The following is a 104,554-nucleotide window of genomic DNA, read 5'->3' as shown; positions in this document are numbered from 1 at the left end:
CGTCAAAACTTCTCTTGAGAGCTCAGATTGAATTTGTGAGCGCCATGCAGGGTTCCTGCCGGAATCCCCGGATGACGCGACCTCGAGCGAGTCCATCGTCAGGCATGGCTCGACCGTTCGGCGCGAAGCGCCGCGGGTCAGATCAGCGATGTCTTTGATGGAGGGGTCGCGAGGTCAGCGCGTACTCGACGCGCCCGTGCATGTAGGAGGCTGAACGCAGGACGGATCGGAAACGGCATCGTCGAACGATGGAACTTGAGTCAATACCGCGTTGAATCCGTAGGACATGATACCCTCCCCGTCCTGCCGTGATCGCTCACGGCAAGGTCCTGCGTAAAAGACAACCGCGCCGTATACCTGTCGCGGATGCCTGCCCGTCTGCACTAGTCGTCCGTTCGGCTTCGCCATCACAAATATCGGGGTAGCTGCAAGATGTCTCTCATTTGCGCTTGGCGCGAGCGGGGTGCTTGAGATCCCGCTTGGAGACATTCAGACAAAGAGCTACCGTTCCCACATCGCTATGGGTTTTGTACCGACAATCGCTTGTTGAAGCGTCGCCAACGTGCACACCGCCGCCGATTTGCACGCTCGCCCCGTTTCCGATACCGCGCTGGTCTCAAGATCGTGGGCGCCGCGAACGACTTAAGGAATACACTAAGCGGAAAGACTCGCAACGGAATTGATTCACACTTGAGGCATCAAAAAACTTGACCTCGGTTAACGCCGCGCGGGACTTGTGCACAGGCTCTGAAGCAAGTTTTTGGATTCGTGCACAGATTCGAAAATGCGGCGCCTCATGTGACAAATCCCCGCCAACGCCAAAAAATTTTTACAAAAGCGTCACGCACCCGACGCGCGAGCGAATTTTCCAAATGCTTGTCGCAGCTATGTCGATAAGTGATTAGCGAGACATCGTTTTTTGAGTCTCGTTTCACAGGGTAACTCCACCTGTGGCAGCAACCCGGTGAATCTACGGTGTGCAGAACTTTTCCGCGCGAGAATTCATCTTAGCCCCGCGCCGCAGGGGTTTTTCGCAACGCGGTGAAAGTTTCCGCTGTTGCAAAATCACCCGCAGGTAGAACCGCGGAAGGCATCATAGTGCGCACGATGCAAATCTTCCACGTGGAGATTGCGAGGTGCGTGACCGCTTGCGTGAATATGACAGGCAACAAAAAAGCCCGGCGCGATGCCGGGCTCTTTGTCGTGCTGATCGGATCAACCGATCAGATGATGTCGCAAGCTCACTTGCGAGCTCACTTGCAAGTTTAGTTGCAAGCTTACTTGGCGAGCTTGGCGATCTGCGCGGTGAGGCGCGAGACTTTGCGGCTGGCGTTGTTCTTGTGAATGATGTTGCGCTGCGCGGCGCGCATCAGGGCGGGCTCGGCATTCGCCAGCGCCTTGACGGCGGCGGCGCGGTCGCCGGTCGCGATGGCTTCTTCGACAGTGCGCACGGCGCCGCGCATCTGGGTGCGGCGCGACTTGTTGACGGCGGTGCGGCGGGCGATCTTGCGCGTCGCTTTCTTGGCGGAAGTGGTATTGGCCATGGTCTCAATATCCTTTGCGGGTACCGGTCGCGTCTTGGTCGGGTAGCGCCGGCTTGCTTGACCGCGGAATCGACGCTCGGATTTAGGGTGTTCGGTTGCTGGGCCGTTCCCGGAACATGAGGCTCAAAAAGCCTGCAACCGCTCAAAGAACAGCGGCGGCAGGATTGCGCCCACCGCCAGTTGGCGCCCTTATAGAGAGGGTCTGTGGCACCGTCAACGCTTTCCGGGCTGGAAAACAGGCCTCAGGCGGGCCGAACGGGGGTCGTAACGCCCTGAACAGGTTGAATTTCTGCCGTCCCCCGGCTATTGGCTGGCGGCATTTCATCGGCATTTCCAGGGCTCGTCCGATCGGACGACCGTATAGGGTGAGGCATGATCCGCGGCTTTTTCCGACTGATTGGGCTGTTGCTGCTCGCCGGCGGGTTCATCTTCATGGTCTATGACGGCGCCCGTTGGGTCGCCGACCAGACCCTCAAGTTCACCCGGTTCGGCCAATTCTGGAACGACATCAACCAGGCCAGCCAGACCGCCTTCCGGACCTGGGTCGAGGCCAAGGCGCCCTGGCTCTGGACCTCGGTGATCCGCCTCGTGCTGGACCAGCCGGTCTTTGCGGTCCTCGGCATTCTGGGCATCCTGCTGATGGTCCTGTTCCGGCCGCGCAAGCCGCTGATCGGCTATTCCAGGGATTGATCTTCAATTCCCGCCGGGATTGAGGCAGAGAGCGCGGCGTAACAACGCTGCCCCTTCCTGCGTAAACACCTATATTCCCACCTGATCGCGAGCACGCCGCCTGAGCATCTGGCTCACGCGACGGCCAGCTCGTTTCGGAGACCCATCATGCTGTTCATGCGCAAGACCACCGCATTGCCGAGCGCAGCTGAAGCGCTGCCGGGCCGTGCGCAGGCCATTCCGACCGCGACCATCCATTTCGTCAACGGCAGCAAGTTGAAGCCGCCTTATCCTGCCGGCCTCGAGCAGGCGGTGTTCGGCCTCGGCTGCTTCTGGGGCGCCGAGCGCAAATTCTGGGAACTCGGCGATGGCATCCATACGACCGCTGTCGGCTATGCCGGCGCCCGACCTATGAAGAGACTTGTTCGGGACGCACCGGCCACACCGAAGTGGTGCTGGTCGTGTTCGATCCGAAGAAGATCTCTTACGAGAAGCTGCTGAAGACGTTCTGGGAGAGCCACAACCCGACGCAGGGCATGCGTCAGGGCAACGACGTCGGCACGCAGTACCGAAGCGCGATCTACACCTACTCGGATGCGCAGAAGAAAGCGGCCGACGAGTCGAAGTCGCTCTACCAGAAGGCGCTCGCCGCAAAAGGTCTCGGCGCCATCACCACCGAGGTCGCGCCGGCCGGCGAGTTCTATTTCGCGGAGGACTATCATCAGCAATATCTGGCGAAGAATCCCGCCGGCTATTGCGGCCTGGGTGGCACCGGCGTGTCCTGCCCGATCGGCGTCGGCGTGAGCGCGTAAGTCAGCCGCGATCGAGGTGTCGCTTACCCTCCCCTGGAGGGGGAGGGTCGGCTCACATTGAGCGCAGCGAAAATGTGAGACGGGGTGGGGTGACAGTCTCTCCACGTCCACACCGCCCGTGCGGAGAGATCACCCCACCCCGCTCGCGCTTCGCGCGATCGACCCTCCCCCTCCAGGGGAGGGTGCGACCGTCACTGATGCCCCCCGCTCAACGCTTTATTAACCATAACCGGTGCATCACTGGAGCCATCTCGTTTCGAGGGACAGGTCCGGTGCCGGTTGCACGCGCGTTTCGATCGTCGATCTCGGCAGTTGCATTGGCAGCGTCCGCCGCGCTGACCCTTGGCGGCTGCATGCAGACTGCCGGCCCCGTCGCTATGGTACAGCCGCGCCCCGATCTCGACGCGATGGCCTATGGCCAGCCCTACAGCACGCCGCAGCCTGTCGTCGTCGCCGACGGCGGCGGCGCCATCGGCGCGCTGCGCAATTCCTTTGCCTCCGCGCCGATGCCGGTCGGTTACGCCGCGCCGATGGCGGGGCCGGTGCGCTACGACGCCTCCTATCATCTCGACGCCGGCGACAAGCTCCGCGTCGTGGTCTACGGCCAGGAAGGTCTCACCAACAGCTACGCCATCGATGCCGGCGGCTCCATCACCATGCCGCTGATCGGCGCGGTGCCCGCGCGCGGCCGCACCACCGCAGGGCTCGCCGGCGAGATCGGCGCGCGCCTGCGCAACGGCTACATCCGCGAACCCTCGGTCGCGGTCGAGATCGACACCTATCGTCCGTTCTTCATTCTCGGTGAAGTCTCCGCGCCCGGCCAATATCCTTATGTGCCGAACATGACGGTCGAAAGCGCGGTTGCGATTGCCGGCGGCTTCTCGCCGCGCGCCAAGCGCGACGTGGTCACCGTGACGCACAGCGAGAACGGCGGCGCCATGCGCGCCGTGGTGCCGCTCGGCACACCCTTGGCGCCGGGCGACACCGTGTTCGTCGGCGAGCGCTGGTTCTGAAATTCGCCGTCATTCCGGGATGGTGCGTTAGCACCAGACCCGGAATCTCGAGTTCTCAGGTGCGCAATTGCGCACCAGAGTTCGCGCTTCGCGCGCCCCGGAATGACGGCGGGATAGAAGAGCGCGCTACGTCCGCGCTCATCTCCGAAAATCGAGCCGTCCGTTCGGGAAGCATCCGTCGATCCGCGTAGCATCGACCACGCGCCCAACCCATGGCCGCATGATCGCCGGCGTGGTCAGGTTGATGTACTTCCCGACCAGGCGCGCGCCGTCGCGCGCAGCGTCGATCAGGCCGTGTCGGCGGCCGTTGTCCCAGTCGAAGCGCAGATAGATCCGGCTTCCGGCGATGCGGATTTCCGCTCGCCCCTGTTTCCATTTGTCAGGCATATCGCCGGCAATGGTCGGATCGGCGCCGCCGTTCCAGCGGCTCGCCCAGACGCCTTCGAGGGGATCGGGCGCGGCAATGGTTGCCCAATGAGCCGCGTTATCGTCTTCCGCATCGCCTGCCAGCGCGGCCGTCGCGGCATAGTCCATGACCTCTGGATCGTCGGGCTCCGGCACGTCCATGGTTCCGAACGGATTACGGATGATGAGGTGCGTGATGGCTTGCTGCATGGCGGTCTCCCGGCGTGAGTTGGCTTGATCGGCAAGCTCTATCGCCGGGCGTCAGGCTGCAGCCACCCGATTCCTGCTCTCTCCTCTCGTCATTCCGGGGCGCGCGCAGCGCGAGCTATGGTGCGCAATTGCGCACCTGAAAATCCATTCCGCCACCAACTCAGCCGTTTGATGGATTCCGGGCCTGCACCGCTTCGCGGCGCATCCCGGAATGACAGCGGTGGCTACTTCAAATGCTTCGCGAAAAATTCCATGCCGCGCGGCCAGGCGAGGTCGGAGCTCGCCTTGTCGTAGCTCGGCCGCTCGTCGCAATGGAAGCCGTGCTGCGCGCCGGGATAGATGAAGACTTCGACGTCCGGCCGCTTGGTCTTGATGGTCTCGACATCGGTCAGCGGAATGCCGGCATCCTTCTCGCCGAAATGCAGCTGCGTCGGAACCTTCGGCGTCTCGTCGGCGAAGCGCACGACAGCGCCGCCGTAATAGCCGATTGCGGCCTTCAGTCCCGAGAGCCGCGTCGCCGCGACGAAGGCGATGCTGCCGCCGAGACAGAAACCGATGATGCCGACGGGGCCGACAGTCTTCACCGCATCGATCGCAGCTTGCGTGTCGCGCAGCATCGCGGCCCAGTCCGGATTGGCGACGAACTTGCGCGCCTCGGCGATCTCATCGGGCGTATAGCCCGACTGGAAGTTCGGCGTGGTCCGGTCGAAGATCGACGGCGCGATCGCGACGTAGCCTTCCTTGGCGAGGCGATCGCAGACCGAGCGGATGTGATGGTTGACGCCAAAAATCTCCTGGATCACCACGATAGCGCCTTTCGGCGTGCCGGCGGGATCGGCGCGATAGGCGCCCAGCTGGAAATTGTCGGAAGCCGTCAGCTTGATGTCCTGTCCCACGCGGGTTGTCCTTCTTGGTTGTCGATCCGAAATTTCTGCGCCCGCTCCTCATCCTGAGGAGCGCGTTCTTCGCGCGCGTCTCGAAGGATGAAAGGCCAAGAAGCAATAGCGGGGCCTTCATCCTTCGAGACCTTGCTGCGCAAGCTCCTCAGGATGAGGGGAGGCAGTTGTGCTCCGCCCTCACTCCCACATCCAGTTCTCGCCGTAGTCCTCCTTCCAGCCCGCCAGCCGCCCGTGGCGGAATTGCAGGAACAGGCGATGGCGATAGGGGATCAATCCGCTGCCGCCGAGATTGCGCAGCGCGAGGTAGATCTCGTTGCCGGGGCGCCCGCGCACATATTGCAGGGGCTGCCCGAGAGCGCGCGCGGTCTGCTCGGCATCCATGCCGAAGGCGAGCGGCGTGTTGTTCGACAATGTGGTGACGAAAGGCTGGCGCGGCGGCACGGTGCCGAACGGCTCGGCCTGCGCAGACATCGACAGCAATACGGCGCCCGCAACCACCATCGCCCGCTTCATGCCCAAAGATCCTTCTGGCCTATCCCGGCAAGTTCTTCAGGAAAGGCGCGACCGCGTCAACAAAAGCCTGGGGCTGATCGATGTTGACGGCGTGCCCAGCGGCGGAGATCACGACCTTTTGTGCGCCTGGGATCTTGGCGGCCATGTAGTCGGACGCGGCGAGGAACGGCGTGTCATCGGCGCCAACCACGATCAACGACGGCACCTTGATATCAGGGAGCAGTTCGATCACGCGCGCATCGCGCTGGGTCAGCATGCCGCGTGCAGCAAGCGCCAAACCCTTGGCGTTGCGATGACTGGCCGTGGCGCGTTCGCGCGTCGCCTGCTTCAGCACGTCGAGGCCTTCGCGGTCGAGCCTGTCGGCGGTGGCGAGCGCCCGTGCGTTCCAGGCCTCGCGCGCATCATCCTTCTTGAAGCCGGGGCCGGTGTCGATGATCAGCAGCGCGCGAGCGCGTTGCGGATAGGCGCGATAGAAGGCGAGCGACATGTAGCCGCCGAGCGAAAGGCCGCCGATGATGGCGCGTGGCGCGCCGACGGCATCGAGGATCGCTGCCATGTCGCCGACCGTGAGCGCTTCGCTATAGGCCGCGGGATCATCGGGATAATCGGACTGGCCGTGGCCGCGCATGTCCCACAGGATCAGCTTGTGATCCCTCGCGAGCGCATCGACCTGGCCGTGCCACATCGCCGAGGTCGAGGAGTAGCCGTGGGTGAGCAGAAGCGGCGGTCCCTCGCCGTGGACTTCGTAGTAGATGCCGACGCCGTCCCGATTGATCCCAGGCATTGTTTCCCATCCTTCTTGTTTCGCATTCATTCTAGCCGGGATGATTTCGGTCGCGCGACACGCCCATGCGCATGAACCCGATGTGTCTCGATAGCCCTCACGCCGGCGTTCGAAAAAGCCCAGCATTTACAATGGCCGTCCTACTGTGCATGGGGTTGTTTTTATCGCTTTTGAGTTCCGGTCCCGGAACCCGGATTCCCTAAAATTGCTCCCAATATTGAAGGGTTCCGTTGAGCACGCCTCTTAAGGGCCAGAGAACCTGATCCGGCTTAGGCTGACGCCAAATCCCGACCCGTGCCTTTGGGGAAGCCATGAACGCGCCAGCCAAAACCGCCGCCAAACGCCGGCTTCTGCTCGCCTCCGACCGGAGCGACGAGAGCACCGAGCTCGCCAGCATTTTGAAGGCGGTCGGTGAGGTCTCGACGGTGACCACCCAGGACATCCCCGAGCAGCCGGCGCGCGATCTCTCCGGCCTCGTCGTCGACATCAACTTGCGTTCGCCCGAGAGCGTGCAGCGGGTCCGCAACAAGCTGCGCGGCGATGCCTATCGCTCCATGCCGCGGCTGTTCGTGCTTGCGGACGCCCTGCACCACGGCACCATGCAGGCGTGGGCGCTTGGCGCCACCGACACGATCTCACGGCCGCTGCAGCCCGACGCCATCCTGCAGCGCATCCGCGCCGCGTTTCCCGACACCGCCACCTATGACGCGACCGATCGCGGCAAGACCCTCAACCGCGGCGTCGAGGCGGCGCATGCGGTGCTGAAGAAGATGTTCGAGAAGCTGCCGCTCGGCGTGCCCCTGACTTTCGACGACGTCATCGCCGCCGAGAGCAAGATCCTGAAGGCGATCAAGCACTCCTCGCTGCGGGAATGGCTCACCACGGTCGGCTGCCACCATGTCGGCAGCTACCGGCACTGCCTGTTCGTCACCGGCTTTGCAGTTTCCTTCGCCCAGCATCTCGGCATGCGCGAGGACGACCAGCGCCGCCTGACCCGTGCCGCGCTGCTGCACGACGTCGGCAAGGCCTTCGTTCCCTCCGTGCTGCTCGACAAGCCCGGCAAGCTCACCGACGAGGAGATGGCCGAGGTCCGCCAGCATCCGCGCCGCGGCTATGACGCGCTCGCCGCCCAAGGCGGCTTCCCGCCGGAGATGCTCGACGTCGTGCTGCATCACCACGAATTCCTCGACGGCTCGGGCTATCCCAACGGCCTGTCGTCGAACCAGATCAGCGACATCGTGCGGCTGACGACCATCGTCGACATCTACGCGGCCCTGGTGGAGAAGCGCGCCTACCGCATGCCCTTCACGCACTCCCGCGCCTTCACCATGATGGAAGGCATGGGCGGCAAGCTCGACCAGCAGCTGCTGCAGGCGTTCCGCCCGGTGGCGCTGGGGTCGTTCTAGCTCGGCATTCTCCGCTGCCGTAGGGTGGGCAAAGCGAAGCGTGCCCACCACTTCCAAGAACGTGGGCACGGCGCTGACGCGCCTTTGCCCACCCTACGGCAGCTTGCCGTTTGGCGACGTCGCTACCCCACCATCTTCCGCAACTCCGCCTTCGCCACCTTCTCCAGCGTCGAGCGCGGCATGTCGTCGACGAGCCTGATCTCGCGCGGCAGCTTGAAGTCGGCGAGGCCGGCGCGGCAGGCGGCCATCACGCGGTCATGGAAATCGAGCGGCGCAGCCGCGACGCCGCCGTGCGGGATGATGAAGACGACGGGCACCTCGTCCAGCATCGGGTGCTTCTTCGCCACCACCGCCGCCTCGCGCACGCCCGGCACCACCGCGATCACCTGCTCGATCTCGGAGGCCGCGACGTTCTCGCCGCCGACCTTCAGCATGTCCTTGGCGCGGTCGCCGAACTTGATGAAGCCGTTTTCCAGTCGCTCGACGCGGTCGCCGGTGAGGAAGAAGCCGTGCTCGTCAAAGCTCTCGCGCGTTGCCCTTTCGTTGTGGAGATATTCGGCGAACAGCGACAGGCCGGGGATGCCCCTTATTGCAAGGTTGCCGGTGTCGCCGACCTCGGTCGGCCGTCCGTCATCGTCGGTGATGCGGATCTGATATTCTGGCGCGGCGCGGCCGATCGACATCGGTATGTTGGGCTGGTCGACCTCGCCGACGATGCCGTGGGTGATGGTCTCGGTCATGCCCCACCAGCCGATCATCTTGACGCCGAAGGCGGCAAAGGCCGGCGGCTCGTTGATCGCGGTGCCCCACAGGCGGAATTTATGGTCCGTCGGGATCTCCTGCTCGAGCAGCGCCTTCATGCAGAACGGGATGGTCGAGGTCCAGGTCGCGCCGTGCTCCCGCGCGACGCCCCAGAACCGGCTCGCGGAGAAGCGCGGCTGGATCACGCAGGTGGCGCCGACCCACAGCGTCGCCAGCATGGAGTAGGCCAGCGCATTGGTGTGGAACAGCGGCAAGTATGCCTGGTGCACGTCGCTCGCATGCAGGTCCTCGTGCGCAGCGTTGATCTTGGCGCCCCACAGCGCGTTGGCATGGGTCCACAGCACCGCTTTGGGCCGCGACGTCGTGCCGGAGGTATACTGCACGCTGCACGGCGCCAGCGGATCGGTCGCGCGCCTGGGATGGTCGGCGCTGTCGGCGAACAGCGATTCGAAGCTGTCGCAGCGCGAGACCGCTTGCGCAGCCGCCGCGCCGGCATCATGCGAGGTCACCGCCAGCCAGCGGATATTGCGGCAGTTCTGCGCAACGACCTCCGCATAGGCCGGCTGCGTGATCGCAGCGACCGCGCCGCAATGATCGGCGAAATATGCGATCTCCGCCGGCGCCGAGCGCGTGTTGGTCGTGACGGCGATGGCGCCCAGCTCGACGCAGGCGAACCAGGCCAGCAGCGCCTCGATGCAATTGTCGAGATGAATGAGAACATATTCGCCCGGCCTGACGCCGCGCCTTCCGAGCCCCGCCGCGAGCGCGCCGACCCGCTCGTGAAACTCGCCATAGCTCCAGCGCCGCGCCGGCGCGTCGAACGGCGCCCAGATCAGGAACGGATGATCACGCCGGACCTCGGCGCGCATTCTCAAGAGCCAGGGTACGTCGAGCCCGTCGAATGGACCCACGAATCCGGCTGCGGTGTGTTGAACAGGCATGGCGACCTCCCGTGCAGCCTGCATCTTGCTGCCGGCTGCTTTTCGATTATTGCGTCTTCCTGCCATCGGATGACGCGGGGCGCAAATCGGGGGGCGAGCTCTCTCCGCCGTCATTGCGAGGAGCTCTTGCGACGAAGCAATCCAGACGGCTACCGCGGAGGCGGTCTGGATTGCTTCGCTTTGCTCGCAATGACGATGGGGCTGGCTGCGCAGCGCTCCCAGCCTCAATCCTCGTACGACGAAATCTCGATCAAACTGCCATCGGGATCCCGGCAATAGACCGAGCGCAGCGTGCCGCGGGCGCCCTGCCTGGGGCCCGGGCCTTCCTCGATGGCGACGCCATGTGCCATCAAATGCGCCACCACCTCGTCCGGAGCGGAGGAGGTGAGGAAACAGAGATCCTCGCTGCCGGCGGTCTGGTGTTCCGCGGTGAACCACTCGACTTTGTCGGCATCGCGCGGACGGACGTTGATCTTTTGGTTACCGAAATGAAGGGAAGTCCGCGGCGCTTTGCCGCCGCCGGGGTCGAACACCTTGACTTCCATGCCGAGAATCTTGCGGTACCACTCCGCTGTCACCGCGACATCGGCGACGTTGATCACGAGATGATCGAGGGCTTCGACCTTGACCGGCATGCCTTATCCTTTCGTCGCGATGCGCCCCGCGCACTTTCCGCCCGCAGCAAGCTTTGTTACAACCGCGCGGACGCCGCTTTCAAGACATCCGGCTTTCAAGAACAACGGCCCTTCAAGAACAACACTGGGAGAACCCTTGAGATGATCACTCGCCGTACCGCGCTGGGCCTGCTCGCCGCCAGTCCGCTTGCAGCCACCCCGCTGTCGAAGGCCCTTGCCGCCGATTATCCGGCCCGTCCGGTGAAATGGGTGGTCGGCTATCCGCCGGGCGGCGCCACCGACATCCTGGCACGGCTGATCGGCCAGCGCCTGTCGGAAAAGCTCGGCCAGCAATTCGTGATCGAGAACAAGCCGGGCGCCGGCAACAACATCGGCACCGAATCGGTCGTCAATGCCGAGCCCGACGGCTACACGCTGCAGCTGGTCAATCCGGCCAACTACATCAACGCCTCGCTGTACAGCAATCTCAAGTTCAACTTCGTGCGCGATATTGCGCCGGTGGCCTCGTTCCAGCGCGTGCCGAACGTGATGACTGTCAACAAGGACGTGCCGGCCAAGAACGTCGCCGAGTTCATCGAATATGTGAAGGCCAATCCCGGCAAGGTCAACATGGCCTCGTCCGGCAACGGCACCTCGGTGCATCTGTCCGGCGAGATGTTCATGGCGATGACCGGCTGCAAGATGCAGCACGTGCCCTATCGTGGCGCCGCGCCTGCGATCACCGACATGCTCGGCGGCCAGGTGCAGGTGATCTTCGACAACATGCCATCGATCATCCAGCACATCCGCTCCGGCTCGCTGCGCGCGATCGGCGTCACCACCGCGGAGCGCTCGCCGCAGCTGCCCGACGTGCAGCCGATCGCCGACACCGTGAAGGGCTACGAGGCCAGCGCGCTGTTCGGCATGGGCGCGCCGAAGAACACGCCGAAGGAGATCATCGCCAAGCTCAACAGCGAAATCAACACGCTGATGAAGGAGCCCGACATGACCAAGCGTCTCGTCGAGCTCGGTGGCGAGCCGCGGGTGCAGACTCCGGAGGCATTCGGCGAGGAGATCAAGGCCGAGACCGAGAAGTGGAAGAAGGTGGTCGAGTTCGCCGGCCTGAAGGTCGAGTAGCGATCTTGTGATGATCGAAAATGGGAGCCCTGCCATCCGGCAGGGCTTTTTTTCTTGCGTGCGTTGTTTCGTTGACCTGGAATAAAATGCCGCGGCGAAACCTGATGATAGGTGGCGCGTATCTCGCGCCGTGAGCAAAGGAGTTGGGATCATGCGCAAGACGCAATTGGCACTCCTGACGTTGGGTGCGACGATCCTTGCCGGCGTTGTCACCGTCACGCCCGCCGCTGCCCGCGACTATCCCTGGTGTGCCCAGGGCGGGGAATATGACTATCCCGGCGAATGCGCCTACAGCACCTATGAGCAGTGCCTGGCCAGCGTCTCCGGCCGCTTGCTGTATTGCGGCCGCAATCCTCTCTTTGCCTACGGCCAGCAGCAGGTGCCGCCGCCGCGCCCGACGCGGCGCACGCGGCCCGTCGCCCCGTACTAGCCTCCCGAAGCGGTGCGTTTTCGCCGGACCGCTCTGGAATAAACTGGCTCCGCCAGCCTTTCTCTCTGTGAGGTCGCATGTCGCGCGGCGAACATGGAGGTCGGTCATGCGCAAGGCGCAATTTGTGCTGGGCACAATAGTCGTCGTTTGGCTCGCTGGCGGGAGCACGGCGCGCGCGGACTACGCGTGGTGCATTCAGGATTCGGAATACGGCTATCCCGGCGACTGCTCCTATCAAACCCGCGAGCAATGTCTGCTGAGCGCCTCCGGCCGCAAGGGCTTTTGCGGCCAGAATCCTGCCTTTATCACGCGGGCGCCACCTCAGCCGGCCCTGCGAGCCCGGCGCACTCTGCCATACTAGCGGCGCCTCTCACCGACGTCTGCCTGATCACCTGATCGTACAGATCCGAGCCCGCGGGTTCCTGCTTGACACCCTCTCGTTCACACCTATACTAAACCATATGGTTAAGTATCAGGACGAGGCGCTGAACCAGACCTTTGCGGCACTATCCGATCCGACGCGGCGCGCATTGCTCGCACGCCTCGGCGAAGCGGACGGCCTGTCGGTGAGCGAGCTGGCTGCACCGTTTCCGGTCTCGCTGCCGGCGATCATGAAACATCTCGACGTGCTCACGGATGCGGGTCTGATCGTGCGCGAGAAGACCGGGCGCACGGTCTCCTGCCGGCTCACCGCGCAGCCGATGGAGCAGGCGATGAACTGGCTCAATCGTTACGCCCAGTTCTGGTCCGACAAATTCGATCGTCTTGCCGCCTTTGTGGAGGAAGAGACATGGCCAATGCAGCCGTCAACGCCGCCGAACGACCAGCGGAGCGGCCAAGCCTCACGCTCACGCGCCGGCTCCGCGCGCGGCCGGAAAAAGTCTTCACCGCCTGGACGCAAGCCGAGCAGCTAGTGCAGTGGTTCGGGCCGCCGAATATGAAGCCGGCGACGATGGAAGCCGAGCTTGACGTCCGCACCGGCGGCAGCTTTCGCATCAGCTTCGTCCGCGACGACGGCGAGTATTTCGAGGCCGGTGGCACCTATCGCGAGGTGGTGCCGAACGAGCGCCTGGTCTTCACCTGGGCCTGGCACTCGACGCCGGAGCGTGAATCGCTGGTCACGATCTCGTTCAAGCCGGACATTTCCGGCACCCTGATGGTGTTCCACCACGCCCAGTTCGCCGACGAGACGGCGCGCGACAATCACCTGCGCGGATGGAGCTCGTTCTTCGACAAGCTCGATGCCTTCGTCGCCTGAATTCCAAAGGAGAACGCCATGCAGCAACATCAGGTCGTTTCGCGCGAGCAGTGGATTGCGGCGCGCAAGGCTCATCTCGCTCGTGAGAAGGAGTTGACGCAGGCTCGCGAACGGCTTGCCGACGAGCGCCGCCAGCTTCCCTGGGTGAAGGTCGACAAGTCCTATGTCTTCACCGGGCCGAGCGGCAAGGTCACGCTCTCCGATCTCTTCAAGGGACGTCCGCAGCTCGTCGTCCAGCACGTGATGTTCGCGCCCGACTGGGACGCGGCCTGCAAGAGCTGCTCGTTCTGGGCCGACGGTTTCGAGCGCATGGTGCCGCATCTGGCCGCGCGCGACACGTCGATGGCGGCGGTGTCGCTGGCGTCAAGCGCAAAGCTCGAGGCCTTCAAGAAGCGGATGGGCTGGACCTTCGACTGGGTCTCCTCAGGCGACAGCGATTTCAACCGCGATTACGGCGTAACCTTCTCGCCGGACGAGATCGCGACCGGCAAGCCGATGTACAATTTCGGCACCACGCCGATCTACGGCCCCGAGCTGCCCGGCATCAGCGTGTTCTACCGCAACGAGGCCGGCGAGATCTTCCACACCTATTCCTGCTTCGCCCGCGGCCTCGACATGATGAACGCCGCCTATCAGTATCTCGATCTCACCCCGCTCGGCCGTCACGAGGACGGTCTGCCCTATCCGATGGATTGGGTGCGCCTGCGCGATCAGTACGAGCCGCAGGCGGCGAAGGCGGCGTGCTGCCACGGGTGAGGGGGGTCGTTCCTCGATGTCGTCCTGGCGAAAGCCAGGACGACATCAGAGGTAAGGGGCGGACAGCGCCCGCCTCACCGCTTCGCGTCGGCCTGCTCCGTGCCGTTGCACGAGATCAGCATCGTATACGGCCGGGCGTTGCCGGCGATGTCGGTGGTCTTGAGTTCGCTCTTCGGCTCGGCGGTCTGGTAGGGCACCACGGAGTTGTCGAGGAAGTCGCGCAGTGCGCCGGTCTTGATGGCGAAGTTGATGTTCTCAGGGATGTTGCCGGTTGCGACCGCGATCCGCAAATTGTCGAGCTTTCCCGTGACCACGCCGACGACCTGCCCGGTGGTGTCGAACAGCGGGCCGCCGCTGTTGCCGGGCTGTACGGGTGCGCTGATCTGCAGAAAGCGCGAATCGTTGCGCATGCCGCTGAGCGAGCTGACGATGCCGGTAGTCACCGTGAAGTCCGAGCTCAGCAGCCCGTGGTAGGGAAAGCCGATCGCGACGACGGAATCGCCGGAGCGGATCGAGCGGTCGCGGATCCGCGCAAAGTCCTTGAACGTCGCCGTCGATGGCGCCTGCAAGAGGGCGAGATCGTTGTTCGCATCGCTCGAGACGAGGCGCAACGCCATTGCGGCCTCGCCTGTGAGATTGCCCTTGAGGTCGCTGCAGCCGTCGATCACATGGTTGTTCGTGACAATGTGCCCATTGGCGCTGACCACGAAGCCGGTACCGCTCTTTGACTTGGCGGGCTTGCTGGCCGGCGGCGACGCCTGCTTGTCCGCCGTGGCCGCCGGCTTCGCGGTACCCTTGGTGAAATCCCCGGCCTTGCTGAGCCCGTCTGCCTTCACCCGCGTGACGCAGTTCGCCAGCGCCGCGATCATGGGCGCCGTCGACGTCAACACGAATTGGAGTGGTTTGCTGCCGTTGGTCGTCACCACCATCAGGCTTGCCTTCTGGAAGGTGCGAGCGACGTTGAGTGGCAGGATGGTCGTCACCATGTTGGGGGCGCCGGCGGTCGCAAACAACCTGGCCTGCTCCTGGCCGTCGAAGATGAAGTCGACGGGCGCGGTATCGCCCTTGTTGAAGCGAAAGCTGGGGCTGGCAAAGCTCAGCAGCCAGGAGCCGGCCGCATTCTGCGCAAGGACGAGACTCACCCCGTTGGCGTAAGGCGCGGTAGCTGCACAATGCGAAAATACGCCCGTCTCGTCATTGCTGAAGGCACCGCCGATCCAGTTGCCGACATTGACGGAGCCGTACGGCCCTGCCGCCTGCGCCGCGATGATACCCACCTGCAACGCGGACGCAACGATCAACGACTTAAGCCACATGCCAGCCCCCGGAACGCTTTTGCGTGCATCTTATCTGCGGGGACGGGCGCCGCGCAACCGACAGTTGTCTGAACGGATCGAATTCGCCGGCCGCGACTTTTCGCGCTTGCCATTACTTTGCAATCCTATATACTTTGCAGTACAAAGTAAGAGAGCGTTTGCCCTTGGAAATCTGGGGCGGAGCGAGGTTTTGGCGTTGCCGATGCGCGATCTCGACAAGGCACTGGCCGACATCGTGGCGATCCGCAGCCAGATCGCGGCGGGCACGGCATTCCGCGGCTATGGCCCGGCGACGATGGCGGCAACGGGCGCCGTCGCGCTGATCACCGCGATCCTGCAATTCTGGCTGCTTGGCGATCCGACCAGCGAGCCGGTCGGCTTCTTCTTCGGCTGGCTCATCGCCGCCGTGCTGTCCGGCCTGATCATCGGGATCGAGATGCGGGCGCGCTCGCGCCGTCATCATTCGGGCCTGGCCGATGCCATGATCCACCAGGCGGTCGAGCAGTTTCTGCCTGCCGGCGTCGCCGGCGTGCTGCTCGCGGTGGTGATGTGGAAGTTCGCGAGCGAGACGCTGTGGCTGCTGCCGGGCCTGTGGCAGATCCTGGTGTCGCTCGGCATCTTCGCCTCGGTCCGCTCGCTGCCGCGCACCGTCGCGCTCGCCGGCGCCTGGTATTTCGTGTCCGGCTTCGCGGTCGTGCTGCTCGCAAGCCGAACCCATACGCTGTCGCCATGGACCATGGGGCTGCCTTTCGTGATCGGGCAGTCGGTGATGGCGGGCATTCTGTATTTCGCGTCCGGAGACAACGATGTCGAAGACTGACAGCGCGCCCTTTTCCTATGAAGGGCTCGACCGCGTGATCCACGAGAAGGCGAGGCTCGGGCTGCTGACCTCGCTGATGGCGCATCCCAAGGGTCTGGCGTTCGCCGACCTCAAGCAGCTCTGCGGCCTGACCGACGGCAATCTCAGCCGGCATCTTGCCGTGCTTCAGGAGGCCGGCCTCGTCGAGGTGACCAAGGGCTATGAGGGTAATCGCCCGCATACCACCTGCCGCCTGACCAAGGCCGGCCGCCGTCGCTTCCTCGATTATCTCGCCGTGCTCGAACGCCTGGTGCGCGACGCGGCGAAGGCCGCCGGCCGCGAGGCGCCGCCGCTCGGCCGCCTCGGCATCATCTCGACCTGATCCTCCCCTTTTTTGACCGGAGACTTTGCAATGCAAAGTGAAACCACGTCCCGCAACGAGAAGCTTCATGTCGGCATCATCATGGACGGCAACGGCAGATGGGCCACCCGGCGCGGCCTGTCACGCGTGCGCGGTCACGAGGCCGGCGTCGAGGCCATCCGCCGCATCGTCGAGGCCGCGCCCAAGCAGGGCATCGGCACGCTGACGCTCTATGCGTTCTCCACCGACAATTGGCGGCGACCGAAGGCCGAGGTCGCCGCGCTGATGACCTTGCTGCGCTTCTATCTCGCCAACGAGGTGCAGAGCCTCGTCAGGAACGGCGTGCGTCTCACCGTGATCGGCCGCCGCGACCGGCTGCCTGACGGCATCGCCGCGGCGATCACGCGCGCCGAGGAGGCGACCGCTCAAGGCGCCACGCTGCATCTGCGTATCGCCGTCGACTACTCCGCGCGCGATGCCATCCTCAACGCGGCGGCCAAGGCGGCGGCGCTGACCAGCCTGACCCGAGAGGCGTTCTCGCAGCTCGTCACCGGCGAGGCCGGCCTTCGCGACGTCGACCTCATCATCCGCACCTCGGGCGAGAAGCGGCTGTCGGACTTCCTGCTCTGGGAAGGCGCCTATGCCGAGCTGCACTTCACCGAGCGGATGTGGCCCGAATTCGAGGCGAGCGATCTCGCTGACGCGCTCGCCGCCTTCCACAACCGCGAGCGCCGCTTTGGCGGCCTGCAGGCCATCCTGCCCGAAGAGGTGCCCTCGCTCTCGCGTGTGTGACGTGCGGCACGGGAAAACGAGCACCCACGTTGATTTGCCGCGTGGCACGGATCGTGCTCTAGTATCGGTCGGGGTATCCCCAGCGATGGGAGCTTTCGCAAGATGCGCGCAGTCCTGAATTATTGCACCGGCGGAACGGAACGACAGGTTGCAGCCGGCACGCACCTTGTCACCGAAGGCGGCGCCTCCGGCCATCTCTATGTGCTGATGCAGGGCAAGCTCGAGGTGCTGAAGGGCGAGATGGTGGTTGCCACCGTCACAGAGCCCGGCGCGATTCTCGGCGAGATGTCCGTGCTGCTGGGCCAGCCCCATACGGCGACGGTGCGCGCCTGTTCCGATGCCGTCATCTATGAGTTCGAGGACGCCGCCTCGTTCCTCAAGCAGGAGCCGGGCATCGCGCTGCTGATCGCAAAGATGCTGGCGCAGCGGCTCAACGTCGCCAACACCTATCTTGCCGATCTCAAGCGGCAATATGCCGGCCACGGCACGCATCTGGCCATGGTCGGCGAGGTGCTCCAGAGCATGATCAACCTGCCGCCGCTTGAGGTCTCGCCAGGCTCGGATCGGCAATCTGATCCAAGAATGTGAGCCAGTCGGGCGGCGACTCGATCGGAGCGGCGGGCCGCTTCAGCGAAGTGGCAAGGTCGATCCACTGCGCTTCGCCGGCCGCCAGCCAGAATGCCTTGTCCTCATCGAAATCCAGCACGATGTAGGTCGGGGGACGCCCGGGCTGCAGGCCGGTGTTGAAGACCCAGGTCAGGCCCAGCCGGTCGAACCACGATCCATTGCTGATGAAGGGCGATTGATGCACATGGCCCGAGATCACCATCGACGGCTGGTACTGCATGATCCACTGCACCAGCTCGACATCGCCGAAGAAGCGCTTGCCGCCCCAGCTCGTCGGTGAGTCCGCCGGCGGCGCATGATGCGCCCAGATCCAGCGCTGCGGCCGGCTGGCGGCGGCTTCGCGCAACTGCTCGACGAGGCGTTGCTTGACCTGGGGCCCGTCCCACCACGGGCACACCGTGAAGAGAGTGTCGCCGATGCTGAGGCTGTCGCCGTCGCAGGCAATGCCGAGCTCGCGCACCTCCGAGATCCAGCGCGAGATCTTTTCGCCCTCCGCGTTGCGCTCGTCGAGGTCGTGATTGCCGGAGCAGAGGATCACGCGGGTCTTTGCGGCGAGCAGCGAGAGGTATTTCTTCACCACCACGATCTGCGCGCGAAAATCCACCATCGAGCCGATGTCGAGCGCATCGCCGGCGAAGATCACGAGGTCGAATTGCGGCGCCGCGCTGACCAGCCAGTCGAGCTGCGGCAGCGAGTAATGCAGGTCGGCCACGACCAGGCAACGCATCGAAAATCCGTCAGGTCAGCGCAATCCAAATCTTGCGAATAGGAGAATATTGCCAAGACTAACGTCCGAAGCAAGAAACAAACCAACCCTGCCGCACCGGCGCCGCGACAAATTGGCCACGCGGTTTGCTGCTCGGGCCGAAGCCGTCGGTTAGTCGTCTGTGGCGCTTCCAAGGACGCCGCGATCGGCCAGAGCCTTGGCAAGCTCCTCGGTGTAGATGATCCGGCTCCATCGATGGAGATGTGCTGGGTAATGGGCATACATAATGTCCAGCATCATATCCGGGGTGTTCAGAAATTGGGATCTGTCGATACCGAGCAGGGCGGCAATCCTTTCACCTGCCTCTGTATGAAAGCTTTGTGGACCACCCTGGGCATAGAGGGAATTGACCGGCGTGATGACGAGATAGACCTTCGAGCGGTCGAACTTCGAGAGCGACTTCGACAAGGCGCCGAGCGCCATCTCGAACTCCGCATTCATCACGTACGGTTTTATCTTGGGGTCGGGCTTGAAGAAGACGTGCCCGGGCAGCGTGGCCTTGTAGGCCTGCAGCGATGGAATATCGAGCATCCGATTGGGATCGATCGCGCTGCCGTGCTCGCGCCAGATCGTTGAAATGAACTGGTCCTTGCCGCCGTAGTAGACCGCGTAACCGCCGGGCAGCGGATTGTACACCGCTCGCTCCATCAGCAGTCGGATGTACTCGAGGCCTCCGGCAGGAAACGACAGGCTGGAAGGAGCTTCGAAGTGGTCGGTCCGGATGAAATTCGCCCATTCATTCCATCTTGGATCGCGCTCGTATTGAATCGGATTGAACACCAGAACCAGCTTCCTGGGCTGATGTCCGCGGGCGATCATCTTGTCGAGCATCGCGCCGTAGCCGTCCGGACCGACGAATCCGATGGTGCAAAACGACTCGACATCGGATCCCGGGAACGCCTGCAACAGCGTCGGAATGTGGATCCCCATCAGGCACGAGCTGTCGCCGAGAAACGCGAGATCCGCTGCAGGCAGCCGCTCCGCACGTCTGATCTGTTCCAGGACGATGTAGGTCTCGACGCCGCGAGACCATTGATGCTTGCCCTGCTGGTAGATGTAATGCGCGACGCCGAGAACGAGTGCAGCCAATGCGGCAACCGGAACGAATTTGCGGGCGACGATTCGAATGGCATCGATGAGCGGCCAGCTTGCAATCGCCTGGATCGTGCGCTTCAGGGGCATGGGCTAGAACTGGAAATAGATGAATGTTGCGTTGACGTGCCCGGATGCCGCGGCCGTCACGGCCACGAGTACCGCAAACAGCGGATACTTCATCCAAGCAGGCCAGCGCAGCAGGAAATAGTCTCCACGTGACTGGAGTTGCCACTCGAGCAGCATCAACGGGCAGGTCAACGACAGAATGGCAAGTACGACGGCGCCGTGCACCGGTGCCCATTCCCATCTCTTGAGTGCGCTGAGCATGCCTATCAGCAAATTCCAGTCTGCCGCACGAAAGAGGAACCAGCCGACGAATACGACCAGCATGGTGAGAGCCCAGCCGGCCGCGCGATCAGCTTTCGAGCCGGGCTCGTCGCCGCCGGAGAACTTGCGCCGCATCGCAAGCGCTGCGCCGTGGAGCAGTCCCCAAAGAACGAATGTCCACGACGCTCCGTGCCAAAGGCCTCCCAGGGCCATGGTCAGCAGCAAGTTCCGGTTCGTGATCAACTCGCCGCCGCGGTTGCCGCCAAGGGGGATGTACAAATAATCCCGTAGCCAGGTGCTGAGGCTGATGTGCCAGCGGCGCCAGAACTCGCTGATCGAGACCGACCAGTAGGGATAGCGGAAATTCCAGATCAACTCGAAGCCGAAGAGCAGTGCGATGCCTTTGGCGATGAGGCTGTATCCATTGAAGTCGGCATAGATCTGGATGCCGAATGCGAGCGTGGCGAGCACGACCGACCAGCCGAAGGGCTGCTCTGGAATGAAGAGCGTGTCGACGATGGGCGCGAGATTATCCGCCACCACGACCTTCATGGCGTAACCGTAGATCAATAGCCAGAGCGCGCGGTCGGCGTGATCGGAGGTGAAGCGTCGCGGCGCCGAGAACTGATCGAGAAGATTGCTGGCTCTTTCGATCGGCCCCGCCACGAGTTGCGGGAAGAACGCCTTGAAGGCGAGGAACTTGACAAGGCTTTTCTCGGCGGCATGCTTGCCGCGATAAACGTCGACCACATAGGCGATGCCCTGGAACGTGATGAAGGAAATGCCCAGCGGCAGGACGATGCGCAATGTCGGGAGGTTCGGATTCAGTCCCGCGCGGTGGACGATCGCCCCGAACGAATCGACGAAGAAGTTGAAGTATTTGAATATCGCGAGAACGACCATTGCCGCCGCAACGGCGACGAACACCAGAAGCGTTCGGACCGGTTGCCGAGCAGTCGCGATCAGGATCGCGGCGACATAGTTGACGATGGAAATTCCGACAAGCAGAGGCAGAAAGCGCCAGTCCCACCAGCCGTAAAATACGTAGCTCGCGGCCAGGATGATCAGATTCTGAACCGCCAGCCTCGAAGTGGCATGATAGAGCAGGAACGAGGCGGGGACCAGGCAAAGGAACGCCACGGAAACGAAGGACATCGCAGGAGAGGCTCTCGGGTCTGAGCGGTGGGGCGGGGCCGCTTACAATTCAGTTGGTCTGGACAATGAAACAATCGAAGCGTGTGGCGGGGCTCGTGCACGGAGGCCGAGAGCGATATAAAATAACAACGTTGAAGTGGAATCAACAGAATGTCGCCGGCGGTCTCGTCGGCAAGCCCGCAATATGCTCCTGGCGCGCCGGTGCCGCCCGACCTCCCGGGGCTGGACCGGATCGCCGAATTCTGGTGTCGTGGCCTGCCCTCAACACCCCGTGTCCACATGACCTCCTTCAAGACCATTCGTGCCCGCGCCGAGAAGCGCAAAGGCGGGCCCAAGGCGCTCGACAAGCTGATGCCAGACAAGCCCGACCTGAAGCGTCTGGCGAGGCTCGGCGACGACCGCATCCTCGCCGAGATGACCAAGCGGGTGTTTTGCGCGGGCTTTGCCTGGAGCGTGATCGATTCGAAATGGGACGGCTTCGAAGCTGCCTTCCTGCATTTCCAGCCGGCCAAGCTCAGCTTTCAGCCCGAGGACTATTGGGAAGGCCTGCTGCGCGATGCGCGCATCGTGCGCAACGGCGCCAAGATCATGTCGGTGCGCGACAACGCCGCCTTCGTGCAGGAGATCGCGAAGGAGCACGGCAGCTTCGGCAAGTTTCTGGCGAAGTGGCCGCCGTCGAACGAGGTCGGCCTGCTCGACCTGCTCACCAGGCGCGGCAGCCGGCTGGGCGGCAATACCGGCCAGATGCTGCTGCGCTTCGTCGGCTGGGACGGTTTCGTCACCTCCAAGGACGTCGTCGCATGCCTGCGCGATGCCGGTCTCGACATCGCCGAGGAGGTGAAATCGAAGGGCGATCTCGCCAAGGTGCAGGCGCAGTTCAACGCCTGGGCCGAGGAGACCGGACTGCCCTACACATATCTGTCACGCATCTGCGCGCTGTCGGTCGGCGAGAACCGCAGCGAGCACTAGGTCACGAACTCGGAGAAATACCAAATGGCCAAAGCCTATTGGGTTGCCACCTACCGCGCGATCAAGAATCCCGACTCCATGGCGGCCTACGCCAAGCTGTCGCGGCCGGCGATCGAGGCAGCGGGAGGCCGGGTGCTCGCGCGCGGCGTGCCGGCTGTGGCCTTCGAGCTCGGCCAGATGGAACGGGTCGTTCTCATCGAGTTCGACAGTGTCGAGCAGGCCAAGGCGGCCTATGCAAGCCCCGCCTACCAGGCCGCGCACGACCTGCTCGGCGACGGCGCCGATCGCGACATCCGGATCGTCGAAGCCGCCGATTAGCGCGGTCCGCCGCCGGATCGTGTGCATCGTGTGGCGATCTCGTGCCGCCACCGCGGCAGATGCAACGCGCGATCACGAAATGCATTTCACAGGAACATTTGTGCGCAGCACCCGTTCGGAAGTCTGAGCCAGGCGGCACAGGCGCAGGGAACGCCCGCTCTGGCCCAAGCCGATGAAACCGGACAGGACAGCAACGGAGCAGCGCATGAAGCTAACATCCGAACAGGTGAAGCAGACCGTTCATCAACTCGGCGCCCAGGTGCTGCCCGACGAGCATCCCGCCATGCCTCAGCTCAACAGCATGTTCGGCGAGCACACCTTCTTCGTCGACGAGATGGGTCTCAAGGTGCTCGAACCCACCCCGTCACTCGGAGCAGATCGTCAGAGCGGCGAGGTCGTCAGTCTCGCCGACTGGAGCGATTCGGACCTGACGCGCCTGATGGCGCACGAGCCCGAGCCGACCGGCGTGATCGTGGTGTTCGAGCAGATGAGGCATTGAACGGTCCGCCGAGGCCGGCGCTTTCGTCGGTGACGGGCTCGTACATCCCGTCACCGTCATGCCTCGACCGGGATCTCGATGGCGATCTGGGTTCCCGGACCAGTCTTGCTCTCGAGCCGCAGGCGCCCGTTGAGCGATGACGCCACCAGGTTGAACGCGATGTGCAGGCCGAGGCCCGCATTGCCCCGCTCGCGCCCCGTCGTGACGAACGGATCGAAGATGTGCGCCTGCAATTCGTCGGGGATGCCGACGCCGTCATCGGTGCAGACGAGGCGGACCGATTTCGGCTCGGGCTGGCTGACCGTGATCGCAAACCTGCCGCCCCTCTTGTCGGGATAGGCGTGCCCGGCCGTATTGAGCGCGAGGTTGCTGATCACCTGCGCCAGTGCACCAGGGTAGCTGTTGAGCCTGATTCCCGCCGGACACCGGACATCGACCGCCAGAGCATGGTGCGACAGCAGCGGCCCGAGCCTGGACATCAACTCCGACAGCCAATCCCTGAGCTCGAATGTGCGCCGGTCCTCGTCGGCCTGGTTGACGGCGACCTGCCTGAAGCTGTGCACCATTTCCGATGCGCGGTGCAGATTATCGAAGGTCAGGTTGAGCCCCTGCCTGAGCCGGTCGATTCCCTTCGTGAGATCGGATCGCCGCACCGACGTTCCACCCAACGCATCCGCCATGGCCTGCAGATCGGTCTGCATGGTGGTCGAGGTCGTCAGCGCCAGGCCGAGCGGGGTGCTGACCTCGTGGGCGACGCCTGCCACCAATTGACCGAGCGAGGCGAGCTTTTCGGCCTGCACGAGGTGCTCCTGGGTCGAGCGCAGATCGCGCAGCGATTTCTCCGAGCGTTCTTTCTCCCGCTGCAGCGCCTCGGACGTCCGGAACTGCTTTCGCGCCCGGTACTCGCGCGCAGCCACGGCGTAGAGCGATAGCGCATAGGCGTTTCCGACCAGGGAGTGATTGATGAAGCGCAGGCCCATCGGCAGCGTCGGCGCGAACGTCTCGGCGACGATCAGCGCCACCCAGGACAGCAGGCAGAAGATCGCCAGCGAGCCGATCCGCAACGGCAGCATGGTCGAGACGAACAGGATGATCATCATCATGCCGGGTGCGGCAAAGGTGAAGCCCGACGGCAGGACGAGGTAGATGCTGGGCAGGATGCAGCCGGGAATGACGCAATAGACGAGGAAGATCGTCTCCGCCCAAGGCTTCATCCACCGCCGCGACAGCAGCGCGGTCAGCGGCAGCAGGATGAACACGGCCGTGCCGCCGCGGATGGCCAGCGTGGTCGGGACCACCTCGGGGTAGAGCACCCAATCCCACAGCGTGTAGCCGGCATAGGTGGCGGCGCCGAGCAGCATCGCGATCTGCGTCCACCCGAGGCTGCCCCGGACGTATTGGTCGACAAACCGCCGCTCCTCGATCCGGTCTTCGAAGCGCAGTCCCAGGCGTATCAATAAGGCAAGCATTCCGGCATCAATGGCAAAAAGGCATATCCGGTGTCTCTACGACAGGTCGGCCGCCGCGTCGCGGATAAAGATGTCGCGTTTGCCGAGCGCCGGCCGAGCCCGGTTCAGATGCCCAGAGTCAGCTGCGGCTCCGCATCGTTCCCGTCCTGGAGGGAGGATAGCGACACGCCCAGCAGCCTGACGCGCTTGGGCAGGGGCATTTCGATTTCGAGCAGGCCGCAGGCCAGCCGCTCCAGCTCGTCCCGGCCAGCAACCGCCGCGGCGACGGACCTGCTCCGCGTGATGATCTCGAAGTCGGCGAACTTGATCTTGAGGGTGACGGTGCGGCCGCGGTTGCCGGTCGCCTCGCAATGGCGCCAGACCTTGTCGACGAGCGGCTTGAGCTCGGCCGCCAGCGCATCGAATGCGTCGAGGTCGATCGAGAACGTGGTCTCCGCACCGATCGACTTGCGGATCCGGTTGGCCCGGACCGGCCGCTCGTCGACGCCGCGCGAGATCCAGTAGTAATACGCACCCGACTTGCCGAAATTCGCGTTCATGAACTCCAGCGTCTGGTTGCGGATGTCGAGGCCGGTGAACAGGCCGAGCGCGTTCATCTTCGCAGCCGTCGCCGGACCGATGCCGTGGAACTTGCCGACGGGCAGCGTCTCGACGAAGGCCGGGCCCATCTCCGGCGAGATCACGAACTGGCCGTTGGGCTTGCGATGATCGGAGGCGAGTTTTGCCAGAAACTTGTTGTAGGAGATGCCGGCTGAGGCATTGAGGCCCGTCTCGGATTTGATCTTCCCGCGGATCAGCAAGGCGATGTCCCGCGCCAGCGGGATGCCTTGCAGGTTGTCGGTCACGTCGAGATAGGCCTCGTCGAGCGACAACGGCTCGATGACAGGCGTGTGCTCGGCAAAGATCTCGCGGATCTGCCTGGAGATCGCCTTGTAGACCTCGAAGCGCGGCTTGACGAAGATCAGGTCGGGGCATTGCCGCTTCGCGGTGACCGACGGCATCGCCGAGCGCACGCCGAACTTGCGCGCCTCATAGCTCGCGGCCGCAACGACGCCGCGTTCGGCGGAGCCTCCAACCGCGACCGGCTTGCCGCGCAGCTCCGGATTGTCACGTTGTTCCACGGACGCATAGAAAGCATCCATGTCGATATGGATGATCTTGCGCACGGGCGAGGCGTCGCCCGTCACCGTGTCGGAATCGCTCATGCCATGATGATACAATCGCGCAAGGACAAGCGCGAGGTGATGGATGCTTCAGTTGCCCATGTTCGTCGTCGTCGTGGTCGCGTTAGGCGTTCGGTCTCGACGGGTTCAAGGAGCAATCTCGGCCTTGTGAGTGGCAAGCCAATCGGTCCTCCGCCCGCCTGCTCCAGCGTGCGGCGCGCCTCGGATGCTCGGCCGCCCGCGCCTTGCTCGCCTCAAAGCCTCCGCGGCCGATTTCATATCCCTACAGATTTTCCGCGAATTCTAACCGATCGGGTTCCCGCGCGGTCGCTCCTCGCAAAGCCCTTCGCCCGGTTGCCGCAAAGGGATATGCTAAACTCCGAGTTGACGGTCCGGTCTCTGGAATCGACGCAGACGAAGCAGGGCCGGTCCACCGATATTTCCTCGGTCTCGTGCGGGTCGCTGGCTTCCCTTCGTCCAGGTGCGCCTCGCTATCCGGGGAGGGTAGGTCAGCATGCTCGAAGCATTGCAGTTGATCGCCGATATGAACTGGATTCAGCTCGCGCTCGCGGTCATCATCTTCGATATTCCCCGCTATACGTTCTCACTGCTGTCGCTCTCTCTGCTCGGCCTGACCGGCGCGCTGTCCCAACGGGAAATGCCGATCCGCGCATCGGTCAGCGTGATCGTGCCCGCTTTCAACGGTGGTCCCGGCCTGCTTCGTTCGATCGAAGCGCTGCGCCGGCAGACCCTGGCGCCGCTCGAGATCATCGTCGTCGATGACGGCTCCACCGACGACACGCGCGCCATTGCCGAGGAGGCACGCGCGGCGGGGCTGGTGGATATGGTCATCTGCCACGGCACGCGCTGCGGCCGGAGCGCTGCGATCAACGCCGCCGCCCGGTTCGCCAGCGGCGAGCTGCTGCTGACGGTGGATGCCGACACGCTGTTCGAACCGGCGGCCGTCGCCGGGCTCGCATCCGCATTCACGGATCCGCGCGTCGCGGGCGCGAGCTGCAACATCGCGATCAGCAACGAAACCGCTTCGATCTGGACGCGGCTTCAAAGCATCGAATATTTGATGTCGATCAGCGCTGGCAGGACCATCCTTGACACCGTCGATGCGATCGCCTGCCTGTCCGGCGCCTGCTCCATGTACCGCCGCGATGTCTTCATGCGGCATGGCGGGCTCGACGTTGGTCCGGGCGAGGATCTGGAGTTCAGCCTGCGGCTGCGCCGGCTGGGTTATCTCGTTCGCTTCGTGCCCGAAGCCTGGGTCGCAACGGCAGGGCCCGCCAGTGGCCTTGGCCTGCTGCGCCAGCGCGCGCGGTGGGATCGCGACGCCTTGCGAATCCGCCTCATCATGTACGGCGAATTGCGGTTCTTCCATCGCTTCGAGCGGTTGCCCGATACGCTGCAGAGGCTGGATTTCATCCTGTTCGACCTGATCCCCACGCTCAGTTTTCCATTCTACCTCGTCTATCTCCTGGCCTTGCTCGGCTCCGACGCCTTCTGGCTTCTCGCCGCGATCTATGTCCTGCTGACGTGGATTTCGTTCTTCAATCTCGGCCTCGCCTTCGCCCTGTTCAAGCGCGCGCCGCGTATCCTCGATCTCGGGGCCGCGCTGGTCTTCCCGGTCTATCAGAGCGTCTATCTGAAATGCGCCCGGCTGGTCTCCTACTCCTCCGAGATCATCTTCGCCGCGTCCAGGGACGATGACTTCGTGCCGCCGCGCGTACGTCGCGCACTGTTTTCCGGTCCTGAAGGAGCACGCCGATGAATGTCGCGATCAACAGGCTGGACCCGAATGTCCCCGATCCCGTGGGAAGCCGTCGGAGCGCCGCGGGACGGCTCGTGCGCCTTACCTATGCGACGGCCGTTTTCGGCGTGCTCGCCTTTCTGGTCGTCTATTTTGGCGCGCCACTGGTCTATCTGAGCGGACCGGGGACGGTCTCGTCCCCGCCGCATGTCGTTTCACTTCCCTATCTGGTGCAGGTCGCAGAGGTCATGGTTACGCCTGGCACCACGGTCAAGGCCGGGGACCGGATCGCACAGATCCGCTCGCCCGAGCGCGACAACATCGTGGCGACCTACATGCGCGCATTGGCCGACATTGCGAGCCGACGATCGGAGTTGCGCATCAGGGCCCACGTCGCGCAGGAAACGCTGGAAGCGGCGAAGGCGTACAGGACGTTGACGGAAGAGGCTGTCGACCAGATCGAAGCGTCGAGCGCGGCGAGCCTGGCGTTTCGCCTCGAATTGCTGCGTGAACGCGGCCTCGCGCGCAAGTCCGTCATTTCGCAGGAGGCGGAGATCGCGGAGTCCATCACCCAACTGGCGGACCTGAACGATTTCGGCCAGCAGCTGCGCGACCATCTCGACGACGTGGAGCGGAACTTCGCCGGCGGCCAGGTGCTGGCGCCCGTCGCCGGTATCGTTTCGACCAATCTCGCCAATGTCGGGCAATCGCTCGTGGCGGGCACGGCGATCGCCGAAATCCTCGATCCCACCGACATCTTCGTCGATTGGTACATTCCGAATGCGCGCCTGGTCGAGCCCAGGATCGGCAATCAGGTGCTCGTGGTGTTCGGCAACCGCCGCATCGCCGGAACGATCGCGGAGATCCTGCCGGTCTCGGTCGTGTACGCCGCAGGCCGGCAAACGCTGACGCGCGACCGCACGGCTGCCCAGATCGCGCGCATCCGCTTCGTCGCGGATGCCGCTCCGCCGCCGCTGAATTCAACGGTCAACGTTCACATGTACTACACGAGCCTGACGTCCCGATTTGCCGCAGCCTTGGTCCGCCTGCTGGGCCTGCAATAGGGCGAGGATGTGCTATCGAAAGGAAACGACGGTGCAGATCAGCGCGGATGAAACGATGTGCCCGGTCTGCCGAAATCGTCTCGCATTCGATCGGATCCTGCATCACATGATCTGCGCCTATGTCGGGCCGTCCAGCGATTTCATCGAGACAGCCGACGGCTATGTCTGTCCGAAATGCCGGCGCAGCATCGCCTCAGGCGACCCGGCTTGCGAAGTCGTCGGCACGAGCGCGCGGTGCAGCGCCTGCGGCAAGGAGATGGTCGTGTCACCGGTTGCGAGCGCGATCTGAAATGTTTCAGGTGTCGCCGGTCGTCGTCGCCACGGTCGCGTTTGCCGGCATGCTCAATGCGGCCATCTGACGTTTGAATTGAGGCGTTCAGCCTCGACGGGTTCAAAGAGCAATCTCAGGCTTGTGAGTGGCAAGCCCCGGGCTGTGGTCCCATATGAGCCTGCGGAGGACAGCCCATGCAATACAGCTCCGAGCTCATTCAGACGATGCGCCAGGCACTCGAGACCGTGATGGCGAGCGTGCCGGCCCATCAGTCGGTCTTCGGCCTGAAAGCGGCCGTCGCCGAATGCATCCTGAAGACCGCTGCGCATGGTCAGACGTCCTATGACGGGCTGGTGGCGTCCGCCTCCGACCAGATCCAGGCGATCGTTTCGATGCTGACGTAGATGTCGGTAGGAATACGACGGCAAGACTGGCGCACCCGACACGATTCGAACGTGTGACCTTTGCCTTCGGAGGGCAACGCTCTATCCAGCTGAGCTACGGGTGCTAGTCGAGGTTCATTTAGCCGATTGGCGAGGGGTGGGCAACCGCTAGCTTTGCCCGGGCTCGGACGCCCGGTATCGCCCCAATTCCCGGTCTTTCGCTCTTCAATCCTGGAGGGCGGCCGGTCCCGAGATCTCGCCGGAATCGTTCACAAACATCAACGGGCCCGCCTCCGAGGTGGCGAACACGGCCGCCGTAAGCGGGCCCCCGAAGCAGGCGCCGGTATCCAGATTCAACCGGTTCGCGCGCAGATCAGGTGTCCGGGACCGGATCGGCGTATGGCCATGGACAATGAACAGCCCGTGGTCGAGATCGGACGACAAGAAGGGTTCCCGGATCCAGAGCAAGTCTCGCTCGGATTGCGCCGCGAGCGGCACGGCCGGCCGTATTCCTGCGTGGACGAAAAGTCGTCCAAGCTCGATCTTCATGAGCGGAAGTGCGCGGATCCAGTCGAGATGCTCGCTGGGAAAATCGACGGGATCGTCGATCCCGTAGCTGTCGAGCGTCTGCTCGCCGCCGTTTCCCCACCAATTCATGAGGTCCTGGTCGGTGCGCTCCATGTCGGCCGCGCGAAGCAACATCTCCTCATGGTTGCCCCGGAGACAGACGAAGGGGCGGTTCTGCTCCCCTTCGCTGCCGACGAGAAAATCCATCACCTCGCGGCTCTGGGGGCCCCTGTCGATGTAGTCTCCGACAAAGACAAACTGGGCGCTCCGGTGACCGCGAATCTCGTCGCAAACGGCGAGCAGCGACGACAGCTTGTCAAAACAGCCATGGATGTCGCCGATCGCGAAGGTGAGCAATTCGTGCTCGGGAAGGGGCAAAATAAGATTCCTCCCTCTTGCCAGCTCAGATGGTGAGACCCTTTGGCGTGCCTTTGAACTTGATCCGCTCCGGGCCTACGCCCACCTCCGCAAGCGACTCAGTCACTCTTTCTTTTAGCGTCTTGCCGCTCTTGTCTTTGCGATCGCTTTGATCCGCAGTGTAATCATAAACGAGCAGCCCGACATTGGCGCTGTTCACGTTGAGTTTGGCCCCGCCCTTAACGGCGCGGATTGCCGCAGCCACACTGCGACGGTCGTTGCTCCATCTCGCCATGTCGGCCAAATTCTCCGCAACACATCGATAGCTCTTATCGATCTCCGTCTGGTGAAGGTCGATCACCGTCCGATAGTCCTTGATCTGATCGACAATCTTGCCGTTCTCCAGTTCGCGGTTGCTGAACGTCTTGGCCTCCCAGAATACCAGATCCACGCCGTTCGCCGTCATTTCGAAGTTCGCCAGGTCCATGCGGGGGAGGTTCCGCTTGATGTCGGGGATGCTGGAGGCGTTGATCGCAATCTCCACGTCCACGACGGAGTTATTGGATGTCGCGATCTCGTGGACGCCTTCCTTCTCCTGGCCGGAATAGAGCGATGCGGCTCTTTTGAGCTTCGCCAGGGTCGCTGCGCCCTCGTAGTCGCGCGTCAGCATTCTTGGCTCGGCCTCGCCGAAGGCGAATTTCCCCTCGACGAGCGAGATCTGATCCTTCAAGTCCGGGTTCAGTAGATATTTCTCGTGCGTCGAGGCAGCCACTTTCCCGCCCTTGAACGACACTTTGAAGATGGATTGCCCCTGCCAATAGATGTTCAAGTAGTCATCCCGAACACCGATGATGAGCGACGGATCGGCGAGAACGTCTTTCCACCAGCCATCCTGCTGCGCGAGTGCTTCGAGTGCCCTCAGAAAGTCGCCGTTCCAGATTCCACGTTTGAAGCTCATCTCATACCTCCCACCATTCGCCATCGCGGCGTCGCGTGACGTTGTCAAAATATTTGCCGAAGCTGTCGCCTTCGAACGTGTGAATGGGCACCAGTCTGTCCGGTTGTATTGCGTTCGAGAGCCGCTTGAGATCCGGGATGCTGGCGTGACCCGAGGTATGGATGATTTCCATGGGAACGCCGCGTGTCGCGAGATCCGCCTTCAGCTCGGCGCCAGGACCATCCTTCAGGTATCCGTCCCATTGCGACCAGATCGCCCTGGTGCCGGTCCAGAGATTTGCGGTCTCCACATCGCGGGCCATTGCCGGGCGAAATAACATCACCGTGCGATCGGCGATCTCGGTGATATGCTCGCGGTAAATGCGCGCAGATCTGTACGGCTCCAGAAGATCGAAGCGCTTGTTGCGTGCGATCTGTCGACGCTGATATTCCGGCACATAGACCGACAGATTGGGCCAGCCGACGTTCGGCAGGCGCTCGTTGCCGGTGGCCCGCAATATCTCCATCGCGTAGAGGTCCAGCAGCAGCGTCCGGTTGCTGCGCTTGCAGGCGCGATAGACGCTGACGATGCGATCGATGTTCTGCGCGGACGCCGAGAGGATGACGAAGCCCGGTGGCCTGAGGCTCTCGGTCAGCCTCGCCTCGATGTCGTCTTCCGTCGGAAATTGCGTGTCTTCGTCAAGGCGGCCGAGGCTCGACCCCTCCATCAGCATCGTATCGACGCCGCGGGGCGGATTGCTCACCAATCGCTCGAACAGGCCGCCCTTGCGGCCATGCGCACGGATGTCGCCGCTATAGAACAGTCGCCGGCCGGCGGCGTGGATCAGCAGCGCATAGGCATCATAGGCCGAATGATCGACGAGATAGGACGTGATGCCGAACGGGCCGATCTGGAAGGTCTTGCGATCGACCAGCTCGAACGAAACGTCAGGCACGAAGGCATTGGGCACGAAAGGAGCCGCCGCACGCATGATGCGCGCCGTCGCGGCGCCCATGGCGAGAGGGACGTTGGGTCTGCACAGGGGCAGCAAGCCCCAATGATCGCCGTGCCCGTGCGACAGGACGATTCCACGCAAGGCTGGATCCTCGGCGCGAAGCCCGGCCACGGGCGGGAGCAGATCATCGGACGGGCCGTCGGCATCGAGCGGAAGTCCGAGGTCGAGCAGGATTCGCTCGCCCGCGGCCTCGAGCTCAATGCAGGTGCCACCAATTTGCTGCGTTCCGCGGTGGACACGCCCGCGAAACGAACCGGCTTCCTCGGACATCAGCGGTTGGTCTTGACGGCAGAGCCGGGTTCGGCGGGGTGGAGGAGGGCACTTGGGAATCGGCAGGGACACATCAAAGCGAATACGGCTCCAGGCAACGGCTTATCTATATTCAAACGAGCGCCCGAGAAATTGCGGCTGTTCGAGAAGAAAATGTGCGTGTTGTACTGGTGCAACATCACCCGTTGGCGCGCCCGAACGCAATACAACCTTCGGTGGGATGAATGTCAGCCTCGGCTGGAGCGGCGATTGGCGACGACTGGAAGCCGGTACGAGCCGCGATCGGTCCGCACGAACTCGGCCAGCACCCTGTCGGCGCAGATGACGCGGTTGCGCCCGAGCCGCTTGGCGACATAGAGCGCTTCGTCGGCCTCGCCCAGCAACCGGTCGGGGCCGCCGTCGGCGGCGCCGGGCATGCGGCTGGCGACACCGACGCTGAGGGTGACGTGCTCGCCGGCACCGCTGGCGCCATGGACGATCCTTAAGGTCATGACGGCGATGCGGATCTCCTCGGCGATGACGCAGGCGGCATCACAATCCATGTCGGGCAGGATCAGCGCGAATTCCTCGCCGCCATAACGGCTGGCGAGGTCGAGCGGGCGCACGGCATGCCGGCTCACCACGGCCGCGATCGCGCGCAGGCATTCGTCCCCGGTCTGGTGGCCGTGGTGGTCGTTGAACAGCTTGAAATGATCGACGTCGACGAACAGCAGCGCCATCGGCTTCTGCGTGCGCTCCGCGCGGGCCCATTCGCTCATCAGCATCTGGTCGAACGAGCGGCGGTTCGACAGGCCGGTGAGCCCGTCCTTGGTGGCGAGCTCCTTCAGCGCCATCTCGGCGCGCTTCTGGTCGGTGAGGTCGCGCAACGTCTCCACCACGGCGATCAGCTGGCCGGCCTCGTCGTGGATCGGGCCGGCGTCGATGGCGAGATAGAGCTGGTTGCCGAGCTTCGGCATCACGCACCAGTTCTCGGCGGAAAAGCCGAGCCCGTTATGGCCGCGCGCGGCATATTCCGAATAGAACTCCGGCAGCTGCTCGGGACGGTCGAGCGCGACAAGGTCGGCAAGGCAGGGGCGCCTGGTCTCATAGAACGCCTGCCAGTGCTTGCTGGTGCCGATCACCTCGGAGGCGGCGACGCCGGTCAGCCGCTCGCAGGCCCTGTTCCAGATCACGACGCGGCGCTTCGGGTCGATCACGAAGGTCGGCACCACCAGGTGCTGCATCAGCCGCGCGGCATAGGATTCCGCAACGTCGACGCTCCCGGTCTGCGTCTTGCCTGGCTTCGCCATCTCAGGCCACCGCCGCCACCGGCGCGGCATCGCCCTTGCCGAACGATTTTCGCACCTCGGCGGCCGGCTTCGGCGCGCTGAACAGGTAGCCCTGCATCTCGGTGCAGCCGAGGTTACGCAGCATCTCGCGCTGGGCCTCGGTCTCGACGCCCTCGGCGACCGTGGTCATGCTGCTGGCGGCGGCGATGTTCACCACCGCCTGCACGATGACGGGCGCGCCGCTGGTCTCCGCGATGTCGGCGACGAAGCAGCGGTCGATCTTGATCTTGTCGAACGGGAAGCGCTTGAGGTAGCTGAGCGAGGAGTAGCCGGTGCCGAAATCGTCGAGCGCGATGCGTACGCCGATCGAGCGGAGCTGGTGCAGGATCGACAGCGCCGCCTCGTCGTCGCGGATCAGCACGGCCTCGGTGATCTCGAGCTCGAGCCGGCGCGGATCGAGTCCGGAGGCGGCGAGCGCGCTGGCGATCCTGAGCGCCAGCGTGTCGCATTTGAGCTGCACCGGCGAGACGTTGACTGCAACGCGTATATGCGCCGGCCAGGTCGCGGCTTCGTTGCAGGCGGTGCGCAGCACCCAGTCGCCGAGCTCGTTGATCAGTCCGGTATCCTCGGCGATCGGAATGAACTCCGCCGGCGACACCATGCCGCGCTCGGGGTGGCGCCAGCGCAGCAGCGCCTCGCAGCCGGAGACCTCGCCCGAGCGCAGATCGACCAGCGGCTGATAGTGGATCTCGAAGCCACCATTCACCAGGGCCTGGCGCAGATCCTGCTCCATGGTCAGGCGCGCCTTGGCGCTCGCATCCATCTCCGGCTCGAAGAAGCGGTGGGTGCGGCGCCCCTCGGCCTTGGCGCCGTACATCGCGAGATCGGCATTCTTGATGAGCTGGTCGAGATCAGCTCCGTCCTGCGGCGCCAGCGCGATGCCGATGCTGGCGTCGGTGGAGAGCTGGTGGCCGAGGCAGTTATAGGGCTGGCGGATCGCCTCGTAGATTCGTGTCACGAAGGACAGCACGTCGGCGGAGGACCGGATTCCGGTCTGGATCACCGCGAATTCGTCGCCGCCGAGCCGCGCGATAAGGTCGCCCTTCTTGAGGCAGCCGCGCAGGCGGGTCGCGATCGCCTTCAGCAGCTCGTCGCCGACGTGATGGCCGAGCGAATCGTTGATGCCCTTGAATTCGTCGACGTCGATATAGAGCAGCGCAAACTGCGCGCCGCTCGCGACCTTCTCCAGCTCGCGCTCGATCTGCTCGCGGAACAGCGTGCGGTTCGGCAAATCGGTCAGCGCATCGTAGTGCGCCATATGCGCGATCTTCTCGTGGGCGCGCCGCCGCTCAGTGACGTCCTCGACGACACTGATGAGGTAGCGCGGCTCGCCGGACTTGTCGCGAATGCCGATCCGGGTCGAGATGATGTAGCGCGCTCCCTTGGTCTGGCTTCGCCAGGCATGCTCGTCCTTGAACAATCCCTCGGCGGCCTGCAGCGCCTTGCTGTCGTCCTCGGTGACGAGCCTGGCCTCCTCGTCCGGGTAGAGGTCGAAGGGGGTCTTGCCGACGATCTCGTCACTGGACTGGCCGAACTGCTCCTCGGCGGTCCGGTTCACCAGCAGATATTGCCGCGTGCCGGCGTCCTTCACCGTGATCTGGGATGGGATGTGGTCGATGATCTCGCGCAGGAACATGTAGTTGCGGTCGCGCTCCTGCTCCAGATTGCGCCGCTCGGTGATCTCCTCGATCGTGGCGACCCAGCCGCCCTGCGCGAGCGGAGTGTTGATGACCTGGAAGGCGCGGCCGTTGGGCAACTCGTGGATCCTGGTGGAAACCGTACCTTCGGCGACCACCCGCATCACATCGGCGCAAAACGCCTCGACATCGCCTCCGAACGCGCCACGCTCCTTGCGATGAGACATCGCCTCGCGGATGTGACAGCCGGGCTTGATGACGTCGTGAGAGAGGCCGAACATGTCGGCGTAACGGCGGTTGCAGGTGACGATGTAGCCGTTCGCGTCGTACAGGATCAGCCCTTGCGACATGTTGTTGAGGGCGGTGTCGAGCCGCAGCCGCTCCGCCTCGATCCGTTCCTGGGCCTCGCGGTTCTGCCGGTTGATCTGGCGAATGATCAGATAAAGGATCAGCGCGATCGCGGTGGCCGAAAGCGCGGCCGTGGTGACCATGAAGCCGGTCTGCTGCCGCCAGTCCGCGAGCGCTGCAGCCGTGGTGTTGGTGGCGACGATGACCAGCGGGAAATGCTTCAGCGACGCCGCCGAGCCGAGCCGCTCCTCGTGGTCGACCGGGCTCTTGACGCGAAGCGTGTGCTGGCCGCCCTTGGTCAGCACCTTCCGCATCAGCGGTGCATCCTTGAAGCTCCTGCCGATCAGCTCCTCGACATGAGGGTAGCGGGCCAGCATCTTGCCTTCGCGGTCGAACAGCGAGATCGCCGTTCCTTCCGCAAGTGCCACGGATGCGAAATAGTTCTGGTAGCTGTCCGGATCGATCCGTCGGACCATCGCGCCGAAGAAGGTGCCGTCGGTGCCGTTGAGCCGGCGCGCGACGACCGTGGTCCATTTGCCGATGATGAAGCTGCGGACGGATTCCAGCAGCACCGGCTCGGACATCGGGTCTGATTTGAGCGTCTGGAAATAGGCGCGCGAGGAAATATTGATCTTGGGGAGCGGCTGGCTCCGCGACCAGTTGATCAGCTCGCCATCGGCGTCGTAAATCGCGATGTCGCCGAGATAGGAGATCGAACTGATCTTGCTGCGCAGCATCTGGTTCGTGGCGGGACTGGACATGCGCTCGCGGAACATCGCCGGCGAGTTGATCTCCGGCAGGTTCATCTGCCCGATCAGATCGGCGGCGACGACGTCCGAATCCACGAATTGCTGATCGAAGTGGCGCGCGATCAGCTGTACCGTGTTTTCCAGCTCGCGCTCGCGGTTGACCAGGGTCCGCTCGCGGAATTCGCCGACGGCCATGGCGGTCACGGCGAAGATGCCCGCGACCAGCAGCGCGCCGCACAGGGTCAGCCACAGCACCGGACCACGCCGCGTCGCTGCCTCCCAGCCGCCTCTGGCGGCCCGGAACATTCCGGTTGCGACCCTAGCAATGACCTTGCGCATTCCCCCTCCCTGGAGGAACACGAATACACCGCACAAATGGCCCAAACCTTAGGAAAACCAGTTACCTAAGGATTAAATCCGGTTGCGCTGCCCTACCCGTGCGCCGCAAGGCGCGAAGCACGCTGCAGTTGCGTTGCGCCCGCGGCAATCGCTGCGCTGCATCATTAATCAATGCTTAATGCGAGGCGCCTGCGGCCTTCTTGCCGCCGCCATGGCGCAGCCGTCCGACCACGCCGGTCGGAAAGAAATAGACGCTGGCGATGAAGAGCAGCCCGAGCCACAGCAGCCAGCGGTCGGGATGCAAAAGTCCCGGCAGCAGCGGCAGGCCGGCTTCCGACGCCGCCTTGGAGGCGACGCCCATCAGCGACTGCAGATAGTTCTGCGCGAGAATGAAGATGGTGGCGCCGATGATCGCGCCGTAGATCGTGCCCATGCCGCCGATCACCACCATCAGCAGGATGTCCAGCATGATGGAGAAGCTCAGGGAGGTGTCGGGACCTGCATAGCGCAACCACAGTGCATTCAGGATGCCGGCGCTGGCGGCGACGAGGGCGGCGAGGCAGTTGGCGTAAGTCAAATGGAAGACGGTACGGAAGCCGAGCGCCTCGGCGCGAAACCGGTTCTCGCGGATCGCCTGCAGCACGCGCCCGAACGGCGAGTTCACCACCCGCAGCAAGGCGAGGATCATCAGCGCCGAGATCGCGAACACCAGATAGAAGGTCAGGATGCGGCCGTTGACCTCGAAGCCGAACAGGTTCTTGGAGATCAACACCGTGCCGGGACGCAGCAGCTCGGGGAGCTGGAAGCTGCGCCCGTCCTCGCCGCCCGTGAGCCATGAGAGCTGCGAGGCCAGCACCTGGAAGGCGGAGGCGACCGCGAGCGTGATCATGGCAAAGAAGATCGCGGCCACCCGCAGCGAGAACAGGCCGATGGCAAGCGCAAGCAGCGCGGCGAGCGGCAGGCCGGTGACGATGCCGGTGGCGACCGCCGCCCAGTTCGGTCCCATGCCGTACAGTGCGATCGCGATGGCGTAGCTGCCGATGCCGTAGAACATGGTGTGGGCGAACGACACCGAGCCGGTATAGCCGAGCAGCAAATCGTAGGAGGCGACCAGCGCGGCGAAGACGCAGATCTTGGCCGCGACGTTCAGCGCCTTGGCCCCCGGAAACAGGAACGGCGTTGCCGCCAGCGCCAGGATGATGACGACGAGGAGGAGCGTGAGAACGCGGCTGCGCGGCGGATCGCCGGAAAGGATCATCATCGGCTGGTCACCGCATAGAGGCCGCGCGGCCGCCACATCAGAATGGCGACCATCAGCAGGATGTTGGAGACGAGGGCGAGTTTCGGCACCAGGAAGCCGCCGTAATTGGCGACCATGGCCACCAGGATCGCGCCGATGAAGCAGCCGCCGATCGACCCGAGGCCGCCGATGATGACGACGATGAAGATCAGGACGGTGAGGTCGTCGCTCATGGAGGCATGCACCTGCTCGCGATAGAGCGCCCACATCACGCCGCCGAGGCCGGCCAAGGCCGATCCGGTCATGAACACGCCGAGGAACAGGCGGCGGATGCGATAGCCGAGCGCCTCGACCATCTCGCGGTTCTCGACGCCGGCGCGGATCAGGAGGCCGAGCTTGGTGCGGTTGAGCACGAGCTGGATCGCGATGAAGACGGCAAGCCCGATCAGCATCGCCAGCACGCGGTACTTGGCGATGGCGACGTCGCCGAGAATGAAGGAGCCGCGCAGCGAGGCCGGCAGCGGCATCGGGATGATCTGCGGTCCCCACAGCGCATAGAGCGTCTGCTCGGCGACGATCAGGCCGCCGGTCGTCATCAGGATCTGCTTCAGATGCTGGCCGTAGACCGGCAGGATCAGCACGCGCTCGACGACCAGGCCGAGCGCGCCGGATACGGCCATCGACAGCAGCGCGGCCGGGGCCAGCACCGCGAGGTTGATCCAGAGCGAATCCGCCTGGATCGACGCCGCGAACGGCGCCAGCACCAGGGTCGCGACATAGGCGCCGACGGCAATGAAGGCGCCGTGGCCGAAATTCAGCACGTCCATCAGGCCGAACACCAGCGTGAGGCCCGAGGCCATGATGAAGATCATCATGCCCATGGCAAGGCTCGCGGCGGTCAGCGTCAGCCAGGAAGAAGTCGATCCGATCAGCGGGATCATCAGCAGCGCGAGCGCGATCGGCAGCAGCACCGGCGCGATGTCGCGCTTCGGCTTCGGCAGGGGATCGTTTGCGGCAAGGTCAGTCACTGATGTGCCTCCAGGCTCAGGCCGAGCAGCCGCTCCTGCAGCGGTACGTCGGCGGCGAGCGCCGCCATCTCGCCGCGATGGACGATGGTGCCGTTGTCCATCACCAGCACGTTGTCGCCGAGTTCGCGAGCGGCAAAGAAATTCTGTTCGACCAGCAGAATCGTAGCGCCCTTGCGCTTGATCTCCTTCAAGCACTCGATCAGCGCCATCACGATGGCCGGGGCCAGCCCCTTGGTCGGCTCGTCGATCAGGAGCAGCTTGCGCGGCTCGATGATGGCGCGTGCGATCGACAACATTTGTTTCTGTCCGCCCGAGAGGCTCCCCGCCCGCGACAGCCAGAACCGGCGCAGCGCCGGGAAGAAGCCAAAGATCCAGTCGAGCTGGGTGTCGTCGAGTGGCCCGTCGCGCGCTGCCAGCACCAGATTCTCCTTCACCGTCAGGTCGGAGAACACGGCCATGCTCTCCGGCACATAGCCGACGCCGAGCCGAGCGATGTCGGGCGTGGCGCGGCTCTCGATGCGCATCCCGGCGAGGCTGATCTCGCCGCTGGAGGCCTGCCACAGGCCCATGATGGTGCGCAGCGTCGTGGTCTTGCCGGCGCCGTTGCGCCCCAGCAGCATCGTGACCTGGCCTTGCGGGACGGCGAGGTCGATGCCCTGGAGGATGTGGTAGCGGCCGATATGCGTGTGCACGCTGGAGAGTTTGAGGAGATCGGTCATGCTGCGCTCTTCGGTGCAACGCCGAGATATGCCTCCTGCACGATCGGCGAGGCGATCACTTCGGCCGGCGGACCATCGGCAACGAGTTGCCCGTTATGCAGCACGATGATGCGGTCGGCGAGGGAGCGCACCACGTCCATCTTGTGCTCGACCAGCAGGATGATCTTGCTCGTGTCCTGCTTGAGCTGCGCGATCAGGTTGAGGACAACAGGCACCTCGTCGATGCTCATGCCGGCGGTCGGCTCGTCGAACATGAACACCTTCGGCTCCAGCGCGATCATCAGCGCCACCTCGAGCTTGCGCTGGTCGCCATGCGACAGCGCTGTCGCAGCGACGCCGCGGCGATTGCCGAGTGCGACCTGGTCGAGGATGGCGTCGGCGCGCGCGATCAGGTCGCCGCGCACCGTCCAGGGCCGCAGCATGTCGTAATGGGTGCCGTTCGCCGCCTGCACCGCGAGGCGGACGTTCTCCTCCACGGTGAGGTTCGGAAACAGATTTGTCAGTTGGAACGCGCGCCCGAGACCCGCACGGGTCCGTAGCGGCGCGGAGTGCTGGGTGATGTCGGTGCCGTCGAACAGGATGCTGCCGCTGGAGGCGCGGAGCTGGCCCGAGATCAAATTGAAATAGGTGGTCTTGCCGGCGCCGTTCGGCCCGACGATGGCGGTGAGCTCGCCCGGGCGAAAGCTGCAGGTGACGTTGTTGACCGCGACATGTCCGCCGAAGCGGATGGTGAGGTCGCGAGTTTCGAGGGTGAGCGTCATTGAGAGTCTGGCAATTGATGAACTGGATTTATCCGCGGTCGCGGTGCGCCTCCTCCCCCGCTTGCGGGGGAGGCATAGGCGACCTTCGGTCGCCGTTCTCAATAAGCGCCGATGCGAAGCATCGGCTTGGGAGAGGGTGTTTCTGCAAACGAGGACCCCCAAGGGGATGGAGCCCTCTCCCGGCCTCTCCCGCATCCGCCTTCGCCAAGGCTTCGGCGGAAAAGAGCGGGGGAGGTGAAGTAAGAAACGTCAGCGCTTGTTCTTGACCGGAACGTCCATGTCCTCGATCTTCAGCTCGCGCACCGGCTCGAGCACGGCCCAGGCGACGTTCGGATCGACCTTGACCTTGAAGTGATACATGCTCTGCAGCGCCTGATGGTCTTCTTTCCGGAATACCATCTTGCCCTTCGGCGTGTCGAACTCTAGGCCTTCCATCGCGCTGATCAGCTTCTCGGTGTCGGTCGACTTCGCCTTGGTGACGGCAGCGACGACGGACATGGCGGCGGCGAAGCCGCCCGCGGTGAAGAAGTCCGGCGGGGCGTTGAAACGCTTCTGATGCTCGGCGACCAGCCAGTCGTTCACCGGGTTCTTCGGGATGTCGTAGAAGTAATAGGTCGCGCCTTCCATGCCGGGCAGACCCTTATAGGCGGCGAGCGCCGGCAGGATGTTGCCTCCGGTGGAGAGCTCGATGCCGTAGCGCTTCGGGTCCATGTCCTGGAGCTTTGCCAGCGGATTGCCGGCGCCGGCCCAGATCACCCAGATCACCTTGCGGCCCGGCTTGTCCTTCAGCGCATCGAACAGGCGCTGGCCGACCGCGGTGAAGTCGGTGGTCGAGGTCGGGGCATATTCTTCCGCAGCGAGCGTCGCGCCGGTCTTGGCCAGCGCCTCCTTGAAGGCGGCGACGCCGTCGCGGCCGAAGGCGTAGTCCTGTGCCAGCGTCGCGACGGTGACGCCCTGCTTGCCGATCGCGACCGCGTTGGAGATCGCGTCCTGCGAGGAATTGCGCGCGGTGCGGAAGATGTAGCGATTCCACTTCTCGCCGGTAATCTGGTCCGCGACGGCGGGCTCGACGATCAGGATCTTCTTGTTCTCTTCGGCCACCGGGAGAATCGCCAGCGCCGCAGCCGACGAGGTCGTGCCGATCGCGATGTCGGCCTTGTCGTCCTGATAGGCTTCCGCGAGCGCAGCCTTGGACAGGTCCGGCTTGCCCTGGTCGTCCTTGGTGATGACAACGATCTTGCGACCGTCGAGCGTCATGGTGCCCTTGGTGGCGTATTCAAAACCCATCCGCAGGCCGGTCTCGGTCTGCTTGGCATAGGCTTCCAGCGGACCGGTCTTGCCGTAGATCAGCGCGACCTTGAGATCGTCGGCCCGTGCGGAGGTACTCGCGGCGAGGGCGAGGATGGTTGTTGTTATGATGAATGATCGACGCACGATGGTCCCTCCTGATTCAAAGTTTCTCGGCAACAGCGATTTGCACAACACTACGAACATTGCAATTGAACCTCCGGCCGAGCGTGTCGGCCTTTCGAGCCTGCATCATTTTTGGGCTTGCCGCATGGTGCCCGATACGTCGGCGCCCTCGGCTTGACGTCGATCCGACTGCGCTTCCTCCGCGCTCTCGAAAATATGCGGCGCGACGCCGCGCTTCTCCAGGGCTTCGCCGAGCTTGATGCGCAGGAAGCCCGAGGTGGTGTAGCGCGACACGCCGGAATAGAAGCGGTCGACCAGGCTGCGCACCATGGCAGAATAATCGTCCATCAGTTCCGGCAGGATGGAAAAGTTGTCATAATTGACGATGGCGTAGACCCGGCGGCCGAGCGGTGCGAGCTTCGCCTCGACGATATCAGCGATGGTGTCGATCTCCGCCTTGCTGCGCAGCGGATAGCGCTCCAGATTGACGAAGAACAGGTTCTGCTGCTCATCCAGGGTGAAGCGCTGGTCGAGCGGAATGGTGAGCAGGCGCTCGCGCAGCTCCATGGGGCCGTCGCGGAAGATGCGAGCGTCCATCAGGGCTGGGTCGCGCGGGATCAGCGGCTTGAAGTCCATCAGGCGCAGGATGTCGCGCTCGATGTCGATGCCGGGCGCGACTTCCGTGAGCTCGAGCCCGTCGGGCCTGAGCTCGAGCACGCAGCGTTCGGTGACATAGAGCGTGCGTTGCTTGCGCGCGGCGGCGAACGGGCCGCTGAAGGTGACGTGCTCGACCTTGTCGACGAACTTGCGCGACTTCGCCTCGTCGAGGATGACGAGCTTGCCGTCATTCACCGCGATGCGCTGCTTGCCCGCGCCGAACGTGCCGACGAACACGACCTCCTTGGCGTTCTGGCTGATGTTGATGAAGCCGCCGGCGCCGGCAAGCTTCGGCCCGAACTTGCTGACATTGAGATTGCCGGCACGGTCGACCTGGGCGAGGCCGAGGAACGCGGCATCCAGGCCGCCGCCGTCGTAGAAGTCGAACTGATTGGGCTGGTCGATCACCGCCTGGGTGTTGATCGCCGCGCCGAAATCGATGCCGCTCGCGGGGATGCCGCCGATCACGCCCGGCTCCGCCGTCAGCGTGATGAGGTCGATGATCCGCTCTTCATTGGCGACCGAAGCGATGCCCTCGGGCATGCCGATGCCGAGATTGACGACGCTGTTGGCCTTGAGCTCGAGGGCGGCGCGCCGGGCGATGATCTTGCGCTCGCTGACCGGCATCACCGGCAGGGAAGCGGCGCGGACCCGGATCTCACTGCTGAAGGCGGGATTGTATTGCGTGCCGAAGGTCTGCCAGTGGTTCTCAGGTCTCGCCACCACGACGCAGTCGACGAGAATGCCGGGGATCTTGACCTGGCGCGGATTGAGGCTGCCGCTCTCGGCGACGCGCTCGACCTGGGCGATGACGATGCCGCCGGAATTATGCGCCGCCATGGCGATGGCGAGCGCCTCCAGCGTCAGCGCCTCTTTCTCCATGGTGAGGTTGCCGTCGGGATCCCCTGTGGTGGCGCGGATGATCCCGACATTGATCGGGAACGTCTTGTAGAGCAGGCACTCCTCGCCGCGCAGCGTGATCAGCTCCACCATGTCCTCGGTGGTGCGCGCGTTCAGCTTGCCGCCGCCATGCCGGGGATCGACGAACGTGCCCATGCCGACGCGGGTGATGTGGCCGGGCCGGCGCGCCGCGATGTCGCGGAACAGGTGCGTGATCACGCCCTGCGGCAGATTATAGGCCTCGATCTGGTTGGCGATCGCGAGCTGCTGCAGCTTGGGAGCAAGGCCCCAGTGCCCGCCGATCACGCGCCGGACCAGGCCTTCATGCGCGAGATGATTGAGGCCGCGGTGCTTCCCGTCGCCCTGGCCGGCCGCATAGACCAGCGTCAGGTTGCGCGGCTTGCCCTGCGTATAGGGCGCATCGCCCTCGTTGGACAGATAGAGCTCCTCCAGTGCGATCGCGATCTCCTCGGCAAAGCCGATACCGACGAAGCCGCCGGTGGCCACCGTGTCGCCGTCACGGATCAGCATGACGGCTTCCGCCGCGGTGACGACTTTGCCCTTCTCGGCGTTGCGCAAATAGGGCAAGGCAGGATGCTGGCTCATGGCATTCCCTCCCATGTCTGTTGCGGACCGCATGCCGGTTCTTCTCGTTTGCCTCTATTCGTATCGCGTGGAGCGGCTGGCGACCAGCCGCTCCGGCGTCGCGGGGGGGCGCGGTCAGCCCGTTCAGGGCTGGGCGACCTTGCGTGTTTCTGTGGCGAAATAGACCGAGACGACCGTGATGACCGCCAAGGCGATCATGTAGAGCGAGATCGGCCAGGTCGCCGGCGCATAGGCCGTCATCAATCCCGTCGCGATCAGCGGCGACAGCGCGCCGGCGAAGATCGAGGCGAGGTTGTAGCCGAGCGAGACGCCGCTATAGCGCACCTTGGTGCCGAACAGCTCCGACAGGAAGCTCGCCTGCGGGCCGTACATCGCGGCATGGCCGATGGCGAGGCCGAGCACGATCGCGATCCAGGCGTATTGCGGGTTCTTGGTCCCAAGCAGCATGAACAGCGGGAACGACATCAGCGCCGAGAACACCGCGCCGAAGATGTAGATCGGCCGCCGCCCGAGCCGGTCGGAGAGCGCGCCGAAGGCGGGGATGGTGAAGGTCTCGATCGCGGCGCCGATCAGCACGCCGTTGAGCATGTCCTGCTTGTTCATGCCGAGCGTTTGCGTGGCATAGGCGAGCACGAAGGTCGCGTAGATGTAGAAGAAGCCGTTCTCGGCGAAGCGCGCGCCCATCGCGAGCAGGATGTTCTTGGGATACATCCTGATCGCCTCGAGGATCGGCATCTTCACCTCCTGCTTGGTGTCCTTGACCTTCTGGAACTCCGGCGATTCCGCGATGGTGAAGCGGATCCACAGGCCGACCAGCACCAGCGCGATCGAGAACAGGAACGGAATGCGCCAGCCCCAGGCATAAAGCTGCGCGTCGGTCAGCAGCGCCGATACCACCGAGAACACCAGCGTGCCGAGCACGAGGCCGAGCGGCGCGCCGAGCTGCGGCCAGCTTCCGTAGAAACCCTTCTTGTCCGCGGGCGCATGCTCGACCGCCATCAGCACCGCGCCGCCCCATTCGCCGCCAAGGCCAAAGCCCTGGATCAGCCGGCAGGTGACGAGCAGGATCGCGGCCCAGATGCCGGCGGTCTCGTAGGTCGGCAGGAAGCCGATCGCCGCCGTCGCCGCGCCCATGATCAGCAGCGTCAGATAGAGCATGGTCTTGCGGCCGATCTTGGCGCCGTAGTGCCCGAACACGACGCCGCCGAGCGGGCGCGCGATGAACCCGAGCGCGTAGGTCGCGAACGCCAGCAGCGTTCCCATCATCGGGTCGAAGGTCGGAAAGAACAGCTTGTTGAAGATCAGCGCCGCGGCCGTGCCGTAGAGGAAGAAGTCGTACCACTCGATCGCCGTGCCGATCAGGCTCGCGGTGGCGACCGTTACGTGCGAGGGCTGTCTCGTCTGAAGCTGATGGACCGAGATCGCTTCACTCATCTTGCGTCCTCCCTGGTTGCGAATGCGCATGTGCAGCATGCGTCATTGTGCAAAAGCGAAGAGCAAGGTCCGCGCCAGATGCCGCAGGTTTGCGCAAATTGGCCGAAAACCCAGCAGATTCAGCGAATGCTTCGGGACGAAGCGGCCAGATCGCGTGTCAGGAATCCGAGACTCTGGACACCCAGAGTCTCGAAACTCAGACGGAGGCTGGTCCCGCGGCGAGGCCGAACTTGGCGAGCTTCTTGTAGAAGGTCGCACGCGAGATCCGCAGCATCTTGGCGGCCTCCGAGATCTGGCCGTTGCTGGCGGCGAGCGCCTGCTCGAGCGTGTGCTTCTCGAACTCGGCCTCGGCCTCGGCATAGGGCACCACCGTTCCGGCCGGGCGCTCGGCCGGTGCAAGCCTGACCTCGGCGCCGACGGGGAGGATACGGAGGAAGTCGTCGCCGGTCAGCCGCCCGGAATCGCTGAGGATCAGCGCGCGCTCGAGGATGTTGCGGAGCTCGCGGACATTGCCCGGCCAGTCGTAGCGGGCGAGCGCGGCCAGCGCGCTCGGCGTGATCTTGGCCTTGACGTAGTCGCCGGACGCGCTGATGTCGTCGAGCAGCCGGGCGCAGATGTCGGGGAGATCGTCCAGGCACTGACGCAGCGGCGGCAGGTCCACGGAGAGCACGTTGAGGCGATAATAGAGATCGGGCCGGAATGCGCCGTCGCTGACGCGCTTGCGCAGATCGACATTGGTTGCGGCGATGACGCGGACGTCGACCTTGCTGATCTTGTCCGAGCCGAGCGGCTCGATCTCGCGCTCCTGCAGCACGCGCAGGAGTTTTGCCTGGAGCTGCAGCGGCATCTCGCCGATCTCGTCGAGGAACAGCGTGCCGCCATCGGCGACCCGGAATTTGCCCTCGCGCCCCTTGCGGTCGGCGCCGGTATAGGCGCCGGGAACGGTGCCGAAGAATTCGGACTCGATCAGCGTTTCCGGGATCGCCGCGACATTGACGCTGACGAACGGCTTGTCTGCGCGGGAGGAGGCGTTGTGGATCGCCTGCGCCAGCATTTCCTTGCCCGTTCCGGTCTCGCCGGTGAGCAGCACCGTGACGCTCTGCCGTGCGGCGCGGCCCGCGAGCTCCTTGGCCTGCGCGATTCCCGGCGTCGTGCCGACGAAATCGGCGAAGGTGAAGCGCGCGGCGCGGGCATTGGACAATTGCCGGCGCGCCAGCCGCAAATCGCTCTCGAGCTGGGCGACGCGGGCGAGCAGGGGTTTCAGACTCTCCAGATGGTCATAGAGCACGAAGCCGATCGCGCCGATGACCTTGCGGTTCTCGTCCTCGATCGGCATGCGCGTCACCACGAGCTGCTCGCCGCCGAGCTCCATGATGTCGAGCAGGATCGGCTCGCCGGTCTCGGCCACCTTCCGCATCAGGCTGTTCGGAATGACCTCCTCGATCGGGCGGCCGATCGCTTCCGCCGTGTGCCTGAGGCCGAGCGAGGCCAGATATTTCTCGTTGACGTAGACGACGCGCCCGCCGCGATCGATCGCAATCGCGCCTTCGCAGAGGTTCTCCAGCCGCTCGAACAGCGTCACCATTGCGCGCGCACGGAGATAGGCGGGATCGCTGACGGCAGAAGTAGGGACGGACATGGCGTGCCTCGCGGGAAGCCCGCCTGTGTATTAGCAAAAGTGTAGCGATTTCAAAGGGAGAATTGAGGGCTGGGCCGTTCGCAATCTATCCACCGTCACCCTGAGGTGGCCGCTTCTTCAGCGGCCCTCGAAGGGCGACGGCCCGGCTGCATCTCGGCCGTTCATCCTTCGAGGCTCACCCCACGATGCGTTCGCATCGCGGATCTCGCACCTCAGGATGACGGAACGCAGGTCCTGGAGCGGCCCCCTACCGTCGATACCCGCTCGCCCGCGAATAGCCCTGACGGTTCTGCTGCATCGGGCGGCTGGCGACGCTGCCGCGGGCTTCGCTGGAGACCGGCGTTGCGAGCTTCAGCTCCTCCAGGAAGATCGGGCGGGAGAAGTAATAGCCCTGCGCGTAGCGGATCTTGGTCGCGGCCTGGAGATAGGCGAGCTCCTCGTAGGATTCGAGGCCCTCGGCGATCACGGTGATGCCGAGCGCCTCGCTCAGGGATTCGATCGCGCGCAAGATGCCCTGGCTGCGCGGGCGCTTGTGGATATCAGTGATGAAGGAGCGGTCGATCTTGATCTCGTCCGCGGTGATGTCGGCGAGCGCCGAGAGTGAGGAATAGCCGGTGCCGAAATCGTCGATCGAGATGCCGACGCCGAGCTTGCGGAACATCGGCAGGATCTCGGCCTGGAAATGATTCTTGGCGACGAAGGCGTCTTCCGTCACCTCGATCATGAAGCGCTGCGGAAAGCCGGTCTCCTCCAGCGCCCGCGCGAAGCTGCGCATGAACTCGGGATTGCCGGCCTGCTTGGCGGCGACGTTGATGCTGATGGTCGCTTCCGCGCCGAAGGTGTCGTTGATCAGGTCGATCGACTTGACGATCTCGGCGAGCACGAGATGGGTCAGCTCGTCGATCAGGCCGAGCTCGCCGGCGAGATTGATGAACGAGCCCGGCGCCTGGATCACGCCTTCGTCGTCGCGCAGGCGCACCAGGGCCTCGATGCCCTTCACGGCCTGCGTGCGGATGTCGACCTTGGACTGGAAGGCGCAGCAGAAGCGCTTCTCCAGGATGGCGAGCCGCAGCGACTGCTCGATCTTGCTCCGCGCCAGCGCCTCGCGCTCCATGCTGGCGTCGAAGAACGCGGCCAGTCCCTTGCCGTTGTTCTTGATGCGGTACATCGCGATGTCGGCGTTCTGCCGCAGCGTCTCGAAGCTGCGCCCGTGGTCGGGATAGAGGCTGATGCCGACCGAGGTCGAGGCGAAGACTTCCGAATGGTCGATGAAGAACGGCGCGGTCAGCCGCTCCAGCGTCGATTGCATGAACTCGGCGACTTCCTCCTGGCTCTGGATCGGAGAGAGCAGCAGCAGGAATTCGTCGCCGGAGATGCGCGACAGCATGTCGGAATCGCGCAGGTCGCGCCCGAGCCGCTTCGACAGCTCGACCAGCAGCGCATCGCCGACGGCGTGGCCATAATAGTCGTTGATGTGCTTGAAATTGTCGACGTCGAGAAAGGCCAGCGCGAAGCGCTCACTGCTGCCATCGTGTGCGAGCAGGCTGTTGGCGCGATGCTCGATCACGCGGCGCGAGGGCAGGCCGGTCAGCTCGTCGAAATAGGCCGAGCGGAACAGCTGGTCCTCGAAATTCTTCTGCTCGGTGATGTCGGAGGAGGCCGAGATCAAGAGCTCGCGTCCGGCGAGGCGAACGGGACGATGGGTCGTGAGCAGCACCTGGCGCGCGGCGCCGTCGTGAAGCGCTTCCTCGGTGACGATGGGCTGGCCGGCGCTCAGCGCCTTGCGGCACGCTTCGCGGCGCGGCGCCAGATCCGGCGAGGGACGGCTGCCGTCCATGCCGAGCTGGGCGGCTGCAGCATCGTTAACCAGCAGAAGCTCGCCATGGGCGTCCTGCACGGTCAGGCCCGCCGGCAGCATTCTAACGATTTCCTTGAGAAATCCGAGTTCGGCTTCATTCGCGCCGGAATATTTGTTGTCGTTCATAGAAGTCATGAATCTTGTTGTTCAGCGCGCCTTTGCAATGCACGCAATCATGCGCAGTTCCCTCTTAAGTTTGGTTAAGGGGTGCGGAGAAATACGGGGGTGTCGTTGACGAAACTTGCGGCGATGCGACGCGCGCAGAAAATCGTCATTAACAGAGCGTCAACGGCACGCGCGAAAGCGCGCGTGACCTGCGCGCTCCTCTTTCGTTTGTTTCGAGTCTAGCCGCCCTTGGGGATCCGGCATTGCATGATGCAATGCAGGCCGGACTTGAGATAGGAGATCTCGGTCCTGCCATCGAAAGCCGAAAGGGCCGATTTCAGCAGCTTGGTGCCGAAGCCGGGCTCGGACACCTTGTCCACGCTCGGCCCTTCGGTTTCGTCCCAGGTGACGGTCAGGCGGTCCTCGCTGACGGTCCATGACACCTGCAACAGACCGCGGGGCGCGGAGAATGCGCCATACTTTCCTGCATTGGTGGCGAGCTCGTGAAACATCAATGACAGCGTGACCGCGAGCTTCGGCGGCAGGAACAGCCGGTCGCCGTTGAGGGTGAAGCGGACATGGCCGTAAGGCCCGAGCTCGGCGATCAAGAGGTCGCGGATATCGCAGCCCCCCTTGTCGATCCTGGAAATCAGATCGTCGGTCGTGGCCAGCGAACGCAGCCGCGGATCGATCCGGGCCCAGACCTGTGGCTGGTCGTGCAGCACCTGATGAATCACGGCGTGCACGGTCGAGAGCTTGTTCTTCAGCCGGTGCTGGAGCTCGTCGACCAGCAGCTTGCGATACTCTTCCTCCTCGATCAGGCGCTTCGAGATCCGGCGCTGCTCGATCAGGAGCGTACGATAATGTTCGACGCCCCAGATGGTGAGTGCGCAGACCACCCAGTACAGCGCCAGCAGGGCAAAGCGGGCGTTGTCGGCAATGGCATCGCTGAAATTCAGGACCACGCCGAGCACGCCGCCGATGATCGCGGTCACGATGCCGATGCGGAAGCCTCCGAAGGCGGCGGCGAAGAACACGGCCGGAAAATAGGGGGTGAAATAGACGTCGGGCCGGACATGCGCGAGGCCCCAGCGCGCCAGCGTCGCAACCAGCAGGCAGGTGATCGCAAAGCCGATGCTCAGGCCGAGCGACGGCGGCGCCACGCCCTGCCAGCCCTTGCGGAACTCCTCGATCAGCTTCTCCATGCGCAGCCCGGTTGCGACGTGCGGCCGCCTTGAATGTTACGCATGTCGGGCGCGCAAGCAAAGCTTGCCTTGTCGGAAGCCGGCAGGAATAGTGACCGTCGCGGCGCCGACTGTCGCGGTGCCGTCGTCGATCGGTGTTCGCCGTTTGGCGTCAAGGGGTTCGAAAGCAGGGACATTCCATGGGCAGGCTAGACGGCAAGGTGGCGGTGATCACGGGCGCAACCAGCGGGATCGGACTGCGGACTGCTGAAGTCTTCGTTGCCGAAGGTGCCAAAATTGTGATCGCCGGGCGGCGCATACCGGAAGGCGAGGCGCTGGCGAGGCAGCTCGGGGAAAACTGCGTCTTCCGCCAGACCGACGTGACGGTCGAAGCGCAGATGCAGGCGCTGATCGCGCTCGCGGTGGAGAGGTTCGGCCGGATCGATTGCCTGTTCAACAATGCCGGCGGCCCGGCGCAGACCGGCGGCATCGAGGGTCTCGAGGTCGACCGCTTCGACGCGGCGATGGCGACGCTGGTGCGCAGTGTCATGCTCGGCATGAAGCACGCCGCGCCTTATATGAAGAACCAGGGTTTTGGCAGCATCATCAACAATGGCAGCATTGCTGGCCGCCTCGCCGGGTTTTCCTCGTCCATCGTCTATGGCGCGGCCAAGGCTGCGGTGATCCATCTCACCAAATGCGTGGCGATGGAGCTCGGCGAATCCAACGTGCGCGTCAACTCGATCTCGCCCGGCGCGATCGCGACCGGCATTTTCGGCAAGGCGCTGGGGCTCTCGACCGACGCCGCGGAGAAGACGCCGGCCGTGATGCGCGAGGTCTACAAGACCGCGCAGCCGATCCCGCGCGCAGGTCTTCCTGATGACATCGCCCATGCCGCGGTGTTCCTGGCGAGCGACGAATCCAGCTTCATCAACGGCCACGACCTCGTCATCGACGGCGCCATGACCGGCGGCCGCAACTGGAGCCAGCAGCAGCAGGGCTTGAGCGCCTTGCGCAAGGCGTTCGATCAGGGGGCGTAGAGCTACGACGATGGTGCCGTAGGGTGGGCAAAGGCGCGCCCTTCGCGCGCCGTGCCCACCATCGTGTTCAAATAGAGAGAGAGGGTGGGCACGCTTCGCTTTGCCCACCCTACGAGACTCTCGTGTCCCGGACGCGGTGCGGCGCGAAGTGCCGCACCGCAGAGCCGGGGCCCATCCAGCCGCAGCTTACCTCTGGCTTTCTGGGTCCCGGCTCGCGCTCCGCGCGTCCGGGACACGAGAAATCTCACACCGCCTTCACCGTCACCCGCAGCCCGTCTCGCGGCTTCGGGATCGGCCACATCTGCCAGTCCGGCTTGTAGCCCGGTTGCAGCGACACCTCGATGTTCTGCAAAAAGTGCCGCGCGAAGCACTTCGCCTGCATGTAGGCGAAGTGGAGGCCGAGGCACATATGGGCACCGCCGCCGAACGGGACCCAGGCGAAGCGGTGGCGGCCACGCTGGGCTTCCTCGGTGAAACGCAGGGGATCGAAGCGGTCCGGCTCGGGCCAGATGTCCTTCATGTGGTGCGTAAACAGCGGATTGACGCCGACCGCGGTGCCGGCGGGAATCGTGTAGCCCTTGAAGGTGAAATCGCGCATCGCCCGGCGCGGCATCGAGGGCACCGGCGGCTTGATCCGCAGCGCTTCCTTGAAGGCCATCTCCGACAGCGGCATCTTTTCGAGATCGTCGAAGCTGCTGGGGGCATCAGGAGCAAGCCCGAGCGCCAGAACCTCCGCGCGCAGCCTGTCCTGCCAGTCCGGATTGGCGGCGAGCTCGCCGATGAAGGAGGTGAGCGACGAGGTCAGCGTGTCGTGCGCGGCCATCATCAGGAAGCTCATATGGTCGATGATGTCCTGCTCGGACAGCAGCGCGCCGTCTTCATGGGTGGCGCGGCAGAGCTGCGAGAACAGGTCGTCGCCGCCGTGATTGCCGCGGCGGAGCGGGATCTGCTGGCGGAAATAGGCGACGATGCGCTTGCGCCCCGCAACGCCGCGCGCCATCTGCGTGCCCGGCAGCGGCCTGCGGACCGGGGCGACGGCGGCCGCCACCATGTCGACGAAGGCGCGGTTGATCTCGTCGACCTCCGGCCCGATATCGGCGCCGAGGAAGGACGCGGCGGCGAGATCGAGCGTGAGCTGCTTCATCGCCGGATAGAGCTGCATCTCGCCGGGCTTCGCCTTCCACTGCGCGACGCGCGCGGCAATGCCGCGGTCGAGATCGCTGAGATAGGACTTCATCGGTCCGGACTTGAACGCGACCGACAGCGTCTTGCGATGCAGACGGTGCTCGTCGAAATCGAGCAGCATCAGCCCGCGCGGAAACAACAGGCCCAGCACCTTGTTCCAGCCATGGGTCGAGGAGAACAGTTTCTGCTGGTCGAACATCACGAGCTCGTTGGCCTCGGGGCCGAGCAGCACGACGTTGGTCTCGCCGAACACATGGGTGCGGTAGACCGGGCCGTACTTGGCGCCGTTTGCCTCGATATGCCCCTTGGGGTCGGCGAGCACCTGAAAGGTCTTGCCGATGATCGGCCAGCCCTCGTCGCCGGGAATGTGCGTCAGCTCGTTACGCCTCGGTGCGGTGAACGGAAGCGCAGGGGCGGCCACATTCTGCATCGACATGAGGATTGCTCCGTTGGCAGACCCGACCAGCATAGCACATCCGGGCGCGATCACGCTGCGGTCGTCTTGCGCACAAAATCGTCACGGCTGTCGTCCCGGCGAACGCCGGGACCCATAACCCCGGGAAGCAGTTTGTTACGAGTTGGTAGTCGCGAGTCTTCGCCAAACACAATTCGGTGGTTATGGGTCCCGGCTTTCGCCGGGACGACAAGCGCGCCCTACCGCTTCGCTGCTTCCTTCTGCAGATCCGGCGCGTTGACCGCGGGAATGGCGACGCGGCCGGGGCCGGTGACTTTCAGCGCCTCGGCGGCCTTCTCGTTCGCCATGATCTTGGCCATCACGGCCTGCCCCGCACGCTCGAAGATCGCGCGGTTCTCGATCACGAATTTTTGCGACCGGCGCAGACCGTCGATGTAGCCGTTGATCTCCGGCACGACATAGCGCGCCACCATGTCCCAGCTCCGGCGCGTGTTTTCCGGATTGGCCCAGTCGTGCACGAAGCCGATGATGGCACCGACGCCGCCGGACACCTCCATCACGTTCTTGATGGTTTTGACGAGATCATCGGGCGTGCCGATGGTGGACGCCGCGCCTTCGACGAAAGCGGTCTTGTCGACGGCCTCGTCCGGCGAGGAGAACGCGGTGAGGCCCGGCCGTTGCAGCGTGCCGACATTATATTCGTTGTGCCAGCGCATCAGCCCGGCGCCGGCCTCCTTGCGGGCCTGCTCGCGGGTCTCGGCGATATGGAAGGTCAGCAGCACGCGCCAGTCGGCGCGGTTGACCTTCGTGCCGTGCTTCTTGGCGGCGTCCTCGGCGAACTGCCATTGCTGCTGCAGCGACATCAGGCCCTGCGTCGTCATCGAGCCCAGCGAGATGATGCCGATGCCGTATTTGCCGGCGAGCGTCATGCCCGACGGCGAGATCTGCGAGGCCACCACGAACGGCATCTCCTCCTGCAAGGGCAGGATCTGCAGCGCGGCGTCGTTCATGGTGAACCAGTCGCTCTTCGCCGTGACCCGCTCGCCGTTGAACAGGCGGCGGATCACGCCGATCGCCTCGTCCTGGCGGTCGCGCTGCGTCATCGGGTCGATGCCGAGCGTGTGCGCGTCCGAGGCGAGCGCGCCGGGACCTGAGCCGAAGATGGCACGGCCGCCGGTCATGTGGTCGAGCTGGACCATGCGCTGGGCGACGTTGAAGGGATGGTGATAGGGCAGCGAGATGACGCCGGTGCCGAGCTTGATCCGCTTGGTGCGCTCGCCGGCGGCCGCCAGGAACATCTCGGGCGAAGCGATCATCTCCCATCCGGAGGAATGATGCTCGCCGCACCAGAACTCGTCATAGCCGAGCGCGTCCAGCTGCTCGACGAGGTCGAGATCGCGCCGGAACTGCAGCATCGGATGCTCCCCGATCGGGTGATGCGGGGCAAGGAAGGCTCCGAACTTCAGGCGCGCCATGGCGTTCTCTCCGGCTGAATTTTCTGTTTGTTGAGACGGTGAAGCTACGTGCTGGGACCAGCGAACGCAATCACGCGATGTCCCGCGCAGCGGAATGCAGCTATGTGCTGACGTTGCCGCTTCTCCCTCTCCCCGTTCTTACGGGGGGAGGGTTGGGGTGAGGGGAGTCTCCGCGGGGACGGAGGTAGTTCGGTTTCGAGACAGCCCCAACACCGTCATTGCGAGCGCAGCGAAGCAATCCAGAGTCTTTCCGCGGAGGGATTCTGGATTGCTTCGCTGCGCTCGCAATGACGTGCTGAGGGGGGCGACGTTCCAATGGACAGCGCGACTCGCGGAGAGTCCCCCTCACCCGGAATTCAAACTGCGTTTGAATTCGGGCCTTTCCCCGCGCGCGGGGAGAGGCGAAAACCCGAAGCTACCGCGTCATCCTGTTCCATGCATCGAGGCCGGCGATCTTGTAGGCCTCGGCCAGCGTCGGATAGTTGAACGTGTTCTGGATGAAATAGTCGATCGTACCCTTGAGGTTCAGGACGGCCTGACCGATATGGATCAGCTCGGTGGCGCCTTCGCCCAGAATATGCACGCCGAGCAGGCGGCGCGTCTTGGTCGAGAAGATCATCTTCATCATGCCGCTGTTCAGCCCCATGATGTGGCCGCGCGAGGTCTCGCGGAAGCGGGCGATGCCGACCTCGTAGGGAATGCCGCGCGTGCGCACCTCTTCCTCGGTGAGGCCGGCGGTCGAGATCTCCGGCACCGAATAGATGCCATAGGGAAAGAATTCCGGCGGCGCCAACGGCTCCATGCCGAGCGCATGGCAGGCCGCGACGCGGCCCTGCTCCATCGACGTCGAGGCAAGGCTCGGAAAGCCGATCACGTCGCCGGCGGCATAGATGTGCGGCACGCTGGTCTGCAAGGTCACGGGATCGACCGTGATGCGGCCGCGATGGTCGACCGCGATGCCGGCGGCCTCGAGGTTGAGCCGGTCGGTGGCGCCGACGCGGCCCGCCGCGAACAGCAGCATCTCCGTGGTGACGTGCCGTCCGTCCGACAGATGCGTGACGATATGGCCCTGCGCATTCTTCTCGATCGACGTCACCTTGGAGCCGAGCCGCAGCGCGACATTGCGGTCGCGCAGCTCGTGCATGAACTCGTCGATCAATTCCTTGTCGATGAAATCGAGGAAGGTCGGCCGCGGCTCGATCAGGGTCACGGGCACGTCGAGTGCGCTGAAGATGGTGGCATATTCGACGCCGATCACGCCGGCGCCGATCACGGCGAGGCTGCGCGGCAGTTTCGGCAGCTCGATGATCTCATCGCTGTCGAGCACAGTGGTGCCGTCGAAGGGCACGTAGTCGGGACGGAACGGGCGTGTGCCGCAGGCGATCAGGATGAAGGCGGCGGACACCACCTTGGTCTCGCCGATTGAGCTCGTGATCTCGACCTCATGCGGCGAGACCAGGCGCGCCTCGCCATTGGCGGTGCGGACGAGGTTGCGGCTGAACTGATGCTCGAGCACCTCGACCTCGTGATCGAGCGTCTTCTGCAGCCGGGTCATCAGGTCGCTGGCCGCGATGTCCTGCTTCACCCGATAGGAGCGGCCGTAAAAGCCGCGCTCGCGCCAGCCGGACAGGTTCAGCACGGTTTCGCGCAGCGTCTTCGAGGGGATGGTGCCGGTGTGGACGGAGACGCCGCCGACCCGCCGGCCTTTCTCCACCACCAGCACGGACTTGCCGAGCTTGGCACATTGCACCGCGGCCCGGCGCCCCGACGGGCCCGAGCCGATCACCACCATGTCGTAGTCGTACATCGGAAGACTTCCGAACCCCTGCAATCCAGCGGGAACCGACATGCAGCAATCGGGCCAAAGCGACAAGTCCTACCTCCGAGGTAATCGCGCGGATGACCGCGATTTGCGAGGCTTGCGCGCAAATAAATCGCCGAAGGTTCGCGCGAAAATGCATCAAACCGTCACAAAGCCAATCGATTCGACCCGGCGCTGGTGGGTGCTGGCCATCGTCGTCGCCGCCCAGTTCATGTTCGGCGTCGATGCCTTCATCGTGAATGTCGCGATCCCCACCATCGCGGTGGATCTGAAGGCGTCGCCGGCGCAGATCGAATCCGTCATCGCGATCTATCTGATCGCCTATGCCACGTTGGTCATCACCGGCGGCCGGCTCGGCGACATCCACGGCACCAAGACTGTCTTCCTGGTCGGCGTACTCGGCTTCACGGCGACCTCGCTGTGGTGCGGGCTCGCACAATCCGGCGTCGAGCTCATCGTCGCGCGGCTGGCGCAGGGCGCGACCGCAGCGCTGATGGTGCCGCAGGTGCTGGCGACGTTGCATCTTTTGTTCACCGACGAGACGCGCAGCCGCGCCTTCGCCGTCTACGGTATCGTGCTCGGGCTTGCGGGCGCCGCGGGCTTCCTGCTCGGCGGCGTTCTCGTGTCGCTCGATCTCGCCGGCACCGGCTGGCGGTCGGTGTTCTTCGTCAACGTTCCCTTTGGCCTCGTCATCGCCGCGGCCGCCTGGCGCATCATGCCGTCGGTGCCGCGACGGGCCGGGACCAGGCTCGACGTCAAGGGCAGCGTGGTGTTGTTCGCGGGATTGCTGTGCCTGATCGGGCCGCTGCTGTTCGGCCATGATGTCGGTTGGGCGCCGTGGCTGTGGGTCATAATGGTGATCGGCGGGACGATTCTCGTGGCATTCCTCAAGCTCGAACATGCGGTCGCGCGAGCCGGCGGCATGCCATTGATCGATCTGACGCTGCTGACGGACGCCGCCTTCCTGCGCGGCCTTGGCGCGGCGTTCTTTTTCTTTCTCGCCAATCTCTCGTTCTATCTTGTCATGACGCTGTTCATGCAGCGCGGCCTGAAGATTCCGCCGCTTGCGGCCGGTATGGTTTGCATCCCACTTGCCATCGCCTTCGTCGTGGCCTCGCGTCACAGCGGCGCGAGGGCGCGGCATCGCGGCACCAAGGTGCTGATCGAAGGCTGCGCGTTGCAGATCGCAGGCCTCGGCGCGCTCGCGCTTCTTGTGCTCTATGTTGACACGCCGTCGCTGCTCGCACTGGCGCTCACCATGAGCATCTTCGGTTACGGGCAGGGGCTGGTGATGGCGCCGTTATCAGGCGCGGTGCTCTCGACTGTCAAACCTGTCGCCGCAGGCTCGGCCTCCGGCATGTACGGCACGACCGCACAGATCGGAAATGCGGCCGGAGTGGCCGCAATCGGCGCGGTATTCTTCGCGATCGAATCATTGCAATCAGCGCGCGCAGGATTTCTCGTCTCGCTCGCGCTGTTTGTGACGTTAATCATGATCTGCACCGTATTTCTGACGTGGATGCGCCGCGCATCTGCATCAAGTTGAAGCATTGCGGTTAATGCGTGCGGATTTCTGCTGAATTTCCAGTGATTTTCGCGAGATCGACAGCACACGGCCTTTTTATTTCGCGATGCAGCAACTATCTGGTTGGGCTGTACGTTGAACGTCGCCCACCAGGAAATTGCCGTGTCGTTAGCAAGAAATGTCGATTTGTTGAGACGTCTGCCGAAGCTGGACGGTCTGCGCCTTGCCGAGTTCGGCCGGAGCCCTGATTCATCCAGCCCGCTGGAAGAGGTCACGGGCTTCGGCGACAATCCCGGAGCCTTGCGCATGTTCGCGTTCGTGCCGGCGCAGCTGCAGAAGCCGCGCGCGCTGGTCGTCGTGCTGCACGGCTGCGGACAGACGGCGGCGGGTTACGATCTCGGTGCCGGCTGGTCGACGCTCGCGCGGCATTACGGCTTCGCGCTGCTGATGCCCGAGCAGCAGCGCGTCAACAACGGCAACACCTGCTTCAACTGGTTCAATCCGGAAGACACCGCGCGGGACAGCGGCGAAGCGCGCTCGATCCGCGAGATGATCGCGCATATGGCCGATGCACATCGCATCGATCCCAGGCGCATCTTCATCACCGGCCTCTCCGCTGGTGGCGGCATGACGTCGGTGATGCTCGCGACCTATCCGGAAGTCTTTGCGGCTGGCGCGATCATCGCCGGATTGCCTTACGGCATCGCGTCGAATCTGCGCGAGGCGCTGGACGGCATGTTTTATTCGCCGCAGAGGCCCGATCGCGAGCTCGGCGATTTCGTGCGGCGCGCCTCGAACCATCGCGGTCCCTGGCCGAGGATCTCGGTGTGGCACGGCAGCGCTGACCGCACGGTCAACCCCGGCAATGCCAACGAGATCGTCAAGCAATGGCTCGACCTGCACGATCTGCCCGCCGTGCCGATGGCCGAGACCAATGTCGATGGCTATCCGCGCCAGGCCTGGTGGAACAAGGACGGCGAGACGCTGGTCGAGTCCTACGCCATCACCGACATGGCCCACGGCACGCCGCTTGGGCTGGCCGACAACGACCAGCGCTACGGCATGGAGGGCGCGTTCCTGATCGAGGCCGGCATCTCCTCGTCCTATCACATCGCAAAGTTCTTCGGCCTGACCGGCTGGATCGCGGAGGCGAAGAAGGCGGCGAAGCCTGCTACTCCGGCAAAAGCCGCTCCGGCGCGCTCACCCGCACCGCATCTCGCCCGCTCGATCCGCGCGAAGGTCGCCGAAGAAGCGGCCGAGCCGAAGCAGGAGGCATCCCGCGGCTTCGATCTCGGCCAGATCATCACGCGCGCCCTGACGGCGGCGGGATTGATGAAGTAGCTTCTCTGTCGTCCCGGCGAAGGCCGGGACCCATACTCCGCAGAAGAAGTTTGGCGAAGACTCGTTGTTTCGGGACTTCGATCGATCGCAACGATAGATTCCGCGGTATGGATCCCGGCCTTCGCCGGGACGACAGTTGAATTTGTGGCGACCCCGTCGCTTCAGCTCAGCGAAGCTGCCGTCTGATCGATCACCTCGATCGGCGTCACCGTCACCTCGCCGCCGGCGACTTTCCGCGTCGTCTCCTGATAGGCCCTGAAGAAGTCGCGCGATTGCAAAGCCTTCTGCGCTGCATCGTCGCTGACGCTGGCGAGGTGGAAATAGCTGCCGTCGTCGCGGGCCTTCAGGACGCGATAGCCGATCCGCCCCTTCAACTCCGGATCGCCGTCGATCGCCTTGATGAAGCGGCCGATCTCCCGGTGCCATTCCTCCGTCGTACCGTTCTTGAACTGGTATCTGATCATGAAGTGCTTCATGTGACGCTCCCTGTTCGTCATGTGCGTCATCATCTGCGCCTTGCGCGCGTTCTCGCAAGTATGGACAAAATTGATAGTATGGACTTTTTCGCGATCGATCCTATCCTCGCATCTGGCTTGGCTGGCGCATGGAGGAGACGACATGGCGAAGGCAAGAGCGATCCCGTCGCGCGCCTGTCCGGTCGCGGCGTTTCAGAAGATGATCAGCGGCAAGTACAAGCTGCGCATCGTCTGGGATCTCAAGGACGGCCCGCGCCGCTACGGCGAGATCAGGAGCGGCCTGCTGCGCGGCGCTGAAGGCAGTGCCGAGATCACCCCGCGCGTGCTCAGCCGCGAATTGAAGGCGCTGACGATGAGCGGCCTGATCGACCGCAAGGATTTTGGCGAGGTGCCGCCGAAGGTGGAGTATCGCCTGACGCGGAAGGGTAGGAGCTTCGTCCCCGTGGTCGCAGCGATCCGCGAATGGGGTGAACGAAACCTCGGCGAGACAGCGGCGCTCGCAGACGCCGCTGAGTAAAAAGCTACATCTCGCCGGTGATGAACGGATTGGTCATCCGCTCCTGGCCGATGCTCGAGCCGGCTCCGTGGCCGCAGATGAAGCCGACGTCGTCGCCGAGCGGCAGCAATTTTGTCAGTATCGAGTTGATCAGCGTCGCGTGACTGCCGCCGGGCAGGTCCGTGCGTCCCACCGAGCCCGCGAACAAGACGTCGCCGACATGGGCGAAACGCAGATCCTTGTTGAAGAACACCACGCTGCCCGGCGAGTGGCCGGGGCAGTGCAGGATGTCGAACGACAGGCCGCCGATCGACACGCTCTCGCCTTCCTCGAGCCAGCGGTCCGGCGCGAAATTGCGCACGCCCGTCATGCCGAAGCGCGCGCCGCTCTCGACCACGTTGTCGAGCAGGAACTTGTCGGCCTGATGCGGCCCCTCGATCGGCACCTTCAGCGCGTCGCGCAGGTCCGCCGCGCCGCCGACATGGTCGATATGGCCGTGGGTCAGCCAGATCTTCTCCACGGTGACGCCGGTCTGCTTGATCGCATCCAGGATCTTCGGCACGTCGCCGCCGGGATCGATCACCACGGCCTTCTTGCTAGGCTCGTCCCAGATGATGGTGCAGTTCTGCTCGAACAGCGTCACGGGAACGATGATCGCGCCCGCCTTGGCCTGCGAGGAGTCCTGCGAGGAATCTTGGGTGTCATTTTGCTCGGTCATGGCGCCACAATGCCGATTTTTGCTGCGGCGCCAAGCAAAATAGTCGTGCGCGCCCGCCGGGGAACGGCAGACCGTCCCCGAGGGAACGGCAGACCGCCCCGAGGGAACGGCAGGCCGTCCCCGGAGCGCCGCTGTTACCGCTTGATCTGCGCCTTCAACGTCTCCTGCACGACCCCGTCGAAGGACGACGTCTTCGGTGACTTCACCGCCTGATCGCCGATGTACTTGTCACGCTTGGCGACCAGCGCAGCGAGCTTCTCGTTCAGCGCCCTTCGCTGCTCGATCTGCTTGGATACCTCGGCCTCGCGCTGCTCCGGTTTCATCGCGCGCAGATTCTCGGGCAGGTCGGCTTCTGCGACCGCGGTAACGCTTGTCCTGCCCTTGGCGGCGTCGGCGACGAGATCGCCGCCGCCGGTCACGGCTTCCGCGGTCGATGCGGATCGCTTGCCGATATAGCTCGCCATGTCGGCGGCCGTTGACGGTGCAGAGGCCGCCACGCTGGCCGACTGCCGCATCTTCAGCTCGGTATGCTTCTGCCGCTCGCGCGGGCCATAGGGGATCACCGTGCCGTTGAGCTGCTGCTGCAGGATGATGATGTCCTGGTCGTACGGGGTCTCGATGATGACGATCTGCCCGCCGTCCTGCGGAATCGGGATGAAGCGGCCGTTGCCGATCTGCGCGATGTCACGCCACACCCGCTCGGTGTCGCGGGCATCGCCGGCGAGCACGGCATTGACGATGATGTCCTTCTGCTTGGCGACCGCGAGCGTCGTCGGATATTTGGTGTCCTGCGCATAGTCCATGTGCGGCGGCGCATCGCCGACCAGAAACACGATGTGCCTGACGTCGCTGCCCGTCGTCCATTGCAGCTTGTTGACGGCAACATCGAGCGCCTCGTTGACGCTTTCCGGCCAGTCGCCGCCGCCGCGCGCCTTCAACTCCAGGAGATTGGCGTAGAGATCCTGAATGTCGCGGGTCAGCTCGATCTTCGACGTCACGTAATCGTCACCGATGTCGCGATAGGCGACGAGGCCCATGCGGATATCGGCGTCCGGATTGGAATCGACGATCGTCGTGGCGATCGACCAGATTTTTCGCTTGGCGCCCTCGATGAGGCGCGCCATCGAGCCCGTGGTGTCGAGCACGAAGGCGACCTCGACGGTCGGCTTGGCTAAGGCAGGAGAGGTCGAGAGCGGCAGGGTGGCGAGAGCGAAGGCGAGCGAGCACAGTGTGATGCGTGACCTCATGGGTCCCTCCAGTGGTTTCGTCCCTCGGAACCAAGGTTCCACTGGCATCGCGGTGGGTTGTGGCCGGAACGTAGGCGCAACTGGCGCGAAATTGCGGCGTTTCCCGGGGAACCCCGGGGCTGCGGCGTCAGACGACGCCTGCCGCGCTGCACGCGTCACATCGCCGTCCCAAAGCCCTGTTCGTTTGTCCCCTTCTCGTGAACCGTTGGCGCGATCCGGCGTTGCTGTCCGCGCGAAGGACATTCGGGGGGACGATCTTGGCTCAGAGCGATGACAATTGGTGGCGCGACGGCATCTTCTATCAGATCTATCCGCGTTCCTTTCAGGACTCAGATGGTGACGGCGTCGGCGACCTCGCCGGCATCCTGAAGCGGCTGGCTTATGTGAAATCGCTTGGCGTCGACGCGATCTGGCTGTCGCCGATCTTCCCCTCGCCGATGGCCGATTTCGGCTACGACATCTCCGACTATACCGGCATCGAGCCGCTGTTCGGCACGATGGCGGATTTCGACGCGCTGCTCGCAGCCGCCCATGACAACGGCCTGAAGCTGATCCTCGACCTCGTGCCGAACCACACATCAAGCCAGCATCCCTGGTTCGTCGAGAGCCGCGCCTCGCGCGACAATCCCAAGCGCGACTGGTACATCTGGCGCGACCCGAAGCCGGACGGCAGCGCGCCGAACAACTGGCTCTCCGAGTTCGGCGGCAGCGCGTGGGCTTTCGACGAGACCACGGGCCAGTATTACTACCACGCCTTCCTCGCCCAGCAGCCCGACCTCAACTGGCGCAATCCCGATGTCCGCGCCGCGATCTACGACGTGATGCGGTTCTGGCTGGAGAAGGGCGTCGACGGCTTTCGCGTCGACGTGATCTGGCACCTGATCAAGGACGCCGAATTCCGCGACAATCCGCCGAACCCGCATTATGTCGAGGGCCGGCCGCCGAACGAGAAGATCCTCACGCAATATTCCACCGACCAGGACGAGGTGCATGACGTCATCGCCGAGATGCGGCGCGTCACCGATGCATATCGCGCGCGCGTCTTGATCGGCGAGATCTATCTGCCGCTGCACCGCCTGATGGCCTATTACGGCAACGACCTCACCGGTGCGCAGATGCCGTTCAATTTCGCGCTGCTCGCGACTTTCTGGAGCGCGCGCTCGATCGAGACGATCATCGAGGATTACGAGAAGGCGCTGCCGAAGAGGGCCTGGCCGAACTGGGTGCTCGGCAATCACGATCGCCCGCGCGTGGCGAGCCGGGTCGGTTCCGAGCAGGCCCGCGTCGCCGCCATGCTGCTGCTGACCTTGCGCGGCACGCCGACGCTTTACTATGGCGACGAGATCGGCATGCATCAGCTCGCGATCGCGCCGGAGGACGTGCGCGATCCCTTCGAGAAGAACGTGCCCGGCATCGGTGTTGGCCGCGACGGCTGCCGCACGCCGATGCAGTGGGACTCGTCCAACTTCGCCGGCTTCTCGGAGGTGAGGCCGTGGCTGCCGCTGCCCGAGGATCATATCCGCGAGAACGTCGCCAATCTCGAATCCGATCCGCGCTCGATTCTGTGCCTCTACAAGCGCCTGATCGCGTTGCGGAGGGATTGCCCGCCGCTGGTCGCCGGCGACTATCATCCGATCGCGGCGCAAGGCGATCTCCTGATCTATCGCCGCGTAGCCGGAGACAGGGCGGTGATCGTGGCGCTCAATCTGGGGCCGGAGCCGATCGCGGTGACGACGAGTGCGATAAGGTTCGGCAGCGAGATTTTGATTTCGACGTTTCTGGATCGCGAGGGCGAGCGGCTGGAGGGTGTGCTGGATCTGCGCGGGAATGAGGGGGTGGTGGTGCGGTCGCCATAGCCGTCGTCCCGGGGCGCGACGCAGTCGCGAGCCCGGGACCCATAACCACAGGGAGTAGTTTGGCGAAGACTCGGAGTGACCGCTTGTGCCTCAAACAACTCCCTGTGGTTATGGGTCCCCGCCTTCGCGGGGACGACAGTGGAGGATGTGACTACAGCGATGCACGCAGCGTCATCACCCCGGATGTTTCTTCCCCCGCACCGTCGCTTCGTCGATATCGCTTCGCTTCAGCAGATAATCCAGCCCGCCGACGCGGTACCAGCGATAGCCATAGGGCTCCAGCACGACGCGGTGCTGGCCGCGCTTGTCGGCGTGGCTGTGGTCTTCCGCGAGCAGATTGATGAGGTGCGCGCCGGTCTCGCCTGATAGTCCCGCCGAGAACGCGATCTCGCGCGGCTTCTCGTCGAGATTGTGCACGAACAGCACGGAATTGTTGCGCCAGTCGTAGCGCATGATGAAGACCGCGGGATCGCGAACGGGAATCACCGTGAAATCGCCCCAGCCGACCTCCGGCACTTCCTTCCGCATGCGGACGATGCGCTCGGTCCAGTTCAGCATGGAGTTGGGATCGCGCCGCTGCTTGGCGACGTTGACGTGTGGAAAGCCGTAAGGTCCCCCGTCGATGACAGGGCAGGCCGGCTTGTCGCTCTTGGTGAAGCCGCCATGCGGCTCGGTCGACCATTGCATCGGCGTGCGCGCGCAATTGCGCTCGGGCTGCGAGAGATCGTCGCCCATCGCGATCTCGTCGCCGTAACGGATCACGGGCGTTCCCGGCAGCGTGCACATCAGGCTGTAGGCGAGCTCGAGCCGCCGCCGGTCGCCGCCCAGCATCGGCGCGAGGCGGCGGCGGATGCCGCGGTCGTAGAGCTGCATGTCCTTGTCGGGACCGAAGCATTTGAACACCGTGTCGCGCTGCGCCTTGGTCAGCCTGCCGAGATCGAGCTCGTCGTGATTGCGCAGGAACAGGCCCCATTGCGCCGAGGCGGGCCGCGGTTTCGTTGCTTTCAGCGCCTTGGCCAGCGGACGGGAATCCGCGGACGCGAGCGCATAGAACAGGTGCTGGTTGACGTGGAAGTTGAACATCATGTGCATGCGGTCGGCATCGCGGCCGAAATATTCCATGTCGGTTTTCGGCAGCACATTGGCTTCAGCGAGGATGATCGCGTCGCCCTGCCGCCATTGCAGGAATTCGCGGAAGGCGCGCAGCATCTCGTATTGCTCGACCGGCTTCTTCACCTTCGCGCCCTTGGTTGCGATGATGAAGGGCACGGCGTCCATGCGGAAGCCGGAGACGCCGAGCTGGATCCAGAAGCCCATGATCTTGAGGATCTCGGCCTGCACGTGCGGATTCGACGTGTTGAGATCGGGCTGGAAATCGTAGAAGCGATGGAAGTAATACGCGCCCGCTTCCTTGTCGCGCGTCCAGGTCGATTTCTGCACGCCGGGAAACACCATGCCCTTGTTGGCGCCGGCCGGCTTCTTGTCGGACCAGACATACCAGTCGCGATAGGGCGAGCTCTTGTCGCGCCGAGCCTCCTTGAACCAGTGATGCTGGTCGGAGGTGTGGTTGACGACGAGGTCGATGATGATTCGGATGCCGCGCTGCTTGCAGCCGTGGGCGAACTCGACGAAATCGCCGAGCGTGCCATAGCGGGAATCGACGCTGTAATAATCGGCGATGTCGTAGCCATCGTCGCGGCCGGGCGAGGTCTGGAACGGCATCAGCCAGATCGTGGTGATGCCGAGGCCGTGCAGATAATCGAGCCGGCGCAAGAGGCCCTTGAAGTCGCCGACGCCGTCGCCGTTGGAGTCCATATAGGAGCCGACGGAGAGGCAATAGATCACGCCGTTCTTGTACCAGAGATCGTCGATCATGCGCGCGCAGCCGGTGGTTCCGCCGAGGTACGGCGGCTGCGTGATAAGTGCGTGGGGAAGGGGAGGTTCCCGCGCCCTACACCACTGTCGTCCCGGGGCGCGACGTAGTCGCGAGCCCGGGACCCATAGCCAAAGGGAGTAGTTTTGCGATGACTCGGAGTTGCCGGCTCGTGCCGCAACCGCTCCCTGTGGTTATGGATTCCGGGCTCGCGCCAAGTGGCGCGCCCCGGAATGACGGGCGGAGAGAGTGTCCGCCCCTTACGGAATCGGCTATCCTTCCCCCATGGACAACACCGCCCGCATCGCCCTCGTGCCGCCGCCGGATCGCCGCCAGTCGGAAACGGCGCTCGCGATCGCGCGCGGCACGGCGCGGCTGTTACGTTCGCTCGGCTTCACCTGCATCAGCGAATTGCCGCTGCCCTCGGGCCGGCGCGCGGATCTCGTGGCGCTGAACGAGCGCGGCGAGATCTGGATCGTCGAGATCAAATCCTCGGTCGAGGATTTGCGCGCCGACCAGAAATGGCACGAATACCGTGCCCATTGCGACCGGCTGTTCTTCGCCTTCACGCAGGATCTGCCCTGCGAGATTTTTCCTGAAGACACCGGCCTGATCATCGCCGACGCCTACGGCGCGCACATGCATTGCGAGGCGCCCGAGCACAAGCTCGCCGCCGCCACGCGCAAGCAGATGACGGTGCGCTTCGCGATGGCGGCGGCGCTTAGGATCAACCGCCTGGTCGATCCGCAGGGACACGCGGATTTCTGGGAATGAATCCGTAGGATGGGTAGAGCGAAGCGAAACCCATCACTTCCGGTAAAAGCTGCGAAGGAGAAGGTGGGTTTCGCTACGCTCTACCCACCCTACGGCACCTTTACCTTGGCGCGCGCTTGGCCAAAATACGTTGCAGCGTGCGCCGGTGCATGTTGAGCCGGCGCGCCGTTTCCGAGACGTTGCGGTTGCACATCTCGTAGATGCGCTGGATGTGCTCCCAGCGCACGCGGTCGGCGGACATCGGGTTGGTCGGCAGCTCGGACTTCTCCGCGCTGGTCGAGAGCAGTGCCGCGACGACGTCGTCGGCATCCGCAGGCTTCGAGAGATAATCGATCGCGCCCATCTTCACCGCGGTCACGGCGGTGGCGATGTTGCCATAGCCGGTCAGCACGATCGCGCGTGCGTCGGGGCGCTTCTTCTTCAGCGCCGAGACCACGTCGAGACCATTGCCGTCACCGAGCCGCAAGTCGACAACCGCGAATGCGGGTGCTGCCTTGCCGATCTGCGCGAGACCGTCCGAGACGGTGTCGCACGACGTCACCGAAAAGCCGCGGGTCTCCATCGCGCGCGACAAGCGCTCCAGAAACGGCTTGTCGTCCTCCACGATGAGAAGCGAGCGGTCGGCCTGTTCATTCAGTTCGGCGATGGCGTTCAAGGTGTTGTCCTCTCTCCAGCGCGTTTACATATGGCCTCGCAATCGGGCGGTGCCAAGGCCGCCAATGGTCGATCGGCCCTTTTGTGCGACGCAAGGTCGCGGTCTATCCTATTGTTTCTTCGAGCGTCTCGATAGCCTCAAAACGCGGCCTGGGCCACGTGATGTGCACCACCGCGCCGTGTTCCGGGAAGATCCGGTTGGTAAACGAGACCTTGGCGCCGGTGCGCTCGAGCAGGGTGCGTGCGATGAACACGCCGAGGCCGAGGCCGCGCCGCTCGCCGCCGCCGTCATCCTGGGTGCGTCGCCGCGACAGATACGGCTCGCCGATCCGGTTGAGGATGTCCGGCGGAATACCCGGGCCGTCGTCGGAGATCAGGAGCTCGATCGTGTCCTTGTTCCACCAGGCGTTCACCTCGACGGTGGTGTGGGCGAAATCGACGGCATTCTCGACGATGTTGCCGAATCCGTAGAGGATCGCCGGGTTGCGAGAGCCGACCGGCTCGGCGGCCGCGGCCACTGCGATCCGCACCTTGATGTCGACGCCGAAATCGCGGTGCGGAGCCACCACCTCCTCGATCAGCTCCGAGAGCTTCATGCGGTCGAACGGTGCGCCGGTGGAGGAGAGCTGGGTGATCTTGCTGAGGATGTCGCGGCAGCGCTGGGTCTGCTCGCGCAGCGTCTTCAGGTCTGCGGCAAAGATCGGATCCTTCACCGTCTTTTCCAGCTCGCGCGAGATCAGGAAGATGGTCGCGAGCGGCGTGCCGAGCTCGTGCGCGGCCGCGGCGGCGAGGCCGTCGAGCTGGGTCAGATGCTGCTCGCGCGTCAGCACCAGCTCGGTCGCGGCCAGCGCGTCCGCGAGCTTGCGCGCCTCCTCGGTCACCTGGAACGAGTAGAGGCTGGTGACGCCGATCGCGAGCACGATCGAGAGCCAGACGCCGACGAGATAGATCGGCGGCAGCACCAGCGGATCGTCGGAATCCCAGGGCAGCGGCAGGTGGAAGAAGAACAGCACCGAGGCGCAGGCGACGGCGAGCAGGCCGAGGCCGAAGGTGAAGCGGGCCGGCAGCGCCGTCGCCGAGATCAGCACGGGCGCGAGAAACAGGAACGAGAACGGGTTCTGCAGTCCGCCTGTGAAGAACAACAGCCCCGCCAGCTCCACGATGTTCAGCGCCAGCAGGCCGGCCGCCTGCATCGGCTCCAGCCGCTGCATCGGATTTGCAGCGGTCTGGAGGCCCAGATTGAGCGCGGCCGACAGCGCGATGATGCTGACGCAGGGGACGATCTCGACGTTGAACTCCAGCCCCTGCGCCACGATGAAGATCGCAGCGAGCTGGCCCAGCACCGCGAGCCAGCGCAGCCGCAGAATGGTGTCGAGGCGGATGTGCCGCTGCGCGTGGCGGAAGTCGGATGCGGCAATTTCGGTCATATCGGCCAATGTGGCGGTGCCTTCTCGATCACAAACGCTGGGCTCACGGAACCACCCCGATTACAAGCCTTGCGCTATCAGCTGCAATAGCAGAAGAACGGCCCAGCATGACCGAGAATGACAAGGCTTCAAGTCGGCCGACTGTCGCGGAGCACGTTTCCTCCGCGGCGATTGCGGTCGATCACCTCGTCAAGGTCTACAAGCAGACCCGCGCCGTCGACGACATCTCCTTTTCGCTGCCGCGCGGCAGCATCACCGGGCTCCTGGGCGGCAACGGCGCCGGCAAGACCACGACCATCGCGATGATCATGGGCCTGGTGCTGCCGACCGCCGGCCGCGTGCAGGTGCTCGGGCATCGCATGCCCGAGGAGAGCGCTGCCGTGCTGGGGCGGATGAATTTCGAGAGCCCCTATGTCGACATGCCGATGCGGCTTACGGTGCGGCAGAACCTCACCATCTTCGGCAAGCTCTATGCGGTCAAGAATCTGTCCGACCGCATTGCGGAGCTCGCCGACGATCTCGACCTCACCGATTTCATCGACCGCGCCAACGGCAAGCTCTCGGCCGGCCAGAAGACCCGCGTTGCTCTCGCGAAAGCGCTGATCAACCAGCCCGAGCTGCTCCTGCTGGACGAGCCGACGGCCTCGCTCGATCCTGACACGGCCGACTGGGTCCGGGCGCATATGGAGCGCTATCGCAAGCAGAACAACGCCACCATCCTGCTGGCCTCGCACAACATGCTCGAGGTCGAGCGGCTCTGCGACCGCGTCATCATCATGAAGCGCGGCCGCATCGAGGACGACGACACGCCTGCGGCCATCATGACGCGCTACAACCGCACCACCCTGGAGGAGGTGTTTCTCGACGTCGCACGCGGCCGGGTGAACGGTGCGAAGGAGGCGGCAAGATGAGGCTTAGCTGTAATCGTAGCTGCCGTAGCCCGGGTGGAGCCCCGTCATTCCGGGGCGCGCGGAGCGCGAGCCCGGAATCCATAACCACAGGCTGCGGTTGTGACGCGAGACGGTCAACTCCGAGCCTTCGCCAAATTCAATCCTGTGGTTATGGATCCCGGGCTCGCGACTATGTCGCGCCCCGGGATGACAGCGGGAGGGCGCCATGACCGAGCTCTCCCTCCACCGCGGCATCTCGCCCCACCGCATCGGCGCGATGATCCTGCGCTACTGGTACCTGCTGCTGTCGTCCTGGCCGCGGCTGCTCGAGCTCCTGTATTGGCCGGCGCTGCAGGTCATCACCTGGGGCTTCATCCAGTATTACATCGCGGAAAACGCCAGCTTCTTCGCGCGGGCCGGCGGCACGCTGATCGGCGCCGTCATCCTCTGGGACATCCTGTTCCGCGGCCAGCTCGGCTTCTCCATCTCGTTCCTGGAGGAGATGTGGGCGCGCAACCTCGGCAATCTCATGATGAGCCCCTTGAAGCCCATCGAGTTTCTGCTGTCGCTGACGGTCATGAGCCTGATCCGGCTCGCCATCGGCATCGTCCCGATGACGCTGCTCGCGCTGTTCCTGTTTCACTTCAACGTTTATGCGCTCGGCCTGCCGCTGATCGCCTTCTTCTGCAATCTGATCTTCACCAGCTGGTCGGTCGGCATCTTCGTCTCGGGGCTGGTGCTGCGGCACGGCCTGGGTGCCGAGAGCATCGTCTGGACCTTGATGTTCGCGATCATGCCGCTCGCCTGCATCTACTATCCCGTCAGCGTGCTGCCGGCCTGGCTGCAGTATGTCGCCTGGGCGCTGCCGCCGACCTATGTGTTCGAGGGGATGCGCGCGCTGCTGATCGAGAACACCTTCAGGATCGATCTGATGCTGGAGGCGTTGGTCATCAATGCTGTACTTCTGGTTGCTTCTTTTGGGGCATTCCTTGCCCTTTTGCGCAGCGCCAAAAAGCACGGCTCGCTGCTCTCGGGCGGTGAATAACGTCACTTTCTCGTGGATTCAGGCTGATTTAGCCGTCTGCGCTCCGTAGATGTACGGAACCATGCATTGACGCAATATTACGCATTCGGCAGTATGCTGCGATGCGAAGAGGATAATAGCGATGCCTATTGGTGAGTTTGGCGGCGCCCCGCCCCTGGCTGCAGAAGGCAGTCCGGTCCTGACGACGCCGATGTACTGGATGTACGAGATGGCCCACGCCTCTCTCAATCCGGCCCGTGCAGTCACCGACGCGACCAAGCTGCTGTTTCAGAATCCCCTCAATCCCTGGGCCCGTACCGAGGTCGGCAAGTCGGTCGCCGCGGCCTGCGAATTGTTCGAGCGCACCACGCGCCGCTACGGCAAGCCGGAATGGGGCCTCGACGACACCGAGGTCAACGGCATCCGCGTCCCCGTCGAGATCCGTTCGGTCTGGGAAAAGCCGTTCTGCCGACTGCTCTACTTCGATCGCAAGTTCACCCGCCCGCTGCGCAGCCCGCAGCCGCGCGTGCTGATCGTGGCGCCGATGTCCGGCCATTATGCGACGTTGCTGCGCGGCACGGTCGAGGCCTTCCTGCCGGCGCATGAGGTCTACATCACCGACTGGGCTGATGCCCGCATGGTGCCGCTCAGCGAAGGGCGCTTCGATCTCGACGACTACATCGACTACATCATCGAGATGCTGCACGTCCTCGGCGGCAACACCCATGTCATGGCGGTGTGCCAGCCTTCCGTTCCCGTCGTCGCGGCCGTCTCGATCATGGAAGCGCGGCGCGATCCGTTCGCGCCGACCTCGATGACGCTGATGGGCGGCCCGATCGATACGCGCCGTAATCCGACCGGGGTGAACGACCTCGCCCAGCAGCGCGGCATCGACTGGTTCCGCAACCACGTCATCACCAAGGTGCCGTTCCCGCATCCGGGCATGATGCGCGACGTCTATCCGGGATTCCTGCAGCTCAACGGCTTCATCAGCATGAATCTCGACCGGCACATGGATGCTCACAAGCAGCTGTTCGCCAATCTGGTGAAGGGCGACGGCGACCTCGTCGACAAGCATCGCGACTTCTACGACGAATATCTCGCGGTGATGGACCTCTCGGCCGAATATTACCTGCAGACGGTCGACACCGTGTTCGTGAAGCACTCGCTGCCGAAGGGCGAGATGACCCATCGCGGAACTCTTGTCGATCCCTCCAAGGTCACGCGCGTGGCGTTGATGACGGTCGAAGGCGAGAACGACGACATCTCAGGTCTCGGTCAGACCGAAGCGACGCACGGTCTGTGCAGCTCGATCCCCGATCATCGCCGCGTTCATTACGTCCAGAAGGGCGTCGGACATTACGGCGTGTTCAACGGATCGCGTTTCAAGTCCGAGATCGTGCCGCGGATTCACGACTTCATGGTCTCCGCTGCGAATCCGAGCTCGTTGCAGGCTCTCGCGGCTGAATAATCCTGAATTTCGGCTTTCCCGTCGAAAATTCCGCCCCTGCCGGAGCCTCCGGCGGGGGCAAGTTCCCTCCAGATTCGCGGTATTTAGGTAGCGTCATAGGAGTGAGTCACCCCTCACCCCTTGGGGGTGTCGCATGCGTCCAGCGGGGGCGAAAAAAGCCGGTTCCAACCCCAGTCTGTAGGGTCTCCCGGACTGAAGAACCCCTGTATATTGGGCAAATGATTTGTTTTTGCGCCGAGCGCTTTCCCTGGCGGTGGTTATGGCAGAATCCGGGCGAACTCCTGCCCCCCGGACTCACAGACATGGCCACTCGCGCACTCCTCTATCGGCGGCCCCACGAACCGAAGACCCTCGTCATCACCCATGGATCGCAGTTTTTTGCGATCCGGCTGCGCCGGCACAGACGCGCGCGCCGCTACACGCTCAGAATTCATCCGAGTGATCGCGAAGCCATCCTCACCATGCCGCCGCGCGGCACGCTGGCCGAAGCAAAAGACTTCGCGACGCGTCACGGCGCGTGGATCGCGGCACGTCTCGGCCGTCTGCCGAAGGCTGCACCGTTCCAGCCTGGCACAGTGATACCGCTTCGCGGCACGCCCCATCGCATCGTTCATCGCGCAGGCACCCGTGGCACGGTGTGGACCGAGACGCGCGACAGCGGTGAAAAGATTCTCTGCGTGGCCGGCGGTCTCGAACATGCCGACCGTCGTGTGCATGACTTCCTCAAGCGCGAGGCGCGCCGCGACCTGCAGCGCTCGGCGGAGGCCTATGCCGCCGAGCTCGGTGTCAGGGTCAAACGCCTGTCGATCCGCGACCAATCCAGCCGCTGGGGCTCCTGCACCTCGGCGGGCTCGCTGTCATTCTCCTGGCGCCTGATCCTCGCGCCACCCTTCGTGCTCGACTATCTCGCCGCCCACGAGGTCGCCCATCTCGTCGAGATGAACCACTCGGCGCGGTTCTGGCGCGTGTGCGGAAAAGTCTGCCCGTCGATGGAGCGCGCCAAGAAGTGGCTCGATACGCACGGCAATGACCTGCACCGGTACGGAGTCGAGGATTAGATTCTCCTGTCGTCCCGGCGAAGGCCGGGACCCATAACCACAGGGAGAAGTTTGGCGAAGGCCAGTTGTTCGGTACGCCTACTTTCCGCGATCGATAGATCACGCGGTATGGGTCCCGGCCTTCGCCGGGACGACACCGTAGGTGGAGCAAGAGATCGTCTCTTCACTCACGCACTGAGATCCGCACTCATCCCCGCCTGCGCGCGTGACGCCAGATAGCGCGCTTGCTGCTGCGCGGTCGCCCTTTGCCCCTCCGCCAGCATCGCCTGGAACGCCGCGTCGAGTTGCTCGCGGCTATAGGTCGTGGACCTGCCCTCACGCGGTGTCCATTGCGATTGGGTGATCGCGGTCGGTGCCTTCTCGACGGTGCCGCCAAGCCGCTCGGCGTATTGGTCGGCCCGCCACTGCGCCAGATCCGGTCCGCTCAGGCCGGGAGGATCCTCGAGCTTGCCGATCTCTGAGGCCGCTGCGTTGGTGATGGTCGAGGACCCGCCATTGTACAGCGTCGCCACCACCTTGCCGTCAACTTTCACCTGGGCGTAAATGTTCTCGGGTGCGTCGTCCGAAACGCCGGGTTGAGCTGCACCCGTGTCGTGGGCCATCAGCCAGTGCATCGCCATCAAGTCGTGAAGGAAGGGATCATCCGCAGCCGATATCAGCTTGGCGCCTGTCAGCGGCTTGACCTGGGAGCCGTCAATCCGGAAGCCGCCGGTCGCAGCTTGGGTCGTATCCTCAACTACCGGCTGGAGACCCGATGTCGCATTTGAAGTGGACGTTGATGCGGGCCGCAGATGAGGCAACACCGCGCTGGATACACCTGAAATCATGGAGCGCTCTCCGGTTACTCACTCAACCTATGAGAGCAAATCCCGGGCCGCTGACGGAAGCCTGAAGAGATTGATGTTTTTACGCTCAGCGAGCCGCCGGCCCCGGTCGATCTTGCCGCGCTAGGCAGGACTTGCCGAAGCGGTGGCACTCTCCCGTCGTCCCGGCCTAGCGCGCAATTGCGCGGCTAGGCCGGGACGACATCGATGGCGAGGGGCAACATCCAGCGCATTTCGCGCGATTCTTGTCCTGCGCCGCGACGATTGCGCCGATCGCCTGATTAACCCCGCCGCATCAAACGCTTCAAACAATCCACCCAGCGTCACGCCGGATGTCACGTTCTACTGTGCATGGGGTTGTTTTCGCAGTTTTTGTTTTGAGGCCATTGCGGCCTCAGCCGGCAGCTAGCGATTCCCGCCGAACAGCCGGTCCATCAGCCAGCCATCGAGCCCGGCCGCGGCTTCCGGCCGCACATTGGCGCGCGTGGGCGGCGGCGGGCGATAGCCGCCAGCGCTCGCCGGTGCCGGTCCCGGCGCGGCCGCCGTCGGCGGCGACACTTGCGAGGCCGCCTGCGCGAGGTTCGACAGGCCCCAGCCGCCTGGTGAGCTCGGCAAGTTCGCGACGGGCACGCCCTCGTGCGCCGTCTTCATGAAGCGCGACCAGACCTCGACGGGCAGGCCGCCGCCGGTGGCCTTCTTGGTCGGCGAGTTGTCGTCATTGCCGAGCCAGACGCCGGTGACGAGGTTGGCGGTGTAGCCGATGAACCAGGCGTCGCGATAATCCTGGCTGGTGCCGGTCTTGCCGGCCGCGGGCCAGCCGGGGATCTCCGCCTTCTTGGCAGTGCCTGATATCAGCGTCTCCCGCATCATCGCATTCATCATGCCGACATTGCGGGGATCGATCACCTGGCTCCGCTCGTCGGGCTGGCGCATGTAGAGGAGCTTGCCGCTGAGCGTCCTGATCCTCGTAACGACATGCGGCGCCACCGCGAAGCCGCCATTGGCGAAGGGCGCGTAGGCGCCGACCAGCTCGACCACCGAAACCTCGGAGGTGCCGAGCGCGATCGAGGCATTGGGCTCGAGTTTTGACGAGATGCCGAGCCGGTGCGCGGTGCGCACCACGTTCTTCGGCCCGACCTCGAGGCCGAGGCGGATCGCGACCGTGTTGAGCGACATCGCCAGCGCCTGCGTCAGCGTCACCGCGCCGAAATATTCGTGGGTGTAGTTCTCGGGCTTCCAGCCCTTGACCTCGATCGGCGCGTCCTGGCGCATCGTGTCGGGCGTCAGCCCCTGCTCGAGCGCCGTCAGGTACACGAAAGGCTTGAACGAGGAGCCCGGCTGGCGCCTGGCGGTGACCGCGCGGTTGTACTGGCTCTCGGAATAGTTCCGCCCGCCGACCATGGCGCGTACGGCGCCATCAGGCGTCATCGCCACCAGCGCGCCCTGGCTGACATTGAACTTCACGCTCTTGGCCGCGAGCTCGTCGATGATGGCGGCTTCCGCCACGCTCTGCAGCTTCGGGTCGATCGTGGTCTCGACCTTGATGCTCTCATCGATCTGCCCGACCAGATCGTCCAGCACTTCGCCGATCCAGTCGGCGACGTAGTTGACCGTGCCGGCGCCGGCCGGCTTCACATTGTAGGAGGGATGGCCGATCGAGGCCTGCGCCTGTGCCTCGGTGATGAATTTCGCATCCGCCATCGCCGTGAGCACGATCTGCGCGCGCGCTTCGGCGCCTTCGGGGTTGCGGTTCGGCGCAAGGCGCGACGGCGATTTGACCAGGCCGGCCAGCATCGCGGCTTCGGCGACGGTGACGTTCCGCGCCGACTTGCCGAAATATTTCTGCGCGGCGGCCTCGACGCCGTAGGCGCCGGAGCCGAAATAGACGCGGTTGAGATAGAGCTCCAGAATCTCGTCCTTGGAGTGCTTGCGCTCGAGCCAGATCGCCAGCTCCGCCTCCTGCAGCTTGCGCTGCATGGTGCGCTCCTGGGTCAGGAACAGGTTTTTGGCAAGCTGCTGCGTCAAGGTCGAGCCGCCCTGCGACACGCCGCGATGGAGCACGTTGGTGACGAGGGCGCGCAGGATGCCGATGGGGTCGATGCCGAAATGCGAATAGAAGCGGCGGTCCTCGATGGCGATGAACGCCTTCGGCAAGTAAGGGGGCAGGTCCTTCAGCGCGACATTGGCACCAGCCATCTCGCCACGCTGCGCCAGCATGCTGCCGTCGATGCCGACGATCTGGATCGTCGGCGGCCGCTTGGGGATTTCCAGCGACTGGATCGGCGGCAGGTGGGCGCCGACATAGATCACGACGCCGATCACGGCGATGACGCCCCACAGGCTCAGCACCGCGCCCCAATAGACCAGGCGGCCGAGGCCGGCACCGAACCGCGACTTCGATCGCCGCTTGGCACCGCTGCGGCTGGCCGGTGCCTTGCGCTCGCGCGGCGGCTCGTCGCCGGCATCCTCGCTCTTGCGCTTGGCGGATGATTTCGCTGATTTCTTCGGTTTGTCCTCGCCGCCGGGAATGCGGTCCGCAGCCGTCAGGCGCAGATCGGCGAGCGCCGCGGGCAAGCCGAACAGCGGCTCCTTCCGCCCACCCTTTTTCTTTCCCCACGCCATACGCAAATACGCCCGGTCAGCCCGCCCCGCCGCACGCTAGCGGTCGCTGTTTAAGGCCGGGTTACCCCGGCGTTAACGCGCGATTAGGAGGTGCGGCATTCGCCCGCCGCAGTTCCGCTTCCAGGGCGGCAAGGCTAGGATTGCCGGCATAAAACAAACGAAGGGAGCACGCATGGGCCACATCGATCCGACCAAGGAGATCTTCGCGCAATTCCGGGAGAACGATCGCCCGGGCCCGATCCACATGCTCAACCTGGTGCGCCTGCGCAAAGAAGCGGCCTACCCCGACGGCCGCAAGGCCAGCGGCGCGGAAGCCTACGCCGCCTATGGCCGCGAGAGCGGCCCGGTGTTCGAACGCCTCGGCGGCCGCATCGTCTGGCAAGGCAGGTTCGAGCTGATGCTGATCGGCCCGCAAGAGGAACGCTGGGACCATTGCTTCATCGCCGAATACCCGAGCGTTGCCGCCTTCGTCGAGATGATCCGCGATCCCGTCTATCGCGAGGCAGTGAAGCATCGCCAGGCGGCGGTGGAGGATTCGCGGTTGATCCGGCACGCCGTGCTGCCGGTAGGGAAGAACTTTGGGGAGATACCAGCGTAGGCGCAATCGGCGATCTCTCCCCGTCATCCTGAGGTGCGAGTGGCGCGATGCAAAGCATCGCGCCGGGAGCCTCGAAGGATGCACGGCCCGATGCTTCCGCGCCGCCACCAGTCGGGCCGTCGCCCTTCGAGGGCCGCCGAAGAGGCGGCCACCTCAGCGTGACGGTGGTAGATCGGGCGAAGCCCACAAAAAATCGGCGGCCCGCAGGCCGCCGATTTGCATTGCAGAGCTCAGCGCCTAACCCGCCGGGCCCGCATCCTCCTGGATCGGGCCGAACAGCTCCCAGCGCTCGCCGTTGAACTTCATCATCTGAAGCTGCTTGTTGACGCGGTAGTCGGTCGCCGAGGTGTTGGCCTTGATGCCGGGCAGGGCGATGTCGTTGGTGACGTCCTTCAGCGATGCCGCCTGCTTCATGACGTTCTCGCGCGTCAGATCGTCACCGCACTGCTTCAGCACGTGGACCAGCAGCTGGGCGGTGCCGTAGCCATAGGTGTTGAAGTTCGAGTCCTTGTCGCCGTCCGGATAGTACTTCGCCATGAAGTCGAAATACTTCTTCAGGCCGGCGTCGTCCTTCCAGGTCGGATCGAGCGGTTCCTTGCCGTAGTTGACGCTGATCAGGCCCTTGGCAGCCTCAAGGCCTGCCGGCTTCAACACCGCGCCGACCGAGGGGGCGTTGATGTCGACGATCTGGACCGGATGCCAGCCCATTTCGGCGATCTTCTTGATCGCCTGCGCGGCCTGCTTCGGGGTTGTCGCGCTGAAGAACAGATCGGTGCCGGCGTCCTTGATCTTGAGGATCTGCGAGTCGACCGTGGGATCGGAGACTTCGTAGGACGCTTCGGTCACGACCATCTTGGCGGCCTTGTCGCCGAGGCCGGCCTTGAGGCCGTTCAGATAGTCCTTGCCGAGGTCGTCGTTCTGATAGAGCACGCCGATCTTGGCGTCCGGATGCGCCTTCAGAATGTATTGGCCGTAGATTCGGCCTTCGACGAAGTAGTTGGGATTGTAGCCCATGGTCCACGGAAAGTTCTTCGGATCGGTGAACCTCGAGGCGCCGGTCGCTGCGAACAGCTGCGGCACCTTCTTGGAATTGAGATATTTCTGCACGGCCGCGTTCACGGGCGTGCCGATGATCTGGAAGGTCAGCAGCACCTCGTCGCTCTCGACCAGCTTGCGGATCTGCTCCACGGCCTTCGGCGGCGAATAGGCGTCGTCATACTGGATCAGATTGATCTTGCGGCCGTTGATGCCGCCCTGGTCGTTGATCATCTTGAAATAGGCGGCCTGGGTCTTGCCGATCGACGAATAAGCCGACGCGGGTCCCGAAAACGGCATGGTCTGTCCGACCTTGATCTCGGTGTCGCTGGCGCCCGGATCATATTTTTTCTGGGCATTGGCCGCAGAGATCGACAGCGCCAGGGTCAGCGCCGTTGCCGTGGCCAGATGCAGCATTCCATTCCTCATTCGCAATTCCCTCAGTTTGTTATGGCCGATGATCTGACCGCGCGCGCTTGCGCGTCGGACGTCACCGCTGAGGGCGAGTGTGGAGGAGGCGTTGCTGCGACGCAAGGTGGGCGTTCGTAGGGTGGGTTAGACGGCGTCTGCGCGTAGCGCGGGCGCCGGCGTAACCCACCACTTCTGTCACCGCGGAGATTAGAGAGGTGGGTTACGCTCAGCGGTTTGCGCTTCGCGCAATCCGCTGCGCTAACCCACCCTACGATCCGTTCCCGAAACTAACCCGACGGGCCCGTGTCCTCGATGATCGGGCCGAACAGCTCCCAGCGTTCGCCGTTGAACTTCATCATCTGCATCTGCTTGTTGACGCGGAAGTCGTTCGGCCCGGTGTTGATCTTGATGCCGGGCAGCGCGAGGCTCGGCGTATAGCCCTTGATGTTGGCGACCTGCTTCATGACGTTCTCGCGCGTGAGGTCGTCGCCGCATTGCTTCAGCACCTGCGTCAGCAATTCGGCCACCGAATAGGCATAGGTGTTGACGGTGTTGAGCTTGTCGCCCTCAGGGAAATACTTGTCCATGAAGGCGAAGAAGGCCTTCACGCCCGGATCGTCCTTCCACTGCGGATCGCCCGGCTCCTTGCCGTACTGGGTCGAGATGATGCCCTTGGAGATGTCGAGGCCGGCCGGCTTCAGCGTCGCCGAGATCGGGCTCGCATTGATGTCGAGGATGTGCACCGGCGTCCAGCCGAGGTCGGCGAGCTTCTTGATCGCCTGCGCCGCGAACTTCGGCGTCGAGGCATCGTAGAACACGTCGACGCCCATCGACTTCAGCTTGACCACCTGCGAGTCGACGGTGGGATCGGTGACCTCGTAGGAGACCTCGCCGACGATCATGCTGGCGGCCTTGTCGCCGAGACCGCTCTTGAGGCCCGCGAGATAGTCGCGGCCCATGTCGTCATTCTGGTAGAGCACGCCGATTTTGGCGTTCGGATGCTCCTTGAGAATGTATTTGGCGTAGATGCGCCCCTCGGACACGTAGTTGGGATTATAGGCGATGGTCCAGGGATAGTTCTGCGGATCGTTGAACCGTGCGGCGCCGGTGGAGGCCAGAAGCTGCGGCACCTTCTTGCCGTTGAGATATTTCTGCACGGCGGCGTTGGCCGCGGTGCCGATCAGCTGGAACGTGAACAGCACCTCGTCGCCTTCGACCAGCTTGCGCACCTGCTCCACCGTCTTCGGCGGCGAATAGGCGTCGTCATACTGGATCAAATTGATCTTGCGGCCGTTGATGCCGCCCTGATCGTTGATCATCTTGAAGTAGGCGGCCTGCGTCTTGCCGATATTGGCGTAGACGGAATAGGGCCCCGAGAACGGAACGGTCTGGCCGATCTTGATCTCGGTGTCGCTCGCGCCGGTGTCGTATTTCTTCTGGGCGAGGGCTTGGCTGGCGGAGAATGCGAAGGCGAGCGCTGTCGTGGCAGCTAGGAAAGCTCTGCGATTGGTCATGTTGGGTTGTTCCTCCTGACGGAATTTTCGACCGATGGTCTTTTCCGTTGTTGCAACGGTCGCCATCGCTGCCGGAGATTGTGGAGGAAGGGCAGCCGCCGCGCAAGGATCGCGGCGCTGCGCCGAAGCGTCTCAGGCGAGAAACAATGCAACCAGCGCGACCGCCGCCGGCACCGCCTGCACGATCAGGATCCGCGTGCTGACGGTCGCCGCGCCATAGGCGCCGGCCACGATCACGCAGAGCAGGAAGAACACCTTGATCTGGAACGCGAAGGCCGGATTGCCGTGGACGAGGCCCCAGATCAGGCCGGCGACCAGGAAGCCGTTATAGAGCCCCTGATTGGCGGCCAGCACCTTTGTGATCGCGGCCTTCTCTTGCGTGTTGCGGAAAACCTTCAGGCCCTGTGGCTTGTCCCAGAGGAACATTTCCAGGATCAGGAAGTAGGCGTGCAGTGCGGCGACCAGCGCCACCAGGACATTGGCGATCAAGTTCAAGTTGAGCTCCCCCAAAAGCGTCAGCTTTCGGGTGGACGTTAGCACGGCTGCCATGGCAAGTGCGATGGGTGTGTTTCGATTGCCTGGTGCCGCAATGCCCGTTCGATCAACCAAGACGCCTGGACGCTTCGGCCTCGACCGCATGGCGACGCCGATCGGGATCGCGCTGCTGGTCACCGATGCCGAGGGCAGTCTTCGTGCGCTCGACTGGGAAGACTATGAGCACCGCATGCGCGAGCTGTTGCGCCTGCATTACGGCGCGGTGGATCTGAGTGATCGGCCTGCGCCGACGGCGATGCGCATTGCGCTGTCGGGTTATTTCGACGGCGATCTCGATCAGCTCTCAGGGATTGCATGGCGTATCGCAGGGACGCCGTTCCAGCAAAAGGTCTGGACCGCGCTTGCCAAAATCCCTGCCGGCACCACGCTGAGCTACGGCGCGCTCGCGGCAAGGATCGATACGCCAAAAGCCATTCGCGCCGTCGGCCATGCCAACGGCTCCAACCCGATCAGCGTCGTGCTGCCGTGCCATCGCTTGATCGGCGCGGATGGCTCGCTGGTGAAATACGGCGGCGGGCTGGAGCGCAAGCGCTGGCTGCTGCGGCACGAGGGGGTGGAGGTTTGAAGGCTCCGTCGTTCCGGGGCGATGCGAAGCATCGAACCCGGAACCTCGAGATTCTCAGGTGCGCAATTGCGCACCATAGCTCGCCGCTTGCGCGGCGCCCCGAAATGACAAGAGAGGATCACGCCGCCGGCTGAACCGCCTTGTCGCCGGCCATCACATGGGTCAGCGCGCTCTTGATCGCGGATTGCCGCGTCGGCGCGTTGATCTGCGCGCCCAGCAGGTCGGTGACGTAGAACACGTCGCGGGCACGCTCGCCGAAGGTCGCGACATGGGCTGAGGCGATGTTGAGGTTGAGCTTCGAGATCGCGGTGGTCAGCTCGTAGAGCAGGCCGGGGCGGTCGAGGCCGGAGACCTCGATCACGGTGTAACGGTCGGACCATTGGTTGTTGATGGTCACTTCCGGCTCGATCACGAAGGGCTTTGCCTTGCTGCGCACGGTGCGCCGCGCCACCACTTCGGGCAGGCGCAGCTTGCCTTCGAGCACGTCCTCGATCATCTCGCCGATGCGCGTGGCGCGGCGGCCCTCGTCCTCGTCGCGGTCGTATTCCCTGGAGATCGAGATGGTGTCGAGCGCACGGCCGTCGGTCGTGGTGTAGATCTGCGCGTCGACGATGTTGGCGCCGGCCGAGGCGCAGGCGCCGGCGATGATCGAGAGCAGCCAGGGATGGTCGGCGGCGAAGATCGTGAGCTCGGTCACCCCGCGCACCTCGTCGAAGCCGACATTGATCGCGAGCTTGTGGCCGGCCTGCTCGCTTGAACGCACGAAGCGGGCGTGGCGGATCTTGCGCGGCAGTTCGACCTTGAGCCAGTAGGCCGGATAGTGCCGGCCGATATAGGCATCGAGCTCGTCCTTCGGCCATTCGGCGAAGGCCATGCGGAACTCGGCATGCGCGGCCGCGAGGCGCTTGCCGCGGTCGACTTCCGAGAAACCGCCGGTGAGCACCGGCTCGGTCTCGTAGTACAGCGAGCGCAGCAGCTGCGCCTTCCAGCCGTTCCACACGCCGGGACCGACGCCGCGGATGTCGGCGGTGGTGAGGATCGTCAGCAGCTTCATCTGCTCGACCGACTGCACCACGGCGGCAAAGTTCTCGATGGTCTTGCGATCGGAGAGGTCGCGCGACTGCGCGACCGTGGACATCGTCAGATGTTCCTCGATCAGCCAGGCCACGAGTTCGGTATCAGCCGGGCTGAAGCCGAGCCGCGGGCAGAGCCGCCGTGCCACCTTGGCGCCGGCGATGGAGTGGTCTTCCGGCCGGCCCTTGGCGACGTCGTGCAGCAGCGTTGCGATGTAGATCACCGCGCGGTGCTCGGGTCTCGTTTTGCGCATCAGGTCGCTGGCGAGAGCGAACTCCTCTATGCCGCCGCGCTCGATGTCCTGCAGGAAGCCGATGCAGCGGATCAGATGCTCGTCGACGGTGTAGTGATGATACATGTTGAACTGCATCATCGAGACGATCTTGCCGAAGGCGCGGATGAAGTGGCCGAGCACGCCGGTCTCGTTCATCCGCCGCAGCACGATCTCGGCGTTATCGGAGGTCAGGATCTCCATGAACAGCCGGTTCGCTTCCGGATTCTCGCGCAGCTGCGCGTTGATCAGGCCGAGCGAGCGCGTCACGTCGCGCATCGCATCCGGATGGAAGGCGAGGTTGTTCTTTTGCGCCAGGCGGAAGATGCGGATCAGATTGACCGGATCGTGCTTGAACACGTCGGGCGCGGCGACGTTGATGCGGTTGTTGTCGACGATGAAGTCGTCGCTGTCAGGGACCCGCCGCTTCACCGCCGTCGGGCGCAGCCGCGCCATCATCCGGCTCAGGACCGGCGCGGGCTTGGCCTGCTGGTCCTCGAGCTTGGCGCAGAGGATGGCGGTGAGGTTGCCGACCTCCTTGGCGACCAGGAAGTAGTGCTTCATGAAGCGCTCGACGTCCTGCATGCCGGGATGCGAGGTGTAGCCGAGCCGCACGGCGATCTCGCGCTGCAGGTCGAAGGACAGGCGCTCCTCGGCGCGGCCAGAGTAGAAATGCAGATTGCAGCGCACCGACCAGAGGAAGTCGGCGCAGCGGCGGAAGCTGCGGTATTCCTGCGCGTCGAATACGCCGCGCTCGACCAGCTCGTCGGTGTCGCGGACGCGGTAGACGTACTTTGCGATCCAGAACAGCGTGTGCAGGTCGCGCAGCGCCCCCTTGCCGTCCTTGACGTTGGGCTCGACCAGATAGCGCGACTGGCCGCCGCGGCGGTGCCGCTCCTCGCGCTCGGCGAGTTTGGCCGTGACGAATTCGGACGCGGTGCCTTGCACCACTTCCTTGTCGAAGCGCTCGACCAGCTCGTCATAGAGCGGCTGGTCGCCGGTGAGGAAGCGCGTCTCCAGGATCGCGGTGCGGATGGTCATGTCGCCGCGCGCCTGCCGGATCGATTCGTCGACCGAGCGCGTGGCGTGACCGACCTTCAGGCCCATGTCCCAGAGGCAATAGAGGATGGCTTCGGCGACCTGCTCGCCCCAGGCGGTCTGCTTGTAGGGCAGGATGAAGAGGAGATCGATGTCGGACTCGGGGGCCATCAGGCCGCGGCCATAGCCGCCGGTCGCGACCACCGCCATGCGCTCGGCGCCGCTCGGGATCGGCGAGCGATAGAGATGGCGGGTCGCGGCCGAATAGAGGATGCGGATGATCTCGTCCTGCACGTGGCAGAGCCGCTCGGCGCAGCGGCGGCCGTGACGGTCCTTCAGCAGGATCGCCTGCGCCGCGGCGCGCGCCGCGATCAGCTCGGCCTTGAGCAATTGCGCCATGGCGGTGCGGAACGCGTCCTCGCGTCCCTCGTGCTTCTCGGCAAGCGCGTCGACCGCGGCGGTGATCCGCGCGGTGTCGAAGCGATCGTCCACCTCAGGCTTCTGCTCAGTTGCGACGCTGTCCATGTCTCACCGGATATAAGAGGTGACAGGCGCTGTCACCCGTCATTCGCGGGCAATAGTCGTTCCGTGCTGGAAAAGGCCGGCTTCGGGCAAATCTGTTCTCGGCCGGCGCCCTTTCAAGGGTCGGATTTTCTCGTTGACCTCTAGATATAACTCATTGAAAAACAATGAAGTTTTGGAGGGAGCCGGGCATGACTGGGATTACACGACGCATTCTGCTGGCCGGCGCGATGACGCTTGCTTTGATCCCTGCGGCGCAGGCCGCCGATCCACTCAAGGAAATCCGCATCGACTGGGCGACCTACAACCCGGTGTCGATGGTGCTGAAGCAGAAGGGGCTGCTGGAGAAGGAGTTCGCCAAGGACGGCATCACCATCACCTGGGTGCAGTCGGCCGGCTCGAACAAGGCGCTGGAATTCCTCAACGCCGGCTCGATCGATTTCGGCTCGACCGCGGGCTCGGCGGCGCTGGTGGCGAAGATCAACGGCAACCCGATCAAGTCGATCTATGTCTATTCGCGTCCCGAATGGACCGCGCTGGTGACGGGCAAGGACTCCAAGATCGCTGATGTCGCCGACCTCAAGGGCAAGCGCGTCGCGGTGACGCGCGGCACCGATCCGCACATCTTCCTGGTGCGCGCGCTGCTGGGCGCGGGCCTGACTGAAAAGGACATCACGCCGGTGCTGCTCCAGCACGCCGACGGCAAGACCGCTTTGATCCGCGGTGACGTCGATGCCTGGGCCGGTCTCGATCCCATGATGGCGCAGGCCGAGGTCGAGGAGGGCGCAAAGCTGTTCTATCGCAAGGCCGATGCCAACACCTGGGGCATCCTCAATGTACGCGAGCAGTTCCTGAAGGATTATCCGGATGCCGCCCGCCGCGTGCTCGCGGTGTACGAGGAGGCGCGCAAGTATTCGCTGGCGAATTACGACGAGCTGAAGAAGACCTTCATCGCGGTGACGAAGCTCCCCGAGGCGGTCGTCGACAAGCAGCTCAAGGAGCGCACCGAGCTCACCCACAGCCGCATCGGCGCAGCCCAGCGCGAGTCGATCCTCGCCGCCGGCCTCGCGCTGCAACAGGCCGGTGTCGTCGATGCCAAGGTCGACGTGAAGGCGACGCTCGATGCCCTGATCGACGACCAGGTCCCGCTGCCGACGAATTAGTCGGCAGGGAAGAGGCAAGCGCGCGCACCACACTCCGCCGTCGTCCCGGGGCGCGAAGCGAACCCGGGACGACGGCTGAGGACGCGGCAAGAGGAGTGTTGCATTCCCTCGTCAGACGCGCTTCCTACCGGCCATGATCTCCGACGCGCCAGTGCTGCAACAATCATCGGAACCAGCCGAGAGCGCCGCCGCGCCTTCGCGGCTGTCGCGCTATGCGCGGCCGGTGCTGGGGCTGCTGCTGCCGGTGACGCTCGCACTCGGGTGGGAGCTCGTGGTCTGGTCCGGCTGGTCCAACGGACGCCTGGTGCCGCCGCCCTCTCGCATCTTCACCACCATCACCGAGCTCGCCCGTTCCGGCGAACTGGTGCGTCACATCACTGCGACGCTGTGGCGTGTCGGCCTCGGCTTCGCCTTCGGCGTGGTTGCGGGGACGCTGCTTGGTGCGATCTCCGGCTACTGGTCGCTGGCGCGCCGGCTGCTCGATCCGACCGTGCAGGCGCTGCGCGCGATCCCGTCGCTTGCCTGGGTGCCGCTGTTCATCCTGTGGCTCGGCATTTTCGAGACCTCGAAGATCGCGCTGATCGCGGTCGGCGTGTTCTTCCCGGTCTATCTCGGCGTGATGGGCGCGATCCTCTCGGTCGATCGCAAGATCGTCGAGGTCGGCCGCACCTTCCGCCTCTCCGGCTTCGCGATGATCCGCCGCATCCTGCTGCCCGCTGTGCTGCCGGCTTACGTGGTTTCCTTGCGCGTCGGTCTTGGCCTCGGCTGGATGTTCGTTGTCGCGGCCGAGCTGATCGGCGCCTCCGAAGGCCTCGGCTATCTCCTGCTCGACGGCCAGCAACTCGGCAAACCCGCGCAGATCCTTGCCGCCATCGTGATCTTCGCCATCCTCGGCAAGCTCACCGACTGGCTGATCGAAGTTGCGGCCGCGCCGTTCCTGCGCTGGCAGGACGCCTTTGGTCGCGCGAAGGGAGCTTGAGGCAATGCTGGCGCTCGACCGGGTCAGCAAGACCTATCCCAACGGCGTCGAGGCGCTGGCGCGCTTCTCCGCCGAGGTCAAACAGGGCGAGATCATCGCCATCATCGGCGGCTCCGGCTGCGGCAAGTCGACATTGCTCCGTGCCATCGCCGGCCTCGATCGCGCCAGCTCCGGCACGGTGACGCTCGATGACGAGGCGATCGCTTCGCCGCATGCCAAGATCGGCATCATCTTCCAGGAGCCGCGGCTGCTGCCCTGGCTCAGCGTCGCCGACAATATCGGCTTCGGCCTCGCCGATCTGCCCGCGGCCGAGCGGCGCGCGAAGGTGGCTCGCGCGCTAGAGCGCGTCGGGCTTGGCGACAAGGCACAGGCCTGGCCGCGCGAGCTTTCGGGCGGGCAGGCGCAGCGCGTCGCGATTGCGCGGGCGCTGGTGCCACAGCCCGAGGTGCTGCTGCTCGACGAGCCGTTCTCCGCGCTCGACGCGTTCACGCGCAGGGATCTGCAGGATCATCTGCTCGACCTCTGGGCCGACACCCGCCCGACCTTGATCCTCGTCACACATGACGTCGACGAGGCCGTGGTGCTGGCTGATCGCGTACTGGTGATGCGGCCGCGGCCGGGCCGGCTGTTCGACCAGATCGAGATCAATCTCGGCCGGCCGCGCGACCGCAATTCGCCGCTGTTCGAGAATTTCAAGCGAAGTGTGCTGACGTCACTCGATCGTTCGCTCGACCGCAGCGTGCCCGACCGGGACGCAACCCAGGGTCCCGGCCAGGCCATGTGGTGGTGACAATGTCTCGCTGAGCCGGTACATCGAGGAGCGATTTTTCCGGGAGAGAACAATGGACGCCGCTGAACTGCGCCAGATGCAGGCCCCGATCAAGGAGCGCTACAAGACCGATCCCAAGGCCGCGCTGATCACGTTGAAGGCCAAGGGTTCCACCGACAGCGAAGGTATTGCGTGCAAGGTCGAGACCGGCCGCGCCATCGCGATGGCCGGCCTGCATCCCGCCACCGGCGGCTCAGGCCTCGAGCTCTGCTCCGGCGACATGCTGCTGGAAGCGCTGGTGGCCTGCGCCGGCGTCACGCTGAAATCGGTCGCGACCGCGATCGAGGTGCCGCTCAAGGCCGGCAACGTCTATGCCGAGGGCGATCTCGATTTCCGCGGCACGCTCGGCGTCGACAAGGAGACCCCGGTCGGCTTCGCCGAGATCCGCCTCCGCTTCGAGGTCGATACGCCGGCGCCGCAGGACAAGCTCGATCTGCTGCTCAAGCTCACCGAGCGCTATTGCGTGGTCTACCAGACCATCAAGAACGGCCCGAAGGTCTCGGTGTCGATGCAAAGGATGTGAGATGAGGACCGCAGCCTGACAATCGGTGTCGTCCCGGGGCGCGCCGCTTGGCGCGAGCCCGGGACCCATAACCCCAGGCCGTCGTGATTTCGGGCGGTCGTTGCTCCAGCCTCCTTAAAGCAATCGCGGCCTGTGGTTATGGATTCCGGGCTCGCGCTTCGCGCGCCCCGGAATGACGGACTGAATAACTTCGCCTTCTATCCGGACCAGTGCGTCGCTTGCCCGGCACAAAAACAAAAAATGCCCCTCGACCTCCACTTCATCCTTTTCCTGCTCCTGCGCATGGCGATCGCGGCGGCGTTCGTGGTGACGGCGTCTGTTATCACCGAACGCTCGGGGCCGGTGATCGGCGCGCTGATCGCGACCCTGCCGGTGTCGGCAGGTCCGTCCTACGTCTTTCTTGCGATCGATCATGACGCCGCCTTCATCGCGCAGGGCGCGCTGGCGAGCCTGCCGGTGAACGCGGCGACGATCTTCATGTGCCTCACCTATGTCGTGCTGTCGCAGCGGCACAATCTCGTGGTGAGTTGCGGAAGCGCCATCTCGGTGTGGATCGTGCTTGCATCGATCATCCGCCAGTTCGAGTGGTCGCTCACCGCGGGCCTTGCCGCCAATCTGATCGCATTCGGTATCTGCATTCCGCTGCTCGCAGGCTATCGCCACGCGAAAATGCCGCTGGTGACGCGCCGCTGGTATGACGTCCCGATGCGGGCTGCGCTGGTCGCGACCCTCGTCGCCATCGTGGTCTCGACCTCCGGCTGGGTCGGTCCCCGCATCAGCGGCATCATCGCGCTGTATCCGGTGGTGTTCTCCAGCATCATGCTGATCCTGCATCCGCGCATCGGCGGTCCGCCGACGGCCGCCGTCCTCGCCAACTCCGCGTGGGGCCTGCTCGGATTCGGTATGGCGATTGCCGTCATGCACGTCGCGGTGGTGCAATTCGGCTCGGCTGTCGGTTTGACTCTCGCACTCGGCACCTGCGTCACCTGGAATCTGACGCTGTGGGGGATCGGCCGGCGCGCGATGCGCAAGGCGCGACAGCAGCCGTGAGACTACGGACAAGCACGACATGGCGTCGCGCGAATACGTTATGCCAAGCTCAATTCGCGCCGATGAGATGATGCGGGCATCTCCTCAAGCCGTTGAATGAGAAACCTCATTTCAAGTTCTGCCGTTTTTTCCCGGCCTGAACGCCTCTGTCCATCGCGCGGACATGCCGATCCATCGGCCGCCGAATTCCGACATTTCTATTAGAACTTTGTTCGAGCTTTTCCCGTACGAATCGGATCGCACACCAGCTTCCGATCCCGTCCGCGCAAATTGGCGCGGCTCTCTTTTTCAAGCGAACGGCCCACGGGAGCCGCAGACTGAGATACGGCGACGCTGCCGCGCGGTCACATCCCTGGTTCCGACGGGCGCGTCCCCATCGGTGGTTTTTCGAGATGGAGATTGTTTGATGTTTGGTCGCAAGTCCCGCAGTGATTCGGACGCACAACTCGCCGCCATCGGCCGCTCGCAGGCGATGATCGAATTCAACCTTGATGGGACGATCATCACGGCCAATAAGAATTTTCTCGATGCCCTCGGCTATCGGCTCGACGAAATCCAGGGCAAGCATCACTCCATGTTCGTGCCGGCCGACCAGCGCGACAACGCCGAGTACAAGGCGTTCTGGGCCGCACTGAACCGTGGCGAGTATCAGGCGCGCGAGTTCAAGCGGATCGCGAAGGGCGGCCGCGAGGTCTGGATCGAAGCATCCTACAATCCCGTGCTCGACGGCAACGGCAAGGCGGTGATGGTCGCCAAGATTGCGACCGACATCACCCAGAAGAAGATCCGGAGCATGACGGACGCCTCGAAGATCGCCGCCAGCAGCCGTGCCCAGGCCGTGATCGAGTTCAAGCTCGACGGCACCATCGTCACCGCCAACGAGAATTTCTGCAAGGCGCTCGGCTACTCGCTGGCCGAGATCGAGGGCAAGCATCACAGCATGTTCGTCGAGGTCGCCGAGCGTGACGGCGCCGCCTATCGTCAGTTCTGGGCCGCGCTCAACCGCGGCGAATATCAGGCCGGCGAGTTCAAGCGCATCGGCAAGGGGGGCCGCGAGGTCTGGATCCTCGCCTCCTACAATCCGCTGCTCGACGAGAAAGGCAAGCCGTTCGGCGTCGCCAAGTTCGCAACCGAAATCACCGCGGAGAAACTGAAGAACGCCGATCTCGCCGGTCAGATCGCGGCGATCGACAAGGCCCAGGCCGTGATCGAGTTCAACATGGACGGCACGATCATCACCGCCAATACCAACTTCCTCGCCACGCTCGGCTATTCGCTGGCCGAGATCAAGGGCAGGCATCACAGCATGTTCGTCGAACCCAGCGAGCGCGACGGCGCGGCCTATCGCGAGTTCTGGGCCGCGCTCAACCGCGGCCAGTACCAGGCGGCCGAGTACAAGCGCATCGGCAAGGGCGGCAAGGAGGTCTACATCCAGGCCTCCTACAATCCGATCCTCGATCTCAACGGCAAGCCGTTCAAGGTCGTGAAATATGCCACCGACACCACGCGGCAGGTGCTGGTCCGCATGGGCAACGAGCGCGTCCGCGGCATGATGGAATCGGTCGCCGCCGGCTCCGAGGAGTTGAATGCCTCGGTGCGGGAGATTTCCGAGGCGATGACCAAGTCGCGCGAGACCGCGATGAGCGCGGTGGATCAGGTTGCCGCCGCCGACGCCCAGGCGCAGCGCCTCACCGAGGCCGCGCAGGCGATGAGCGGCATCGTCGAGATGATCAACAACATCACCGGTCAGATCAACCTGCTCGCGCTCAACGCCACGATCGAATCCGCGCGCGCCGGCGAAGCCGGCCGCGGCTTCGCGGTGGTCGCCTCCGAAGTGAAGAGCCTCGCCAACCAGGCCAAGCAGGCGACCGACAAGATCGGCCAGGAGATCGGCAGCCTCAACGGCATCTCCGGCGACGTCGTCAGCGCGCTCGGCTCGATCAAGCAGGCGATCAACAATGTCAGCGAATACGTGACCTCGACCGCCGCCGCCGTCGAGGAGCAGAGCACGGTCACGAACGAGATGTCGACCAGCATGCAGCGCGCCGCCGCGGAAGCCGCGGCGATCGCGGCGCGGGCGTAAGGCTGGAATCGTAGGGTGGGTAAGGGCGCGCGCACTTCGCGCGCCGTGCCCACCATCTTTCTGCGAATTCGTCGTTGCTTGGTGGGCACGCTTCGCTTTGCCCACCCTACGGCACTTCCCCTCGGCGCAGAAAGTATCGTAACCCGCATGAGCGAAGCGACATGCGGGAACAGTCGTCCCGGATGTCGCTGCGCTCATCCGGGCTACGGCAGCGCTACTGCTTCGGCAGCTTGGCCTTCAATGCATAGAGCGCATCGAGCGCTTCGCGCGGCGATATCTCGTCGGGGTGCAGCGCTTTCACCGCTTCCATCAACAGCTCGGCCTCGCTCGGCGGCGCGGCCTCGGCGGCGGCGCGGGAGGGGACGGCGAACAGCGGCAGATCGTCCACCAGCGCCCGCGCGGTCTGGCCGCGGTCCTGCGCCTCCAGCTTGGAGAGCACGGATTTTGCGCGCGTGATCACGGCGGGAGGCAGGCCGGCGAGCTTTGCGACCTGGATGCCGTAGGAGCGATCGGCCGAGCCCGGCAGCACCTCGTGCAGGAACACGACGTTGCCCTGCCATTCCTTCACGCGCACGGTGGCGTTGAACATGCGCGGCAGTTTTGCCGAGAGCGCGGTCAGCTCGTGATAATGCGTCGCGAACAGGGTGCGGCAGCGGTTGCTCTCGTGCAGATGCTCGATCGCAGCCCAGGCGATCGAGAGGCCGTCGAAGGTCGCGGTGCCGCGGCCGATCTCATCCAGGATCACGAGCGAGCGCTCGCCGGCCTGGTTCAGGATCGCCGCGGTCTCGACCATCTCCACCATGAAGGTGGAGCGGCCGCGGGCGAGATCGTCGGCGGCGCCGACGCGCGAGAACAGGCGGTCGATGATGCCGATCCGCGCGCGTGTCGCCGGCACGAAGCTGCCGATCTGCGCCAGTAGTGCAATCAGCGCGTTCTGGCGCAGGAAGGTCGATTTACCGGCCATGTTGGGACCGGTCAGCAGCCAGAGCTGGCCGGATTTTTGCGCTGGGCTTGGCGAGAGATCACAGGCATTGGCGATGAACGGCTCGCCGTTGCGCTTGAGGGCCTGCTCGACGACGGGATGGCGGCCGGCCTCGATCGCGAAGGCGAGGGAGCCGTCGACCTCAGGCCGCACATAGTTCTCGTCGATCGCGAGCTTGGCGAGCGACGTCGCGACGTCGAGCAGCGCAAAGCCTTGCGCCGCCGCGCGCAGATCGTCGCTGATCTCGAGCGCCTTGGCGCAGAGCTTCTCGAAGATTTCGAGCTCGAGGCCGAGCGCGCGGTCGCCGGCATTGGCGATCTTGGCTTCGATCTCGCCGAGCTCGGCAGTGGTGAACCGCACCTGGCCCGCCAGAGTCTGGCGGTGGATGAAGGTCGCATTCAGCGGCGCCGACATCAGCTTGTCGCCGTGCTGCGCGGTCACTTCGACGAAATAACCGAGCACGTTGTTGTGGCGGATCTTGAGGCCCTTGACGGAGGTCGCGTCGGCGTAACGCGCCTGCATCGAGGCGACCACGAGGCGCGAGGCGTCGCGCAGGTTTCGCGCTTCGTCCAGCGCGGGCTCGTAGCCCTGGCGCACGAAGCCGCCGTCGCGTTTGATCAACGGCAATTGCTCGTCGAGCGCGCTGGCGAACTCGGCTGCAAGCTCGCGCGACGGACGCTGCAGCGCCGCCATCACTGCCGCGATCTCCTGCGCCGGCTGGTCGAGCTCGGAAAGCCGCGCCAGCACCTGATCGGCGGCGATGATGCCGTCGCGCAGGCCCGCGAGGTCGCGCGGTCCGCCGCGGCCGACCGAGAGACGGGCCAGCGCGCGCGACATGTCGGGGGCGCCACGCAGGATGCTGCGGACGTCTTCGCGCGTCGCGGACTCCGCAACGAAGGTGCTGACCGCGTCGAGCCGCCGCGCGATCGCTGGCGCATCGGTCAGCGGTGCGGCGAGGCGCTGCGCGAGCAGGCGCGAGCCTGCCGAGGTCACGGTGCAGTCGATGGCGTCGAGCAGCGAGCCGCGGCGCTCGCCGGCGAGCGTTCGCGTCAGTTCGAGATTGGCGCGCGTCGCCGGGTCGATCGCCATCGTCGCGCCGGAAGCTTCGCGCGCGGGCGGCGACAGCGGCGGATGCTTGCCGACCTGGGTACGGTCGACGTAAGTGACGGCGGCGGCCGCGGCGGTGGCCTCCAGCCGCGTCAGCTGCGCCAGGCCGTCCATGGTCGCGACGGCGAAATAATCGCAGAGGCGCTTCTCGGCGGTGGCGCCGTCGAACACGTCGCGGGTCAGCGGCGTCACCGCCGGCAGCTCGCGCAGGGTCTGGCCGAGCTCGCTGTCGTTGTAGAGCGCGTCGGTGACGATGGCCTCGTTCGGGTTGATGCGCGCCAGCGTCGCGGCGAGCTCGCCGCCCGAAACCTCGGTCACCATGAATTCGGCGGTCGAGATGTCGATCCAGGCGAGGCCGAAGCGGTCGCCGCCGGCGGACGAACGCGCGCGCGCGATCGCCAGCAGATAATTGTTGGCACGCGCATCGAGCAGGGTGTCCTCGGTCAGGGTGCCAGGCGTGACGAGCCGCACCACGCCGCGGCGCACGACGCTCTTGTTGCCGCGCGCTTTCGCTGCCGCAGGATCCTCGGTCTGCTCGCATACCGCGACCCGGTGGCCGGCCGAGATCAGGCGGTGCAGATAATCCTCGGAGCGCTCGACCGGAACGCCGCACATCGGGATGTCGGCGCCCTGATGCTTGCCGCGCTTGGTCAGGACGATGCCGAGCGTCCTGGAGGCGATCTCGGCGTCCTCGAAGAACAGCTCGTAAAAGTCGCCCATCCGGTAGAACAGCAAGAGGCCCTGATGCGCTGCCTTGATCTCCAGGTACTGTTCCATCATCGGCGTCACGCGAGCAGCGGCTTCCGCCTGCGGCGCGGGCGCTTCGTCGGGCGGCGGGACGGGTATCGGCTGTTGCATGGTCATGGGCGGCGCAACCTACAAAATTTCGGCACCTGCTCCTATCGGTTTGGCCGGGAAGGAGAGGTTTTCCACGTTGTCCGCACGATGGGATAATGAGCGCAACATATTCCGTCGTCATTCCGGGATGCGCCGGAACGGCGCAGGCCCGGAATCCATAACCCCGGCTCGTGGTTATGGATTCTCAGGTGCGCAATTGCGCACCATAGCTCGCCCTCCGGGCGCCCCGGAATGACGGCTGAGTTTCACGGCATCCACTCGAATACGCCGCACGCGAAACCGTCAATTGACCTGCCGCGGGCGCCCTCCTAAAACTCCGCCGACATTGAAGAATTTGGCCGGATCGCGGCATTCAGGGAGAACAACGATGCGTGACGTCTTTATCTGCGATGCCGTGCGGACCCCGATCGGCCGTTTCGGCGGCTCACTCGCCAAGGTGCGTGCCGACGATCTCGCCGCAGCCCCGATCAAGGCGCTGATGGCCAAGCATCCCAAGCTCGACTGGGCGCAGGTCGACGAGGTCTTCTTCGGCTGCGCCAACCAGGCCGGCGAGGACAACCGCAACGTCGCGCGCATGGCGCTGCTGCTGGCAGGCCTGCCGGATTCGGTTCCCGGCCAGACCCTGAACCGGCTCTGCGCCTCTGGCCTCGACGCGGTCGGCGCCGCGGGCCGTGCCATCCGCTCCGGTGAGATCGAGCTTGCGATTGCCGGCGGCGTCGAATCCATGACCCGCGCACCCTTCGTGATGGGCAAGGCGCAGGAAGCGTTCTCGCGCTCGGCCGAGATCTTCGACACCACCATCGGCTGGCGCTTCATCAATCCGCTGCTCAAGGCGCAGTATGGCGTCGATGCGATGCCGGAGACCGGCGAGAACGTTGCCGAGGAATTCCAGGTCTCGCGCGCCGACCAGGACGCCTTCGCGATCCGCTCGCAGCAGCGTGCGGGCGCTGCGATCGCGGCGGGTTATTTCGCGGAAGAAATCACGCCGATCACCATTCCCGGCGGCAAGGCCGGCCCCATCACGGTCGACAAGGACGAACATCCGCGCCCTGAGACCACGCTGGAAGGCTTGGCAAAACTGAAGCCGATCGTGCGCAATCCCGGCACGGTCACCGCCGGCAACGCCTCCGGCGTCAATGACGGCGCCGCCGCGATGATCCTCGCGTCCGAAGCGGCCGTGAAGAAGCACGGCCTGACGCCCCGCGCGCGCATCCTCGGCCTCGCCTCGGCCGGCGTGCCGCCGCGCATCATGGGCATTGGACCTGTGCCCGCGACCCGCAAGCTGATGGCGCGCCTGGGCAAGAAGATCAGCGATTTCGACCTGATCGAGCTCAACGAGGCCTTCGCCTCGCAGGGCATCGCCTGCATGCGCCAGCTCGGCGTCGCCGACGATGCCGATTTCGTCAATCCGCATGGCGGCGCCATCGCGCTCGGCCATCCCCTCGGCATGAGCGGCGCGCGCCTCGTGCTCACCGCCGTGCACGGCATGGAGAAGCGCAGCGGCAAGCTGGCGCTGGCCACCATGTGCGTCGGCGTCGGCCAGGGCGTCGCCGTTGCGATCGAGAAGCTGAACTGACGGTCCACGCAGTGGACCGTCATCCCGGGGCAGCCCGACAGGGCTGAACCCGGGATCTCGAGATTCCGGGTTCGATGCTTCGCATCGCCCCGGAATGACGGCGTTTGTTGTCGCTTCAGGGACCATCCCATGATCATAGAGCGCGAGCAGGACGTCACGGCCGCGGCACTGGCGGTGATGGAGCGGACGTCCGATCCGCGGCTGCGCCAGATCATGGTCTCCCTGGTCAAGCACCTGCACGCCTTCGTGCGCGACGTTCGGCTGACCGAGAAGGAATTCCGCGATGCCACTGCGATCGTGGCCGAGCTCGGCAAGCTGACCACCGACACGCACAACGAAGTCGTGCTGATGGCGGGCTCGCTCGGCGTCTCGCCGCTGGTGTGCCTGCTCAACAATGGCGATCAGGGCAACACTGAAACCGACCAGTCGCTGCTCGGGCCGTTCTGGCGGCTGAACTCGCCGCGGGTCGAGAATGGCGGATCGATCGTGCGCTCGGAGACGCCGGGTGCGCCGCTGTTCGTCAGCGGCCGCGTCGTCGACAGGGACGGCCGTCCCGTCGCCGGTGCCGAGGTTGATGTCTGGCACGCCTCTCCGGTTGGTCTTTACGAGAACCAGGATCCTGAGCAGGCCGACATGAACCTGCGCGGCAAGTTCACGACCGACCAGGATGGACGCTTCGCCTTCCGCTCGGTGATGATGGTCGGCTATCCCATTCCGACGGATGGCGTGGTCGGCCGGCTGCTCGAGGCGCAGAGCCGGCATCCCTACCGACCCGCGCATCTGCACGCCCTGATCTTCAAGCCCGGATTCAAGACGCTGATCTCGCAGGTCTATGATCCCGCTGATCCGCATATCGACAGCGACGTGCAGTTTGGGGTGACGCAGGCGCTGATCGGCAAGTTCCAGCGCCACGAGACGCTGCATCCGGTCGCGCCCGACGTCGCGACGCCCTGGTACTCGCTCGACCACACCTACCGGCTCGAGGCTGGGGAAGCCGTGCTGCCGCGTCCGCCGATCAAATAGCATTGGAGCAGGAGGCTTAAACCCGCTTCCCCAAATTAGTTATATCCTATAATGATTGGCGGAAGCGTTGACCGGCTGGACCTAAAATGGCCGGGGAGGAGTTCGCCAATGACATTCATCTATCCCGTGGACACCAACAAGGCGCATCCGCTGCCGCTGTCGCCCGAGTACAAAAGCTCGATCAAGCGCGCGCCGAACAAGCCCTTGATCCCGATGCGCCACACGCTGTCGGAATTGACCGGCCCAGTCTACGGCCACGAGACCGTGCGCGAGGGCGACAACGATCTCACCACCCAGCACACCGGCGAGCCGATCGGCGAGCGCATCATCGTGCACGGCCATGTGCGCGATGAGGACGGCCGCGGCGTGCCGAACTCGCTGGTGGAGATCTGGCAGGCCAATTCCTGCGGCCGCTATGTCCATGTCCGCGACCAGCATCCGGCGCCGCTCGATCCGAACTTCACCGGCGCGGGCCGCACCGTGAGCGATGCCGCCGGCTACTACCGCTTCGTCACCATCAAGCCCGGCGCCTATCCCTGGGGCAATCACCACAATGCCTGGCGCCCCGCGCATATCCATCTCTCGGTGTTCGGCCATTCCTTCGTCACGCGGCTGGTGACGCAGATGTATTTCCCGGCCGACCCGCTGTTTCCGTTCGACCCGATCTTCAACTCGGTGCCGGACGAGAAGGCGCGGGCGCGGATGGTGTCGTCGTTCGACCTCGAGAACACCCAGCCCGAATGGGCGCTGTGCTACCGCTTTGACATCGTGCTGCGCGGCAAGAACGCCACGCCCATGGAGAACCACTAACGTGCAAGATTCTGTGAAGCCTGACGGGATCACCCCATCGCAGACCGTCGGTCCGTTCTTCAAATACGGACTGACGCCAACCGGCGACTACGCCTGGAACGACGCGTTCACCAATTCGACGCTGACGCCTGATGTCACCGGCGATCGTGTCCGCATCGAGGGGCGCGTCTTTGACGGCGACGGCATTGCCGTGCCGGATTGCATGCTGGAGATCTGGCAGGCGGATGCGCAAGGACGCTTCGCCGACCCGCAGGACAAGCGCGCGCTGCCCAATGCCAGCTTCCGCGGCTTCGCCCGCTGCGGCACCGACAAGGACGGCAATTATTCCTTCGACACCATCAAGCCTGGCGTGGTGCCCGATCCCGACGGCAAGCCGCAGGCGCCGCACATCCTGCTCGCCGTCTTTGGCCGCGGCATGCTCAGGCATCTCTACACCCGCATCTATTTCAGCGACGAGGCCGGCAACGCCGCCGACCCCGTGCTGGCGCTGGTGCCCGCTGAGCGCCGCGCCACGCTGACCGCGGTGCGCGAGGCCGGCAAGCCGGTCTATCGCCTCGACCTGCACCTCCAGGGCGACGCCGAGACGGTGTTCTTCGACGTCTGAGGCAATGCGTCGCGGCGACTCCGGGACGCCGCGACGCGCTTCTCATTCAGCGCAATTGCAGCCGGTGCTGCACGTTTGAGCGTCAGTCTCACTGACCCAAAACCGATTAATCGATCCCAATCCCGTAGTTCTGCGGAGCTTTTCCGTCTGCAACCTGTCCGCGAAGAAAGTCCGTATTTACCGTAACGATCTAGGCTCAGTGCGGATTTGATTCGCGCCTGGATTGCCATATGAAAATTCGTCTGTCGTTGTCTTCCGCGATCATTGCGTTCGGTATCGTGCTTGCCATCGGCTTCACCGCGGTCGTCTCCACCAGTCTCTATGCGCTACGCGAGCTCAAGGTCGGCGGTCCCCTCTATTCCGACATCAAGCTCGGCAATGACCTGATCGCCGACATCCTGCCGCCGCCGGAATACGTCATCGAGGCCTATCTCGAAGCCACCCTCGCCATGCGCGAGCCGGACCAGCTGGCGGCCCATGGCGAGCGCCTGGTCCAGCTTCGCAAGGACTACGACGAGCGCAAGGCTTACTGGGTCGCCTCCAGCCTCTCGGCCGACCTGAAGACCGCCCTGGTGTCGAAATCCGACGCCGAGGTACAGAAATTCTGGAAGGCGTCCGACCAGCTCCTGCCAGCCCTGAAGGCCAAGGACATGGCTGCCGCCGAGCGCACCTATGCGCAGCTCAAGGAAGCCTACACCGCGCATCGCGCCGTCATCGACAACATCGTCGAGAACGCCAACAAGCAGAATGCCGACATGGAGAAGCTGGCGGCGGACCGCGACAGCTCGATCCTCTATATCCTGCTCGGCGTCTCCGCCGCGGTTCTGGCTTTCATTGCCGCCGGCCTGCTCGGCGTTGCCCTTGGCGTGGTCCGTCCGATCGTGCGCATGACCGGCACGATGCAGAAGCTCGCGACCGGCGATCTCGCCGCCGACATCCCCTTCGCGCATCGGCAGGACGAGATCGGCTCGATGGCGGGCGCCCTCGAGGTGTTCAAGCAGGGCGCGATCGAGAATTCCCGCTTGCGCGAGGAGCAATTGCAGAGCGAGCAGGAGGCCACACGCGCCAAGCGTTCCGCCCTGCATCAGATGGCCGAGACGGTGGAGCGCGAAACCGGTCGTTCGGTCGATACCGCGAGCGCCGCGAGCCAGGGCGTGGAACGGGTCGCCTCCAGCCTGTCCGAGATCGCCCGCTCGCTGTCCACGGAATCACAGGCCGTGGCTGCAGCCTCGACGCAGGCGCTGGGCAGCTCGCAGACGGTTTCGGCCGCAGCCGAGGAGCTGAGTGCCTCGATCCGGGAGATCGCGACCCAGGTTGCACGCACCTCGACCGTCACGAAGTCGGCGGTCGCGGGCCGCGAGCAGGCGCGTTCGACCATCCAGGCGCTGGCCGGATCGGTGAAGAAGATTGCCGAAGTCTCCGACCTCATCGGCGGCATCGCCGGTCAGACCAATCTTCTGGCGCTCAACGCCACCATCGAGGCGGCGCGCGCCGGCGAGGCCGGCCGCGGCTTCGCGGTGGTCGCAGCCGAGGTCAAATCCCTGTCCGACCAGACCGCCAAATCCACCGAGGAGATCGGGCGCCTGATCGCCGAGATCCAGGCCTCGACGCAGGCGGCCGTGGACGCCGTCGAGACCATGGGCGGCCACATCGTCGAGATCGACGGTGTTGCGACCTCGGTTGCCGCGGCGATGGAAGAGCAGGACGCGGCGACACGGGAGATCGCGCGATCGATCTCCGAATCGGCGTCCGCCGCAAAGGACGTCTCGGCCAAGATCGGCAATGTCAGCCGCGACGCGGCTTCCGTGAACGAGCGCGCCGCGGAGGTCAGGCAGGCGATCGCGGGAATGGCGGCCAATCTCGAGCAGCTGCGGTCGGTCGTGGTCCGGACCGTGCGGGACTCCACCGCCGCGGCATAAGCTGGTCGGTCGCTGGTGCCCGGGATCGTGATCGTGCAGTATGGCGCGGGACAGGGGCATCGTGGTCATGACACCTCCACAATTGCCGGCGGTCGTTGAGCCCGCCCGATTGACGGCTGCGCTGCGCCGGGGCGGCGTGCTTGATGCTGGCGCGGTGCGCGAAGTGAAGGTGCTGCATCAGCGTGACACCGTCGTGTCACATATCGTCAGGCTCGGGCTGCGCTATGTCGGCGAATCCACCGGCGCCCCGCAGTCGCTGATCCTCAAGACTCCCAATCCCGCTTTCGCCGAGAGCCTCGCCAATGGCGGCCGGCGCGAGGTGGACTACTACACGCAGCTTGTGCCGAAGATGCCGCGGGGACTCGTGCCGCGCTGTTTTGACGGGCATTTCGACGAGGGCGGCCCCAGCTGGCATCTGTTGCTCGAGGACCTCACCGACAGCCACGACATCGCGATGGCCTGGCCGGTGCCGCCGTCGCGCGAGCAGACGTTCGCCATCGTCACCACGCTCGCACGCTGGCATGCAGCCTGGTGGGACCATCCGAGCCTCGGCGACACAGTCGGCACCTTCGCCAGCATGGAGGACAGCGCGCAACGCATGGAGACGTTTGCCGGCCATTATGACCGCTTCGCCGACCTGCTGGGCAATCGCCTGAGCGAGGAGCGGCGCATCCTCTACCGTCGCCTCATTGACCAGTCGGAACGGCTGTCCCAGCGCTACCATTCACGCCGTGATCTCAGCATCACGCATGGCGACGCCCATACCTGGAATTTCATGCTGCCGCGCGCGGGCGTCGCCGACACCGTGCGCATCTTCGATTTCGATCTCTGGAGCATCAACGTTCCGACCCACGACCTCGCCTACATGATGGCCATGCATTGGTATCCGGAACGCCGCCAAGCGCTCGAACGCCCGCTGCTCAATCTCTACCACGACACGCTGATGGAGAGCGGCATCACCGGCTACACGCGCGGCGCGCTCGATCGCGACTACCGCTGGGCGGTGCTCTGGCAGATCACGCGGCCGGTCTGGCAGTGGAGCATCAACATCCCGCCGCTGATCTGGTGGAACAATCTGGAGCGCGTGATGATCGCGGTCGAGGATTTGGGGTGCGAGGAGTTGTTGGGGTAGGGGGTGGGAATGAGGCGCGGTGGTGCTTCAACTCATCAGGTGTCGTCCCGGCGAAGGCCGGGACCCATAACCACAGGGCGAGGTTGTCGCACGAGCTGCCAACTCCGAGTCGTCGCCAAACTCAATTTTGTGGCTATGGGTCCCGGCCTTCGCCGGGACGACGCGGAGAGGGCGAGCGTACCTACTCCATCACCGCATGTTCCGGCCCTGCCGCCTGCTTGCGCAGGGTGGCCTTGGTCGAGCCGATCATCAGCGCGAGCGGGATGGTGCAGAGGATGAAGACCATCACCAGCATGTAGTCGTGGGCGAAGGCGATGATCTGCGCCTGCACGCCGACCATCCGGTCGGCCATGGCGCGGCCGGCGTCGGTGGAGAGGTTGATGATGCCGCGTACGTCCGGCATTTGCAGGGCGTGGTTGAATGGGTTGATGTGCTCGGAGAGGATCGCATAGGTCCGCCGCGTACCCTGCGTCAGCTCGGCGATGACGACCGAAATGCCGACCGAGCTCGCGACATTGCGCATCAGGGTCAGCATCGCGGTGCCATCGGTGCGCAGATGGTTCGGCAGGGTCAGGAACGCCACCGTCGAGAGCGGCACGAAGACGAGACCGAAGCCAAAGCCCTGGATGATGCTGACGGTCACGATCTCCGGCACCTGGGTGAGATCGGTCCAGCCGGTCATCTGGAACAGCGAGCCCGCGGTCAGAGTGAGGCCGGCAATGATCAACGTGCGGGCCTCGAAATAGCGCATCATGCGGCCGACCAGCATCATGGCGAAGAAGGTGCCGAAACCGCGGCTCGCCAGCAGCAGGCCGGCCGTGATGATGGGATATCCGATCACGTTCTGCATGTAGGGTGAGGCCAGCGCCATGGTGGAGAACAGCACGAGGCCCATCACGACCATGAACACGCAGCCGGTGACGAAGTTGCGGTCCCGGAATAGCGCAAAGCGGATGAACGGCGTCGAGGTCGTGAAGGAGTGCGCGAGGAAGAAGTAGAATGCGACCGCCGAGACGATGAACTCCGCGATGATCTCGTTGGATTCCAGCCAGCCGAGCTGCTCGCCGCGGTCGAGCGCGAGCTGCAGCGAGCCGATCGCGATCGCCAGCGCAGCGAAACCGAGCCAGTCGAATTTGAGGCTGAGATCCTTCTTGGTCTCGTCCATGAAGACGATCAGCCCGAGCACGGTGATCGCGCCGAACGGCAAATTGACGAAGAACACCCAGTGCCAGGAATACGTCTCGGTCAGCCAGGCGCCCAGCGATGGGCCCATGATCGGGCCCATCATCACGCCCATGCCCCAGATCGACATCGCCTTGGCGCGCTCCTGGAGCGTGTAATAGTCGAGCATGACCGACTGCGACAGCGGCACCAGCGCCGCGCCGAATACCCCTTGCAGCAGGCGGAACAGCACCATCTGGTTGATGTCCTGCGCGAGGCCGCACAGCACCGAGGCGAACGTGAAGCCGGCCGAGCAGATGATGAAGATGCGCTTGCGGCCGAAGCGGTTGGCGATCCAGCCCACCGGCGCGGTCATGATCGCCGCGGCAACGATATAGGAGGTCAGCACCCAGTTGATCTGGTCCTGCGAGGCCGACAGCGTGCCCTGCATGTAGGGCAGCGCGACGTTGGCGATCGTGGTGTCCAGCGCCTGCATGATGGTCGCGGTCATGGCGCAGATCGTCACCATGTTCCGGCGCAGGCCGGGGACCATCAGGCTGGCATTGGGGCCGGACATCGCGTCAGTCCTTGTCTTGGTCGTTGTCTTAGTCTTTGTCCTGGCCCGCGGTCGCCGACAGGCCGAGCAGGCCGGCGAGCGAACGCTTGTGGCCGGTGTCGATGGTGGCATAGACGCTCATGCCGGCCTTCAGCTTCCGGACGTATTTGTCGGTCTCGTCGAAATAGATCCGGACAGGCACGCGCTGCACCACCTTGACGAAATTGCCGGTGGCGTTCTGCGGTGGCAGGATCGCGAACTGCGCACCGGTGCCGGGCGAGAGCGATCCGATCTTGCCCTTGAAGACGTGGTTGGGAAACGCGTCGACCTCGAGCGTGACCGGCTGACCTTCGGTGACATAGGTGAGGTCGCTCTCCTTCGGATTGGCGTCGACCCAGGGATGGGCGATGTCGACGATGGAGAACACCGCCGTGCCGGCGGCAACGAAGCGCCCGAGCTGGATCTGCTCGACCTGCGTGGCGACGCCGTCCATCGGCGCGCGCAGCACGGTGTGGTCGAGATTGCGCTGGGCGTCGTCGAGCTTTGCCTTGGCCTGCGCATAGGGCGGGAACTGCTCGAGCGGCAGGTTGGAATCGCCGAGCAATTGCGTTTTTGCGTTGGACAGCTGCTGCTTGACGAATTGCGTCTGTGCGCCGGCGGTCACCAGCGCGTTGGCTGCGTTGTCGAGATCGAGCTGGGAGCCGTAATTGTTCTTCACCAGCGCCTGCTTGCGCTCGACGTCGCGCTGCTTCAGATCGACGCCCTGCTGGGCGAGGTTGAGCATGTCGCCGTAGATCTTGATGTTGGCGACGAGATTGTCGTAGGTCGTGCGGGTCTGGGCGAGCTGTGCCTTGGCTTCGTCCACCGCATGGCGGAACGGAACGGGGTCGATCTCGAACAGCTCGTCGCCTTGCTTGACGGACTGCCCTTCTTTCACGAGGACCTTCTGGATCTTGCCGGAGATGTCGGGCGTCACCAGCACCTTCTGCGCGCCGACATAGGCATCGTCGGTGCCGACATAGCGTCCGCCGTTGAGATAGAAGGTGACGCCGCCGATGGCGGCGATCACGGGCAGCACGACCATCAGCAGGAAGCGCCGATAGCGGCGCAGGCCGGCCAGCAGGCGGCGGCGCGGATCGGTGCCGGCCTTCTTGGTGGGCTTGCCGCTGTCGTTCTTCTGCTCGGGCTGGAACTTGAGAACCTGATCAGCCATAGCGCTGCTCCTTACGCACTTGTTCCGCGCCGGATGTCTGGGCCGCGTTACGCACGTTTTCCTTGATAGTTTCGAGTTGGGTGAGGAGACGGTGGGCGTCCGCCGGGCTGATGCCGTCGAGCGCGTTCGCCGTGAGCTCCGACTTCAGGCCGCTCATCCGTCCCAGCAATTGCCGTCCGGCCTTCTTGAGATAGAGGCGCTTGACGCGGCGGTCCGAAGGATCGCTGCGGCGCTCGATCCAGTCATTGTCGCAGAGCTTGTCGATCAGGCGCGTCAGCGTGATCGGCTGCACCTCGAGCAGCTCGGCGAGTTCGGACTGCTTCATGCCCTCGCTGCGCTCGACCTTGGCCAGCACCGCCCATTGCGCGCGGGTGATGCCGAAGCGCGAAGCCTCCTTGTCGGCATAGACGCGCAGCAGGCGGTAAAGCTCGCCGAGCGTAAACAGGAAGTTCTGGTCCACGGACCCGCGGCTCATAAGCTTGGTCTCCAATAAGCTTGGAATAATATAAGCAAGCTTATGATTATTGTGTGGCGGATTATCGGGACGCAGTCCCGCGGGATGAGCATGGCTGGCAGCCGCCGGGCCGGTGATGCTTTGGGTTCCATCGCCGAAATGCTAGAAGGCTGGCCGCATGACCCTCGCAAAGCCGGCCTTTCCCGCGCCTGACCATGATCACGGCCGCTGCACCGCGGACGCGCTGGCGCATGCCGAGGAGGTTTGCGAGCAGCGCGCGCAGAAATTCACGCCGATCCGCCGCCAGGTGCTGGGGGCGCTGCTCTCCAGCCATCGCCCGCTCGGCGCCTATGAGGTCA

92 protein-coding genes, 1 tRNA gene and 1 pseudogene (1 of these 94 cut by a window edge) are annotated in these 104,554 nt (G+C 64.4%); 46 read left to right on the top strand and 48 right to left on the bottom strand.

Features of this window, described 5'->3' with window-relative positions:
* Positions 1-1,277: 1,277 nt before the first annotated feature.
* On the bottom strand, positions 1,278-1,544 hold the full coding sequence (gene rpsT / locus N2603_RS44730) for a 30S ribosomal protein S20 (RefSeq protein WP_027563963.1): 267 nt from the start codon (positions 1,542-1,544) through the stop codon (positions 1,278-1,280).
* 372 nt (positions 1,545-1,916) lie between these two features.
* On the opposite strand from rpsT, the gene N2603_RS44725 reads away from it, so the two are divergent.
* The 3 genes and pseudogenes from N2603_RS44725 to N2603_RS44715 all read left to right on the top strand — a co-directional run bounded on the left by N2603_RS44725 (position 1,917) and on the right by N2603_RS44715 (position 4,038).
* Positions 1,917-2,234: a hypothetical protein gene (locus N2603_RS44725; protein ID WP_018644239.1), complete on the top strand. Its 318-nt coding sequence runs from the start codon at positions 1,917-1,919 to the stop codon at positions 2,232-2,234.
* Between the two features lie 147 nt (positions 2,235-2,381).
* A pseudogene (gene msrA / locus N2603_RS44720) lies at positions 2,382-3,025 on the top strand (peptide-methionine (S)-S-oxide reductase MsrA).
* A 272-nt stretch (positions 3,026-3,297) separates the two neighbouring features.
* On the top strand, positions 3,298-4,038 hold the full coding sequence (locus N2603_RS44715; protein ID WP_260387232.1) for a polysaccharide biosynthesis/export family protein: 741 nt from the start codon (positions 3,298-3,300) through the stop codon (positions 4,036-4,038).
* Between the two features lie 138 nt (positions 4,039-4,176).
* On the opposite strand, the gene N2603_RS44710 is transcribed toward N2603_RS44715, so the two are convergent.
* From N2603_RS44710 to N2603_RS44695, 4 genes are all read right to left on the bottom strand, one after another.
* Positions 4,177-4,653: a hypothetical protein gene (locus tag N2603_RS44710; RefSeq protein ID WP_260387231.1), complete on the bottom strand. Its 477-nt coding sequence runs from the start codon at positions 4,651-4,653 to the stop codon at positions 4,177-4,179.
* A gap of 224 nt (positions 4,654-4,877) precedes the next feature.
* On the bottom strand, positions 4,878-5,549 hold the full coding sequence (locus tag N2603_RS44705; RefSeq protein WP_260387230.1) for a dienelactone hydrolase family protein: 672 nt from the start codon (positions 5,547-5,549) through the stop codon (positions 4,878-4,880).
* 180 nt (positions 5,550-5,729) lie between these two features.
* Positions 5,730-6,065 (bottom strand): hypothetical protein, encoded by a 336-nt coding sequence (locus N2603_RS44700; RefSeq protein WP_018644244.1) that lies wholly within the window; start codon positions 6,063-6,065, stop codon positions 5,730-5,732.
* Between the two features lie 19 nt (positions 6,066-6,084).
* Positions 6,085-6,849, bottom strand: coding sequence for an alpha/beta fold hydrolase (locus N2603_RS44695; protein ID WP_260387229.1), 765 nt, complete (start codon positions 6,847-6,849; stop codon positions 6,085-6,087).
* A gap of 311 nt (positions 6,850-7,160) precedes the next feature.
* Here N2603_RS44695 and N2603_RS44690 point away from each other — a divergent pair, with 311 nt between their 5' ends.
* Positions 7,161-8,255, top strand: coding sequence for an HD-GYP domain-containing protein (locus tag N2603_RS44690; RefSeq protein WP_260387228.1), 1,095 nt, complete (start codon positions 7,161-7,163; stop codon positions 8,253-8,255).
* Between the two features lie 122 nt (positions 8,256-8,377).
* On the opposite strand, the gene N2603_RS44685 is transcribed toward N2603_RS44690, so the two are convergent.
* Positions 8,378-9,958 carry an AMP-binding protein gene (locus tag N2603_RS44685; RefSeq protein WP_260387227.1) on the bottom strand — a complete coding sequence of 527 codons (1,581 nt, stop codon included), beginning with the start codon at positions 9,956-9,958 and terminating at the stop codon, positions 8,378-8,380.
* Between the two features lie 224 nt (positions 9,959-10,182).
* Positions 10,183-10,593: a VOC family protein gene (locus tag N2603_RS44680; RefSeq protein WP_260387226.1), complete on the bottom strand. Its 411-nt coding sequence runs from the start codon at positions 10,591-10,593 to the stop codon at positions 10,183-10,185.
* 141 nt (positions 10,594-10,734) lie between these two features.
* Here N2603_RS44680 and N2603_RS44675 point away from each other — a divergent pair, with 141 nt between their 5' ends.
* The 6 genes from N2603_RS44675 (at position 10,735) to N2603_RS44650 (ending at position 14,153) form a co-directional block, all read left to right on the top strand.
* Positions 10,735-11,709 carry a Bug family tripartite tricarboxylate transporter substrate binding protein gene (locus N2603_RS44675; RefSeq protein WP_018644249.1) on the top strand — a complete coding sequence of 325 codons (975 nt, stop codon included), beginning with the start codon at positions 10,735-10,737 and terminating at the stop codon, positions 11,707-11,709.
* A gap of 151 nt (positions 11,710-11,860) precedes the next feature.
* Positions 11,861-12,139 (top strand): DUF3551 domain-containing protein, encoded by a 279-nt coding sequence (locus N2603_RS44670; protein WP_260387225.1) that lies wholly within the window; start codon positions 11,861-11,863, stop codon positions 12,137-12,139.
* Between the two features lie 106 nt (positions 12,140-12,245).
* Positions 12,246-12,500, top strand: coding sequence for a DUF3551 domain-containing protein (locus N2603_RS44665; protein ID WP_018644251.1), 255 nt, complete (start codon positions 12,246-12,248; stop codon positions 12,498-12,500).
* A gap of 100 nt (positions 12,501-12,600) precedes the next feature.
* Positions 12,601-13,053 (top strand): ArsR/SmtB family transcription factor, encoded by a 453-nt coding sequence (locus N2603_RS44660; RefSeq protein ID WP_260387224.1) that lies wholly within the window; start codon positions 12,601-12,603, stop codon positions 13,051-13,053.
* Positions 13,053-13,397: an SRPBCC family protein gene (locus tag N2603_RS44655; protein WP_020607943.1), complete on the top strand. Its 345-nt coding sequence runs from the start codon at positions 13,053-13,055 to the stop codon at positions 13,395-13,397. The genes N2603_RS44660 and N2603_RS44655 overlap by 1 nt, the downstream gene beginning before the upstream one ends.
* Positions 13,398-13,415: 18 nt before the next feature.
* Positions 13,416-14,153 carry a DUF899 domain-containing protein gene (locus N2603_RS44650; protein ID WP_260387223.1) on the top strand — a complete coding sequence of 246 codons (738 nt, stop codon included), beginning with the start codon at positions 13,416-13,418 and terminating at the stop codon, positions 14,151-14,153.
* Positions 14,154-14,227: 74 nt separating this feature from the next.
* Here the strand turns inward: N2603_RS44650 and N2603_RS44645 are convergent, their stop codons facing one another.
* Positions 14,228-15,469 carry a S1C family serine protease gene (locus N2603_RS44645; RefSeq protein WP_260387222.1) on the bottom strand — a complete coding sequence of 414 codons (1,242 nt, stop codon included), beginning with the start codon at positions 15,467-15,469 and terminating at the stop codon, positions 14,228-14,230.
* Positions 15,470-15,671: 202 nt separating this feature from the next.
* Between N2603_RS44645 and N2603_RS44640 the strand changes: the two genes are divergently transcribed.
* The 4 genes from N2603_RS44640 (at position 15,672) to N2603_RS44625 (ending at position 18,009) form a co-directional block, all read left to right on the top strand.
* Positions 15,672-16,289, top strand: coding sequence for a hypothetical protein (locus tag N2603_RS44640; RefSeq protein WP_260387221.1), 618 nt, complete (start codon positions 15,672-15,674; stop codon positions 16,287-16,289).
* Positions 16,276-16,650 carry a winged helix-turn-helix domain-containing protein gene (locus N2603_RS44635; protein ID WP_018644262.1) on the top strand — a complete coding sequence of 125 codons (375 nt, stop codon included), beginning with the start codon at positions 16,276-16,278 and terminating at the stop codon, positions 16,648-16,650. Before N2603_RS44640 ends, N2603_RS44635 begins: the two co-directional genes overlap by 14 nt.
* Positions 16,651-16,680: 30 nt before the next feature.
* Positions 16,681-17,421 (top strand): di-trans,poly-cis-decaprenylcistransferase, encoded by a 741-nt coding sequence (locus tag N2603_RS44630; protein ID WP_260387220.1) that lies wholly within the window; start codon positions 16,681-16,683, stop codon positions 17,419-17,421.
* 102 nt (positions 17,422-17,523) lie between these two features.
* Positions 17,524-18,009, top strand: a complete 486-nt coding sequence (locus tag N2603_RS44625) for a Crp/Fnr family transcriptional regulator (protein WP_260387219.1) — start codon at positions 17,524-17,526, stop codon at positions 18,007-18,009.
* On the opposite strand, the gene N2603_RS44620 is transcribed toward N2603_RS44625, so the two are convergent.
* The 3 genes from N2603_RS44620 to N2603_RS44610 form a co-directional block, all read right to left on the bottom strand.
* Positions 17,948-18,775 carry a metallophosphoesterase family protein gene (locus N2603_RS44620; protein WP_260387218.1) on the bottom strand — a complete coding sequence of 276 codons (828 nt, stop codon included), beginning with the start codon at positions 18,773-18,775 and terminating at the stop codon, positions 17,948-17,950. The genes N2603_RS44625 and N2603_RS44620 overlap by 62 nt on opposite strands.
* A gap of 150 nt (positions 18,776-18,925) precedes the next feature.
* On the bottom strand, positions 18,926-19,996 hold the full coding sequence (locus N2603_RS44615; protein WP_260387217.1) for a hypothetical protein: 1,071 nt from the start codon (positions 19,994-19,996) through the stop codon (positions 18,926-18,928).
* A 3-nt stretch (positions 19,997-19,999) separates the two neighbouring features.
* Entirely contained in the window at positions 20,000-21,163 is a 1,164-nt protein-coding gene (locus N2603_RS44610) for an MBOAT family O-acyltransferase (RefSeq protein WP_260387216.1), read from the bottom strand.
* Positions 21,164-21,670: 507 nt separating this feature from the next.
* On the opposite strand from N2603_RS44610, the gene N2603_RS44605 reads away from it, so the two are divergent.
* The 3 genes from N2603_RS44605 (at position 21,671) to N2603_RS44595 (ending at position 23,177) form a co-directional block, all read left to right on the top strand.
* On the top strand, positions 21,671-22,360 hold the full coding sequence (locus tag N2603_RS44605) for a DNA-3-methyladenine glycosylase I (protein WP_260424422.1): 690 nt from the start codon (positions 21,671-21,673) through the stop codon (positions 22,358-22,360).
* A 24-nt stretch (positions 22,361-22,384) separates the two neighbouring features.
* The gene (locus N2603_RS44600) at positions 22,385-22,678 is read left to right on the top strand and encodes a DUF1330 domain-containing protein (protein ID WP_260387215.1); all 294 of its coding nucleotides are present in this window, start codon (positions 22,385-22,387) and stop codon (positions 22,676-22,678) included.
* A 205-nt stretch (positions 22,679-22,883) separates the two neighbouring features.
* Positions 22,884-23,177: a hypothetical protein gene (locus N2603_RS44595; protein ID WP_020607946.1), complete on the top strand. Its 294-nt coding sequence runs from the start codon at positions 22,884-22,886 to the stop codon at positions 23,175-23,177.
* A 56-nt stretch (positions 23,178-23,233) separates the two neighbouring features.
* On the opposite strand, the gene N2603_RS44590 is transcribed toward N2603_RS44595, so the two are convergent.
* Both N2603_RS44590 and dinB read right to left on the bottom strand, forming a co-directional pair.
* Entirely contained in the window at positions 23,234-24,646 is a 1,413-nt protein-coding gene (locus N2603_RS44590; protein ID WP_260387214.1) for a sensor histidine kinase, read from the bottom strand.
* A 104-nt stretch (positions 24,647-24,750) separates the two neighbouring features.
* Positions 24,751-25,851 carry a DNA polymerase IV gene (dinB, locus tag N2603_RS44585; protein WP_260387213.1) on the bottom strand — a complete coding sequence of 367 codons (1,101 nt, stop codon included), beginning with the start codon at positions 25,849-25,851 and terminating at the stop codon, positions 24,751-24,753.
* A 472-nt stretch (positions 25,852-26,323) separates the two neighbouring features.
* Between dinB and N2603_RS44580 the strand changes: the two genes are divergently transcribed.
* The 4 genes from N2603_RS44580 to N2603_RS44565 all read left to right on the top strand — a co-directional run bounded on the left by N2603_RS44580 (position 26,324) and on the right by N2603_RS44565 (position 29,307).
* Positions 26,324-27,589: a glycosyltransferase family 2 protein gene (locus N2603_RS44580; RefSeq protein ID WP_260387212.1), complete on the top strand. Its 1,266-nt coding sequence runs from the start codon at positions 26,324-26,326 to the stop codon at positions 27,587-27,589.
* Positions 27,586-28,632, top strand: a complete 1,047-nt coding sequence (locus tag N2603_RS44575) for an HlyD family secretion protein (RefSeq protein ID WP_260387211.1) — start codon at positions 27,586-27,588, stop codon at positions 28,630-28,632. Before N2603_RS44580 ends, N2603_RS44575 begins: the two co-directional genes overlap by 4 nt.
* 31 nt (positions 28,633-28,663) lie before the next feature.
* Positions 28,664-28,921, top strand: a complete 258-nt coding sequence (locus N2603_RS44570; protein ID WP_260387210.1) for a TackOD1 domain-containing metal-binding protein — start codon at positions 28,664-28,666, stop codon at positions 28,919-28,921.
* Between the two features lie 176 nt (positions 28,922-29,097).
* Positions 29,098-29,307, top strand: a complete 210-nt coding sequence (locus tag N2603_RS44565; protein WP_260387209.1) for a hypothetical protein — start codon at positions 29,098-29,100, stop codon at positions 29,305-29,307.
* A 27-nt stretch (positions 29,308-29,334) separates the two neighbouring features.
* Here N2603_RS44565 and N2603_RS44560 read toward each other — a convergent pair.
* From N2603_RS44560 to N2603_RS44485, 16 genes are all read right to left on the bottom strand, one after another.
* Positions 29,335-29,411 (bottom strand) — tRNA-Arg (locus tag N2603_RS44560).
* A 100-nt stretch (positions 29,412-29,511) separates the two neighbouring features.
* Positions 29,512-30,210 (bottom strand): metallophosphoesterase family protein, encoded by a 699-nt coding sequence (locus tag N2603_RS44555; protein WP_260387208.1) that lies wholly within the window; start codon positions 30,208-30,210, stop codon positions 29,512-29,514.
* A gap of 46 nt (positions 30,211-30,256) precedes the next feature.
* Positions 30,257-31,168, bottom strand: a complete 912-nt coding sequence (locus N2603_RS44550) for a hypothetical protein (protein ID WP_260387206.1) — start codon at positions 31,166-31,168, stop codon at positions 30,257-30,259.
* A 1-nt stretch (position 31,169) separates the two neighbouring features.
* A complete protein-coding gene (locus tag N2603_RS44545; protein ID WP_260387205.1) occupies positions 31,170-32,432 on the bottom strand; it encodes an MBL fold metallo-hydrolase in 1,263 nt (420 codons plus the stop codon).
* 227 nt (positions 32,433-32,659) lie between these two features.
* Positions 32,660-33,721, bottom strand: coding sequence for a sensor domain-containing diguanylate cyclase (locus N2603_RS44540; RefSeq protein WP_260387204.1), 1,062 nt, complete (start codon positions 33,719-33,721; stop codon positions 32,660-32,662).
* A 1-nt stretch (position 33,722) separates the two neighbouring features.
* Positions 33,723-36,833, bottom strand: a complete 3,111-nt coding sequence (locus N2603_RS44535) for a bifunctional diguanylate cyclase/phosphodiesterase (protein ID WP_260387203.1) — start codon at positions 36,831-36,833, stop codon at positions 33,723-33,725.
* A 175-nt stretch (positions 36,834-37,008) separates the two neighbouring features.
* Positions 37,009-38,094, bottom strand: coding sequence for a branched-chain amino acid ABC transporter permease (locus N2603_RS44530; protein ID WP_026312186.1), 1,086 nt, complete (start codon positions 38,092-38,094; stop codon positions 37,009-37,011).
* Positions 38,091-39,101, bottom strand: coding sequence for a branched-chain amino acid ABC transporter permease (locus N2603_RS44525; protein WP_260387202.1), 1,011 nt, complete (start codon positions 39,099-39,101; stop codon positions 38,091-38,093). Before N2603_RS44525 ends, N2603_RS44530 begins: the two co-directional genes overlap by 4 nt.
* Positions 39,098-39,820, bottom strand: a complete 723-nt coding sequence (locus tag N2603_RS44520) for a branched-chain amino acid ABC transporter ATP-binding protein (RefSeq protein WP_018644304.1) — start codon at positions 39,818-39,820, stop codon at positions 39,098-39,100. Before N2603_RS44520 ends, N2603_RS44525 begins: the two co-directional genes overlap by 4 nt.
* Complete coding sequence (locus N2603_RS44515) at positions 39,817-40,581, bottom strand: ABC transporter ATP-binding protein (protein ID WP_260387201.1); 765 nt, start codon at positions 40,579-40,581, stop codon at positions 39,817-39,819. The genes N2603_RS44520 and N2603_RS44515 overlap by 4 nt, the downstream gene beginning before the upstream one ends.
* Positions 40,582-40,830: 249 nt before the next feature.
* Positions 40,831-42,015 carry a substrate-binding domain-containing protein gene (locus tag N2603_RS44510; RefSeq protein WP_260387200.1) on the bottom strand — a complete coding sequence of 395 codons (1,185 nt, stop codon included), beginning with the start codon at positions 42,013-42,015 and terminating at the stop codon, positions 40,831-40,833.
* Positions 42,016-42,120: 105 nt separating this feature from the next.
* Positions 42,121-44,157 (bottom strand): acyl CoA:acetate/3-ketoacid CoA transferase, encoded by a 2,037-nt coding sequence (locus N2603_RS44505; protein ID WP_260387199.1) that lies wholly within the window; start codon positions 44,155-44,157, stop codon positions 42,121-42,123.
* A gap of 123 nt (positions 44,158-44,280) precedes the next feature.
* A complete protein-coding gene (locus tag N2603_RS44500; protein ID WP_260387198.1) occupies positions 44,281-45,591 on the bottom strand; it encodes an MFS transporter in 1,311 nt (436 codons plus the stop codon).
* Between the two features lie 196 nt (positions 45,592-45,787).
* Positions 45,788-47,230: a sigma-54 interaction domain-containing protein gene (locus tag N2603_RS44495; protein WP_260387197.1), complete on the bottom strand. Its 1,443-nt coding sequence runs from the start codon at positions 47,228-47,230 to the stop codon at positions 45,788-45,790.
* Between the two features lie 247 nt (positions 47,231-47,477).
* Positions 47,478-49,214, bottom strand: coding sequence for a putative bifunctional diguanylate cyclase/phosphodiesterase (locus N2603_RS44490; protein ID WP_260387196.1), 1,737 nt, complete (start codon positions 49,212-49,214; stop codon positions 47,478-47,480).
* 218 nt (positions 49,215-49,432) lie between these two features.
* Positions 49,433-50,398 carry a sensor histidine kinase gene (locus N2603_RS44485; protein WP_260387195.1) on the bottom strand — a complete coding sequence of 322 codons (966 nt, stop codon included), beginning with the start codon at positions 50,396-50,398 and terminating at the stop codon, positions 49,433-49,435.
* A 179-nt stretch (positions 50,399-50,577) separates the two neighbouring features.
* On the opposite strand from N2603_RS44485, the gene N2603_RS44480 reads away from it, so the two are divergent.
* Entirely contained in the window at positions 50,578-51,417 is an 840-nt protein-coding gene (locus tag N2603_RS44480; protein ID WP_260387194.1) for an SDR family NAD(P)-dependent oxidoreductase, read from the top strand.
* Positions 51,418-51,661: 244 nt separating this feature from the next.
* On the opposite strand, the gene N2603_RS44475 is transcribed toward N2603_RS44480, so the two are convergent.
* The 3 genes from N2603_RS44475 to sthA all read right to left on the bottom strand — a co-directional run bounded on the left by N2603_RS44475 (position 51,662) and on the right by sthA (position 56,299).
* A complete protein-coding gene (locus N2603_RS44475; RefSeq protein ID WP_260387193.1) occupies positions 51,662-53,038 on the bottom strand; it encodes a cytochrome P450 in 1,377 nt (458 codons plus the stop codon).
* Positions 53,039-53,256: 218 nt separating this feature from the next.
* Complete coding sequence (locus tag N2603_RS44470; protein WP_260387192.1) at positions 53,257-54,492, bottom strand: LLM class flavin-dependent oxidoreductase; 1,236 nt, start codon at positions 54,490-54,492, stop codon at positions 53,257-53,259.
* Positions 54,493-54,907: 415 nt separating this feature from the next.
* Complete coding sequence (sthA, locus tag N2603_RS44465) at positions 54,908-56,299, bottom strand: Si-specific NAD(P)(+) transhydrogenase (RefSeq protein WP_260387191.1); 1,392 nt, start codon at positions 56,297-56,299, stop codon at positions 54,908-54,910.
* A 148-nt stretch (positions 56,300-56,447) separates the two neighbouring features.
* Here sthA and N2603_RS44460 point away from each other — a divergent pair, with 148 nt between their 5' ends.
* Positions 56,448-57,860 carry an MFS transporter gene (locus N2603_RS44460; RefSeq protein WP_260387190.1) on the top strand — a complete coding sequence of 471 codons (1,413 nt, stop codon included), beginning with the start codon at positions 56,448-56,450 and terminating at the stop codon, positions 57,858-57,860.
* A gap of 141 nt (positions 57,861-58,001) precedes the next feature.
* The gene (locus N2603_RS44455) at positions 58,002-59,180 is read left to right on the top strand and encodes an extracellular catalytic domain type 1 short-chain-length polyhydroxyalkanoate depolymerase (protein ID WP_260387189.1); all 1,179 of its coding nucleotides are present in this window, start codon (positions 58,002-58,004) and stop codon (positions 59,178-59,180) included.
* 161 nt (positions 59,181-59,341) lie between these two features.
* On the opposite strand, the gene N2603_RS44450 is transcribed toward N2603_RS44455, so the two are convergent.
* Positions 59,342-59,656, bottom strand: a complete 315-nt coding sequence (locus N2603_RS44450) for a hypothetical protein (RefSeq protein WP_260387188.1) — start codon at positions 59,654-59,656, stop codon at positions 59,342-59,344.
* 142 nt (positions 59,657-59,798) lie between these two features.
* Between N2603_RS44450 and N2603_RS44445 the strand changes: the two genes are divergently transcribed.
* The gene (locus N2603_RS44445) at positions 59,799-60,173 is read left to right on the top strand and encodes a winged helix-turn-helix transcriptional regulator (protein ID WP_260387187.1); all 375 of its coding nucleotides are present in this window, start codon (positions 59,799-59,801) and stop codon (positions 60,171-60,173) included.
* A 4-nt stretch (positions 60,174-60,177) separates the two neighbouring features.
* Here N2603_RS44445 and N2603_RS44440 read toward each other — a convergent pair whose 3' ends face one another.
* Both N2603_RS44440 and N2603_RS44435 read right to left on the bottom strand, forming a co-directional pair.
* Positions 60,178-60,870: an MBL fold metallo-hydrolase gene (locus tag N2603_RS44440; protein ID WP_260387186.1), complete on the bottom strand. Its 693-nt coding sequence runs from the start codon at positions 60,868-60,870 to the stop codon at positions 60,178-60,180.
* 134 nt (positions 60,871-61,004) lie between these two features.
* Positions 61,005-62,117: a vWA domain-containing protein gene (locus N2603_RS44435; protein ID WP_260387185.1), complete on the bottom strand. Its 1,113-nt coding sequence runs from the start codon at positions 62,115-62,117 to the stop codon at positions 61,005-61,007.
* Positions 62,118-62,374: 257 nt separating this feature from the next.
* Here N2603_RS44435 and N2603_RS44430 point away from each other — a divergent pair, with 257 nt between their 5' ends.
* Positions 62,375-63,973 (top strand): alpha-amylase family glycosyl hydrolase, encoded by a 1,599-nt coding sequence (locus N2603_RS44430; protein WP_260387184.1) that lies wholly within the window; start codon positions 62,375-62,377, stop codon positions 63,971-63,973.
* A 174-nt stretch (positions 63,974-64,147) separates the two neighbouring features.
* Here the strand turns inward: N2603_RS44430 and N2603_RS44425 are convergent, their stop codons facing one another.
* A complete protein-coding gene (locus N2603_RS44425) occupies positions 64,148-65,848 on the bottom strand; it encodes an alpha-amylase family protein (RefSeq protein ID WP_260387183.1) in 1,701 nt (566 codons plus the stop codon).
* 283 nt (positions 65,849-66,131) lie between these two features.
* Between N2603_RS44425 and N2603_RS44420 the strand changes: the two genes are divergently transcribed.
* Positions 66,132-66,620 carry an MmcB family DNA repair protein gene (locus N2603_RS44420; RefSeq protein ID WP_260387182.1) on the top strand — a complete coding sequence of 163 codons (489 nt, stop codon included), beginning with the start codon at positions 66,132-66,134 and terminating at the stop codon, positions 66,618-66,620.
* 100 nt (positions 66,621-66,720) lie between these two features.
* Here the strand turns inward: N2603_RS44420 and N2603_RS44415 are convergent, their stop codons facing one another.
* Positions 66,721-67,275 (bottom strand): ActR/PrrA/RegA family redox response regulator transcription factor, encoded by a 555-nt coding sequence (locus N2603_RS44415; RefSeq protein WP_018644326.1) that lies wholly within the window; start codon positions 67,273-67,275, stop codon positions 66,721-66,723.
* A 103-nt stretch (positions 67,276-67,378) separates the two neighbouring features.
* Positions 67,379-68,701, bottom strand: a complete 1,323-nt coding sequence (locus N2603_RS44410) for an ActS/PrrB/RegB family redox-sensitive histidine kinase (RefSeq protein ID WP_018644327.1) — start codon at positions 68,699-68,701, stop codon at positions 67,379-67,381.
* Positions 68,702-68,808: 107 nt separating this feature from the next.
* Between N2603_RS44410 and N2603_RS44405 the strand changes: the two genes are divergently transcribed.
* From N2603_RS44405 to N2603_RS44390, 4 genes are all read left to right on the top strand, one after another.
* The gene (locus N2603_RS44405; RefSeq protein WP_260387181.1) at positions 68,809-69,612 is read left to right on the top strand and encodes an ABC transporter ATP-binding protein; all 804 of its coding nucleotides are present in this window, start codon (positions 68,809-68,811) and stop codon (positions 69,610-69,612) included.
* 205 nt (positions 69,613-69,817) lie between these two features.
* On the top strand, positions 69,818-70,636 hold the full coding sequence (locus N2603_RS44400; protein WP_260387180.1) for an ABC transporter permease: 819 nt from the start codon (positions 69,818-69,820) through the stop codon (positions 70,634-70,636).
* Between the two features lie 121 nt (positions 70,637-70,757).
* Positions 70,758-72,086, top strand: coding sequence for a polyhydroxyalkanoate depolymerase (locus N2603_RS44395; protein ID WP_260387179.1), 1,329 nt, complete (start codon positions 70,758-70,760; stop codon positions 72,084-72,086).
* 218 nt (positions 72,087-72,304) lie between these two features.
* Positions 72,305-73,144 carry a M48 family metallopeptidase gene (locus tag N2603_RS44390; RefSeq protein ID WP_018644331.1) on the top strand — a complete coding sequence of 280 codons (840 nt, stop codon included), beginning with the start codon at positions 72,305-72,307 and terminating at the stop codon, positions 73,142-73,144.
* Positions 73,145-73,311: 167 nt separating this feature from the next.
* Here the strand turns inward: N2603_RS44390 and N2603_RS44385 are convergent, their stop codons facing one another.
* A complete protein-coding gene (locus N2603_RS44385; protein ID WP_260387178.1) occupies positions 73,312-73,971 on the bottom strand; it encodes a hypothetical protein in 660 nt (219 codons plus the stop codon).
* A 402-nt stretch (positions 73,972-74,373) separates the two neighbouring features.
* Positions 74,374-76,590: a transglycosylase domain-containing protein gene (locus N2603_RS44380; protein WP_260387177.1), complete on the bottom strand. Its 2,217-nt coding sequence runs from the start codon at positions 76,588-76,590 to the stop codon at positions 74,374-74,376.
* Between the two features lie 172 nt (positions 76,591-76,762).
* On the opposite strand from N2603_RS44380, the gene N2603_RS44375 reads away from it, so the two are divergent.
* Positions 76,763-77,188, top strand: a complete 426-nt coding sequence (locus N2603_RS44375) for a DUF1330 domain-containing protein (protein WP_260387176.1) — start codon at positions 76,763-76,765, stop codon at positions 77,186-77,188.
* Between the two features lie 237 nt (positions 77,189-77,425).
* Here N2603_RS44375 and N2603_RS44370 read toward each other — a convergent pair whose 3' ends face one another.
* From N2603_RS44370 to N2603_RS44360, 3 genes are all read right to left on the bottom strand, one after another.
* A complete protein-coding gene (locus N2603_RS44370) occupies positions 77,426-78,652 on the bottom strand; it encodes an ABC transporter substrate-binding protein (protein WP_260387175.1) in 1,227 nt (408 codons plus the stop codon).
* 269 nt (positions 78,653-78,921) lie between these two features.
* Positions 78,922-80,148, bottom strand: coding sequence for an ABC transporter substrate-binding protein (locus N2603_RS44365; RefSeq protein WP_018644336.1), 1,227 nt, complete (start codon positions 80,146-80,148; stop codon positions 78,922-78,924).
* A gap of 132 nt (positions 80,149-80,280) precedes the next feature.
* The gene (locus tag N2603_RS44360; RefSeq protein WP_260387174.1) at positions 80,281-80,697 is read right to left on the bottom strand and encodes a DUF1304 domain-containing protein; all 417 of its coding nucleotides are present in this window, start codon (positions 80,695-80,697) and stop codon (positions 80,281-80,283) included.
* Positions 80,698-80,737: 40 nt separating this feature from the next.
* On the opposite strand from N2603_RS44360, the gene N2603_RS44355 reads away from it, so the two are divergent.
* The gene (locus N2603_RS44355) at positions 80,738-81,268 is read left to right on the top strand and encodes a methylated-DNA--[protein]-cysteine S-methyltransferase (RefSeq protein ID WP_260387173.1); all 531 of its coding nucleotides are present in this window, start codon (positions 80,738-80,740) and stop codon (positions 81,266-81,268) included.
* 118 nt (positions 81,269-81,386) lie between these two features.
* Here the strand turns inward: N2603_RS44355 and N2603_RS44350 are convergent, their stop codons facing one another.
* Positions 81,387-84,176: a [protein-PII] uridylyltransferase gene (locus tag N2603_RS44350; protein ID WP_260387172.1), complete on the bottom strand. Its 2,790-nt coding sequence runs from the start codon at positions 84,174-84,176 to the stop codon at positions 81,387-81,389.
* Between the two features lie 188 nt (positions 84,177-84,364).
* Between N2603_RS44350 and N2603_RS44345 the strand changes: the two genes are divergently transcribed.
* The 6 genes from N2603_RS44345 (at position 84,365) to N2603_RS44320 (ending at position 90,800) form a co-directional block, all read left to right on the top strand.
* On the top strand, positions 84,365-85,336 hold the full coding sequence (locus N2603_RS44345; RefSeq protein WP_260387171.1) for an aliphatic sulfonate ABC transporter substrate-binding protein: 972 nt from the start codon (positions 84,365-84,367) through the stop codon (positions 85,334-85,336).
* A gap of 133 nt (positions 85,337-85,469) precedes the next feature.
* Positions 85,470-86,315, top strand: coding sequence for an ABC transporter permease (locus N2603_RS44340; RefSeq protein ID WP_260387170.1), 846 nt, complete (start codon positions 85,470-85,472; stop codon positions 86,313-86,315).
* 4 nt (positions 86,316-86,319) lie between these two features.
* Complete coding sequence (locus N2603_RS44335; RefSeq protein ID WP_260387169.1) at positions 86,320-87,105, top strand: ABC transporter ATP-binding protein; 786 nt, start codon at positions 86,320-86,322, stop codon at positions 87,103-87,105.
* Positions 87,106-87,157: 52 nt separating this feature from the next.
* Entirely contained in the window at positions 87,158-87,667 is a 510-nt protein-coding gene (locus N2603_RS44330) for an OsmC family protein (RefSeq protein ID WP_018644343.1), read from the top strand.
* Positions 87,668-87,907: 240 nt separating this feature from the next.
* A complete protein-coding gene (locus tag N2603_RS44325) occupies positions 87,908-88,717 on the top strand; it encodes a hypothetical protein (RefSeq protein ID WP_260387168.1) in 810 nt (269 codons plus the stop codon).
* 406 nt (positions 88,718-89,123) lie between these two features.
* Positions 89,124-90,800, top strand: coding sequence for a methyl-accepting chemotaxis protein (locus N2603_RS44320; protein ID WP_026312191.1), 1,677 nt, complete (start codon positions 89,124-89,126; stop codon positions 90,798-90,800).
* Between the two features lie 214 nt (positions 90,801-91,014).
* On the opposite strand, the gene mutS is transcribed toward N2603_RS44320, so the two are convergent.
* A complete protein-coding gene (gene mutS / locus N2603_RS44315; RefSeq protein ID WP_260387167.1) occupies positions 91,015-93,753 on the bottom strand; it encodes a DNA mismatch repair protein MutS in 2,739 nt (912 codons plus the stop codon).
* Positions 93,754-94,114: 361 nt separating this feature from the next.
* On the opposite strand from mutS, the gene pcaF reads away from it, so the two are divergent.
* The 6 genes from pcaF (at position 94,115) to N2603_RS44285 (ending at position 100,811) form a co-directional block, all read left to right on the top strand.
* Positions 94,115-95,323: a 3-oxoadipyl-CoA thiolase gene (gene pcaF / locus N2603_RS44310; protein WP_260387166.1), complete on the top strand. Its 1,209-nt coding sequence runs from the start codon at positions 94,115-94,117 to the stop codon at positions 95,321-95,323.
* A 129-nt stretch (positions 95,324-95,452) separates the two neighbouring features.
* Entirely contained in the window at positions 95,453-96,346 is an 894-nt protein-coding gene (locus tag N2603_RS44305; RefSeq protein ID WP_260387165.1) for a dioxygenase family protein, read from the top strand.
* A gap of 108 nt (positions 96,347-96,454) precedes the next feature.
* Complete coding sequence (gene pcaH, locus N2603_RS44300; RefSeq protein ID WP_260387164.1) at positions 96,455-97,156, top strand: protocatechuate 3,4-dioxygenase subunit beta; 702 nt, start codon at positions 96,455-96,457, stop codon at positions 97,154-97,156.
* Between the two features lies 1 nt (position 97,157).
* Positions 97,158-97,760 (top strand): protocatechuate 3,4-dioxygenase subunit alpha, encoded by a 603-nt coding sequence (gene pcaG / locus N2603_RS44295; protein ID WP_260387163.1) that lies wholly within the window; start codon positions 97,158-97,160, stop codon positions 97,758-97,760.
* A 230-nt stretch (positions 97,761-97,990) separates the two neighbouring features.
* Positions 97,991-99,679 carry a methyl-accepting chemotaxis protein gene (locus N2603_RS44290; RefSeq protein ID WP_260387162.1) on the top strand — a complete coding sequence of 563 codons (1,689 nt, stop codon included), beginning with the start codon at positions 97,991-97,993 and terminating at the stop codon, positions 99,677-99,679.
* Between the two features lie 40 nt (positions 99,680-99,719).
* A complete protein-coding gene (locus tag N2603_RS44285) occupies positions 99,720-100,811 on the top strand; it encodes a phosphotransferase (RefSeq protein WP_260387161.1) in 1,092 nt (363 codons plus the stop codon).
* A 181-nt stretch (positions 100,812-100,992) separates the two neighbouring features.
* On the opposite strand, the gene N2603_RS44280 is transcribed toward N2603_RS44285, so the two are convergent.
* From N2603_RS44280 to N2603_RS44270, 3 genes are read right to left on the bottom strand one after another with little or no spacing between them, the layout of a single operon-like run.
* Positions 100,993-102,549 carry an MDR family MFS transporter gene (locus N2603_RS44280; protein WP_018644352.1) on the bottom strand — a complete coding sequence of 519 codons (1,557 nt, stop codon included), beginning with the start codon at positions 102,547-102,549 and terminating at the stop codon, positions 100,993-100,995.
* Positions 102,550-102,577: 28 nt separating this feature from the next.
* Positions 102,578-103,741, bottom strand: coding sequence for an HlyD family secretion protein (locus N2603_RS44275; protein ID WP_260387160.1), 1,164 nt, complete (start codon positions 103,739-103,741; stop codon positions 102,578-102,580).
* The gene (locus N2603_RS44270; protein WP_018644354.1) at positions 103,734-104,216 is read right to left on the bottom strand and encodes a MarR family winged helix-turn-helix transcriptional regulator; all 483 of its coding nucleotides are present in this window, start codon (positions 104,214-104,216) and stop codon (positions 103,734-103,736) included. The genes N2603_RS44275 and N2603_RS44270 overlap by 8 nt, the downstream gene beginning before the upstream one ends.
* A gap of 157 nt (positions 104,217-104,373) precedes the next feature.
* On the opposite strand from N2603_RS44270, the gene N2603_RS44265 reads away from it, so the two are divergent.
* Positions 104,374-104,554 carry the 5' portion of a Fur family transcriptional regulator gene (locus N2603_RS44265; protein ID WP_260387159.1) on the top strand. It continues 314 nt past the right edge of the window, so 181 of the gene's 495 nt are visible here — the first part of the coding sequence; it begins with the start codon at positions 104,374-104,376; its stop codon lies beyond the right edge, outside the window.

The organism is Bradyrhizobium huanghuaihaiense (genome assembly GCF_025200885.1).
Classification (GTDB): Bacteria; Pseudomonadota; Alphaproteobacteria; order Rhizobiales; family Xanthobacteraceae; genus Bradyrhizobium; species Bradyrhizobium huanghuaihaiense.
Note: the sequence above shows the minus strand (reverse complement) of the source record. Positions and strands in the feature narration are given on the sequence as shown.

Excerpts from the sequence above, each read along its gene's own strand:
- N2603_RS44685 (WP_260387227.1), bottom strand. The coding sequence starts at position 9,958 with ATGCCTGTTCAACACACCGCAGCCGGATTCGTGGGTCCATTCGACGGG.
- N2603_RS44695 (WP_260387229.1), bottom strand. The coding sequence starts at position 6,849 with ATGCCTGGGATCAATCGGGACGGCGTCGGCATCTACTACGAAGTCCAC.
- N2603_RS44285 (WP_260387161.1), top strand. The coding sequence starts at position 99,720 with ATGGCGCGGGACAGGGGCATCGTGGTCATGACACCTCCACAATTGCCG.
- N2603_RS44540 (WP_260387204.1), bottom strand. The coding sequence starts at position 33,721 with ATGGCGAAGCCAGGCAAGACGCAGACCGGGAGCGTCGACGTTGCGGAA.
- mutS (WP_260387167.1), bottom strand. The coding sequence starts at position 93,753 with ATGACCATGCAACAGCCGATACCCGTCCCGCCGCCCGACGAAGCGCCC.
- N2603_RS44660 (WP_260387224.1), top strand. The coding sequence starts at position 12,601 with ATGGTTAAGTATCAGGACGAGGCGCTGAACCAGACCTTTGCGGCACTA.
- N2603_RS44605 (WP_260424422.1), top strand. The coding sequence starts at position 21,671 with ATGACCTCCTTCAAGACCATTCGTGCCCGCGCCGAGAAGCGCAAAGGC.
- N2603_RS44700 (WP_018644244.1), bottom strand. The coding sequence starts at position 6,065 with ATGAAGCGGGCGATGGTGGTTGCGGGCGCCGTATTGCTGTCGATGTCT.
- N2603_RS44435 (WP_260387185.1), bottom strand. The coding sequence starts at position 62,117 with ATGAGGTCACGCATCACACTGTGCTCGCTCGCCTTCGCTCTCGCCACC.
- N2603_RS44420 (WP_260387182.1), top strand. The coding sequence starts at position 66,132 with ATGGACAACACCGCCCGCATCGCCCTCGTGCCGCCGCCGGATCGCCGC.
- dinB (WP_260387213.1), bottom strand. The coding sequence starts at position 25,851 with ATGAGCGATTCCGACACGGTGACGGGCGACGCCTCGCCCGTGCGCAAG.
- N2603_RS44320 (WP_026312191.1), top strand. The coding sequence starts at position 89,124 with ATGTTTGGTCGCAAGTCCCGCAGTGATTCGGACGCACAACTCGCCGCC.
- rpsT (WP_027563963.1), bottom strand. The coding sequence starts at position 1,544 with ATGGCCAATACCACTTCCGCCAAGAAAGCGACGCGCAAGATCGCCCGC.
- N2603_RS44280 (WP_018644352.1), bottom strand. The coding sequence starts at position 102,549 with ATGTCCGGCCCCAATGCCAGCCTGATGGTCCCCGGCCTGCGCCGGAAC.
- N2603_RS44565 (WP_260387209.1), top strand. The coding sequence starts at position 29,098 with ATGCAATACAGCTCCGAGCTCATTCAGACGATGCGCCAGGCACTCGAG.
- N2603_RS44390 (WP_018644331.1), top strand. The coding sequence starts at position 72,305 with ATGATTTGTTTTTGCGCCGAGCGCTTTCCCTGGCGGTGGTTATGGCAG.
- pcaF (WP_260387166.1), top strand. The coding sequence starts at position 94,115 with ATGCGTGACGTCTTTATCTGCGATGCCGTGCGGACCCCGATCGGCCGT.
- N2603_RS44645 (WP_260387222.1), bottom strand. The coding sequence starts at position 15,469 with ATGTGGCTTAAGTCGTTGATCGTTGCGTCCGCGTTGCAGGTGGGTATC.
- N2603_RS44670 (WP_260387225.1), top strand. The coding sequence starts at position 11,861 with ATGCGCAAGACGCAATTGGCACTCCTGACGTTGGGTGCGACGATCCTT.
- N2603_RS44275 (WP_260387160.1), bottom strand. The coding sequence starts at position 103,741 with ATGGCTGATCAGGTTCTCAAGTTCCAGCCCGAGCAGAAGAACGACAGC.
- N2603_RS44395 (WP_260387179.1), top strand. The coding sequence starts at position 70,758 with ATGCCTATTGGTGAGTTTGGCGGCGCCCCGCCCCTGGCTGCAGAAGGC.
- N2603_RS44690 (WP_260387228.1), top strand. The coding sequence starts at position 7,161 with ATGAACGCGCCAGCCAAAACCGCCGCCAAACGCCGGCTTCTGCTCGCC.
- N2603_RS44545 (WP_260387205.1), bottom strand. The coding sequence starts at position 32,432 with ATGTCCGAGGAAGCCGGTTCGTTTCGCGGGCGTGTCCACCGCGGAACG.
- N2603_RS44270 (WP_018644354.1), bottom strand. The coding sequence starts at position 104,216 with ATGAGCCGCGGGTCCGTGGACCAGAACTTCCTGTTTACGCTCGGCGAG.
- N2603_RS44425 (WP_260387183.1), bottom strand. The coding sequence starts at position 65,848 with ATGATCGACGATCTCTGGTACAAGAACGGCGTGATCTATTGCCTCTCC.
- N2603_RS44410 (WP_018644327.1), bottom strand. The coding sequence starts at position 68,701 with ATGACCGAAATTGCCGCATCCGACTTCCGCCACGCGCAGCGGCACATC.
- N2603_RS44710 (WP_260387231.1), bottom strand. The coding sequence starts at position 4,653 with ATGCAGCAAGCCATCACGCACCTCATCATCCGTAATCCGTTCGGAACC.
- N2603_RS44500 (WP_260387198.1), bottom strand. The coding sequence starts at position 45,591 with ATGAGTGAAGCGATCTCGGTCCATCAGCTTCAGACGAGACAGCCCTCG.
- N2603_RS44590 (WP_260387214.1), bottom strand. The coding sequence starts at position 24,646 with ATGCTTGCCTTATTGATACGCCTGGGACTGCGCTTCGAAGACCGGATC.
- N2603_RS44485 (WP_260387195.1), bottom strand. The coding sequence starts at position 50,398 with ATGGAGAAGCTGATCGAGGAGTTCCGCAAGGGCTGGCAGGGCGTGGCG.
- pcaH (WP_260387164.1), top strand. The coding sequence starts at position 96,455 with ATGACATTCATCTATCCCGTGGACACCAACAAGGCGCATCCGCTGCCG.
- N2603_RS44650 (WP_260387223.1), top strand. The coding sequence starts at position 13,416 with ATGCAGCAACATCAGGTCGTTTCGCGCGAGCAGTGGATTGCGGCGCGC.
- N2603_RS44620 (WP_260387218.1), bottom strand. The coding sequence starts at position 18,775 with ATGCGTTGCCTGGTCGTGGCCGACCTGCATTACTCGCTGCCGCAGCTC.
- N2603_RS44490 (WP_260387196.1), bottom strand. The coding sequence starts at position 49,214 with ATGAACGACAACAAATATTCCGGCGCGAATGAAGCCGAACTCGGATTT.
- N2603_RS44675 (WP_018644249.1), top strand. The coding sequence starts at position 10,735 with ATGATCACTCGCCGTACCGCGCTGGGCCTGCTCGCCGCCAGTCCGCTT.
- sthA (WP_260387191.1), bottom strand. The coding sequence starts at position 56,299 with ATGTACGACTACGACATGGTGGTGATCGGCTCGGGCCCGTCGGGGCGC.
- N2603_RS44345 (WP_260387171.1), top strand. The coding sequence starts at position 84,365 with ATGACTGGGATTACACGACGCATTCTGCTGGCCGGCGCGATGACGCTT.
- N2603_RS44520 (WP_018644304.1), bottom strand. The coding sequence starts at position 39,820 with ATGACCGATCTCCTCAAACTCTCCAGCGTGCACACGCATATCGGCCGC.
- N2603_RS44305 (WP_260387165.1), top strand. The coding sequence starts at position 95,453 with ATGATCATAGAGCGCGAGCAGGACGTCACGGCCGCGGCACTGGCGGTG.
- N2603_RS44450 (WP_260387188.1), bottom strand. The coding sequence starts at position 59,656 with ATGAAGCACTTCATGATCAGATACCAGTTCAAGAACGGTACGACGGAG.
- N2603_RS44580 (WP_260387212.1), top strand. The coding sequence starts at position 26,324 with ATGCTCGAAGCATTGCAGTTGATCGCCGATATGAACTGGATTCAGCTC.
- N2603_RS44400 (WP_260387180.1), top strand. The coding sequence starts at position 69,818 with ATGACCGAGCTCTCCCTCCACCGCGGCATCTCGCCCCACCGCATCGGC.
- N2603_RS44340 (WP_260387170.1), top strand. The coding sequence starts at position 85,470 with ATGATCTCCGACGCGCCAGTGCTGCAACAATCATCGGAACCAGCCGAG.
- N2603_RS44635 (WP_018644262.1), top strand. The coding sequence starts at position 16,276 with ATGTCGAAGACTGACAGCGCGCCCTTTTCCTATGAAGGGCTCGACCGC.
- N2603_RS44355 (WP_260387173.1), top strand. The coding sequence starts at position 80,738 with ATGCCCGTTCGATCAACCAAGACGCCTGGACGCTTCGGCCTCGACCGC.
- N2603_RS44460 (WP_260387190.1), top strand. The coding sequence starts at position 56,448 with ATGCATCAAACCGTCACAAAGCCAATCGATTCGACCCGGCGCTGGTGG.
- N2603_RS44535 (WP_260387203.1), bottom strand. The coding sequence starts at position 36,833 with ATGCGCAAGGTCATTGCTAGGGTCGCAACCGGAATGTTCCGGGCCGCC.
- N2603_RS44515 (WP_260387201.1), bottom strand. The coding sequence starts at position 40,581 with ATGACGCTCACCCTCGAAACTCGCGACCTCACCATCCGCTTCGGCGGA.
- N2603_RS44530 (WP_026312186.1), bottom strand. The coding sequence starts at position 38,094 with ATGATGATCCTTTCCGGCGATCCGCCGCGCAGCCGCGTTCTCACGCTC.
- N2603_RS44680 (WP_260387226.1), bottom strand. The coding sequence starts at position 10,593 with ATGCCGGTCAAGGTCGAAGCCCTCGATCATCTCGTGATCAACGTCGCC.
- N2603_RS44595 (WP_020607946.1), top strand. The coding sequence starts at position 22,884 with ATGAAGCTAACATCCGAACAGGTGAAGCAGACCGTTCATCAACTCGGC.
- N2603_RS44505 (WP_260387199.1), bottom strand. The coding sequence starts at position 44,157 with ATGAGCCAGCATCCTGCCTTGCCCTATTTGCGCAACGCCGAGAAGGGC.
- N2603_RS44370 (WP_260387175.1), bottom strand. The coding sequence starts at position 78,652 with ATGAGGAATGGAATGCTGCATCTGGCCACGGCAACGGCGCTGACCCTG.
- N2603_RS44335 (WP_260387169.1), top strand. The coding sequence starts at position 86,320 with ATGCTGGCGCTCGACCGGGTCAGCAAGACCTATCCCAACGGCGTCGAG.
- N2603_RS44375 (WP_260387176.1), top strand. The coding sequence starts at position 76,763 with ATGGGCCACATCGATCCGACCAAGGAGATCTTCGCGCAATTCCGGGAG.
- N2603_RS44495 (WP_260387197.1), bottom strand. The coding sequence starts at position 47,230 with ATGTCCGTCCCTACTTCTGCCGTCAGCGATCCCGCCTATCTCCGTGCG.
- N2603_RS44630 (WP_260387220.1), top strand. The coding sequence starts at position 16,681 with ATGCAAAGTGAAACCACGTCCCGCAACGAGAAGCTTCATGTCGGCATC.
- N2603_RS44380 (WP_260387177.1), bottom strand. The coding sequence starts at position 76,590 with ATGGCGTGGGGAAAGAAAAAGGGTGGGCGGAAGGAGCCGCTGTTCGGC.
- N2603_RS44330 (WP_018644343.1), top strand. The coding sequence starts at position 87,158 with ATGGACGCCGCTGAACTGCGCCAGATGCAGGCCCCGATCAAGGAGCGC.
- N2603_RS44550 (WP_260387206.1), bottom strand. The coding sequence starts at position 31,168 with ATGAGCTTCAAACGTGGAATCTGGAACGGCGACTTTCTGAGGGCACTC.
- N2603_RS44290 (WP_260387162.1), top strand. The coding sequence starts at position 97,991 with ATGAAAATTCGTCTGTCGTTGTCTTCCGCGATCATTGCGTTCGGTATC.
- N2603_RS44475 (WP_260387193.1), bottom strand. The coding sequence starts at position 53,038 with ATGTCGATGCAGAATGTGGCCGCCCCTGCGCTTCCGTTCACCGCACCG.
- N2603_RS44440 (WP_260387186.1), bottom strand. The coding sequence starts at position 60,870 with ATGACCGAGCAAAATGACACCCAAGATTCCTCGCAGGACTCCTCGCAG.
- N2603_RS44665 (WP_018644251.1), top strand. The coding sequence starts at position 12,246 with ATGCGCAAGGCGCAATTTGTGCTGGGCACAATAGTCGTCGTTTGGCTC.
- N2603_RS44470 (WP_260387192.1), bottom strand. The coding sequence starts at position 54,492 with ATGGCGCGCCTGAAGTTCGGAGCCTTCCTTGCCCCGCATCACCCGATC.
- N2603_RS44360 (WP_260387174.1), bottom strand. The coding sequence starts at position 80,697 with ATGGCAGCCGTGCTAACGTCCACCCGAAAGCTGACGCTTTTGGGGGAG.
- N2603_RS44365 (WP_018644336.1), bottom strand. The coding sequence starts at position 80,148 with ATGACCAATCGCAGAGCTTTCCTAGCTGCCACGACAGCGCTCGCCTTC.
- N2603_RS44600 (WP_260387215.1), top strand. The coding sequence starts at position 22,385 with ATGGCCAAAGCCTATTGGGTTGCCACCTACCGCGCGATCAAGAATCCC.
- N2603_RS44325 (WP_260387168.1), top strand. The coding sequence starts at position 87,908 with ATGCCCCTCGACCTCCACTTCATCCTTTTCCTGCTCCTGCGCATGGCG.
- N2603_RS44385 (WP_260387178.1), bottom strand. The coding sequence starts at position 73,971 with ATGATTTCAGGTGTATCCAGCGCGGTGTTGCCTCATCTGCGGCCCGCA.
- N2603_RS44445 (WP_260387187.1), top strand. The coding sequence starts at position 59,799 with ATGGCGAAGGCAAGAGCGATCCCGTCGCGCGCCTGTCCGGTCGCGGCG.
- N2603_RS44575 (WP_260387211.1), top strand. The coding sequence starts at position 27,586 with ATGAATGTCGCGATCAACAGGCTGGACCCGAATGTCCCCGATCCCGTG.
- N2603_RS44615 (WP_260387217.1), bottom strand. The coding sequence starts at position 19,996 with ATGCCCCTGAAGCGCACGATCCAGGCGATTGCAAGCTGGCCGCTCATC.
- N2603_RS44350 (WP_260387172.1), bottom strand. The coding sequence starts at position 84,176 with ATGGACAGCGTCGCAACTGAGCAGAAGCCTGAGGTGGACGATCGCTTC.
- N2603_RS44480 (WP_260387194.1), top strand. The coding sequence starts at position 50,578 with ATGGGCAGGCTAGACGGCAAGGTGGCGGTGATCACGGGCGCAACCAGC.
- N2603_RS44625 (WP_260387219.1), top strand. The coding sequence starts at position 17,524 with ATGCGCGCAGTCCTGAATTATTGCACCGGCGGAACGGAACGACAGGTT.
- N2603_RS44405 (WP_260387181.1), top strand. The coding sequence starts at position 68,809 with ATGACCGAGAATGACAAGGCTTCAAGTCGGCCGACTGTCGCGGAGCAC.
- N2603_RS44725 (WP_018644239.1), top strand. The coding sequence starts at position 1,917 with ATGATCCGCGGCTTTTTCCGACTGATTGGGCTGTTGCTGCTCGCCGGC.
- N2603_RS44640 (WP_260387221.1), top strand. The coding sequence starts at position 15,672 with ATGCGCGATCTCGACAAGGCACTGGCCGACATCGTGGCGATCCGCAGC.